The 115,343-nt window shown below is 62.5% G+C and carries 83 protein-coding genes, 6 tRNA genes, 6 rRNA genes and 2 pseudogenes (1 of these 97 cut by a window edge); 60 read left to right on the top strand and 37 right to left on the bottom strand.

Annotated features, from left to right (window positions below):
* The first annotated feature begins 11 nt into the window (after positions 1-11).
* Positions 12-1,154 (top strand): porin, encoded by a 1,143-nt coding sequence (locus tag QFZ91_RS37170; protein WP_176123242.1) that lies wholly within the window; start codon positions 12-14, stop codon positions 1,152-1,154.
* Positions 1,155-1,306: 152 nt separating this feature from the next.
* On the opposite strand, the gene QFZ91_RS37165 is transcribed toward QFZ91_RS37170, so the two are convergent.
* Positions 1,307-2,437, bottom strand: a complete 1,131-nt coding sequence (locus QFZ91_RS37165) for a porin (protein WP_429570956.1) — start codon at positions 2,435-2,437, stop codon at positions 1,307-1,309.
* A 282-nt stretch (positions 2,438-2,719) separates the two neighbouring features.
* On the opposite strand from QFZ91_RS37165, the gene QFZ91_RS37160 reads away from it, so the two are divergent.
* Positions 2,720-3,076 (top strand): transposase, encoded by a 357-nt coding sequence (locus QFZ91_RS37160; protein ID WP_429570325.1) that lies wholly within the window; start codon positions 2,720-2,722, stop codon positions 3,074-3,076.
* A gap of 18 nt (positions 3,077-3,094) precedes the next feature.
* Here QFZ91_RS37160 and QFZ91_RS37155 read toward each other — a convergent pair whose 3' ends face one another.
* Positions 3,095-3,835 (bottom strand): Crp/Fnr family transcriptional regulator, encoded by a 741-nt coding sequence (locus tag QFZ91_RS37155; protein WP_429570324.1) that lies wholly within the window; start codon positions 3,833-3,835, stop codon positions 3,095-3,097.
* Positions 3,836-4,017: 182 nt separating this feature from the next.
* On the opposite strand from QFZ91_RS37155, the gene QFZ91_RS37150 reads away from it, so the two are divergent.
* Positions 4,018-5,652 carry an acyl-CoA synthetase gene (locus QFZ91_RS37150; protein WP_429570323.1) on the top strand — a complete coding sequence of 545 codons (1,635 nt, stop codon included), beginning with the start codon at positions 4,018-4,020 and terminating at the stop codon, positions 5,650-5,652.
* Between the two features lie 72 nt (positions 5,653-5,724).
* Here QFZ91_RS37150 and QFZ91_RS37145 read toward each other — a convergent pair whose 3' ends face one another.
* Positions 5,725-6,363 (bottom strand): LysE family translocator, encoded by a 639-nt coding sequence (locus QFZ91_RS37145; protein ID WP_429570322.1) that lies wholly within the window; start codon positions 6,361-6,363, stop codon positions 5,725-5,727.
* A 460-nt stretch (positions 6,364-6,823) separates the two neighbouring features.
* Here QFZ91_RS37145 and QFZ91_RS37140 point away from each other — a divergent pair, with 460 nt between their 5' ends.
* A complete protein-coding gene (locus tag QFZ91_RS37140) occupies positions 6,824-7,090 on the top strand; it encodes an H-NS family nucleoid-associated regulatory protein (RefSeq protein ID WP_176107241.1) in 267 nt (88 codons plus the stop codon).
* Between the two features lie 94 nt (positions 7,091-7,184).
* Here the strand turns inward: QFZ91_RS37140 and pcaG are convergent, their stop codons facing one another.
* Together pcaG and pcaH are read right to left on the bottom strand one after the other, a co-directional pair.
* The gene (gene pcaG, locus QFZ91_RS37135; RefSeq protein WP_429570321.1) at positions 7,185-7,772 is read right to left on the bottom strand and encodes a protocatechuate 3,4-dioxygenase subunit alpha; all 588 of its coding nucleotides are present in this window, start codon (positions 7,770-7,772) and stop codon (positions 7,185-7,187) included.
* Positions 7,773-7,775: 3 nt separating this feature from the next.
* Positions 7,776-8,480 carry a protocatechuate 3,4-dioxygenase subunit beta gene (pcaH, locus tag QFZ91_RS37130; protein ID WP_176107243.1) on the bottom strand — a complete coding sequence of 235 codons (705 nt, stop codon included), beginning with the start codon at positions 8,478-8,480 and terminating at the stop codon, positions 7,776-7,778.
* Positions 8,481-8,591: 111 nt separating this feature from the next.
* Between pcaH and pcaQ the strand changes: the two genes are divergently transcribed.
* A complete protein-coding gene (pcaQ, locus tag QFZ91_RS37125) occupies positions 8,592-9,614 on the top strand; it encodes a pca operon transcription factor PcaQ (RefSeq protein ID WP_176378927.1) in 1,023 nt (340 codons plus the stop codon).
* A gap of 274 nt (positions 9,615-9,888) precedes the next feature.
* A complete protein-coding gene (locus QFZ91_RS37120; RefSeq protein ID WP_429570320.1) occupies positions 9,889-11,016 on the top strand; it encodes a 4-hydroxyphenylpyruvate dioxygenase family protein in 1,128 nt (375 codons plus the stop codon).
* Positions 11,017-11,071: 55 nt separating this feature from the next.
* Here the strand turns inward: QFZ91_RS37120 and QFZ91_RS37115 are convergent, their stop codons facing one another.
* A complete protein-coding gene (locus tag QFZ91_RS37115; protein ID WP_429570319.1) occupies positions 11,072-12,004 on the bottom strand; it encodes a LysR substrate-binding domain-containing protein in 933 nt (310 codons plus the stop codon).
* A 126-nt stretch (positions 12,005-12,130) separates the two neighbouring features.
* On the opposite strand from QFZ91_RS37115, the gene QFZ91_RS37110 reads away from it, so the two are divergent.
* Complete coding sequence (locus QFZ91_RS37110) at positions 12,131-13,168, top strand: DUF1338 domain-containing protein (protein ID WP_429570318.1); 1,038 nt, start codon at positions 12,131-12,133, stop codon at positions 13,166-13,168.
* Positions 13,169-13,213: 45 nt separating this feature from the next.
* The gene (locus tag QFZ91_RS37105) at positions 13,214-16,204 is read left to right on the top strand and encodes an FAD-binding and (Fe-S)-binding domain-containing protein (protein ID WP_429570317.1); all 2,991 of its coding nucleotides are present in this window, start codon (positions 13,214-13,216) and stop codon (positions 16,202-16,204) included.
* A 14-nt stretch (positions 16,205-16,218) separates the two neighbouring features.
* Here QFZ91_RS37105 and QFZ91_RS37100 read toward each other — a convergent pair whose 3' ends face one another.
* Together QFZ91_RS37100 and QFZ91_RS37095 are read right to left on the bottom strand one after the other, a co-directional pair.
* Positions 16,219-16,854, bottom strand: a complete 636-nt coding sequence (locus QFZ91_RS37100) for a helix-turn-helix domain-containing protein (RefSeq protein ID WP_429570316.1) — start codon at positions 16,852-16,854, stop codon at positions 16,219-16,221.
* Between the two features lie 181 nt (positions 16,855-17,035).
* Positions 17,036-17,857: an isocitrate lyase/PEP mutase family protein gene (locus QFZ91_RS37095; RefSeq protein WP_429570315.1), complete on the bottom strand. Its 822-nt coding sequence runs from the start codon at positions 17,855-17,857 to the stop codon at positions 17,036-17,038.
* Positions 17,858-18,053: 196 nt separating this feature from the next.
* On the opposite strand from QFZ91_RS37095, the gene QFZ91_RS37090 reads away from it, so the two are divergent.
* Positions 18,054-18,365: a hypothetical protein gene (locus QFZ91_RS37090; RefSeq protein WP_429570314.1), complete on the top strand. Its 312-nt coding sequence runs from the start codon at positions 18,054-18,056 to the stop codon at positions 18,363-18,365.
* Between the two features lie 188 nt (positions 18,366-18,553).
* Here QFZ91_RS37090 and QFZ91_RS37085 read toward each other — a convergent pair whose 3' ends face one another.
* The 3 genes from QFZ91_RS37085 to QFZ91_RS37075 all read right to left on the bottom strand — a co-directional run bounded on the left by QFZ91_RS37085 (position 18,554) and on the right by QFZ91_RS37075 (position 21,408).
* A complete protein-coding gene (locus tag QFZ91_RS37085) occupies positions 18,554-18,865 on the bottom strand; it encodes a DUF4148 domain-containing protein (protein ID WP_176378933.1) in 312 nt (103 codons plus the stop codon).
* Positions 18,866-19,056: 191 nt separating this feature from the next.
* A complete protein-coding gene (locus tag QFZ91_RS37080) occupies positions 19,057-20,151 on the bottom strand; it encodes an aldose epimerase family protein (protein WP_176378934.1) in 1,095 nt (364 codons plus the stop codon).
* A gap of 36 nt (positions 20,152-20,187) precedes the next feature.
* Positions 20,188-21,408, bottom strand: a complete 1,221-nt coding sequence (locus tag QFZ91_RS37075) for a XylR family transcriptional regulator (RefSeq protein ID WP_429570313.1) — start codon at positions 21,406-21,408, stop codon at positions 20,188-20,190.
* Between the two features lie 321 nt (positions 21,409-21,729).
* On the opposite strand from QFZ91_RS37075, the gene xylA reads away from it, so the two are divergent.
* The 6 genes from xylA to QFZ91_RS37045 all read left to right on the top strand — a co-directional run bounded on the left by xylA (position 21,730) and on the right by QFZ91_RS37045 (position 30,140).
* Positions 21,730-23,052: a xylose isomerase gene (gene xylA, locus QFZ91_RS37070; protein ID WP_429570312.1), complete on the top strand. Its 1,323-nt coding sequence runs from the start codon at positions 21,730-21,732 to the stop codon at positions 23,050-23,052.
* Positions 23,053-23,181: 129 nt separating this feature from the next.
* The gene (gene xylF, locus QFZ91_RS37065) at positions 23,182-24,210 is read left to right on the top strand and encodes a D-xylose ABC transporter substrate-binding protein (protein ID WP_429570311.1); all 1,029 of its coding nucleotides are present in this window, start codon (positions 23,182-23,184) and stop codon (positions 24,208-24,210) included.
* Between the two features lie 95 nt (positions 24,211-24,305).
* A complete protein-coding gene (xylG, locus tag QFZ91_RS37060) occupies positions 24,306-25,865 on the top strand; it encodes a D-xylose ABC transporter ATP-binding protein (protein ID WP_429570310.1) in 1,560 nt (519 codons plus the stop codon).
* Positions 25,862-27,061, top strand: a complete 1,200-nt coding sequence (locus QFZ91_RS37055) for a sugar ABC transporter permease (RefSeq protein ID WP_176107256.1) — start codon at positions 25,862-25,864, stop codon at positions 27,059-27,061. Before xylG ends, QFZ91_RS37055 begins: the two co-directional genes overlap by 4 nt.
* 291 nt (positions 27,062-27,352) lie before the next feature.
* Positions 27,353-29,623 (top strand): molybdopterin cofactor-binding domain-containing protein, encoded by a 2,271-nt coding sequence (locus QFZ91_RS37050; protein ID WP_429570309.1) that lies wholly within the window; start codon positions 27,353-27,355, stop codon positions 29,621-29,623.
* A gap of 55 nt (positions 29,624-29,678) precedes the next feature.
* On the top strand, positions 29,679-30,140 hold the full coding sequence (locus QFZ91_RS37045; RefSeq protein ID WP_368715440.1) for a (2Fe-2S)-binding protein: 462 nt from the start codon (positions 29,679-29,681) through the stop codon (positions 30,138-30,140).
* 2,717 nt (positions 30,141-32,857) lie between these two features.
* On the opposite strand, the gene QFZ91_RS37040 is transcribed toward QFZ91_RS37045, so the two are convergent.
* The 7 genes from QFZ91_RS37040 to QFZ91_RS37010 all read right to left on the bottom strand — a co-directional run bounded on the left by QFZ91_RS37040 (position 32,858) and on the right by QFZ91_RS37010 (position 41,699).
* Positions 32,858-34,426: an efflux transporter outer membrane subunit gene (locus QFZ91_RS37040; protein WP_429570308.1), complete on the bottom strand. Its 1,569-nt coding sequence runs from the start codon at positions 34,424-34,426 to the stop codon at positions 32,858-32,860.
* A complete protein-coding gene (locus QFZ91_RS37035; RefSeq protein WP_429570307.1) occupies positions 34,423-35,433 on the bottom strand; it encodes an efflux RND transporter periplasmic adaptor subunit in 1,011 nt (336 codons plus the stop codon). Before QFZ91_RS37035 ends, QFZ91_RS37040 begins: the two co-directional genes overlap by 4 nt.
* Positions 35,430-35,639, bottom strand: coding sequence for a DUF1656 domain-containing protein (locus QFZ91_RS37030; protein ID WP_176123222.1), 210 nt, complete (start codon positions 35,637-35,639; stop codon positions 35,430-35,432). The genes QFZ91_RS37035 and QFZ91_RS37030 overlap by 4 nt, the downstream gene beginning before the upstream one ends.
* Before the next feature lie 69 nt (positions 35,640-35,708).
* Positions 35,709-37,811, bottom strand: a complete 2,103-nt coding sequence (locus QFZ91_RS37025) for an FUSC family protein (RefSeq protein ID WP_429570306.1) — start codon at positions 37,809-37,811, stop codon at positions 35,709-35,711.
* Positions 37,812-37,817: 6 nt separating this feature from the next.
* Positions 37,818-38,438: a MarR family winged helix-turn-helix transcriptional regulator gene (locus QFZ91_RS37020; RefSeq protein ID WP_176378943.1), complete on the bottom strand. Its 621-nt coding sequence runs from the start codon at positions 38,436-38,438 to the stop codon at positions 37,818-37,820.
* Positions 38,439-38,522: 84 nt separating this feature from the next.
* A complete protein-coding gene (locus tag QFZ91_RS37015) occupies positions 38,523-40,181 on the bottom strand; it encodes an ATP-binding protein (RefSeq protein WP_429570305.1) in 1,659 nt (552 codons plus the stop codon).
* A 3-nt stretch (positions 40,182-40,184) separates the two neighbouring features.
* The gene (locus QFZ91_RS37010) at positions 40,185-41,699 is read right to left on the bottom strand and encodes an ATPase domain-containing protein (protein ID WP_429570304.1); all 1,515 of its coding nucleotides are present in this window, start codon (positions 41,697-41,699) and stop codon (positions 40,185-40,187) included.
* 196 nt (positions 41,700-41,895) lie between these two features.
* Between QFZ91_RS37010 and QFZ91_RS37005 the strand changes: the two genes are divergently transcribed.
* Positions 41,896-42,336, top strand: a complete 441-nt coding sequence (locus QFZ91_RS37005; protein WP_429570303.1) for a hypothetical protein — start codon at positions 41,896-41,898, stop codon at positions 42,334-42,336.
* A 13-nt stretch (positions 42,337-42,349) separates the two neighbouring features.
* Here QFZ91_RS37005 and QFZ91_RS37000 read toward each other — a convergent pair whose 3' ends face one another.
* Positions 42,350-42,970: a histidine phosphatase family protein gene (locus QFZ91_RS37000; protein WP_429570302.1), complete on the bottom strand. Its 621-nt coding sequence runs from the start codon at positions 42,968-42,970 to the stop codon at positions 42,350-42,352.
* Between the two features lie 273 nt (positions 42,971-43,243).
* Between QFZ91_RS37000 and QFZ91_RS36995 the strand changes: the two genes are divergently transcribed.
* The 8 genes from QFZ91_RS36995 to QFZ91_RS36960 all read left to right on the top strand — a co-directional run bounded on the left by QFZ91_RS36995 (position 43,244) and on the right by QFZ91_RS36960 (position 50,971).
* Positions 43,244-43,465 (top strand): CbtB domain-containing protein, encoded by a 222-nt coding sequence (locus QFZ91_RS36995; protein WP_176378948.1) that lies wholly within the window; start codon positions 43,244-43,246, stop codon positions 43,463-43,465.
* An 11-nt stretch (positions 43,466-43,476) separates the two neighbouring features.
* Positions 43,477-44,217 carry a CbtA family protein gene (locus tag QFZ91_RS36990; protein WP_429570301.1) on the top strand — a complete coding sequence of 247 codons (741 nt, stop codon included), beginning with the start codon at positions 43,477-43,479 and terminating at the stop codon, positions 44,215-44,217.
* A 599-nt stretch (positions 44,218-44,816) separates the two neighbouring features.
* Positions 44,817-46,349 (top strand): 16S ribosomal RNA (locus tag QFZ91_RS36985).
* Positions 46,350-46,427: 78 nt separating this feature from the next.
* Positions 46,428-46,504: transfer RNA gene (locus tag QFZ91_RS36980), tRNA-Ile, on the top strand.
* A 47-nt stretch (positions 46,505-46,551) separates the two neighbouring features.
* Positions 46,552-46,627 (top strand) — tRNA-Ala (locus tag QFZ91_RS36975).
* 307 nt (positions 46,628-46,934) lie between these two features.
* Positions 46,935-49,816, top strand: a 23S ribosomal RNA gene (locus QFZ91_RS36970).
* A gap of 202 nt (positions 49,817-50,018) precedes the next feature.
* Positions 50,019-50,132, top strand: a 5S ribosomal RNA gene (gene rrf / locus QFZ91_RS36965).
* Together the 16S, 23S and 5S rRNA genes with 2 tRNA genes alongside form the textbook arrangement of a ribosomal RNA operon.
* A 296-nt stretch (positions 50,133-50,428) precedes the next feature.
* Entirely contained in the window at positions 50,429-50,971 is a 543-nt protein-coding gene (locus QFZ91_RS36960) for a CorA family divalent cation transporter (RefSeq protein ID WP_429570955.1), read from the top strand.
* A 133-nt stretch (positions 50,972-51,104) separates the two neighbouring features.
* Here QFZ91_RS36960 and hmpA read toward each other — a convergent pair whose 3' ends face one another.
* Positions 51,105-52,286 (bottom strand): NO-inducible flavohemoprotein, encoded by a 1,182-nt coding sequence (hmpA, locus tag QFZ91_RS36955; protein WP_429570300.1) that lies wholly within the window; start codon positions 52,284-52,286, stop codon positions 51,105-51,107.
* Between the two features lie 138 nt (positions 52,287-52,424).
* Here hmpA and norR point away from each other — a divergent pair, with 138 nt between their 5' ends.
* From norR to QFZ91_RS36905, 10 genes are all read left to right on the top strand, one after another.
* Positions 52,425-54,020, top strand: a complete 1,596-nt coding sequence (gene norR, locus QFZ91_RS36950; protein ID WP_429570299.1) for a nitric oxide reductase transcriptional regulator NorR — start codon at positions 52,425-52,427, stop codon at positions 54,018-54,020.
* A 223-nt stretch (positions 54,021-54,243) separates the two neighbouring features.
* Complete coding sequence (locus tag QFZ91_RS36945) at positions 54,244-55,086, top strand: FAS1-like dehydratase domain-containing protein (RefSeq protein WP_429570298.1); 843 nt, start codon at positions 54,244-54,246, stop codon at positions 55,084-55,086.
* Positions 55,087-55,104: 18 nt separating this feature from the next.
* Positions 55,105-56,268, top strand: a complete 1,164-nt coding sequence (locus tag QFZ91_RS36940; protein WP_429570297.1) for an acyl-CoA dehydrogenase family protein — start codon at positions 55,105-55,107, stop codon at positions 56,266-56,268.
* Positions 56,269-56,284: 16 nt separating this feature from the next.
* Complete coding sequence (locus QFZ91_RS36935) at positions 56,285-57,463, top strand: CaiB/BaiF CoA transferase family protein (RefSeq protein WP_429570296.1); 1,179 nt, start codon at positions 56,285-56,287, stop codon at positions 57,461-57,463.
* Positions 57,464-57,571: 108 nt separating this feature from the next.
* The gene (locus tag QFZ91_RS36930; RefSeq protein WP_429570295.1) at positions 57,572-58,960 is read left to right on the top strand and encodes an MmgE/PrpD family protein; all 1,389 of its coding nucleotides are present in this window, start codon (positions 57,572-57,574) and stop codon (positions 58,958-58,960) included.
* Complete coding sequence (locus QFZ91_RS36925) at positions 58,957-59,775, top strand: HpcH/HpaI aldolase/citrate lyase family protein (RefSeq protein WP_429570294.1); 819 nt, start codon at positions 58,957-58,959, stop codon at positions 59,773-59,775. The genes QFZ91_RS36930 and QFZ91_RS36925 overlap by 4 nt, the downstream gene beginning before the upstream one ends.
* A gap of 220 nt (positions 59,776-59,995) precedes the next feature.
* Positions 59,996-61,408: a glycoside hydrolase family 43 protein gene (locus QFZ91_RS36920; protein WP_429570293.1), complete on the top strand. Its 1,413-nt coding sequence runs from the start codon at positions 59,996-59,998 to the stop codon at positions 61,406-61,408.
* Positions 61,357-61,614: a hypothetical protein gene (locus tag QFZ91_RS36915; protein ID WP_429570954.1), complete on the top strand. Its 258-nt coding sequence runs from the start codon at positions 61,357-61,359 to the stop codon at positions 61,612-61,614. The genes QFZ91_RS36920 and QFZ91_RS36915 overlap by 52 nt, the downstream gene beginning before the upstream one ends.
* A 48-nt stretch (positions 61,615-61,662) precedes the next feature.
* The gene (locus QFZ91_RS36910; protein ID WP_429570292.1) at positions 61,663-62,961 is read left to right on the top strand and encodes an MFS transporter; all 1,299 of its coding nucleotides are present in this window, start codon (positions 61,663-61,665) and stop codon (positions 62,959-62,961) included.
* Positions 62,962-63,026: 65 nt separating this feature from the next.
* On the top strand, positions 63,027-63,944 hold the full coding sequence (locus QFZ91_RS36905; protein ID WP_429570953.1) for a LysR family transcriptional regulator: 918 nt from the start codon (positions 63,027-63,029) through the stop codon (positions 63,942-63,944).
* 25 nt (positions 63,945-63,969) lie between these two features.
* On the opposite strand, the gene QFZ91_RS36900 is transcribed toward QFZ91_RS36905, so the two are convergent.
* Positions 63,970-65,256, bottom strand: coding sequence for a sensor domain-containing diguanylate cyclase (locus QFZ91_RS36900; RefSeq protein WP_429570291.1), 1,287 nt, complete (start codon positions 65,254-65,256; stop codon positions 63,970-63,972).
* Between the two features lie 476 nt (positions 65,257-65,732).
* On the opposite strand from QFZ91_RS36900, the gene QFZ91_RS36895 reads away from it, so the two are divergent.
* The 6 genes from QFZ91_RS36895 (at position 65,733) to QFZ91_RS36870 (ending at position 74,190) form a co-directional block, all read left to right on the top strand.
* Positions 65,733-67,115, top strand: coding sequence for an MFS transporter (locus tag QFZ91_RS36895; protein ID WP_429570290.1), 1,383 nt, complete (start codon positions 65,733-65,735; stop codon positions 67,113-67,115).
* A gap of 114 nt (positions 67,116-67,229) precedes the next feature.
* Positions 67,230-68,141 (top strand): LysR family transcriptional regulator, encoded by a 912-nt coding sequence (locus tag QFZ91_RS36890; RefSeq protein ID WP_176369620.1) that lies wholly within the window; start codon positions 67,230-67,232, stop codon positions 68,139-68,141.
* A gap of 179 nt (positions 68,142-68,320) precedes the next feature.
* A complete protein-coding gene (gene amaB / locus QFZ91_RS36885) occupies positions 68,321-69,820 on the top strand; it encodes an L-piperidine-6-carboxylate dehydrogenase (protein ID WP_429570289.1) in 1,500 nt (499 codons plus the stop codon).
* A gap of 112 nt (positions 69,821-69,932) precedes the next feature.
* Positions 69,933-71,105 (top strand): NAD(P)/FAD-dependent oxidoreductase, encoded by a 1,173-nt coding sequence (locus QFZ91_RS36880; RefSeq protein ID WP_429570288.1) that lies wholly within the window; start codon positions 69,933-69,935, stop codon positions 71,103-71,105.
* Positions 71,106-71,261: 156 nt separating this feature from the next.
* On the top strand, positions 71,262-72,467 hold the full coding sequence (locus QFZ91_RS36875) for a PLP-dependent aminotransferase family protein (protein WP_429570287.1): 1,206 nt from the start codon (positions 71,262-71,264) through the stop codon (positions 72,465-72,467).
* A gap of 619 nt (positions 72,468-73,086) precedes the next feature.
* Positions 73,087-74,190: a YjgN family protein gene (locus QFZ91_RS36870; protein WP_429570286.1), complete on the top strand. Its 1,104-nt coding sequence runs from the start codon at positions 73,087-73,089 to the stop codon at positions 74,188-74,190.
* A gap of 332 nt (positions 74,191-74,522) precedes the next feature.
* Here the strand turns inward: QFZ91_RS36870 and rpoD are convergent, their stop codons facing one another.
* The gene (rpoD, locus tag QFZ91_RS36865; protein ID WP_176126339.1) at positions 74,523-76,520 is read right to left on the bottom strand and encodes an RNA polymerase sigma factor RpoD; all 1,998 of its coding nucleotides are present in this window, start codon (positions 76,518-76,520) and stop codon (positions 74,523-74,525) included.
* A gap of 726 nt (positions 76,521-77,246) precedes the next feature.
* Between rpoD and QFZ91_RS36860 the strand changes: the two genes are divergently transcribed.
* The 5 genes from QFZ91_RS36860 to rrf (QFZ91_RS36840) all read left to right on the top strand — a co-directional run bounded on the left by QFZ91_RS36860 (position 77,247) and on the right by rrf (QFZ91_RS36840) (position 82,562).
* Positions 77,247-78,779 (top strand): 16S ribosomal RNA (locus tag QFZ91_RS36860).
* 78 nt (positions 78,780-78,857) lie between these two features.
* Positions 78,858-78,934 (top strand) — tRNA-Ile (locus tag QFZ91_RS36855).
* 48 nt (positions 78,935-78,982) lie between these two features.
* Positions 78,983-79,058: transfer RNA gene (locus tag QFZ91_RS36850), tRNA-Ala, on the top strand.
* 307 nt (positions 79,059-79,365) lie between these two features.
* Positions 79,366-82,247: ribosomal RNA gene (locus tag QFZ91_RS36845) — 23S ribosomal RNA — on the top strand.
* A gap of 201 nt (positions 82,248-82,448) precedes the next feature.
* Positions 82,449-82,562, top strand: a 5S ribosomal RNA gene (gene rrf / locus QFZ91_RS36840).
* A gap of 180 nt (positions 82,563-82,742) precedes the next feature.
* Here rrf (QFZ91_RS36840) and QFZ91_RS36835 read toward each other — a convergent pair.
* Positions 82,743-83,204 carry a hypothetical protein gene (locus QFZ91_RS36835; protein ID WP_429570952.1) on the bottom strand — a complete coding sequence of 154 codons (462 nt, stop codon included), beginning with the start codon at positions 83,202-83,204 and terminating at the stop codon, positions 82,743-82,745.
* Between the two features lie 682 nt (positions 83,205-83,886).
* Between QFZ91_RS36835 and QFZ91_RS36830 the strand changes: the two are divergent.
* The 3 genes and pseudogenes from QFZ91_RS36830 (at position 83,887) to dhaL (ending at position 87,523) form a co-directional block, all read left to right on the top strand.
* Positions 83,887-85,378 (top strand): annotated as a pseudogene (locus QFZ91_RS36830) (M81 family metallopeptidase).
* Between the two features lie 78 nt (positions 85,379-85,456).
* Positions 85,457-85,533 (top strand) — tRNA-Val (locus QFZ91_RS36825).
* A gap of 286 nt (positions 85,534-85,819) precedes the next feature.
* On the top strand, positions 85,820-87,523 hold the full coding sequence (gene dhaL, locus QFZ91_RS36820; protein WP_429570285.1) for a dihydroxyacetone kinase subunit DhaL: 1,704 nt from the start codon (positions 85,820-85,822) through the stop codon (positions 87,521-87,523).
* A gap of 40 nt (positions 87,524-87,563) precedes the next feature.
* On the opposite strand, the gene QFZ91_RS36815 is transcribed toward dhaL, so the two are convergent.
* From QFZ91_RS36815 to QFZ91_RS36795, 5 genes are all read right to left on the bottom strand, one after another.
* Positions 87,564-87,698, bottom strand: a complete 135-nt coding sequence (locus QFZ91_RS36815; RefSeq protein WP_018424239.1) for a hypothetical protein — start codon at positions 87,696-87,698, stop codon at positions 87,564-87,566.
* A gap of 36 nt (positions 87,699-87,734) precedes the next feature.
* A complete protein-coding gene (locus QFZ91_RS36810; protein WP_429570284.1) occupies positions 87,735-88,790 on the bottom strand; it encodes a permease in 1,056 nt (351 codons plus the stop codon).
* Between the two features lie 25 nt (positions 88,791-88,815).
* A complete protein-coding gene (gene mnmH / locus QFZ91_RS36805; protein WP_176107288.1) occupies positions 88,816-89,883 on the bottom strand; it encodes a tRNA 2-selenouridine(34) synthase MnmH in 1,068 nt (355 codons plus the stop codon).
* 118 nt (positions 89,884-90,001) lie between these two features.
* A complete protein-coding gene (gene selD, locus QFZ91_RS36800; protein WP_429570283.1) occupies positions 90,002-91,060 on the bottom strand; it encodes a selenide, water dikinase SelD in 1,059 nt (352 codons plus the stop codon).
* Between the two features lie 271 nt (positions 91,061-91,331).
* Positions 91,332-91,658: a beta-xylosidase gene (locus tag QFZ91_RS36795; protein WP_429570282.1), complete on the bottom strand. Its 327-nt coding sequence runs from the start codon at positions 91,656-91,658 to the stop codon at positions 91,332-91,334.
* A gap of 225 nt (positions 91,659-91,883) precedes the next feature.
* Between QFZ91_RS36795 and fdnG the strand changes: the two genes are divergently transcribed.
* The 10 genes from fdnG to tatA all read left to right on the top strand — a co-directional run bounded on the left by fdnG (position 91,884) and on the right by tatA (position 102,901).
* Positions 91,884-94,952, top strand: coding sequence for a formate dehydrogenase-N subunit alpha (gene fdnG, locus QFZ91_RS36790; RefSeq protein WP_429570281.1), 3,069 nt, complete (start codon positions 91,884-91,886; stop codon positions 94,950-94,952).
* Between the two features lie 9 nt (positions 94,953-94,961).
* Positions 94,962-95,885, top strand: coding sequence for a formate dehydrogenase subunit beta (gene fdxH / locus QFZ91_RS36785; RefSeq protein WP_429570280.1), 924 nt, complete (start codon positions 94,962-94,964; stop codon positions 95,883-95,885).
* Complete coding sequence (locus tag QFZ91_RS36780) at positions 95,882-96,538, top strand: formate dehydrogenase subunit gamma (RefSeq protein WP_429570279.1); 657 nt, start codon at positions 95,882-95,884, stop codon at positions 96,536-96,538. The genes fdxH and QFZ91_RS36780 overlap by 4 nt, the downstream gene beginning before the upstream one ends.
* Before the next feature lie 124 nt (positions 96,539-96,662).
* Entirely contained in the window at positions 96,663-97,661 is a 999-nt protein-coding gene (fdhE, locus tag QFZ91_RS36775) for a formate dehydrogenase accessory protein FdhE (RefSeq protein ID WP_429570278.1), read from the top strand.
* Between the two features lie 47 nt (positions 97,662-97,708).
* Positions 97,709-99,157 carry an L-seryl-tRNA(Sec) selenium transferase gene (selA, locus tag QFZ91_RS36770; protein ID WP_429570277.1) on the top strand — a complete coding sequence of 483 codons (1,449 nt, stop codon included), beginning with the start codon at positions 97,709-97,711 and terminating at the stop codon, positions 99,155-99,157.
* Positions 99,158-99,170: 13 nt separating this feature from the next.
* Positions 99,171-101,084 carry a selenocysteine-specific translation elongation factor gene (gene selB, locus QFZ91_RS36765; protein ID WP_429570276.1) on the top strand — a complete coding sequence of 638 codons (1,914 nt, stop codon included), beginning with the start codon at positions 99,171-99,173 and terminating at the stop codon, positions 101,082-101,084.
* A gap of 51 nt (positions 101,085-101,135) precedes the next feature.
* Positions 101,136-101,231: transfer RNA gene (locus QFZ91_RS36760), tRNA-Sec, on the top strand.
* Between the two features lie 44 nt (positions 101,232-101,275).
* A complete protein-coding gene (locus QFZ91_RS36755) occupies positions 101,276-101,557 on the top strand; it encodes a porin (protein ID WP_429570951.1) in 282 nt (93 codons plus the stop codon).
* A gap of 275 nt (positions 101,558-101,832) precedes the next feature.
* Positions 101,833-102,372 (top strand): hypothetical protein, encoded by a 540-nt coding sequence (locus QFZ91_RS36750; RefSeq protein ID WP_429570275.1) that lies wholly within the window; start codon positions 101,833-101,835, stop codon positions 102,370-102,372.
* Positions 102,373-102,667: 295 nt separating this feature from the next.
* Positions 102,668-102,901, top strand: coding sequence for a Sec-independent protein translocase subunit TatA (gene tatA, locus QFZ91_RS36745; protein ID WP_429570274.1), 234 nt, complete (start codon positions 102,668-102,670; stop codon positions 102,899-102,901).
* A 197-nt stretch (positions 102,902-103,098) separates the two neighbouring features.
* On the opposite strand, the pseudogene QFZ91_RS36740 reads toward tatA, so the two are convergent.
* Positions 103,099-103,305: pseudogene (locus QFZ91_RS36740) on the bottom strand (IS4 family transposase); the annotation flags it as partial.
* A 459-nt stretch (positions 103,306-103,764) separates the two neighbouring features.
* Between QFZ91_RS36740 and hemA the strand changes: the two are divergent.
* Positions 103,765-105,036, top strand: a complete 1,272-nt coding sequence (hemA, locus tag QFZ91_RS36735; protein WP_429570273.1) for a glutamyl-tRNA reductase — start codon at positions 103,765-103,767, stop codon at positions 105,034-105,036.
* Positions 105,037-105,180: 144 nt separating this feature from the next.
* Positions 105,181-105,348: a hypothetical protein gene (locus QFZ91_RS36730; protein ID WP_368598408.1), complete on the top strand. Its 168-nt coding sequence runs from the start codon at positions 105,181-105,183 to the stop codon at positions 105,346-105,348.
* A 58-nt stretch (positions 105,349-105,406) separates the two neighbouring features.
* Here the strand turns inward: QFZ91_RS36730 and QFZ91_RS36725 are convergent, their stop codons facing one another.
* The 8 genes from QFZ91_RS36725 to QFZ91_RS36690 form a co-directional block, all read right to left on the bottom strand.
* Positions 105,407-106,369 carry a LysR family transcriptional regulator gene (locus QFZ91_RS36725; RefSeq protein WP_429570272.1) on the bottom strand — a complete coding sequence of 321 codons (963 nt, stop codon included), beginning with the start codon at positions 106,367-106,369 and terminating at the stop codon, positions 105,407-105,409.
* Positions 106,370-106,914: 545 nt separating this feature from the next.
* The gene (locus tag QFZ91_RS36720) at positions 106,915-107,949 is read right to left on the bottom strand and encodes a LysR family transcriptional regulator (RefSeq protein ID WP_429570271.1); all 1,035 of its coding nucleotides are present in this window, start codon (positions 107,947-107,949) and stop codon (positions 106,915-106,917) included.
* A 206-nt stretch (positions 107,950-108,155) separates the two neighbouring features.
* Positions 108,156-110,252, bottom strand: coding sequence for an FUSC family protein (locus tag QFZ91_RS36715; protein ID WP_429570270.1), 2,097 nt, complete (start codon positions 110,250-110,252; stop codon positions 108,156-108,158).
* A gap of 14 nt (positions 110,253-110,266) precedes the next feature.
* Positions 110,267-110,866, bottom strand: a complete 600-nt coding sequence (locus tag QFZ91_RS36710) for a LutC/YkgG family protein (protein ID WP_429570269.1) — start codon at positions 110,864-110,866, stop codon at positions 110,267-110,269.
* Positions 110,863-112,236 (bottom strand): lactate utilization protein B, encoded by a 1,374-nt coding sequence (locus QFZ91_RS36705; protein WP_368598404.1) that lies wholly within the window; start codon positions 112,234-112,236, stop codon positions 110,863-110,865. Before QFZ91_RS36705 ends, QFZ91_RS36710 begins: the two co-directional genes overlap by 4 nt.
* Positions 112,233-112,976, bottom strand: a complete 744-nt coding sequence (locus QFZ91_RS36700; RefSeq protein WP_176384753.1) for a (Fe-S)-binding protein — start codon at positions 112,974-112,976, stop codon at positions 112,233-112,235. The genes QFZ91_RS36705 and QFZ91_RS36700 overlap by 4 nt, the downstream gene beginning before the upstream one ends.
* 30 nt (positions 112,977-113,006) lie before the next feature.
* Positions 113,007-113,996 carry a cytochrome d ubiquinol oxidase subunit II gene (gene cydB / locus QFZ91_RS36695; protein WP_429570268.1) on the bottom strand — a complete coding sequence of 330 codons (990 nt, stop codon included), beginning with the start codon at positions 113,994-113,996 and terminating at the stop codon, positions 113,007-113,009.
* 13 nt (positions 113,997-114,009) lie between these two features.
* Positions 114,010-115,343, bottom strand: partial view of a cytochrome ubiquinol oxidase subunit I gene (locus QFZ91_RS36690; protein ID WP_429570267.1) — the 3' portion only. 73 nt of this gene lie beyond the right edge of the window; 1,334 of the gene's 1,407 nt are visible here — the last part of the coding sequence; its start codon lies off the right edge, out of view; it ends in the stop codon at positions 114,010-114,012.

Below are 115,343 nucleotides of genomic sequence, written 5' to 3'. Positions count from 1 at the left end.
TTGGAGTTCCCATGAAAAAGAGTCTCATCGTCGTTGCGGCTGCCGCATCGTTCGCTTCGGTCGCTCACGCACAAAGCAGCGTGACCCTGTACGGTCTGATCGACGCAGGTCTGACCTACACCAGCAACGTTGCTGGCAGCTCCAAGTGGGCAGCAAACAGCGGCGGCATCGACCAGAGCCGCTTCGGCCTGCGTGGCTCGGAGGATCTGGGCGGCGGTCTGAAGGCAATCTTCACGTTGGAAAGCGGCTTCAACATCAACAACGGCCAGTTCGCCAACAACAAGGGCATGTTCAACCGTCAGGCCTTCGTCGGTCTGTCGAGCGCGCAATTCGGTACGGTCACGCTGGGTCGCCAGTACGACGCAGCGCAGGACTACCTCGCACCGCTGACCGCAACGGGCAGCTGGGGCGGCACGTACTTCGCGCACCCGTTCAACAACGACAACCTGAACACCAACGGTGGTCTGTCGGTCAACAACTCGATCAAGTACTCGAGCGCTAACTACGCTGGCTTCACGTTCGGCGGCACGTACGGCTTCTCGAACCAGGCTGGTGGCTTCGCCAACAACCGTCAGTACAGCTTGGGCGCTGCTTACCAGTGGCAAGGCCTGCACCTCGGTGCTGCCTACGCTCAGCAAAACAACCCGGCTGCTAACACCAGCGGCGCATCGGACGGCGTTCTGGCGAACACGTCGGGCGTCCTGACGGGCAACTTCCGTCAGCGTCAGTTCGGCGCAGGCGCTTCGTACGGCTTCGGCCCGGCGCTGGTCGGCGTGGCCTGGACGCAATCGCGCGTCGACAACCTGGTTGGCGCAGCAGCTGGTCAGCGTCAAGGCCACACCAACAACTACGAAATCAACGGCAAGTACAACCTGACCCCGGCGATGGCTCTCGGCGTTGCGTACACGTTCACCGACGCACGCGGCTACGGCATCAACGCCGACGGTAACGACATGAAGACCCGTTACCACCAGATCGGCCTGCAGGCTGACTACTCGCTGTCGCGTCGCACCGACGTCTACGCTCAGGCTGTGTACCAGCACGCAATGGGCGACGGCGGCGTGGCTTCGATCTACAGCGGCGACAACACGGTTCCGACCTCGTCGTCGAAGAACCAGACGGCTGCTACGGTCGGTCTGCGTCACCGCTTCTAAGCTTCAGCAGAAGCTGCCTGTAGTACAGAAAGGTGCCGTTCGCGGCACCTTTTTTTATGCGCGCGGCAGACCGGTAAGCCGGTTTCCGTATGCGAGAGCCAAAAAAACGGGCGTCCTTGGGGACGCCCGTTTTGCGATGACGACCCGGAGCCTTAGAAAATCGTCCGCAGACCGAGCGCAACGCCGGTCTGGTTGTTGCGGCCCGGCAGTTCGACCGAGGCCGCGCCTGACACCTTGTCGAAATCGACGGTGCCGTACACCTCGGTGCGTTTCGACAGCGCGTACTCGGCCAGTCCGACGAACGTGTAGCGATAGCCGCTACCGACCTGACCATTGCCGATCGCCGCGTTCGACATGTGGTCGTAGTACGCGGCGCCCGTCAGCGTCAGCGCGCGCGTGGCCTGCCACGTGAGGCCGGCGAACGGTCCGTTGTCGATGCGGCCCGAGCCCTTGACGATATCGACGCCCGGCACGAGCGTCTGCTGCGCGAGCGCGCTGTCGACGAAGCCGGTGTCGTCCTTCGATTGCAGATAGCCGACGTACAGCTTCGTCGAGCTGAACGCATAAACCGCGTTCGCGTTGAAGATGGTCTGCTTGTGATTGCTGTTGTCGCTGTTCTGCTGCACGCCGGCCGCGACCGACAGCGGACCCGTCAGGTACGACAGCGTGAAGCCGTACATGTTGCCGGCGCCGAGATGGCCCGGCACCTGGCCCGAGAAGCCGCCCGCGCCGGTCGATGCCGAGTTCGTGCCGAACGAGTACATCGCGGCCACCGTCAGGCCGTTGAACGTGCCCGTGTACTTGACCGCGTTATCCGCGTACAGCCCCGCGCCGAGCGCGCCAGGCAGCCACGAGTTCTCGTTGTAGTTGCCGACCGTGAGCGGGTCGTAGGTATCGCCGAGCAGGTCGAACAGCGGCGTCTTCTGGCGACCGAGCGTCAGCGTGCCGTACTGACTGCTGACGCCGACGTATGCGTTTCGATTGAAAATGCGCTGGCTATCCGAGGCCGAGCCGTTCTGCAGGTTGATACCGCTTTCCAGGTCGAAGATCGCCTTGAGACCGCCGCCGAGATCTTCCGAACCGCGCAGACCCCAGCGGCTGTTGGTGATCGCGCCGTTGGTCACGTACAGACGGTCGTCGTTTTTGGCGTTCGAATTCGTCAGATAGCGCACGCTGACGTCGGCGACGCCGTACAGCGTGATCGAGCTTTGTGCCGAAGCCTGTTCGGACGTCACGACAAGCGCGGCGCCGCCGACGAGCGCGGCGGTCTTGATAAAGCGGATGTGTCTCAAGGGATTTCCTGCGTGTGGAGAGAGATCTTTTAGTTCGGCCGCGGCGCGCGCCGGGGGGCGGCGGCGCCGGGCGCGCCGATGATAGACCACGATCCGCGTCGAGCCTTCAGCGCGTTGACGCAATAGCCTATTGCCATTTTTGACATTGCGCCGTTCCGGATCACAAAAGTTGACTTTCTCCCAGGCAAGCTTCGAGTAGTCTCGAACGAGTTGACGTAACGACACTACTTTTGGAGCGACGCCGGCACGCGCTTGGCGCGTGCGCTTTCACGCATGAATAGTCCATCTTCCGAATCCATCGGGACCACGCCGGTCGTTCAGGAGTTGACCGACGAGCAATGGCAGCAGGTCGCGCCGCTATTGCCCGAAACCCTAAATGACGACGTCCCGCGGCGTGGTCGTCCGCCGATCGATATTCGCCACGTGCTCAATAGCGTGATGTGGGTGCTGCACACGCGTGCACCGTGGAGCACTATGCCCGGACACTACGTGCCGTACCAGACCGCGCATCGCTACTATCTGCGCTGGAAAAAATCGGGCGTACTGAGCGCGATCATGCTCGCGCTGTTCAAGACCGACGCCGCTCTCCAAATGCGCGCGACACGCAAGGGCGGCGTGCGCGCCGGATAGCGTGCGCCTGCCGCGCCGCTAGATCTGCTCTCGTCCGTACGCCTCTAGCCGCTCGAGATCGAGCACCTCGATCTGGTTATATGACAGACCCAAAATCCGCAGCTTCTCGAGGTTCTGCAGCGCCTGATTGATGCGCTGCCGCGACACCCCCGCGAGCAAACCGACCTCTTCCTGCGAAATCGCCAGTGTGTGGCCCGTGTCCGGATACAGATCCGGGTTGAACAGCTGCGCGAGCGATTGCGCGACGCGTGCGTCCACATCGAGCAGCCGGCTGTTCTGGATCGATGCGATGAATTCTCCCATCCGGTTGTTCAACTGCCGGATCACGAAACCCGTGAACGGCAGGCTCGATTCGAGCAGCGCATGGAAGGTCGCGGACGGCACGAACATCACGAGCGACGGCTGGATCGCGGCGACGTCGTACTTGCGCAACTCGCGCTTGATCACGCTGCCTTCGCCGAACCAGCCGCCCGGCGGCACCCCCGACAGCGTGCAACTGCGGCCCGACGCGTTGTAGATAGCGAGCTTGATGAGCCCCGAATGCACGCCGATCCAATAGTCGGACGGTTGCTGGCGACGCGCGATCCACGCGCCGCCTTCAAAGTGCTCGGCGTGCGCGCTGGCGAGCACCATCGCCTGATGCTCGGCGGCGAGCGCGCGAAACCAGGCGCAGGTGGCGAACAGCCGCGCGAGGTCGGCAGGCGCGACGCGTTGGGGCGGGCGGGAGTCGGCGCGGTCGGGGAAAGGAGCGACGGTCATTGGAGATACGCGTCCTGGGAGCGGTTCCGGCTGAGCCAGGTCAAGGCGGGGCGCTAGCGGCGCCACTCTGTCATTTGAATGACAGACAGTTCATGACGACAATTGCTAGGCTAGGCCCTGGTTATTCATAGAAGACGATCACAACAATCGGCGGCGCGGCTCGCGCCTCAGGAGACGAAGCAATGACACAGCACATGTTCGACGAAGGCCTCGGGCGGCGCGAGGCCAATTATGTCCCGTTGACGCCGATCGATTTCCTCGTGCGCGCAGCGCAAGTGTATGGCGAGCGGCTCGCGATCGTCCACGGGGAGATACGCCGTAACTGGCGCGAGACCTACGAGCGCGCGCGGCGGCTCGCGAGCGCGCTGCGCGAGGCCGGCATCGGCCGCGGCGATACGGTCGCCGCGCTGCTGCCGAACATTCCACCGATGGTCGAGGCGCACTTCGGCGTGCCGATGGCCGGCGCCGTGCTGAACACGCTGAACACGCGGCTCGACGTCGCGACGCTGCTGTTCATGCTGCGCCACGGGGAGGCGAAGGCGTTGATCGTCGATACCGAATACGGCGAGTTCGCGCATCGCGCTGCGCTCGAATTCCCGGAACTGCGCGTGATCAGTGTGGCCGATGCGCAGGCCGCCGACGCCGCGCAGTTCATCCGCGCGACCGACTACGAGCAGTTCCTGCAAACCGGCGACCCGTCCTACGAGTGGACTCCGCCCACCGACGAATGGGACGCGATCGCGCTGAACTACACGTCGGGCACGACCGGTGACCCGAAGGGCGTGGTCTACCATCACCGTGGCGCGTATCTGAACGCGCTGAGCAACATTCTCGAATGGGATATGCCGAAGCACGCGGTATATCTGTGGACGCTGCCGATGTTCCACTGCAACGGCTGGTGCTTTCCGTGGACCGTGGCCGCGCGCGCGGGCGTCAACGTCTGTCTGCGCAAGTTCGACGCGAAGACCGTGTTCGAGCTGATTCGCCGCGAGCACATCACGCACTACTGCGGAGCGCCGATCGTACAGAGTTCGCTCGCGAACGCGCCGGCCGAATGGCGCGAGGGCATCACGCATCGCGTGTCGACGATGGTCGCGGGCGCCGCGCCGCCGCCCGCGGTGATCGCGAAGATGAAGCAGATCGGTTTCGACCTGACGCACGTGTACGGGCTCACAGAAACCTACGGCCCGGCGGCCGTCTGCGCGAAGCAGCAGGAGTGGGACGCGCTCGACGAGCAAATCAGCGCCGACCTGACCGCCCGCCAGGGCGTGCGGTATCACCTGCAGGCGGCGGTCGCGGTGCTCGATGCGGACACGCTCGCGCCGGTGCCGGACGACGGCGAAACGATCGGCGAGATCATGTTTCGCGGCAACATCTGCATGAAGGGCTATCTGAAGAACGAGCGCGCGACCGAAGCCGCTTTCGATGGCGGCTGGTTCCATACCGGCGATCTCGGCGTGCGCACGGCCGACGGCTATATCCGCATCCGCGACCGCAGCAAGGACATCATCATTTCGGGCGGCGAGAACATTTCGAGCATCGAAGTCGAGGACACGCTGTACCGGCATCCGGCGGTGTCGGTGGCGGCGGTGGTCGCGATGGCCGATCCGAAGTGGGGCGAGGTGCCGTGCGCGTTCATCGAGTTGAAGGAAGGCGCGCAGGCGACCGAGGAGGAAATCATCGCGCACTGCCGGCTGTTTTTGGCCGGCTTCAAGTTGCCGAAGGCGGTGCGCTTTGGCGAGTTGCCGAAGACCTCGACGGGGAAGATCCAGAAGTTCGAGTTGCGCGCGCGGATCAAGGCGGAGGGAAAAGCGTAACGCGCCGCGATTAACGCTGTTTCAGGGCGGCGCGCAGCGAGTCACGCCGGCGCGCGCCGCTTCATGTTGGCGTCAAATCCCGACCTTGTGCGCATTCAGAATCAGCCGCAGACCTAGCGCGGTCACGGCGCCCGCGGCGATGCGATCGATCCACGCCTTCCAGTGCAGATAGATTTCGCGCGGCCGTTGGCTCGAAAAGCACATTGCGACGATCGTGTACCAGCCCGCTTCGATCGCGAAGATCGCCGGCGGCAGCGCGAAATAGCACCACACCGGCGGATGCTGCGGCAGTAGCGCGGCAAAGATACTGCCGTAATAGACGGCCGTCTTTGGATTGCTGAGCTGCGTGCTCAAGCCGATCCAGAACGACTTGCGCGGATTGACGCCATTGCCGGGTTGCGTTTCGCTGAACGCGAGCGGCTTCGCGGCGCCGCGCCAGATTTTCGACGCCAGATAAACCAGGTAGACGCCGCCGGCCACTTTCAGCCCGACGTAGAGCCATTCGACCGTCGCGAGCAGCGTATAGAGCCCAAGCAGCGCGATGCCGCTAAAAAACACACCGCCGATGCCCATGCCGAGCGCCGTGGCGAGACCGTCGCCGCGCGACAGACCGATCGCGTTGCGCGCGACGATGACGAAGCTGGGTCCCGGACTCATCGCGCCCAATAGCAGCGCGGCGAGGATCGTGAGGATGGCGGTCGAGGCGGGCATGGTCGTGTCTCCTGAGGTCGGGCCGATGCCAGATGCTCTGGCGAATCCCGGGTTTCGCATTGTCCGCCAATCGGGTGGTGGAAGCCACGATTACCGAAAACCCGGAAGTCCCGCAATTAGTACAATTAGAAAAACTTCTTTGCTGCGGCCAAAATACATCGAATGCTAGAATCACTTTCGATACGCTGAAGTTCCCTCGCCACGACGAGGCGACGCACGAAGCGAAACACGGGCGCAATTCGAGCGCCTTCTATTCTTCGAGTAGCCGATTCGCTTGATCCCAGCGCTTTAATTCAGAATCTGACAGGCATCAGTTGCAAATGCGGGTTTTTACGCATTTGCAGGGATCGCGTGAATTCGTCGAATCGCTTTCGTTCAAATTGAATTAAGCACGAGCCTCGCGTTGTGATGCGAGTTGCGAGTTCGTCTAATGCCAGCAAGAGCTGCGACACAATACGTTATGAAAGAACGAGAAGGACAACAACGACTGTTCGAACGCGACGAGAACCTGCGGGAGCGCATGATCGCATGGATTCGCCGACGCATGGACGACCACAACATCACCCTCGAAGCGCTGGCCGAATCGCTCGAAGCCGATGCGAACGCCGTGGCCGCGGTGCTGTACCGCGACGCGTTCGGCAACACGTGGGACGGTCAGGGCGATAAACCGGCGTGGCTCGCGCGCGCGATTCACGCCGGACAAAGCATCGATCACTTCCGCTGCTAACGCGCGCAGGTGCACCGCGAAACGTCCGCGCGAAAAAAAGCCCGCACAGGCGGGCTCGATTTTTACTGCTCGGAGCTTCGCGACGAATCGCGCATCACAGGTCGAAAAACACGGTTTCCTGATCGCCCTGCATGTGGATGTCGAAGCGGTACACGTTGGCCGTACCGGCAACGCGGCGCGCGATCAGCGTGCCACGGCGCTCGGCCGGCACCGACGCCAGCACGGCGTCCTGCTCGTTCGCCTGCGCTTCGTCCTCGAAATAGATGCGCGTGAACGTGTGCAGCAGCATGCCGCGCATCGTCAGGATCACGTCGATGTGCGGCGCTTCGTCGGGATTCGCGCGGCCCGGCTTGACCGTCTCGACGATGAAGCGCTTGTGCGGGTCCGTACCGGTACCGACGCGCGCAAAGCCGTGAAAGCCGGTCTTCAGGATGTCCTCGCGCGATTCCGGATAGTGGCCGTTCGAGTCGACCTGCGACATTTCGATCATCGCGTCGCCAACCACCTTGCCGTCGCCGTCGAACACCTGACCGACGATCGTGATGTGCTCGCCGGCCGCTTCCATGTCGGCCAGCACGTGCGTGAACAGGCTCTTGTAGTCGAAATCGTATTGCTGCGGGCAAAGACCGTAGGCGAAGTACGGACCAACGGTTTGCGAAGGCGTTTGCTTGAGAGTCGTCATGGCTTAGCGCTCCATCGGGGTTTCGTTCGGGCCGCGCAGCACGATGTCGAAATCGTAGCCGAGCGCATAGGCCTCTTGCGTAATGTCGAGCGAGAACTTCGAGATCATGCGCTCACGGGCGTTTTCCGGAGTGCCCTGGTAGATCGGGTCGAACGCGAGCAGCGGATCGCCGGGGAAGTACATCTGCGTGACGAGACGCGAGCCGAAGTGGTCGCCGAACAGCGAGAAGTGGATGTGCTGCGGACGCCATGCGTTCGGATGGTTGCCCCACGGATACGCGCCCGGCTTGATGGTCAGGAAGCGGTAACGGCCTTCGTTGTCAGTGATGCAGCGGCCCGCGCCGAGGAAGTTCGGATCGAGCGGCGCGTCGTGCTGGTCGGCCTTGTGCACATAGCGGCCGGCGGCGTTCGCCTGCCAGATTTCCACGAGCGTGTTGCGCACCGGACGGCCGCCTTCGTCGAGCACGCGGCCTGTCACGATGATGCGCTCGCCGAGCGGCTCGCCATTGCGCACCGCGTTGCGGGTCAGGTCGTTGTCGAGCGGATCGAGGTCGTCGCTGCCGTAGACCGGCACGCGCTGGTCGCGCAGACGTTCTTTCAGCGGAATCAGCGGACGGGTCGGGCCGCGCTTGACCGACGAACCGTACGGCGGATAGACGTACTCGGGATGGGACGCGAAGTCTCGCGGGGAAAGAATTGAATCTTCCATGAAGTGTCTCCGTTGGAGGAATCGGGGGATGCGGCGTTATGACTCGCACTTTATACAAAGCACGCGGTTATGAAAAATGACGTTTTTGCCCGTTTCGTATAACCTTCCGTTATGCAACGCAGTCTCGCGGATAGCCGCGTCAAATTTCGTCATCTCCAGTGCTTTCTGGCCGTCGCGCAGTTCGGCAGCGTCCAGCGGGCGGCGGACAGTCTGTCGATCACGCAGCCGGCGGTATCGAAGACGGTCGCCGAGTTGGAAACCATTCTCGGCGTGAAGCTGTTCGAGCGCGGCCGTCACGGCGCGGTGCCGACGCGCGAGGGGCAGCTTTTCATGCCGCACGCAAGCGCCTGCGTGAGCGCGCTGCGCCAGGGCGTCGATCTGCTCGCGCGCGCCGAGGGCGCGGCCGCAGCGACGCTCGAAGTCGGCGTGCTGCCCACCGTCGCCGCGGCGCTGATACCGCCCGTGCTGAAACAGTTCTCGACGCAGTGGCCGCGCGTGATCGTGCGCCTCGCGACCGGCGCAAATCCGGAATTGCTCGAACGCCTGAAAGCGGGTTCGATCGAATTCGCGATCGGCCGTCTCGCGGACCCCGAGCGGATGGTCGGCCTGAGCTTCGAGCAGTTGTTTACCGAGCCGCTGATCGCGGTCGTGCGCGCCGGGCATCCGCTCGCTCAGGGAACGGCCTTGCCGGCCACGTCGCTGGAGGATTTTCCGATCGTGCTGCCGCCGTTCGGCACGCTGATCCGCCAGTCGACCGAAAGCCTGCTGAGCGCGTGGGGCGTGGCGCCGTTGTCAGGGTTCGTCGAGGTGTTGTCGGTATCGACGGGGCGTGCGCTCACGCTCGAAAACGGCGCGGTGTGGTTCGTGCCGCAAAGCGCGGTCGAATACGAACTCGCGCACGGCATGCTGGTGCGCTTGCCGCTGCCGTTTGCTGGCACCGGCGAGCCGGTGGGGCTGATCCGTCGCTCGGATACGCAGCCGTCGGCGGTGGGGCGCGCGTTCATCGAGGCGGTGCGCGAGGTCGCGCGGGGCAGAATGGCGGCGGTGTCGGGCAAGGATGCGCGCAAAAGCACCGGTAAAACCGCCGGCAAAACGGCGCGCAAAGGCGGCCCGGGCGACGCGCCGCTCGAGTGATCCGGCGGCCTGCCGCACGCATGCCCCCGGGCGGGCATCGGCATGCCGTTCTCCGTATGAACCAACCAGTACAAAATGACGGTTGCGAATGCCCTGCGACCCGGTGTAAAAACACGGTGCGAAAGCCGCCGCAGCCCGTATTTTTTTGCGGCACGCTGCGTGCACGCTACGAGCGGGCACGCGTCACGCAGCCCATCGCGAACGGCCGGAACGGTTCGCGCCGAACCCCGGAACCACCGGCCACCGCATCGAAAGACCGTACAAGGAGATTGCCATGCCTAGCGACTTGCCCACTCCCGAGGCCGCGCAGCGCGCCGTGATGGCGCCGGAGCACAATCCGCTCGGCACGGCCGGCCTCGAATTCGTCGAGTTCGCCGCCCGCGATCCGCAGGCGCTCGGCGAGACCTTCAAGCGGCTCGGCTTCAAGGCGATCGCGCGTCATATCAGCAAGGACGTGACGCTGTACCGTCAGGGCGAGATGAATTTCCTGATCAACGCGGAGCCCGATTCGTTCGCGGCGCGCTACGCGGAGGAATACGGGGTCGGCATCTGCGCGATCGGGATTCGGGTCGCCGACGCGCAGCGCGCGTTCGCACGCGCGGTGGAGCTCGGCGCGTGGGAATTCGAGGGCGAACGCCTCGGGGCCGGCGAACTGCTGATTCCGGCGATTCAAGGTATCGGCGATTCGCACATCTATTTCGTCGATCGCTGGCGCGGACGCGGCGGTCAGCGCGGCGGCCTCGGCGATATCTCGATCTTCGACATCGACTTCCGCCCCATCGAAATCGACACGGCCGAAGCCGATCTGAGTCACGCGGGCAGCGGCCTGGTCGCGGTCGATCATTTGACGCAAACCGTTGGCGAAGGCCGCATGCAGGAGTGGATCGACTTCTATCGCGACCTGCTGAATTTCCGCGAGATTCACGAGTTGCACGCGAATTGGCACGTGTCGGCGGAATCGCGCGTGATGGTGTCGCCGTGCGGCGCGATCCGCATACCGCTGTACGAGGAGGGCACGCGCCGGACCAATCTGATGCACGAATATCTGCCCGATCATCCGGGCGAAGGCGTGCAGCACATTGCACTCGCCACCGACGACATCTTCGCGTGCGTCGAGCGTCTGCTCGCGAACGGCGTCGAATTCGTCGAGCCGCCGCCGCGCTACTACGAGCAGCTCGATGCACGCTTGCCGGGCCACGGGCTCGATGTCGAGCGGCTGCGGCGCACGCATGTGCTCGTGGACGGTGAGATGGGCGCGGACGGCGTGCCGCTGCTGTTTTTCCAGACCTTCGTACGCCGTCGCGCCGGCGAGATCTTCTTCGAGATCGTGCAACGCCAGGGACATCATGGCTTCGGCGAAGGCAATTTGGCCGCATTGGCGCAGGCGCGCGCCGGCAACTAAATTTCGCACGGACGCATGTGTGATTGATCCAATCACACATGCGACTGGCGTTTCATCACGCCCCCTCGGGCCGCTCCGCCAACTCCGGATAAATCGCGCCGTACGCGGCCGCTTCGCGCAGCAGCCACTCGCGGAAATTTGCGAGCGGTTTGCCGTGGCTCAACTCGGTTGGGTACACTAGGTAGTACGCGGCGTCGGCAACGGCGGGTCCGTCGAACGGAATCACGAGACCGAACTGCTGCAACTGCGTGTCGACGAAGAAGCGCGGTACCAGTGCAATGCCGAGTCCGGCCGCGGCCGCGCTGATCAGCATCGTGTGCAGTTCGTAGCGCACGCCCTGCATCGTGCGATTGTCGTCGACGCCGAAATTTGCGAACCAGCTCGCCCAGCCATCGGGTCGCGTCGTCGAATGAAGCAGCGGATAGTCGAGTAGTTCGGCGACGTTACGGACCGGCCGCCTCAGCAGACTCGCCGCGCAGATCGGCACCACTTCCTCGCTGAACAGAAAATCGGCCGACGTACCCGGCCACGTCGGCTTGCCGTAGTGAATCGCCGCTTCGAAATGCGTGTCGGCGAACGGGAACGTCGCGGTACGGACGCCCATGTTCACGCGCACGTCCGGGTATTGTTCATTGAATGTCGCCATGCGCGGAATCAGCCATTGCGATGCGAACGTCGGCAATACCGCGAGTTCCAGATAGCCGCCGCCGCTGCCGTGCGCGATGATCGACAGCGTGTCGCGATCGAGGTGTTCGAGCGAGCGTCGCACCTGCGCGCTGTAGACCTTGCCCGCGCGCGTCAGCACGACGCGTTGCTTGACGCGCACGAACAGCCGCACGCCTAGATTGCTTTCGAGCGTATTGATCTGTCGCGACACCGCGCTTTCGGTGAGGAACAGCTCGCGCGCCGCGTGCGTGAAGCTCTCGTGCCGCGCCGCGGCTTCGAACGCGAGCAGCGCGCCCATGTTGGGAATCTTGAACTTTCGCACGTTAATTCCAAAAACGCATCAAGTGCCGATTTTATCTCGCTTTACGGGGGCGGAGCGGATTTTGAATAATCTCGCCCGTCATGTGGCGCTCGTGCGGGCGCTCAACGTTTAGCGTGGAGAAGCCGGATGCGAAACCTGAAGAATGCGAACGTCGAACAACTGCTGGTGAAGCTGCTGGGCGCGGAGAAAACCGCGCGCCTGTTTGCGACGCTGAATCATCCGCATGTGTTGAACGAGTGGGAAAGCGGCAGCGTCACGCGTGCCGAACTTGCACAGGCGATGAACATGGCGCTGTTCGACGATCTGCTCGCGCGCTCGGAAAACGGCCGCCGCTATACGGAGGAAACCGTCGCCGCCGGCGGCAGCGTGTACTTCGATCATGGCGCACTGCGCACCGTGCGCTGGCCGCACAGCGGCGCGCTGCCGCCCGGCGAGGCCGCGTTCGCGCGCATTCTGCGGCCGCTCGGCTTTCGGATCAACGGCCGTTATCCGCTCGATCGGCTCGGCATGACCGGCCGCGCATGGGCGCATGACGACGCGCCCGACGAGATCGCGCAGTTCTTCGTCAGCGAACTGCACCCGGAGCGTTTTTCCGCGGCGTTCCAGCAGGCGGTGACGAACGTGATCGGTGCATCGCGCGATCCGTTGACGCCGCGCGCTAGTGGCCTGTTGTGGGAACTCGAACGCGACGGCGTGCTGCCGATCGATGCGGCGCAAGAGTTGCTACCGGTAATAGTCGGTGCGTTCGCGCGTCAGCACGAGATGCCACGAGAAGCCGACTACGAAGTATTGTTGAAGGAGTCGGCGGAGATGGCGTGGATCGCGACCGAAGGTAACGCGTTCAATCACGCGACCGACCGCGTCGCGGATGTGTTCAAACTGTCGGACGAACAGAAGGCGAAGGGTCGGCCGATGAAGCCGGACGTCGAGCATTCGCGTTCCGGGCGCGTGTTCCAGACCGCGTATCGCGCGGATCTCGTGCAACGCGAATTTCGCGCGGCAGACGGCAGTGTCGTCGCGCGCGACGTGCCGGGCTCGTTCTACGAATTCATCACGCGCAAGCGCAGTTTCGATCAGGACGCGCGCCGCTGGGAAACCGACCTGCGGTTCGACGCGGGCAACGCACAGGGCATCTTCCGGATGACCGCAAGCCGGGCGGCCTGAGCGCATACGACGGCGCAAGCGCCGGCATCGCAGACGAGGAGCGCAGTGGGGACGTCATTGTCATTGGATGAAGAGCGCCGGGTCGGCGAGCGCGGCGCTTCGAATGAACCGCGTGTCGCCAGGCCTTTCGCGGGCAGCGCCGCGGTATTGCAGGCGCTGGAAAGCGATCTGCGCCAGCATGTGCGCGGCGAAGTGCGCTTCGATCAGGGTTCCAAAGCACTGTACGCGTCGGATGCGTCGAACTATCGGCAAGTCCCGCTCGGTGTGGTGATACCGGCCGATATCGACGATCTGCTCGCGACGCTCGCCGCATGCCGTCGCAACGACGTGCCGTTTCTCCCGCGCGGCGGCGGCACCTCGCAGAACGGCCAGTGCGTAAACGTCGCGGTCGTCGCCGATGCGAGCAAGTATCTGAACCGCGTCGTTTCGATCGATCCGCTGGCGGGCGTCGCGATCGTCGAGCCCGGCGTCGCGTGCGACTCGTTGCGCGATGCCGCCGAACAGCACGGCCTCACGTTCGCGCCCGATCCCGCCACGCATAGCCGCTGCACGCTAGGCGGCATGATCGCGAACAACTCATGCGGCGCGCATTCGGTGATGGCCGGCAAGACGGTCGAGAACATCGAGGCGCTCGAAATCGCGACCTTCGACGGCGCGCGTTTCTGGGTCGGCCCGACCTCCGAAGAAGAACTCGAACGCATCATCGCGGCGGGTGGTCGTCAAGGCGAGATCTACGCGGCGCTCAAGCAACTGCGCGACACGTACGCGGAACGGATTCGCGCGAAATTCCCGAAGATCAAGCGGCGCGTGTCGGGCTTCAATCTCGATCAACTGCTGCCGGAAAACGGCTTCAACGTCGCGCGTGCGCTGGTTGGCAGCGAAGGCACTTGCGCGGTCACGTTGCAGGCGAAAGTGAGACTCGTGAAGAGTCCGGCGAGGCGCGTGATCGTCGTGGTCGGGTTCACCGACATCTATACGGCGGCGGACGCCGTGCCGCATTTCATGCGCTGCGGGCCGATCGCAGTCGAGGGACTCGACCGCGCGATCATTCGCGGCCTGCAGGCGCGCGGGCTGAAGAAGGATGAGATCGCACTGCTGCCCGAAGGCGATGCATGGGTCGTGCTCGAATTCGGCGCGGATACGCAGCATGAAGCACTGCAACAAGCACGCGACGCCGCCGCGTATTTTCAGTCGGGCGCGGCGGGGCCGGAAATCTCGACGGTGCTCGTCGAAGATCGCGCATTGCAGGCGAAGGTGTGGTCGATTCGTGAGACTGGCGCGTCGGCGGTCGCGTTATCGGTGGATCGCGACAAGCCCGATCCGGTGGTCGGCTGGGAAGATGCCGCAGTCGATCCGCTGCGGCTCGGCGATTATCTGCGCGCGTTTCAGGCGCTCGTCGATCGCTATGGCTACGAGACGAGCCTGTATGGCCATTTCGGCGACGGCTGCGTGCACGCGCGCATCACGTTCGATCTGCGCAGCGCGGAAGGTATCGCGACGTGGCGCGGGTTCTTGCGCGAAGCGGCGGAACTGGTGGTCGAATTCGGCGGCTCGCTGTCGGGCGAACACGGCGATGGCCAGGCGAAGGCCGAGTTTCTGCCGATCATGTACGGCCCCGAACTGATGCAGGCGATGGAGCAGTTCAAGGCGATCTGGGACCCGGCGAATCGTTTGAATCCGGGCAAGGTCGTGCATGCATACCGCGCCGACGAAAACCTGCGCACGGGTCCCGCGTACAAGCCGGTGACGCTGCATACGAAGCTCACGTTCGCGAGTCAGGAAGGCGATGGTTTTCAGCGTGCGATCGAACGCTGCATTGGCATGGGCAAATGCCGCTCGCTCGAAGGCGGCACGATGTGTCCGAGTTATCGCGGCACGCGCGAGGAAAAGTGCTCGACGCGCGGGCGCGCTCATCTGTTCTGGGAAATGCTGCAAGGCGACGTGATCGCCGATGGCTGGAACAGCCGCGAAGTGAAGGAAGCGCTCGATACCTGCCTCGCATGCAAGGGCTGCAAGTCCGATTGCCCGACGCATACGGACATGGCGTCGTACAAGGCGGAGTTCCTTTCACACTACTATCAAAACAACCGTCGGCCGCGTCAGGCGCTGTTCATGGGGCGGATCGGCGAATGGGCGCCGTGGGCCGCGCGTTTTCCACGCGTGACCAACTTTCTGACGACGGCGCCCGGTTTGTCCGCGCTCGGCAAATGGATGGCGGGCGTGGCGCAGACCCGTGCGTTGCCGCGCTTTGCCGCTACGACTTATAGACGGAGCGCATCGTCGCAAGCATCCGCGCTTGATGCGCGCGGCGGCGACGCAAAGAAAGTGATCCTGTGGGTGGACACGTTCAACGACCACTTCACGCCCGAGATCGCGCGGGCCGCAGCTGATGTGCTGACGCAACTGGGCTGGCGCGTCGTCCTGCCGAAGAAGCGTTTGTGCTGCGGACGTCCGCTGTACGACTTTGGTCTGCTCGAACGCGCGCGCGAACTGCTCACGCATATCGTCGACGATCTCGCGGACGACATTGCCGCCGGCGTGCCGCTGGTCGGTCTGGAGCCTGGCTGTCTATCGGTGTTCAAGGACGAGTTGCTGAAGCAACTCCCCAACCATGCGTTGGCGAAGAAGCTGTCCACGCAAACCTATCTGTTTGCCGATTTCGTCGCGCGTCAGCCGTTCGAGTGGCCGACGCTCGAGGCCGATGTGATCGTGCATGGCCATTGTCATCAGAAGGCGCTATTCGGCATGCAGGGCGATACGGCGCTGCTGGACAAGCTCGGCGTCAAATGGAAGCTGCTCGATACCGGCTGCTGCGGGATGGCGGGATCGTTCGGCTTCAATGTCGAGCATCACGCGTTGTCAGAAAAGATCGGCGAGGACAAGCTGTTTCCGTCCGTGCGCGACGCGATGGCGGCGAATGCGCAAACGATCGTGCTGACCAACGGCTTCAGTTGTCGCGAGCAGATCGAGCACGGTACGGGCCGACACGCACTGCATATCGCGCAACTCGCGCAACGGGCGCTGGCGGCGCGCTGAGTGCGCGGGGCGCGCTATTTCTTCGCTGAATCGTTCCCTGCAGGCGGTGTATGCGGAAGGTCCGCATTGGTCGCCATCCACAATACTTCGGCGTCTTCCTCGCTGGTCGACACCGCCGCGTGACCCGTGCGGCTATCGAAGTAGAGGCTGTCGCCCGCGTTCAGATGTGTCGGCGCGTACAGCTCCGAATAGAGGCACACGCTGCCGCTGATCACGTAGAGAAACTCCTCGCCTTCGTGGCGGCCCCAGTCGTCGAAGGCGTCGAGCGTGTGCGCGGAGATGCGGATGCGAAACGGCAGCATCGCCTTGTGCGCGAGATCGGTGGCAAGCAACTCCATCTGGTAGCCGCGATACGCGTGGCGCTGGCCTTCGTTTTTGCGCGTCAGCGCGCGCCGGCCGCTCGCGCTGACTTTCGGCGTCGAGCCGAACAGTTCGCCGATTTCGATCTTCAGGCCCAGCACGATTTTTTGCAGCACGTCGAAAGTGGGGGACATCAGGCCGTTTTCGATTTTCGACAGCGTCGAGCGCGAGACGCCGCACAGGCGGCTCGCGGTTTCGAGCGTCAGATCCTGCGCCTGACGGGCGGCGCGCACGCGCCGGCCGAGATCGGAGGACGCGGTGTCGGCGGATTTGGTGAGATGGGTGTCCATGAGGCTTGCTGCGGGTCAGGTATGCGCTCGGTCGGGCGAACAATGTTTCCGATCATAACATTTGGCTCGACGGGTGCCTCTGTGCGCCGATTCATGCGTTCGCGCGCTTTTCTCATCGGAAACGCCGCCACTTTCCCGTCACGTCGATGCGGCGCGCGAACACCTGCGTGCACGGCGTTTTTCACGCGTTGCGATTGAAAAGCTCATTGAGCTGCTTGCCCGCCACCGCGCCGGTGAAGTCGAAGCGGCCATCGACCAGCGCCTGAGCGGCCTGCATGAAGCCACCCCATGCCGCGCGCGCGAGCCCGCCGCCGACGCTGATCCGCCGCACGCCGAGCGCGGCCACGTCCTGCAACGTCAGCGTCGAGGTCGAGCCGATCAGCAGATTGACGGGCTTCGGCGCGACGGCCGCGACCACCGCTTCGATCTGCTCGCGCGTCTGGATGCCGGGCGCATACAGGCAGTCCGCGCCCGCCGCCGCATAGGCCTTCAGACGCGCGATGGCATCGTCGAGATCGGCGTTGCCGGCGAAGAAATTCTCCGCGCGGCCGACCAGCAGAGTGTCGCCGCCGTTCTGATCGATCGCACGGCGCGCGGCGCTGAGCCGTTGCACCGCGACGTCGACCGGAAACAGCGGCGCGGCGGGGTTGCCGGTCGAGTCCTCGATCGACAGACCCGCGACGCCCGTTGCCATCGCGAGCGCCACGCTCTCGGCCACTTCTTCCGGATCGCGGCCGAAGCCGTTTTCGAAGTCGGCATTGACCGGCAGATCGGTCGCATCGACGATCGCGCGCAGGTGGGCGAGGATCGTTTCGCGCGGCAAGGTGTTATCCGCGTGTCCGGTCGACCACGCAAAACCAGAACTGGTAGTGGCGAGCGCCTTGAAGCCGAGCGTATGCAGATAACGGGCGCTGCCCACGTCCCACGGATTGGGCAGCACGAAACAGCCAGACGAGTGCAGCGCGCGGAAAGCGGCGCGTTTTTCAGCGGCGGTGCGGGGCATCGCATGTCTCCTTGGAATGAGGAAGCGCGGCTCCCTCGTTGAGGGGAAAACGTCGGGTCAACTGATGCGTGGGCAAATCGGCATTCACAAGGGGAAAGTCTATGTCCGTATCGAAAGCGCGGCTGATGAAATTGGTGGCGAGTTTCGCGGGCGTTGCGAATAATTCAAAATGCCGATAACGAAACGGAGGCGCGACATGAACATCGCGACGCGGATACGGTCGATGCCTGCCGTGTTGGTGCTCACGCTCGTTGGCTGCGCCGCGGGCGGCGGGAACGGCGGCGCGCAAACCCATCTGAGTGCAACGCAATGCCAGGACCTGACCGACCTCAAGAACAAGGCGCCGGCCACGCATCAGCGGAGCATGAGCGAACTGACAGCGCTGCAGCAAGCAGGCTACCACCCTGAACGACGCTTCGATCCTGACTATCCGGCGAGTCTCGAGCGCGCGCAGCGTCAGGTGAACATCTGGTATCAGACGGAATGCCCGCAGGCACGGTCTGGCTGAATCCGCGGCGGCGTGGGAATTAGCGGTACGGTTCGTGGGGCCGCGTATAAGCAGAAAAGCGAGCGCATGTGTTGAAAACATGCGCTCGCTTCATATCGGTACAAAACGGCGAAAATCGCCAAGACGGAAAAGCCGCTAACTCACGAATCTTTCCTCGCTGCGGACTTTCGCAACACGTTTGCGACTCGTTATTGACCGTCCGGATTGACTACCATCGGATGATGGCCCGATTGCGACGATCCGCCCATCGGCGACCCGTAACCCGAGGTATTGGCTTGTCCGTTCCCTTTCATCGCGGCGACACGTGCCTCGGCCGCCTGAATGTCCGCGGGATACTGGGCATCGAGCGAGATGGCCGGGTTATAGCCATTCTGTTCGAGTTGCTGCACTTCCGCTTTGACTTCGGCTCGCGTGACCGGCTGTTCCGATTGTGCGAACGACGCGACCGGCGCAGCAGCGATCACGGCGGTAAGCGCAACTGCCTGGATAAGCGATTTCATGATGTTTCCCTCCGTAGTTGTGTATCCGGCGCCGCAGGGATGCCGGTGCCATAAAAACAGTCTAGAAGGGTGCGTACTTCGGGAAAACCACTAGTCGACTAATTCAGTATTGCAGAGAACGGCTAGTCGGCGAACTGTAATCTGGCCGTCGCGGTGTTCGTAAAACACCGGAAAAGCGCCCGCAAATCCAGTCACACACCTTCGCGTACATCGACGCGGTAAGTCGTGACCTGGCGGTAGGTATCGCCGGGTCGCACGATCACTTCGTCGTGGCCCGTCATATTGACCTCGTTCGGAAAACCGCCCGCCTCGAGGCACAGGCCGGCGTGCCGTTGATAGCGAACGCCCCCGCGTCCCGGGTTGCCGTTCAACGCGTTGCCCGTGTAAAACTGCAAGCCCCGCTGATCGGTCGCGACGGTCAGTTCGCGTCCGCTGCCTGGATCGTATGCGCAGGCAACTTCGCGCAGCGGCAGCGCGTGGCCATCGTTGCCGTTTATCGCGTCTGCCGGCGCCTCGCGCAGCACGTAGCAATGATCGAAGCCGCCAGCGCGCGCGAGTTGCGAGTGCGGCCAGTCGAGCCGTCCGCCGATCGGCGCGCTCTGCCGGAAGTCGAATGCGTTGCCCGCGACGTCGGCGAGCTTGCACGGAATCATCGTCGCGTCGACTTCGAAAAAGCGCTCGGCGTCGATCGACAGCACGTGGCCGCGAATGTCGGTGCCCGCGCGCCCGGTCAGGTTGAAGTACGGATGGCTGGTCAGATTGAGCGGCGTCGGCGCGTCGGTGATCGCTTCGTAGCCGATCGTCAGCGTGCCGTCGTCGTCGAGCGAATAGCGCACCTGCACCGTCACGTTGCCCGGGAAACCGGCATCGCCTTCGGGCGACTCCAGGCGCATCAGCAACGCGCCGTCGTCCTCGGCGACGTCCCATAACGCGCGATGAAAACCGACCGTGCCGCCGTGCAGCAGGTTCGGACCTTCGTTGCGATCCAGCGTGTACTCGATGCCGTCGAGCGCAAAGCGCGCGCCCGCAATGCGATTCGCCCAGCGGCCGATCAGTCCGCCCATGTAGGTCGAGGCCGCCACGTATTCGGCGGGCGTGTCGTGGCCGAGCAGAATATCGCCGAGACGTCCGGCGCGATCCGGCGCGTGCCACGAAACCAGCGTCGCACCGAGGTCGCTGATGGCGACTTTCATGCCGTGTGCGTTACGCAGCGTATAGAGCCGGACTCGATCGCCGCCCTGCAGCGTGCCCCACGGTTCGGAAGAGAGTTGTGCGATGCTGATCATGTGGTCACAGTGCGAAGAAAAAATAGAAAAGCATGCTCAGCCAGTGGTTTTCGTCTTCGGGCCCACGCGCTCCTGGTATTCGCGCGGCGTGCAGCCGAGTTCGCGGCGAAATACCGCGTACATGTATTGCAGCGACGTGAAGCCGCAACGAATCGCGACTTCCGCACTCGACGCATCGCGTTTCGCCAGCAGCGACTTCGCGACGTCGAGCTTGTGGCGCAGGATCTCCTGATGCACGGTGCATTGCCGCTCGCGCCGGAAATACTCTTCGAGCGACGAACGCGAAACGCCCACATAGTCGGCCACCTGCTCGGTGCGGATGCCTTGGCACGCGTACTGGCGGATGAAATGGCGCGCGCGCATCACGTACGGACTCGCGAGCGGCTGATGCCGCGTCGATTCGAGCACGTTGATGCCGACCGGCGGCACCAGAATGCGGCGCCCCGGAAAGCGCGCGCCGTGCAGCATCTGATGCAGGATGTGCGCGGCGGTACGGCCCATTTCCTCAGTGCCCTGAATCACCGACGACAGCGGAATGCGCGTCAGCGTGCGCGTGAGCGGATCGTTGTCGATGCCGATGATCGCGACTTCCTCGGGCACCGGAATGCCCGCGATCAGACAGGCCTGGAGCAAATGCCGTGCACGCGCGTCGGTCACCGCGATGATGCCGACCGGCTTGGGCAGTTGCCGCAGCCACGTGGTCAGCTGTTCGATCGCCTGGTTCCAGGACGGCGCGCTCGTCGACAGACCGCGATAGATTTCGCTATCGATCTGCGCCGCGCTGTGTCCGTCCGCGCTGCGCAGATGCGCGAAGGCGAGTTCGCGCTGTTGCGCCCAACGGTTTTCCTGCGCCTGCGGCAGACTGTACAGCGCGAAGTTTTCGAGGCCCGCGCCGATCAGATGCGTGTACGCGAGCGACACGAGCTTGCTGTTGTCGGTCGCGATATAGGGTAAATCCGAGGGGTACTGCGTCGGATCCTCGTACGACGAACCGACCGCGACCACCGGCAGCGGGCAGTCGCGCAGGGCTTCGTCGACGGCGGGATCGTCGAAGTCCGCGATGATGCCGTCGCCGTCGAAGCGCTGGATACCGGCGAGCCGGCAGCGGAAGTCCTCTTCGAGGAAGAGATCCCATGCGACGCGGGTCGACAGCAGGTAGTTGCCGATACCCGTGATGATCTCGCGATCGTAGACCTTGTTCGCGTTGAACAGCAGCGCGATCCGATGGGTTGTCTGAGGTGCTTGTGGACGGGTCATGGCGGTGTGCGGCGTGCGGACGATGGACCACGCGCCTTTGTCTCCATTGTGTCGGGTGCCTGGGGCAACTCCGTTTTTAAGCGTCTGGCTATTCTAGGCGTCGAATCGCGCGCCGGCAGTAAACAAACGCGCCGGCGGTAAGAAACATCAAGCGCGCTGCGAAATTTCGCAATTGCCGGCACATCGTGCAAGCGGCAGCATGGCGTCACCTCGTCGGCCTGCACGGCCAAACCGCGCGGGTCGCGGCGAAGAATGCAAAGAAAACCTTTCATGGGACCCGAGTAGTCGCTTTGCGGCAACTCGGGCCAACTGGAGACGCCGATGTCCTACTTCGAACACATTCCCGAGATTCGTTACGAAGGCCCGCAATCGGACAACCCGCTCGCGTACCGTCACTACGACAAAACCAGGAAGGTACTCGGCAAGACGCTCGAGGAGCATCTGCGTATCGCCGTGTGCTATTGGCACTCGTTCGTCTGGCCTGGCGTCGATATCTTCGGTCAGGGCACGTTCCGGCGGCCGTGGCAGCAACCCGGCGACGCAATGGAGCGGGCGCTTCAGAAGGCTGACGCCGCGTTCGAATTCTTCTCGAAGCTCGGCACGCCGTACTACACGTTCCACGATACCGACGTCGCGCCCGAAGGCGCGAGCGTCAAGGAATACAGCGAGAACTTCCTGCGCGTGTCCGACTACCTTTCGCGCAAGCAGCAGGATACCGGTATCAAATTGCTGTGGGGCACCGCGAATCTGTTTTCGCATCCGCGTTACGCGGCCGGTGCCGCGACCAATCCGAATCCGGAGGTGTTCGCCTTTGCGGCGACCCAGGTGCGTCATGCGCTCGACGCGACGCTGCGCCTCGGCGGTGAGAACTACGTGTTGTGGGGCGGACGTGAAGGCTACGACACGCTGCTGAACACCGACCTCGTGCGCGAGCGCGAGCAGTTCGCGCGCTTCCTGCACATGGTGGTCGAGCACAAGCACCAGATCGGTTTCAAGGGCACCCTGCTGATCGAGCCGAAGCCGCAGGAGCCGACCAAGCATCAATACGACTACGACGTCGCAACCGTGCATGGCTTCCTGCTGCAGCACGGTCTCGACAAGGAGATCCGCGTCAACATCGAGGCCAATCATGCGACGCTCGCGGGCCACTCGTTCCATCACGAAATTGCGACCGCGTTTGCGCTCGGCATCTTCGGCAGCATCGACGCGAATCGTGGCGATCCGCAAAACGGTTGGGATACCGACCAATTCCCCAACAGCGTCGAGGAACTGACGCTGGCCTTCTACGAGATTCTGCGCCACGGCGGCTTCACGACCGGCGGCATGAACTTCGATGCGAAATTGCGGCGCCAGAGTGTCGATCCCGAAGACCTTTTTTATGGCCACATCGGCGCGATCGACAACCTCGCGCTCGGCCTCGAACGCGCGGCGGTGCTGGTCGAAAACGAGCGCCTCGAACAGTTCAAGCGGCAACGCTACGCGGGTTGGGATGGCGAATTCGGCCGCAAGATCCTGTCCGGCGAGTATTCGCTGTCGACGCTTGCGGAGGACACGCTGGCGCGCGATTTGAATCCGCGGCATGTGAGCGGGCAGCAGGAACAGATGGAAAACATCGTAAATCAGGCGATTTATAGCGGACGTTGAATAAAGATTGCGCGGCCACGTGGACCGCGCGCACCAGCAAGCTGTGGGTTGTCGCTTGTCCGAGTCTGCGGCTCGCAGCGCAGACCGAAACGTCCGGTATTCCGGCGATCACTAACGAAGGAGACAAAAATGAAGTTCGCAATGCGTCGTAACGTACTGAGCTCGCTGCTGTGCGGCGCGGTACTCGCCAGCCTGTCGCTCGCCGCCCCGCTCGCGCACGCCAGCAAGGATCATCCGGAAATCGGCTTCTGCATCGACGATCTGCGCGTCGAGCGCTGGTCGCGCGATCGCGACTATTTCGTCGCCGCGGCGGAAAAGCTCGGCGCGAAGGTGTCCGTGCAATCGGCCGATGCGAGCGAAGAGCGTCAGATCTCGCAGATCGAAAACCTGATCTCGCGTGGCGTCGACGTAATCGTGATCGTGCCGTTCAACTCGAAGACGCTCGGCAACGTGGTGGCCGAAGCACGCAAAGCGGGCATCAAGGTCGTGTCGTATGACCGCCTGATCCTCGACGCCGATATCGACGCCTACATCTCGTTCGACAACGAGAAGGTCGGCGAAATGCAGGCGCAGGGCGTCTACGCCGTGCGGCCGAAGGGCAACTACTTCCTGCTCGGCGGCGCACCGACCGATAACAACGCGAAGATGCTGCGCCAGGGCCAGCTGAAGGTGCTGCAACCGGCGATCGACAAGGGCGACATCAAGGTCGTCGGCCAGCAGTGGGTGCCGGAGTGGAGCGCATCGACCGCGCTGCGCATCATGGAAGACGCACTGACCGCGAACAACAACAAGATCGACGCAGTCGTCGCGTCGAACGACGGCACCGCTGGCGGCGCGATCCAGGCGCTCGCGGCGCAAGGCCTCGCGGGCAAGGTACCTATCTCGGGTCAGGATGCCGACCTCGCGGCTGTGAAGCGCGTGGCTGCCGGCACGCAGACGATGACGGTCTACAAACCGCTGAAGCTGATCGCGGGCGAAGCGGCGAAGCTGTCGGTCGCGCTGGCGAAGGGTGACAAGCCGGCGTTCAACGCGCAGTACGACAACGGCAAGAAGAAGGTCGATACGGTGCTGCTGCAGCCGACCAAGCTGACGAAGGCGAACCTCGACACCGTCGTGAAGGACGGCTTCTACACGCAAGAGCAACTCGCGAGCAAATAACACTGAGACGGGTGCGATGTGAACGCCACGCTCCCGGGCCATCGCGCCCGGGAGCGTGCTCGAACATCGGCCCAACTTGCAGCGAGGCATAGCGAATGACGCAACCTCTTCTGACGATGCGCGGCATCGTCAAAGCTTTTTCCGGCGTGAAGGCGCTCGATGGCATCGATCTGACCGTATCGCCGGGCGAATGCGTGGGCCTGTGCGGCGAAAACGGCGCGGGCAAATCGACGCTGATGAAAGTACTGTCCGGCGTGTATCCGCATGGAACCTGGGATGGCGAAATAACCTGGGAAGGCGAGACGCTGAAGGCCGCGAGCGTACGCGACACCGAACGCGCGGGCATCATCATCATCCACCAGGAACTGATGCTCGTGCCGGAGCTGTCGGTCGCGGAAAATATCTTTCTCGGCAACGAAATCACGCTGCCGGGCGGCCGCATGAATTACGCGGCGATGTATCAGCGCGCCGACGAACTGCTGCGCGAACTCGGCATCAGCGGCATCAACGCCGCGCAGCCCGTGATGAACTACGGCGGCGGCCATCAACAGCTGATCGAAATCGCGAAGGCGCTGAACAAGCGCGCGAAGCTGCTGATTCTCGACGAACCGTCGTCGTCGCTGACCGCCTCGGAAATCGCGATTCTGCTCGACATCGTGCGCGATCTGAAACGGCGCGGCATCGCCTGCGTGTATATCTCGCACAAGCTCGACGAAGTCGCGGCAGTCTGCGACACGATCAGCGTGATTCGCGACGGCCGCCATGTCGCGACCGAGCCGATGCACGCGCTGACGACCGAACGGATCATCGCGCTGATGGTCGGCCGCGAGATCAAGAATCTGTTTCCGCGCGAGCCGCATCCGATCGGCGACGTGATCTTCGAAGCCCGCAACGTCACCTGTTTCGACGTGACGAATCCACGCCGCAAGCGCGTGGACGACGTGTCGTTCTCGTTGCGACGCGGCGAGATTCTCGGCGTCGCCGGGCTCGTCGGCGCGGGCCGCACCGAGCTGATGCAGGCGATCTTCGGCGCGTATGCGGGCATCAGCGAGGCACATGTCGTGCTCGACGGCAAGCCGCTGAAGATCCGCGCGCCGATCGACGCGATTCGCGCCGGCATCGCGATGGTGCCCGAGGACCGCAAACGCCACGGCATCGTGCCGGGCATGAGCGTCGGCCATAACATCACGCTTGCGGTATTGCAGCGTTTCGCGTCGGGCGGACGCATCGATTCCGCAGCCGAACTCGACACGATTCATACGGAAATGAAGCGGCTTTCCGTGCGCGCGGCGAATCCGATGCTATCGATTGCAAGTCTGTCGGGCGGCAATCAGCAGAAGGCCGTGCTCACACGCATGCTGCTGACCAACCCGACCGTGCTGATCCTCGACGAACCGACACGCGGCGTCGATGTCGGCGCCAAGTACGAGATCTACAAGCTGATCTTCCAGCTGGCGCAGCGCGGCATGTCTATCGTGATGGTGTCGTCCGAATTGCCGGAAGTGCTCGGCATCAGCGACCGTGTGCTGGTGATCGGCGAAGGCGAGTTGCGCGGCGACTTCGTCAACGACGGTCTCACGCAGGAAGACATTCTCGGCGCCGCGATCCGCCCCCTGCATCTATCTACGAACTCAACCGCAGCGAGTGCCGCATGACTCCCGACGTAACTTCCCAACGCACCGACAACGCCGCGCCGCGAGACACATTCGGCGGCTCGCAACGGCTCCAGCAACTGTTCGCGCGCTACAAGATTCTCGCGCTGCTGATTGCCGTGGCCGTGATCTGGATTTTCTTTTCGGCGCTTACGCACGGCGCGTTCGTCACGCCACGCAACCTGTCGAATCTGCTGCGGCAGATGTCGATTACCGGCATGCTGGCGTGCGGCATGGTGTTCGTGATCATCGCCGGTGAAATCGACCTGTCTGTCGGCTCACTCCTCGGCTTGCTCGGCGGCGTCGCGGCAATTCTCGACGTGAACCGGCACTGGCCGATCGGCGTGACCATTCCGGTCGTGCTGCTGCTCGGCATCGTGGTCGGCTTGTTCAACGGCTGGTGGTCGACGTATCGGCGCGTGCCGTCGTTTATCGTCGGGCTCGGCGGTATGCTTGCGTATCGCGGCATTCTGCTCGGCATTACCGGCGGCTCGACGATCGCGCCGGTGTCGGACAGCTTCGTGTTCGTCGGCCAGGGCTATCTGCCGCGGCTCGCCGGGGACACGCTCGCCGTCGTGCTGTTCGTGCTGCTGGCCTTCCTGACGATCCGCCAGCGCGCCAACCGGCAGCGTTATCAGTTGCGCGTCGTGCCGTTCTGGCAGGACGTCGCGAAGGTGGTCGGCGCGGGCGCGATTCTCGCCGGCTTCGTCGCGATGCTCGACAACTACGGCGGAATTCCGGTGCCGGTGTTGCTGCTGCTCGCGCTGCTCGGCATCTTCACGTGGATCGCGACGCAGACCGTGTTCGGACGCCGCATCTACGCGGTCGGCTCGAATCTCGAAGCGACGCGGCTCTCGGGTGTCAACACCGACCGCGTGAAGCTTGCGATCTTCGCGCTGATGGGGCTGATGTGCGCGTTCGCCGGCATCGTCAACACGGCGCGGCTCGCGGCCGGTTCGCCGTCGGCCGGCTCGATGGGCGAGCTCGATGCGATCGCCGCGTGCTTCATCGGCGGCACGTCGATGCGCGGCGGCTCCGGCACCGTGTACGGCGCGCTGATCGGCGCGCTGGTGATGGCGAGCCTCGACAACGGCATGTCGATGCTCGACGTCGACGCATACTGGCAGATGATCGTGAAGGGCGGCATCCTCGTGCTGGCCGTATGGATCGATGTGGTCTCGGGTTCGAACCGCCGTTGATCCGGTCGCATGATCGCCTGATTGAAGCAAAGCGCAAGGTTCGCGGTGTGCCAGCGGTTTTAATCACGCTCGCACACCGCGGCCCGCGCGACAGCAGTTAATGAAACACCCCACGACTTTCCCCCGCCGCTTTCAGTCCCCGCCTTTCCACGCCGCACGGCCGCTTCAGGTTCACGCGCGCATTTAAGTCTCACGCTCGCCGATTCGTCTTATTACTATTCGCAGTCAAAGACGGGTGCATCAGCGCTGTCGCCGCTTTCCTATCATCGAGCCAGCCGAGCGAGTCATGCCATGTTGACGCGCAGAACCTTTCTGCTTGGCGGCGCCAGTGCGTTGGGCGGGCTGCTGGTCGGCTGGGGCGTGCTGCCGCCGCGCCAGCGCCTGATGACGTCGACGCCGCTGCCGACGCAAGGCACGCAGGTCGCGCTGAACGGCTGGGTCAAGATCGACACCGATAACCGTGTGACGATCATGGTGCCGAAGGCCGAGATGGGGCAGGGCATCCATACGGGGCTTGCGATGCTGCTCGCCGAAGAGCTCGACGCCGACTGGTCGCAGGTGCACGTCGAAGAGGCGCCGATCGACCGGATCTACAACGCGGTGCAGAGCATCGTCGACGATCTGCCGTTTCGCCCGGACGACGACAGCTATATCCGGCGCGGCACCGTGTGGATTACGAGCAAGGCGGTGCGTGAGATCGGCACGATGATGACGGGCGGCTCGTCGAGCATGAACGATCTCTGGACGCCGATGCGCGAGGCCGGCGCGTCGGCGCGCGTGATGCTGATCGGGGCGGCGGCCGAGCGCTGGGACGTGCCGGTCCGCGAATGCCGCGCGGAACAGGGCTACGTGCTGCATCCGCGGGGACATAAGGCGACGTTCGGCGAGTTGTCGTCGGTGGCCTCGGGCCAGCCGCTGCCGCGCAGCGTCGTCCTGAAGCAGCCCGCCGACTTCAAGCTGATCGGCCAGCCCGTACGGCGCATCGAAGCCGCGTCGAAAATCGACGGCGCGGCGCGCTTCGGCATCGACGTGCTGCCGAACGGCCTGGTCTATGCGAGCGTCGTGATGTGCCCGACGCTCGGCGGCACGGTCGCGCATTTCGACGCGACGCCCGCGCAAAAGATGCCGGGCTTCATCAAGGCGCTCGCCGTGCGGCCGTATGCGGGCGGCACCGGCGGCGTAGCCGTGATCGCGGACAATGCGTTTCACGCGATGAACGCGGTCGAGGCGATCAACGTGAGCTGGCATCACGGCGAGGCCGCGAAGCTGTCGAGCACGGAGGTGGATCGCCACCTCGTCGACGCGCTCGACCATACGGACGGTCACGTGTATTACGTCATCGGCAACGTCGACAACGCGATGAGCCGCGCGGCGCGCAAGATCGAAGCGGTCTATCACGCGCCCTACCTCGCGCATGGCGCGGTCGAGCCGCTGAACTGCACGGTGCAGGTCGCCGACGGCGCGGCGACCGTCTGGGTATCGACGCAAATGCCGCGGCTCGCGCGGCACCATGCGGCGAAAGTGCTCGACCTCGACGTCGATCTCGTCGATGTGCAGACGCAGTTGTTGGGCGGCGCGTTCGGCCGGCGCCTCGAACTCGATTTCGTCGCGCAGGCGGCGGCGATCGCGCGCGAGGCCGATGGCCGTCCGGTGCAGACCATCTGGTCGCGCCAGCAGGATTTCACGCACGACTTCTACCGGCCCGCGTGCGCGGCGTGGCTGCAGGCCGGCTTCGACGAACAGGGCAAGCTGGTCGCGTGGCACGCGAAGTCGGCGGGCCAGGCGATCGTGCCGGATGCGCTCGCGCGCTACTACGGCATGCCCCGCATTCCGATCGACAAGACCACCTGCGAAGGCGCGTTCGATCAACCCTACGAGTGGCCGGCCGCGCGCGTGTCGCACAAGATCGTCGAATTGCCGGTGCCGATCGGCTTCTGGCGCTCGGTCGGCCACTCGCATCAGGCCTTCTTCACCGAGAGCTTCACCGACGAAGCCGCCGCCGCGGCCGGCCAGGACCCGATCGCGTTTCGCGCGATGCTGCTCGCCCAGCATCCGCGTCATCTGGCGGTCCTGAAGCGTGTCGAGAAGTTATCGGACTGGGGACGTCCGCTCAAACCCGCCGCCGATGGCGCGCGCTGCGCGCGTGGCGTCGCGTTGCACGAGGCATTCGGCAGCGTCGTGGCGCAGGTCGCGGAGGTGTCGATCGGGGCGAACCGGCAGATTCGCGTGCATCGCGTGGTGTGCGTGATCGATTGCGGCTTACCGGTGAACCCGAACCTGATCCGTCAGCAGATGGAAGGCGGCATCGTGTTTGGGCTGTCGAGCGCGTTGCAGAACGAGATCACGATCGTCAACGGCCAGGTGCAGCAGCAGAACTTCGTGGACTTTCCGGTCGTGCGGATGAATGTGTGCCCGGCGATCGAAGTCGACATCATGCCGAGCCAACTGCATCCGCAAGGTGTCGGCGAGCCGGGCGTGCCGCCGATCGCGCCGGCGGTGGGCAATGCGGTGTTCGCGCTGACGGGGCAGCGTTTGCGGGCGCTGCCGTTGCGGCTTGCATGACGGACGGCGGACAGGCAACAGCTTGCGATGCAGCGTGGCGACTCAGGAGGCAGGCGTGGCGGTACTGAACATCAACGGACGCAGAGTGCTGGTCAATGCCGACCCGGACATGCCGCTGCTATGGGTACTGCGCTGCGATCTCGGCATGACCGGCACCAAGTTCGGCTGCGGCGTGGGCATCTGCGGCGCATGCACGATCAATCTCGATGATGCCGCGTGCCTCTCTTGCCAGACGCCGATGTCGAGCCTGCATACGCAGAAGATCACGACGATCGAGGGTTTGCAGGGACGCGAGGCGCAGGCGCTGAAGACCGCGTGGCTCGAACTCGATGTGGTGCAGTGCGGTTATTGCCAGAGCGCGCAATTGATGGCGGCTTGCGCGTTGCTGAAGCACAAGCCCGATCCGACCGATGCCGACATCGACGAGGCGATGACGCCCGTGGTGTGCCGTTGCGGCACGTATCCGCGGGTGCGGGCGGCGATACATCAGGCGGCGGCGAAGGCGCGCAAGAGCTGAGCCGCTGTTGCGGAGCGCCGCCCGCCCAACTCAACGCGCAAACATTTCGACCACCGTCACCACCGCGGTGAAGATACCGATGCATCCGCCCAATGTGACTACGCCCTGCATGAATGGCGACATACGAGACCCCGTAGTTGAAGTGGTGTCACGTATTTAACCGAAATGGAAAGCAAAAAGAAAAATAAATCGTAAGACGGCCGATCAAGGCGCTTTCGCAGTCGCGGCGCCTTGATCGGCCGTCTTACGATTTATTTTTGACAAGCTTTCTTTTTGCTTTCCATTTCGGTTTTAAATACGTGACACCACTTCAACTACGGGGTCTCGTATGTCGCCATTCATGCAGGGCGTAGTCACATTGGGCGGATGCATCGGTATCTTCACCGCTGGTGGTGACGGTGGTCGAAATGTTTGCGCGTTTGAGTTGGGCGGGCGGCGCTCCGCAACAGCGGCTCAGCTCTTGCGCGCCTTCGCCGCCGCCTGATGTATCGCCGCCCGCCCCAACTCAACGCGCAAAACATTTCGACCACCGTCACCACGCGGTGAAGATACCGATGCATCCGCCCAATGTGACTACGCCCTGCATGAATGGCGACATACGAGACCCGTAGTTGAAGTGGTGTCACGTATTTAACCGAAATGGAAAGCAAAAAGAAAGCTTGTCAAAAATAAATCGTAAGACGGCCGATCAAGGCGCCGCGACTGCGAAGCGCCTGATCGGCCGTCTTACGATTTATTTTTGACAAGCTTACTTTTTGCTTTCCATTTCGGTTAAATACGTGACACCACTTCAAACTACGGGGTCTCGTATGTCGCCATTCATGCAGGGCGTAGTCACATTGGGCGGATGCATCCGGTATCTTCACCGCGGTGGTGACGGTGAAGATACGATGCATCCGCCCAATGTGACTACGCCTGCATGAATGGCGACATACGAGACCCGTAGTTGAAGTGGTGTCACGTATTTAACCGAAATGGAAAGCAAAAAGAAAGTTGTCAAAAATAAATCGTAAGACGGCCGATCAAGGCGCTTTCGCAGTCGCGGCGCCTTGATCGGCACGTCTTACGATTTATTTTTGACAAGCTTTCTTTTTGCTTTCCATTTCGGTTAAATACGTGACACCACTTCAACTACGGGGTCTCGTATGTCGCCATTCATGCAGGGCGTAGTCACATTGGGCGGATGCATCGGTATCCTTCACCGTCACCACCGCGGTGAAGATACCGATGCATCCGCCCAATGTGACTACGCCCTGCATGAATGGCGACATACGAGACCCCGTAGTTGAAGTGGTGTCACGTATTTAACGAAATGGAAAGCAAAAGAAAGCTTGTCAAAAATAAATCGTAAGACGGCGATCAAGGCGCTTTCGCAGTCGCGGCGCCTTGATCGGCCGTCTTACGATTTATTTTTGACAAGCTTTCTTTTTGCTTTCCATTTCGGTTAAATACGTGACACCACTTCAACTACGGGGTCTCGTATGTCGCCATTCATGCAGGGCGTAGTCACATTGGGCGGATGCATCGGTATCTTCACCGCGGTGGTGACGGTGAAGATACCGATGCATCCGCCCAATGTGACTACGCCCTGCATGAATGGCGACATACGAGACCCCGTAGTTGAAGTGGTGTCACGTATTTAACCGAAATGAAAGCAAAAGAAAGCTTGTCAAAAATAAATCGTAAGACGGCGATCAAGGCGCCGCGACTGCGAAAGCGCCTTGATCGGCCGTCTTACGATTTATTTTTGACAAGCTTTCTTTTTGCTTTCCATTTCGGTTAAATACGTGACACCACTTCAACTACGGGGTCTCGTATGTCGCCATTCATGCAGGGCGTAGTCACATTGGGCGATGCATCGGTATCTTCACCGCTGGATGGTGACGGTGAAGATACCGATGCATCCGCCCCAATGTGACTACGCCCTGCATGAATGGCGACATACGAGACCCCGTAGTTGAAGTGGTGTCACGTATTTAACCGAAATGGAAAGCAAAAGAAAGCTTGTCAAAAATAAATCGTAAGACGGCGATCAAGGCGCCGCGACTGCGAAGCGCCTTGATCGGCCCGTCTTACGATTTATTTTTGACAAGCTTTCTTTTTGCTTTCCATTTCGGTTAAATACGTGACACCACTTCAACTACGGGGTCTCGTATGTCGCCCTTCATGCAGGGGCGTAGTCACATTGGGCGGATGCATCGGTATCTTCACGTCACCACCGCGGTGAAGATACCGATGCATCCGCCCAATGTGACTACGCCCTGCATGAATGGCGACATACGAGACCCCGTAGTTGAAGTGGTGTCACGTATTTAACCGAAATGGAAAGCAAAAAAAAGCTGTCAAAAATAAATCGTAAGACGGCCGATCAAGGCGCTTTCGCAGTCGCGGCGCCTTGATCGGCCGTCTTACGATTTATTTTGACAAGCTTTCTTTTTGCTTGCCATTCGGCTTAAATACGTGACACCACTTCAACTACGGGGTCTCGTATGTCGCCATTCATGCAGGGCGTAGTCACATTGGGCGGATGCATCGGTATCTTCACCGCGGTCGGTGACGCGTGAAGATACCGATGCATCCGCCCAATGTGACTACGCCCTGCATGAATGGCGACATACGAGACCCCGTAGTTGAAGTGGTGTCACGTATTTAACCGAAATGGAAAGCAAAAAGAAAGCTTGTCAAAAATAAATCGTAAGACGGCCGATCAAGGCCGATCAAGGCGCTTTCGCAGTCGCGGCGCCCGACGCTCCCGACTTCGCGCTCGGCTTGCCCGCCACAGGTGTTGCCTGCAACTGCGGCCGCGTTTCTCCCGGCGTGCTTTGCCCGCCGACCTCCCACCCGCCGCCCAGCGACAGGAACAGATTGACCTGATCGACCGCCACCTGGCCTTCCGCCGCCGCGAGCTGCGACTTCGCGGACGTCAGCGTGCGCGTCGCGTCGAGGTCGGCGATGAACGACTCGCGCCCCGCGCGATACAGCCGATGCGTTTCATCCGCCGATTGCGCGGCCGACTTCAGCGCCGCGCGCAGCGCTTCGGCGCGTGCGTAATCGGACGCGTAGGTCGCGAGGTTGGTCTCGGTTTCACGCAGAGCGCCCAGCACCACGCCGTCGAACTTCGCGAGCGCGACCTGGCTCGACGCTTCGGCTTCGCGGACCCGCTGCCGCGCGCCATTGGCCGGGAAGTTCCAGCTGATCAGCGGACCGAAGCCCCAACGCGCCGTCGGCTGAGTGGGAATGTCTTCCAGAATGCCGGTGAAGCCCGCCGACGCGCCGATGCTGATGCTCGGGTAAAGCGCGCCGGTCGCGACGCCGATGCGCGCCGTCGACGCCGCGAGCTGACGCTCGGCTTCGTGCACATCCGGGCGCCGCCGCAGCAGCCCGGCGCCGTCGCCGATCGGAATCGGCTGGTGGATTTGCGGCAGCCGGTCGCACGCGAGCACGGCCGGCGGTAACTGGGACGGTGACTGCGCCAGCAGCATTGCGAGCCGGTATTGCGCGATCTTGCGGCGTGCGGTGTAGCGCGGAATGTCGGCCGTCAGCGTCTCGACCTGGGTCTGGCCGCTCGTGACCGCGGTCTGGTTGCCGCGGCCCGCGTCGCGCAGACGGCGCGACAGATCCACGCGCTGCTTCTGCAACGCGAGCGATTGCTGCGCGATGTGCAATTCCTCCGCCGCCGAGCATTGTTCGACGTACGAGCGCACCACGTCCGCGACGACGGTGATGCGCGCGAGGTCGCCCGCGGCTTCCACGGCCTCGGTGTCCGCCGCCGCCGCTTCGACGCCGCGGCGCAGCTTGCCGAACAGATCGATTTCGTACGAGACGTTGATGCCCATGTCGCCCAGATTGGCGACCGGCAGTTTCTCGAACAGCAGGAATTGCTCGGCCGATTCCTGCGCGCGCTGGATCGCCACCGACGCGTTGCCCGAGAAGCCGCCCTGCGCCTGCGCCACGCCCAGCGCTTCGCGCGAGCGCGCGAGATTCGCGGCCGCGACGCGCAGATCGGTATTCGATTTCAACGCCAGTTCGACCAGACCGTTCAGCACCGGATCGTCGTACAGCTTCCACCAGACGGTCGGCGTATTGAGGTTCGACGTCAGCGTGGGATCGGCGCCCTCGATCGCTCCGGTGGCGAGCGGCGCATTGACGAGCGCCTGTTTCGGCAGCGTGTAGTTCGGCCCGACATTGATGCAGCCGTTCAGCGCGAAGGTGAGCGGCAATAACGGCAGCAGTGGCAGCAGCGGCAAGCGCGGCGCCAGCGAGGACAAGGTACGCACGAACTTCATTGCGACGCGCCCGATGCTGCGGTGGCCGTTGCCCCGGCCGACCCGGAGCCCACCGACGAACCCGGCGCCACCGGCGCAGCCGAAGCGGCGACCGAGCCAGATGCGCCGCCCGTGCCCGACACGGCTCGGGTCCTGACCGGCGACAGGTCACGCACCGACACCGTCGCGGTCCGCCCCGCGATCAGGCGAAAATCAGCGGGCACTTCATCGAGCGCGACGCGCACCGGAATGCGCTGCGCGAGCCGCACCCAGCTGAACGCCGGGTTCACGTTCGGCAGCAGATTGGCGCTTTGCGTGCGGTCGCGGTCTTCGATGCCGGCGACGATGCTCTGCACGTGCCCGCGCAGCGGCTTCGGCTCGCCCATCACGATGATGTCGACCCGCTGGCCGATGTCGATGCCGCGCAGCTTGGTCTCCTCGAAGTAGCCGTCGACGCGGAACGAATGCATGTCGACCACCGCGACCACCGCGCGGCCCGCCGCGACGAATTCGCCGGCGCGCGGCGCGCGGTCGTTCAGATAGCCGTCGACCGGGCTTTTGATCGTCGAACGTTCGAGGTTCAGCTTGGCGGTGTCGATCGCGACGTTCGCGTCGGCCAGCGCGGCTTCGCCCGCGTCGACGCGCGAACGGCTTTCTTCGAGCACTTCGGCGGCCACGAGATTGCCGAGCTGGCGGTTGCGCGCATATTCGCGGCGCGCCTGATCGAGCGTCGCGCGACGCTGCTGCGCGGTTGCCTCGGCCTGACGCAAGGCGAGCGTGTAGCGCGCCTGATCGATTCTGAACAGCACCTGGCCCTGCTTGACCTGCTGGTTGTCCATGACCTCGACCGACGAAATCAGTCCCGACACGTCGGGGGCGACCTGGATCACGTCGGCGCGTACGTGGCCGTCGCGGGTCCACGGCGCGAACAAGTAGTAGTTGACGAGTTTCCACAGCACGAATGCCGCGACCACCACGACGATCAGGGTCAGCAGGATCTGACCGACGGAGAACCAGGTTTTTTTCACGTTATTAGTCTGTGCGAAACGACGACGACAAGGCCCAGCACCAGCACATAGATGCCGAGATCGAAGACGGAGCGATGCCAGACGAAGCGGTAAAACCCGGCGTAATCGAGCACGGTGCGAATGCCGAGGTTGATCAGATACGCGATCAACATCAGGACCAGCACGGACGGTACGAACACGCCGAAGATATCGATTTCACCGATCATCGCGGGAGCTGGGAAAAGGGGGGACGGGGCGCGCCAGCGGGTACGAGCGGTGGCGCAAGAATGGGTACATCACGCGGCGGCCTCCGGTTCGGTCGGCGTTGGTTTCGTGAGGGTCGCCGGAAACAGCGAAAGACGCAAGCCGACCAGCGCGTGCAGCGCATCGCGCAACTGACGCGCCGAGGTTTGCGAGGTCTCGGTCGGCGCCGCGGCGTTGGCGAGCCCCTGCGCGGTGACGCGCGCGACGGCCACGTCGATCAACGACATCAGGCTGTCCGGTACCGGCTCGCGGTGGCGTCGAGCGACGCAGCTCTCGTAGTATGTACGCACTCCATCCAGCACATGCTCGATCGCGCCGGCCGCTTCGCCGCCGAGCTTGCGTGTGAGGCGGCGCAGATCGAGCGCGTTGAACGCGATGCGCAGGTCGCGGAAGCTCTCGATCGACGGATGGCGGTAATCGTCGGTGGCCGCGAGGCGCGGGATCAATTGCATCAACCGGTCGAGCATGCGCGCGGCGAGGTTGCGCGGATCTTCGATCGGCCGCGTGGATGCGGTCAGCGCGACGTCGGCCCAGCTCGAGCGCAACAGGCGCGCCGCGGCGAGCTCGGCGCCGAACGGGCGCGTCACGCGGGTCCACAGATAGGCGTAGAGCAGGCCGGAAAGGCCCGCGAGGTTGGCGTTCAGGAACGTCAGGAAGTTCGCGTCGTAAGCGTCCTGAATGCTGATGAAGGTGGCCGTGTTCACCGCGACCAGCACCGTCACCATGTTGAACTGCGGGCGTGGAATGAGCGTGCCGACCAGAATGAACGGCCCGGCGAACAGGATCACCAGCATCGCGAAGTCGTGCACCTGTGGCAGCACGACGAACAGATAGAGGCCCGCGGCCACGACGGCGACGCCCGTCGCGACGAAGAAGCGGAACACGAACGGCGCGGGCTCGTCGAGCGCGGCGAAGAAGCAGCAGGCCACTGCCGCCAGCGTGACCGCGCTCGCGCCGTCGTTCCAGCCCGAGCCGATCCACAGCGCGCACGCGAGCACCACGGCCGCGCCCGCCGACAGCGACGCGAACAGCATCATGCCGCGATCGTAGAAGCGCTCGGTGCCGCCGAGCCGCCAGTGACGGAAATGCGGCCGCCACGAACCTTCCTCGCGCGTGATGATGATGCGCAGCGAGCGGCAGTCCTGCCACACGTCGATCACTTGCCCCAGGCGCCACAGCGCATTCGACAGCAGCGCGCCGTCCCAATGCGCGAGCGCGGCGGCGGGCGGGCGCATCGCGGCGATGCGCGCGCGCAGCGCGTTGGCGGTTTCGTCCGCGTGATAGCCCTCGCTCGGCTCGGGCAGCGGTTGCTCGAACCAGTTGATGACGTCGTCGATCAGCGTCTGCAGCCCTTCGGGCCAGTGTTGCGGGCCGTTGTTGTAGAGCGCGAGCAGCGGATCGGCGAGCGACGACATGATCGGCAGCAGCAACTGCATGCGGCCGCGCAGTTCATGCGCGCGCGCGAGCACGTCGGGCCGCGTGTGGTCGTATGCGAGCTGGCTCAGCAGCAGTTCGAGACCGTTGATCGTGCTCGCGAGCCGTTGCCGCGCGCCGGAAATCGCCGAGCTTGCGATGCGGCCCGATAGCGTTTCGGTCGCGTAGAACGCGGCGTCGCGAAACCATGCGTCGGTGCGCTCGATGATCGTCGGCGCGAGCCGGCTCGGAAACACCGCGCTGCCGACGATGCTCGCGCAGACGATGCCGAGAATGATCTCCTCGGTCCGGCTCACGGCGAGATCGAACACGCCGGTCGGATTCGTCACCGATGGCAGCGCGATGATCGGCATCGTATAGGCGGCCAGCATGAACACGTAGCTGCGCGCGGTGCGGTCCGATACCGCGAGGTACAGCATCGTGCCGGTCCACGCTGCGACGATCACGCTGAACAGGTACGGCGATTCGACGAACGGCGGCACCAGCAGCACCGCGCCCGACGCGCCGAGCACCGTGCCAAGCGCACGATAGATCGCCTTCGAGCGGGTCGCGCCGACGAACGGGTTCGACACGATGTAGACGGTGGCCATCGCCCAGTACGGCCGCGGCAGTTCGAACGCGAGGCCGATGTAGAGCGCGAGCATGGCCGCGGCGAACGTCTTGACGGAGAACAGCCAGTCGCGGAGAGTGGGATAGACCATAAGCCGTTACGCGGAATCGGCGTTATGCGGCGCGCTGGCTCGCGCGCCGCGCCTGGTGGGCTTGCGCGCCTTGACGGTGCCGCGTGATTTGCCGGCCGGTTTCGCCGCGTTTTTGCCGCTCGTCCGTTTGACCTTGCGGGCAAGCGCCTCGCCTTTGGCCGGCTCGGGCTCGCCGCCGCCTGGTTCGGCACGTGCGGCGGCATCGGTCGTGAATGCGTCGAGCACGCGCAGCGCGGCTTCGAGATCGTCGCGCGATACACCTTTGAGCGCCTGCGCGCGCAGCGTGACCAGCTCTTCTTCCATCTTCGCGGTGACGGCGCGGCCTTCGTCGGTCAGGGCGACGGTCTTCGCGCGGCGGTCTTCGGGGTCTTCGTCACGGCGCATCAGGCCGGCCGCGCACAACTGGTCGAGCAGCCGCACGAGCGATGGCCCCTCGATGCCGATGTGATCGGCGAGCGTGACCTGACGCACCGCCGAGCCGAGCCGGCTTGCGGTCAGAAGCGGTGTCGCGCACGCTTCGGAGACGTTGAAGGCCGCGAGCACACCGTGACTCGTGCGCCGCCACTTTCTGGCGGCGACGACCAGCGTGCTGCTGACGGTGCGGCGCAAGGCATCGAGATTCGACATGGCCGGTATTGTATTTCCAAAATATTCGTTAGCAAACTATTGATTTGGAAATCGTGGCCGAAGCGGAGGAGTCTGCGGTGCGAATCACGCAACCAGCCCGATCCGCACCGTGCGCGCCAGATCGTCGAGCTGGAACGGCTTGCGCAGGATCGTGCAATGCTTGACTGCGAGATCGGAAATGTTCACGTCCGCATAACCGGTCGCGAGGATCACCGGAAGATCGGCACGCAGCTTGCGCGCCGCGGCGATCACGTCGATGCCGTTCATGCCCGGCATCGCGAAGTCGACCATCAGCAGATCGGGATGATCGTCGACGAGGCGGTCGAGGCCCGCCTGGCCGTCGGCGGCCTCGGTCACCGTATAGCCGAGCATGCGCAACGATTCAACGAGCATCGCGCGCACCTCGTTGTCGTCCTCGACCACGAGCACGTGCTTGTCGCCGGCTGCGTTCGCTTCCGCGTGGGACTCCGCTTCGTTGTGCGCGTGCACCCGCTCGCGCATCGGCAGCCAGATCTGCACCGTGGTGCCGGTGCCTTCTTCGCTGAAGATGCGCGCGGTGCCGCCCGCCTGCCTCGCGATGCCATACACCTGGCTCAGGCCGAGCCCCGTGCCCTTGCCGACAGGCTTGGTCGTGAAGAACGGATCGAACACGCGCGACAGGACGTCGGGCGGAATGCCTTCTCCGGTATCGGTGACTTCGATCACGACGTAGCGGCCTTGCTTCAGCGTCTGGTCGGGCGCATCGCGCAGGGTCACGTGAATGTCGAGGCGGCCGCCATCCGGCATCGCGTCGCGAGCGTTGATCGCGAGATTGAGCACCGCGAGCTCGAGCTGATTCGCGTCGGCCCGGGTCCACATTTCATTACGCTCGAAGTCGTTGTCATAGCGGATGCTGGAGCCGAGCGACACCGCGATGATGTCGCGCATGCCTTGCAGCAGCGCGACCACGTCGATCGCTTTCAGATTCGGGTTGCTGTTGCGCGAGAAGGTCAGCAGCTGGCCGGTCAGTTTCGCGCCGCGCTCGGTCGCACGTTTGACGGTGGCGGCCATGCCGCGCAGACGTTCGTCGCCGCTCACGCGCGCAATCAGTTCCGCGTTCACCATGATCACGTTCAGCAGATTGTTGAAGTCGTGCGCGATGCCGCCAGTCAGCTGGCCGAGCGCCTCCATCTTCTGCGATTGCACGAGCACGGCCTGCACCTTCGCGCGTTCGTGGATCTCGGCCATCAGCCGGTCGTTGGCTGACGCGAGTTCGTGCGTGCGCGCGGCGATGCGGCTTTCCAGCGAATCGTTCAGCTGCTCCAGCGCGTCCTGTGCCTCGATGCGCTCGGCAAGCAGCCGTCGCGATTCATATTGCCGCCCGCGGGCGCGTAACGATGACGCGACCGCGCGCCGCAAGGTTTCCGAATTGAGCGGACGTTCGAGCACGACGACGTTGCCGAGCCGTTCGAGTACTTCGAGCCCGCGCGTGGAGCGATGGCCGATGCTGCGCGCGGCGAGCAGGATGAACGGGAAGTCGGACCATGCGGGCTGGCGTTCGAGCCACGCAAAGAGGCCCGAGCCGTGGCCGTTCGCGAGCGCTTCCTCGGTGAGCAGCGCGGTGCCCGCGCCGGCGTCAAGCTCGCTGGTGAGCGCGTCGGCGTCGTCGCAGGTCACGCAGGCGCGTGCGTCGTTGTGCAGCACAGCGGCGATCACTTCGGCGTCGCGGCCGAACGGTGCGAGGATGAGGACGCGCTGCTCCATCGCTTACTGTCCCGACGTGTCGATCAGATTCGCCGCACCGAGCATCGCGGTGCTGCCGCGATACGAGGGCAGGCCCGACAGCACGCCCTCGAAGTCACGCAGCGCTTCGCCGACCTCGACGCCTTTGGTGCCGAGTCGGAACTGGCGGATCGTGCGTTCATGATCGTTCGCGCGGCTCTTGACGGCGGTTACCGCGGTCAGCACTTCGCCGTGATGCTCGAAGTAGCGGAACAGCACGACCACGTCGCTCAGATAACTGATGTCGACCTCGGTCTGCACCTCGCCGATGATGCCGTGCTGCCCGAGCACGAGCATCGTGACCACGCCCTGCTGATTCAGATAGCCGAGCAGCTCGTGCATGTGCAGCAGCAGGAAGCGCTCGCCGGGCATCGCCTGCAGATAGGCGTTCAGGCTGTCGACCGCGACGTAGCGCACACCTTCGTTTTCGACCGCGTTGCGCACGTCGCTCGACAGCTCGCCCGGCGAAATTTCCGCGGGATCGATCTGGCGCAGCGTCAGCAGGCCGCTGTCGACGTGCGGTGCGAGATCCATGCCGAGCGACGCGCAGCGCGTGACCAGGGTGCTGAGCGTTTCATCGAACACGTAGTACGCGCAGCGGTCGCCGCGTTCGAGCGCGGCAAGCAGGCACGACACGACGGTGGTGGTTTTGCCGACCCCCGACGGGCCGATGATCAGCGAATTGGTGCCGGGAACGAGGCCGCCGCCGAGCAGCGCGTCGAGGCCGGACGTGCCGGTGCTCATCGGGCTCGTGCCGAATTCGCGGTGATGCTCGGCGGCGACGAGGCGCGGATAGACGCGCAGACCGCCGGTGTTCAGCGTGAAGTCGTGATAGCCCTCGCGGAACTTGATGCCGCGCATCTTCGCGATGCGCAGACGCCGGCGGTTGCCGCCGTAATCGTGGGCAATGTTGTCGAGGCTGATCACGCCGTGCACGATGCTGTGAAGCTGAATGCCGGAGGCGCTGCCCGACGTGTCGTCGAGCAGCAGCACCGTGCATGCGCGCGTCGAGAAATGGTGCTTGAGCGCGAGAATCTGCCGACGGTAGCGCAACGGGTTCTCCGCCAGCAGACGCAGTTCTGACAGGCTGTCGAGCACGACGCGCGCGGGTTTCAGTTCGTCGACGTGTTCGATCACGTTGCGCACGCTTTCGCCGAGTTCGACTTCGGCCGGGTGCAGCACGCTCTGTTCGTATTGCGGTTCGAGCCCTTCTTCGGGCAGCTGTTCGAGTATCTTGAAGCGGCTCAGATCCCAGCCGTGGCTCGCGCCGATCGCGAGCAGTTCAGCACGGGTTTCGGACAGCGTGACGTAAAGACCGGTCTGCCCTTCGTCGAGGCCCTTGAGTAAGAATTGCAATGCTAGGGTCGTTTTGCCCGTGCCTGGCGCACCCTCCACGAGGTACATGCGGTTTGGCGTAAGACCACCGCCGAGGATGTCGTCAATTCCTGCGATGCCCGACGATAAGCGGGCGGGGGTGGGGGCGGCGGTGGTAGTCGACATGATGGTTGCAATGACGTCGGCACTGGCTTTGATCGGAAGCGGCGTGATGTTGCGGCCGGTATGGCGCCACGCAATTTGTGTGCCGTCCTGCGCCGCCTGCGTGCTGGGGGTTCGCGCGCATGGGCATGAAGCGTGCTATTGAGGGTGGCTCGCTGCGGGCTTTTTTCAGCAGCCCTCTGGAAGCTTCACGCGCAACATGAAAACCTATCGACTCTCCGCTATCACGCTTACCGCGGCATCGCTCGTTGCGCTGCTGCCGGTCGGCGCATCCGCCGACGACAGCCCCAGACCTTGCGGCGCGCTCAAACGGATCGTCGCCGCGGCGCCGGACGGCTTCACCTCGCTGACGCCCGACGACGGCAAAGGCGTCGCGCAACCCTATGGCGACGACGCGCAATGTTCAGCCGCGCATCGTAGTTTCCGGTGCACTTGGACACCGCATCAGGCGGCCGGCTCGAACGGGGATGCGTTGGAAGCGGTCGCGGCCGACATCGCGTCGTGCCTGCCCGATGCAACGCACGATAAGAATTCGCCGGGACGTCAGCACTTTTATCTCGGCGCGAAGGATCGACGCACCGAAATCACGCTGACTCCCGAGGGGGCGAACCGCTTGCGGCTCGTGGTATCGGGCAGGTAAGCGGCGGTTCCGTTCAGGCGGTGGCGGCCGGCCACCATGACCAGCCGCGTCGCGAGTGGCGCAAATCGACGACCGACAGCGGCGTGATCTCGATGCGACAGAACACGGTTGGCGATGCGCCGAGGGCATGCACGATTGCCGCTCGCAGAAGCGTTGCGTGGGTGATCGCGACGATGGTTCGACCGTGTGCAGAGGCCGCGAAGCCTGCTTCGTTGACCGCGTTGCATGAGCGTACGTCTGCCTGTTGCGCGTCGAGCCACTCTCCGACCCGCCGCACGACTCGATCGAACGATTCACCCCCGGGCGGTGCTGCGTCGGGCTCGCGCGTCCAGGCGGCGAGTTCGCGGGGGGCTTCGTCGGCAATGTCCGCGAGGCGCTCGCCGCGCCATTTGCCATAGTCGATATCCGCCAATGCGTCGGCAGGCGTGGCGCTCAGACCGAGCGCGGCGACCGTTTCGCGGGCGCTGGCGGCGGGGCTGGTGAATACGGTGGCGTCGGCGGGAAGCGCGAGACGGGCGCGCGCCGCTTCGGCTTCGGCGCGGCCGCGCGCGTCGAGCGGATCGTCGGCGGGGAAGCGGCCCGCGCGCTGCGCGGCCGTTGCCGCATGGCTCACCAGTAATAGTCGCGTATCCATTCTTTGCGTTAGCGGCTCATTCGCACTTGCCTGCGTGGCTTGACGGGCTCGCGGCGTGCGTTGCGCGTTGCGGCGTAGCCCTCGCCGTCGCGGAAGCCGCAGTTTAGCGCGTAGAATACCGACACTGCGAAGCACGGAAGCCGGTGAGAGCCCGGCGCGGTCGCGCCACTGTAATCGGCCTTGCAATCCACAAGAGCCGAAAGCCAGACCTGAGCTTCGCACCATTCCTCTGCAATCGACTATCGGGGCGCGTTACCCCAGGAGATGTCCATCATGACCAAAGCTGTTTTCGATCGCGCCGCGCAACCGGCGGTCCAGCCCACTCCCATTCCCTTGCGTGAACTGCTGCCGTGGGTCGTGTTCGGCGGCTTGCTGCTGTTGTTCGCGCTTTACTTCGTTGGTGCGGAACAGGGTGCGACGTCGCTCGTGCCTGGCATGTACGTGCATGAGTTCGTGCACGACGGCCGCCATCTGCTTGGCTTTCCCTGCCACTAACGGAGTTCAACATGGTAGGTAAATTGTTGGTGCGCGGGATGCTCGCGGGCATCGTCGCGGGCTTGCTCACGTTCGCGTTCGCGCGAATCGTCGGTGAACCACAGGTCGATCAGGCGATTTCATTCGAAGAGAAAGCGGCCGCCGCGCGCGGCGAGGCGCCCGAGCCCGAAATCGTGAGCCGTGAGACGCAGGCTGGCCTCGGCCTGCTGACTGGCGTGGTCACGTATGGCGCGGCATTCGGCGGTCTGTTCTCGCTGGTGTTTGCTTATGCGTATGGACGCGCGGGTTCGTTCAGCGTGCGCGCGCTGTCCGCGTGGCTCGCGCTTGGCGCGTTCATCACCATCGTGGTCGTGCCGAATATCAAGTATCCGGCCAATCCGCCGTCGGTCGGTGATCCGGACACGATCGGCGCGCGCACGGGCCTGTTCTTTCTGATGATCGCGATTTCGCTCGCGACGATGGTGTTTTCGCTGAAGGTGCGGCGCCGCGCGGCGGCGAAGCTGGGTGCATGGAACGGCTCGATCGTCGCGGGGCTGGTATTCGTCGTGATCATCGCGGCCGTACAACTGTCGATGCCGGTCATCAATGAAGTGCCGGCCACGTTCCCGGCCGTGCTGCTGTGGAAGTTCCGCGTCGCGGCGATCGGCATGCAGGTGGTCATGTGGACGACGATCGGGCTGTTGTTCGGCGCGATGGTCGAGCGCAGTGCTTTTATGCGTACGAATGCGCGGGTGACGATGAAGTCCGCCTGAATAGGACGGTGACGCGTGGCCGCGCAAGCGGCGACGCTTCGCGCGCAACGCGCGAGAATGGTTTTGGATCAAGTACTTGGCGCGGTTGTGGAGCGGTTATCCACAGCCTTGCGAACATTTTCTGTGGAAAAGCTGCTTAACGGCTTTTCGCAACTCCACTCGACGCGGCGCCTAGGGGAATCCAATTGGACGCCTAACTAATTCATGTTGTACGCGGCGCTGCTCAATTTTTAAGCTCTTCAACTTTTTAAAATAATTTGTGAGAAGGGTATTGACGCGGCGCGGACCGCTCTCCATAATCTCGTTTCTCTGCTGCAGACGCAGCGACGCAAACGAAGCAGTGCCGGGTGGTGGTAGTTCAGGCGCTGCGGGTTGGGCGGATCGATCTTTAAAAACTAACAGCCGATAAGTGTGGGCGCTTGATGCGGAATGCGGCGGCGGGTTCGTATGAATCTGCTGCAAGGCAAAAGTATCAGAAGCCTCACACAGTATTAGAGGAAGGTTTATCTGTCGAAAGACGGATGGATCATCGTCAGTACGTTGAGTGAGCGACCGGTTCGTCAGCAGGAAACTGCGGAACCGAAAACAGTAACAGGTTTGAACTGAAGAGTTTGATCCTGGCTCAGATTGAACGCTGGCGGCATGCCTTACACATGCAAGTCGAACGGCAGCACGGACTTCGGTCTGGTGGCGAGTGGCGAACGGGTGAGTAATACATCGGAACGTGTCCTGGAGTGGGGGATAGCCCGGCGAAAGCCGGATTAATACCGCATACGCTCTGTGGAGGAAAGCGGGGGATCTTTCGGGACCTCGCGCTCAAGGGGCGGCCGATGGCAGATTAGGTAGTTGGTGGGGTAAAGGCCTACCAAGCCGACGATCTGTAGCTGGTCTGAGAGGACGACCAGCCACACTGGGACTGAGACACGGCCCAGACTCCTACGGGAGGCAGCAGTGGGGAATTTTGGACAATGGGCGCAAGCCTGATCCAGCAATGCCGCGTGTGTGAAGAAGGCCTTCGGGTTGTAAAGCACTTTTGTCCGGAAAGAAAACCTCGTGGCTAATATCCGTGAGGGATGACGGTACCGGAAGAATAAGCACCGGCTAACTACGTGCCAGCAGCCGCGGTAATACGTAGGGTGCGAGCGTTAATCGGAATTACTGGGCGTAAAGCGTGCGCAGGCGGTGCTGTAAGACCGATGTGAAATCCCCGGGCTTAACCTGGGAACTGCATTGGTGACTGCAGCGCTGGAGTATGGCAGAGGGGGGTGGAATTCCACGTGTAGCAGTGAAATGCGTAGAGATGTGGAGGAACACCGATGGCGAAGGCAGCCCCCTGGGCCAATACTGACGCTCATGCACGAAAGCGTGGGGAGCAAACAGGATTAGATACCCTGGTAGTCCACGCCCTAAACGATGTCAACTGGTTGTCGGGCCTTCATTGGCTTGGTAACGTAGCTAACGCGTGAAGTTGACCGCCTGGGGAGTACGGTCGCAAGATTAAAACTCAAAGGAATTGACGGGGACCCGCACAAGCGGTGGATGATGTGGATTAATTCGATGCAACGCGAAAAACCTTACCTACCCTTGACATGGATGGAATCCTGGTGAGAGCCGGGAGTGCCCGAAAGGGAGCCATCACACAGGTGCTGCATGGCTGTCGTCAGCTCGTGTCGTGAGATGTTGGGTTAAGTCCCGCAACGAGCGCAACCCTTGTCCCTAGTTGCTACGCAAGAGCACTCCAGGGAGACTGCCGGTGACAAACCGGAGGAAGGTGGGGATGACGTCAAGTCCTCATGGCCCTTATGGGTAGGGCTTCACACGTCATACAATGGTCGGAACAGAGGGTTGCCAAGCCGCGAGGTGGAGCCAATCCCAGAAAACCGATCGTAGTCCGGATCGCACTCTGCAACTCGAGTGCGTGAAGCTGGAATCGCTAGTAATCGCGGATCAGCATGCCGCGGTGAATACGTTCCCGGGTCTTGTACACACCGCCCGTCACACCATGGGAGTGGGTTTTACCAGAAGTGGCTAGTCTAACCGCAAGGAGGACGGTCACCACGGTAGGATTCATGACTGGGGTGAAGTCGTAACAAGGTAGCCGTATCGGAAGGTGCGGCTGGATCACCTCCTTTCCAGAGCTATGCATTCAGTGCATTCAAGTGCTCACGCTTATCGGCTGTGGTTTAGAGAAGCAACGCAGACAGACTCAGGGGTCTGTAGCTCAGTCGGTTAGAGCACCGTCTTGATAAGGCGGGGGTCGATGGTTCGAATCCATCCAGACCCACCATCTTTGTCTGTGGTGCTGACTGGGACACCCTTGAGTCGGGTATGACCGGGGGATTAGCTCAGCTGGGAGAGCACCTGCTTTGCAAGCAGGGGGTCGTCGGTTCGATCCCGTCATCCTCCACCAATCCTCAATGCGCAGGGTTCTGCCTGAAGGCAGAGCGTTGCGCATTGGCGATTGAGCCAGTCAGAGCGGTACACGACTCAATCGTGATATCGGCTGTCGTTCTTTAACAATCAGGAAGAAGTAGTAAAGAGATTCACGAAAGCGTACCTGGAGATGGGTATGCGAGTAGGTGAATCAGGGTTGTGATTGTATCGATGTATTTTAAGGGAATCGAGAGATTGCCTTTGGAATACGGCGCAACACGAATACTCAACCTGTAGCGGCATGTGATCTGCGGTGAGCAATCATTGAGACACACCCGTTATAGGGTCAAGCGAACAAGTGCATGTGGTGGATGCCTTGGCGATCACAGGCGATGAAGGACGCGGTAGCCTGCGAAAAGCTCCGGGGAGCTGGCAAACGAGCTTTGATCCGGAGATGTCCGAATGGGGAAACCCACTCCTAATGGAGTATCCGTAGCTGAATCCATAGGCTACGTGAAGCGAACGCGGTGAACTGAAACATCTAAGTAACCGCAGGAAAAGAAATCAACCGAGATTCCCAAAGTAGTGGCGAGCGAAATGGGATGAGCCTGTACTCTTTATTCTCATTGTTAGTCGAACGCTCTGGAAAGTGCGGCCATAGCAGGTGATAGCCCTGTAGACGAAAACAGCGGGAAAGAACTGGGTGTACGAGAAGTAGGGCGGGACACGTGAAATCCTGTCTGAAGATGGGGGGACCATCCTCCAAGGCTAAATACTCGTGATCGACCGATAGTGAACCAGTACCGTGAGGGAAAGGCGAAAAGAACCCCGGGAGGGGAGTGAAACAGATCCTGAAACCGCATGCATACAAACAGTCGGAGCCTCTGCGAAGGGGTGACGGCGTACCTTTTGTATAATGGGTCAGCGACTTACATTCAGTGGCGAGCTTAACCGATTAGGGCAGGCGTAGCGAAAGCGAGTCCGAACAGGGCGTCCAGTCGCTGGGTGTAGACCCGAAACCAGGTGATCTATCCATGGCCAGGTTGAAGGCACGGTAACACGTGCTGGAGGACCGAACCCACTAACGTTGAAAAGTTAGGGGATGAGCTGTGGATAGGGGTGAAAGGCTAAACAAACCTGGAAATAGCTGGTTCTCTCCGAAAACTATTTAGGTAGTGCCTCGTGTATCACCTTCGGGGGTAGAGCACTGTCATGGTTGTGGGGTCCATTGCGGATTACTACGCCATAGCAAACTCCGAATACCGAAGAGTGCAATCACGGGAGACAGACATCGGGTGCTAACGTCCGGTGTCAAGAGGGAAACAACCCAGACCGCCAGCTAAGGTCCCCAAATATGGCTAAGTGGGAAACGAAGTGGGAAGGCTAAAACAGTCAGGAGGTTGGCTTAGAAGCAGCCACCCTTTAAAGAAAGCGTAATAGCTCACTGATCGAGTCGTCCTGCGCGGAAGATGTAACGGGGCTAAGCCATATACCGAAGCTGCGGATGCACATTTATGTGCATGGTAGGAGAGCGTTCCGTAAGCCTGCGAAGGTGCACTGGAAAGTGTGCTGGAGGTATCGGAAGTGCGAATGCTGACATGAGTAGCGATAAAGGGGGTGAAAGGCCCCCTCGCCGTAAGCCCAAGGTTTCCTACGCAACGTTCATCGGCGTAGGGTGAGTCGGCCCCTAAGGCGAGGCAGAAATGCGTAGCTGATGGGAAGCAGATTAATATTTCTGCACCATTGTGAAATGCGATGGGGGGACGGATCGCGGAAGGTTGTCCGGGTGTTGGAAGTCCCGGTCGCTGCATTGGAGAGGGTGCCCTGGCAAATCCGGGCACAGGACTCAAGGGTGTGGCGCGAGCTTCTTCGGAAGCGAAGCAACTGGAAGGGGTTCCAGGAAAAGCCTCTAAGCTTCAGTTTCACAGTGACCGTACCGCAAACCGACACAGGTGGGCGAGATGAGTATTCTAAGGCGCTTGAGAGAACTCGGGAGAAGGAACTCGGCAAATTGGTACCGTAACTTCGGGATAAGGTACGCCCTGGTAGCTTGACTGGCCTGCGCCAGGAGGGTGAAGGGGTTGCAATAAACTGGTGGCTGCGACTGTTTAATAAAAACACAGCACTCTGCAAACACGAAAGTGGACGTATAGGGTGTGACGCCTGCCCGGTGCCGGAAGATTAAATGATGGGGTGCAAGCTCCTGATTGAAGTCCCGGTAAACGGCGGCCGTAACTATAACGGTCCTAAGGTAGCGAAATTCCTTGTCGGGTAAGTTCCGACCTGCACGAATGGCGTAACGATGGCCACACTGTCTCCTCCCGAGACTCAGCGAAGTTGAAGTGTTTGTGATGATGCAATCTCCCCGCGGCTAGACGGAAAGACCCCATGAACCTTTACTGTAGCTTTGCATTGGACTTTGAACCGGTCTGTGTAGGATAGGTGGGAGGCTGTGAAGCGTGAACGCCAGTTTGCGTGGAGCCGTCCTTGAAATACCACCCTGATCTGTTTGAGGTTCTAACCTTGGTCCGTGATCCGGATCGGGGACAGTGCATGGTAGGCAGTTTGACTGGGGCGGTCTCCTCCCAAAGTGTAACGGAGGAGTACGAAGGTACGCTAGGTACGGTCGGAAATCGTGCTGATAGTGCAATGGCATAAGCGTGCTTGACTGTGAGACTGACAAGTCGAACAGGTGCGAAAGCAGGTCATAGTGATCCGGTGGTTCTGTATGGAAGGGCCATCGCTCAACGGATAAAAGGTACTCTGGGGATAACAGGCTGATACCGCCCAAGAGTTCATATCGACGGCGGTGTTTGGCACCTCGATGTCGGCTCATCTCATCCTGGGGCTGTAGCCGGTCCCAAGGGTATGGCTGTTCGCCATTTAAAGAGGTACGTGAGCTGGGTTTAAAACGTCGTGAGACAGTTTGGTCCCTATCTGCCGTGGGCGCTGGATATTTGAAGGGGGCTGCTCCTAGTACGAGAGGACCGGAGTGGACGAACCTCTGGTGTACCGGTTGTCACGCCAGTGGCATCGCCGGGTAGCTATGTTCGGAAGAGATAACCGCTGAAAGCATCTAAGCGGGAAACTCGCCTTAAGATGAGATATCCCCGGGGCTTCGAGCCCCTTGAAGGGTCGTTCAAGACCAGGACGTTGATAGGTCAGGTGTGCACGTACAGTAATGTACTGAGCTAACTGATACTAATTGCCCGTAAGGCTTGATCCTATAACAGGTGTGTCTCGACAACCGTTAGCGCTTTAGCGCTTACGGGTGTCCGATCCCCGAAGGGGATGAAGACATGCAGTTTGAGATCGGTGTTGTGCCAGAAACAACACAACCCCAAAAACACGAATCCTTTACGCTTCTTCCCGATTGGCTGTGGCGCCGGGTTGACCCCAACCCGACAGCGACGCAGCAACCCGTCATGCCTGATGACCATAGCGAGTCGGTCCCACCCCTTCCCATCCCGAACAGGACCGTGAAACGACTCCACGCCGATGATAGTGCGGATTGCCCGTGTGAAAGTAGGTAATCGTCAGGCTCCCCCAAAAGCCAGAAACCCCACCGCCCAGCGGTGGGGTTTTTGCGTTTACGCGGCCGTCATCGGCAGAGATGACGTTTCTGTGACAGTCCAGCCGCCGCAATTCGACAATACGACGCCGGAAAGTGCGCGCGTCAACTCTCTTTCAATCGTTCGCGCTATGCTCACCTATTCCTTTCGGAAGCGCTCGCATTGAACGCCCTATGAAATCAGATCTGGCATTGCAAACCTACGGCGCGGATTCGCCGGGCATGGTCTGCGGTTTCCGGTTCTTGCCGACGCTTGCCTGACGGCCGATCGACGCGGACGAAGTCGTCGATTGGTTCCGCGCGAGTGAGGACGATGCCGACGCTACCGCAAAGGACGGTGGCGAGTTTCTGTGGCTTCACTTCAATCTCGCGCATAGCGCGAGCGAGCGCTGGATGCGCACGCAACTCGATCTGCCCGAAGCGTTTTTCGACGCCTTGCGCGCAATTTTCCGCTTGCTGGCGAGGCCGCCTCGCTGGCTTCATGTGGAAGACGTGCAGGATCTGCGTGAATCGACGGAGGAGTTCTCGGTCGTGCTTTCCGACGTGGCCGGATTGATCGAGCGGGTTAGATTGCTGCAGGAAGAAATCGCCTCGCGTCTCGAGGAGCAGAACAACCGCACGCTATTCACGCTGACGCTCGTCACGGTGCTGGCGATGCCAATCAATATCATTGCCGGTTTCTTCGGCATGAATGTCGGTGGCATTCCGCTCGTCGAGAACAAGCATGGATTTTGGGTGATGGTGTTGCTGGTCGCCGGCTCTACCGGGCTGACAGGCTGGTGGGCATTCAGCCGCAGAAGGGAGCGCTAGAACGCACAGCAGACTCGGCCCGCTTCTTACGAGGCCAAACCCACCGGCGTGATTGAAACCACAAGATGCCCGTCTTTGAATACGCTTCGCAACGATCCAAAGAGGGCAAGTACTCGTCGATTACTCGAGTGCGTTATTCGAGCGCGGCAGCCGGCCCAAAGAACTCATAACGGCTCTGCGATTCCGGCACGCCGATCGCCTTCAGGCCTTTCTTGATCGCCTTCATGAACGCGATGGGCCCGAGGAAATACACGTCGACGTCACGCGTTTCCGGCAACCACTTCTTCAGATTCGCTTCGTCGACGTAACCGACTGCGTGCGCGTCGGCATCGCCGTCACGGCGCTGCTCGTAGCAATAGAAGCGCTTCAGTTGCGGATGGCGCGCGGCCAATGCATCGATCGCGCCGCGGAACGCATGCACGCCACCATGACGGGCCGCGTGAATGAAATGCACTGGACGATTGGTCTTCAGCGCGGCTTGCAGCATCGCCATCGTCGGCGTGATACCGACGCCGCCGCTGATCAGCACCAACGGCTTGTCGCCAGGTTGCAGCGTAAATTCGCCGGCCGGCGGGAACAGATCGAGCGTGTCGTTTTCGTTGATCTGTTCGTGCAGATACTTCGATACCGTGCCATTCGGTTCACGCTTCACGCTGATGCGATATTCGTGGCCATCGCTCAATGCGGACAGCGAATAGTTGCGGCGCACTTCTTCGCCGTCGATCACCAGACGCACGCCAATGTACTGACCCGGCTGAAACGCGAGCAATTCTCCGCCGTCGTCGGGACGCAGATAGAACGACGTGATCTCGTCGCTTTCACGCACTTTGCGCGCGACGCGGAACAGTCGCGTGCCGCGCCAGCCGCCGGGCGCTGCTGCGCTTTCGGCGTAGATCTTCTCTTCGAGTCCGATCAACAAATCGGCGAGTTGCTGATACGCGGCGGCCCACGCTTCGATCACGGCGTCGGTTGCGACGTCCGCGCCGAGTACTTCACGAATCGCGCGAAGCAGGCACTTGCCGACGATCGGATAGTGCTCAGGCTGCACGTTCAACGACACGTGCTTGTTGATGACCTGCGCGACGAGCCCGCCCAGTTGCTCGAGCTGATCGATATGGCGCGCGTACATCAGCACGCCGTTGGCCAACGCGCGCGGTTGCATGCCGCTCGCCTGATTGGCTTGATTGAACATCGGGCGCACTTCCGGATGTTCGCTGAGCATCAGATTGTAGAAGTGCGTGGTGAGCGCCTCGCCGCCGCTTTCCAGCAGCGGCACGGTTGCTTTGATAATGGCGCGGTGTTCGGCGGATAGCATATTTTCAAGTCCTGATGAGAGTCTGTGTGAGCGTCTGTCTATCAGCGAGTGTCACAGCCGGTTTCGGCAGACTGCCTTCACTATCCACGAATCGTGCCAGGTATAAAATGCATTTAGATCAACGATCTGGCAAATAAGATGGTCCATTCGACCCTAGTCGAAAAGACTCGACCCGCAGTCGATCTGACTACCGAGGCGGTCCTCGACGTTCTTACCCCGCTGATTCTCGACCTGTCGCGCGAGCTGTCCGAGCGCGAGCGTTATCGGCGGCTGCTCAGCGCGCTGCGCTCGCTGTTTCCTGGCGACGCGGCGGCATTGCTGCGGCTGGAAGGCGATACGCTGGTGCCGCTCGCGATCGACGGCTTGAGCAGCGATACGCTCGGGCGGCGTTTTCGCGTCGCCGAGCATCCGCGCTTTCAGGAGCTGCTGGCCCAGCCAGGGCCGACGCGCTTCGCCGCCGACTCCGACCTGCCCGATCCCTACGATGGCCTCGTGCAAGGCATGGCAGCCGGGCATCTCGAAGTGCACGACTGTCTGGGGTGTCCGCTGTTCATCCGCGGCGAGCCTTGGGGGTTGCTCACGCTCGACGCACTCGACCCGGCGCGCTTCAACACGCTCGACATGGCTTCGCTGCAAGCATTTCTCGGCCTCGCGGCCGCGACCGTCAGCGTCGTCGAACGCATCGACGCGTTGGCGCGCAATGGCGAAGAGGCGCAGCGTCGCGCGGAAGCTTACCGGCTGGCGAGCAGCGGGAGCCGGCGCGAGCTGATCGGCAGCAGCGATGCGCATCGCCGGATGGTGAAGGAGATCGAGGTGGTGGCCGCCAGCGATCTGACCGTGCTCGTCACCGGCGAGACCGGCGTCGGCAAGGAGTTGGTCGCGAACGCGATCCACGCGCTGTCGCCGCGCGCGAACAAGCCGCTGATCAGCCTGAACTGTGCGGCATTGCCCGATACGCTCGTCGAGAGCGAGCTGTTCGGGCACGTGCGCGGCGCGTTTTCGGGAGCGTCTGCGGACCGGCGCGGCAAGTTCGAACTCGCCGACGGCGGCACCATTTTCCTCGACGAGGTCGGTGAGTTGCCGCTCGCGATGCAGGCGAAGCTGTTGCGCGTGCTGCAGAACGGCCAGTTGCAGCGCATCGGCTCGGATCACGAACACAGAGTCGACGTGCGGCTGATCGCCGCAACCAATCGCGATCTCGCCGAAGAAGTGCGCGCGGGCCGCTTTCGCGCCGACCTCTATCATCGCCTCAGCGTGTATCCGCTGCGCGTGCCGCCGTTGCGCGAGCGTGGCCGCGACGTGCTACTGCTGGCGGGCTTCTTCCTCGAAGACAATCGCTCGCGGCTCGGTTTGTTGAGTCTGCGTCTCGCGGCCGACGCGCAGGCCGCGTTGTTGCACTACTCATGGCCCGGCAATGTGCGCGAACTCGAGCATCTGATCGGACGCAGTGCGCTGAAGGCGTTGGCGGCCAGTCGTGAGCGCCGCCGTATTCTGACGTTGACGGCCGCGGACTTCGCGTTGTCCGACGCACAGAATCAGGAAGCCAATCAAACAGCCACGCAGAGCGAGGAAAGCGAGACGAAAGACTTTCGCAGCGCGGTCACCGAGTTCGAACGCAATCTCGTTCTCGAAGCGCTGATCCGCAATAGGCAAAACTGGGCGGCGGTCGCGCGCGAGCTAGGGCTGGACCGGGCGAATTTGAATCGGCTGGCCAAACGACTCGGGCTCAAATAAGCGAGCAGATAAAGGAGCATCGTTGCAGCTCGGCAAAGCATTAAGGTCGGGGCGCGTCGAATCACTGGTCTCGCCGAAAACAGATTGTCAGCGCCGCGCGCTGGGCCTAACGTCTTAACCAAAGCCAAAGGCCCGCTTCGGAAAATCGAACTTCGCGGCACACAGCGCGTCGGTCATAGTGGGCCCTAACGAGGACCAACACACTAAACCAGGAGACTCCGCCATGTCCGCTGCCCCACAGAAGCTCGACGATTGGCTCAACAAGCAGGCGGTGGCCGAAGACGACATCAGCGCGTTTCCGTTAGCGGCGCTCGCCGCCACGCTCGATCGCGAGGAAAGCGGCGACACCGTGCCGCCGTTGTGGCACTGGCTGTACTTTCTGCCGGTCGCGCCGCTATCCGAAGTCGGTCCCGATGGACATCCGAAGCGTGGCGGTTTTCTGCCACCCGTGCCATTGCCGCGCCGCATGTGGGCGGGTGGCCGACTCACGTTTCATGCGCCGCTGAAGATCGGTGAGCATGCGCGGCGCACGTCGACGATCGCCAGTATCGAGGACAAGACCGGCCGCTCGGGCCGCCTCGTGTTCGTCACCGTGCAACATACGATCGAAGTCGATGGCGAGTTAAAGCTCGAAGAGGAGCACGACATCGTCTATCGCGACGCGCCGCAGGAGGGAGCGCGGCCGCAACAGCCGGCGCCCGCACCCGAAGGCGAAACGTGGCGCCGCACGATCGACGCCGATGCCGTGATGCTGTTCCGCTACTCGGCGCTGACTTTCAACGGCCATCGCATTCACTACGACCATCCCTATGTCACGCAAGTCGAAGGCTATCCGGGCCTCGTCGTGCATGGCCCGCTGATCGCGACGCTGCTCGTCGATCTCGTGCGCCGCGAACTGCCGCAAGCGACGCTGCAAAGCTTCGCGTTTCGCGCGCTTCGCCCCACGTTCGCGGATCAGCCGTTCACGGTATGCGGCAAGCCCGCCGCCGACGGCAAGACCATCGACCTGTGGGCGAAGGACCACAAAGGTTATCTGACCATGCGCGCGACCGCCGCGCTCGCCTGAATTCCACGGGACTCGACTATGCAAACCACGCAACACGATTCGTTCCAGGACATTCGAGAGGCCGTGCGCGATCTGTGTCAGCAGTTTTCCGGCGAGTACTTTCGCAAGATCGACGAGGCGCGCGGCTATCCGGAAGAGTTCGTCGACGCGCTGACGAAGGCCGGGTGGCTCGCCGCGCTGATTCCGCAGGACTTCGGCGGCTCGGGGCTCGGGCTCACGGAAGCGTCGGTGATCATGGAAGAGATCAATCGCGCGGGCGGCAACTCGGGCGCGTGCCACGGGCAGATGTACAACATGGGTACGCTGTTGCGGCACGGTTCGGAAGAACAGAAGCGCAAGTATTTGCCGAAGATCGCGAACGGCGACTTGCGTCTGCAATCGATGGGCGTGACCGAGCCGAGCACCGGCACCGATACGACGAAGATCAAGACCACCGCCGAACGGCGCGGTGACCGTTACGTGATCAACGGTCAGAAGGTGTGGATCTCGCGCGTGCAGCACTCGGACCTTATGATCCTGCTCGCGCGCACCACACCGCTCGCGGACGTGAAGAAGAAATCGGAGGGCATGTCGATCTTCATCGTCGATCTGCGCGAATCGATCGGTCATGGCCTGACCGTGCAGCCCATTTTGAACATGGTCAATCACGAGACCAACGAACTCTTTTTCGACAACCTCGAAATCCCGGCCGAGAATCTGATCGGCGAGGAAGGGCAAGGCTTCAAATACATTCTCGATGGCCTCAACGCGGAGCGCACGCTGATCGCCGCGGAGTGCATCGGCGACGGTTACTGGTTCGTCGACAAAGTCACCGAGTACGCGAAGGAGCGCGTCGTGTTCGGCAGGCCGATAGGACAGAACCAGGGCGTGCAGTTTCCGATCGCGCGTTCGTTCATCAACGTCGAGGCAGCGAGCCTGATGCGCTTCGAAGCGGCACGTCGTTTCGACGCGCATCAACCGTGCGGCGCGCAAGCGAACATGGCGAAGCTGCTCGCTGCGGACGCGTCGTGGGAAGCGGCCAATGCGTGCCTGCAATTTCACGGCGGTTTCGGCTTCGCGTGCGAATACGACGTCGAGCGCAAGTTTCGCGAAACGCGTCTGTATCAGGTCGCACCGATCTCGACAAATCTGATTCTCTCGTACGTGGCCGAGCATATCCTCGGGCTGCCGCGTTCCTTCTGACCCGCTGGCGGACATCATGAGACCACTCGACGGTATCAAGGTCATCACGCTCGAACACGCGATCGCCGCGCCGTTCTGCACGCGTCAACTGGCCGATCTCGGCGCGCGCGTGATCAAGATAGAACGGCCCGGCGTCGGCGATTTCGCGCGCGGCTATGACGAACGCGTGCATGGGCTGTCGTCGCACTTCGTGTGGACCAATCGCTCGAAAGAAAGTCTTTCGCTCGACCTGAAGCAGCCCGCGGCGGCGGAGATTCTCGATGCATTGGTTGCCGATGCCGACGTGCTCGTGCAGAACCTCGCACCGGGTGCGGCCGAACGGCTCGGCCTCGGCTACGACACGCTGAGCCAGAAGTATTCGAAGCTGATCGTCTGCGGTATTTCCGGCTACGGCGCGGACGGTCCGTATCGCGACAAGAAGGCGTACGACCTGCTGATTCAAAGCGAGTCCGGCTTTTTGTCGATCACCGGCTCTCCTGGCGCGCCAGCGAAGGCGGGCTGCTCGATCGCGGATATCGCGGCGGGCATGTACGCTTATTCGAACATCCTGAGCGCGCTGTTGCAGCGGGGACGCACGGGGCGCGGTTGCCGTATCGACGTGTCGATGCTCGAGAGCATGGTCGAGTGGATGGGTTATCCGCTCTACTACGCGATCGACGGTCAGTCGCAGCCCGCGCTCGCGGGCGCCGCGCATGCAACGATCTATCCTTATGGTCCGTTTCCCGCTGGCGACGGCAAGACGGTCATGCTCGGCCTGCAGAACGAACGCGAATGGAAGCTGTTCTGCGAGCGCATGCTCGAACAGCCTGAGCTAACAACGGACGAACGCTTCGCATCGAACTCGAAACGCACCGCGGCGCGCGATGCATTGCGCGAGGTGATCGTCGCGGCGTTCGCGAAGCTGAGTGCCGCGCAGGTGATCGAGCGACTCGATCAGGCAGGAATAGCGAACGCGCAGATGAATACGCTCGCGGACGTGTGGGCGCATCCGCAACTGAAGGCACGCGAGCGCTGGCAGGAAGTCGGCACGGCAGCGGGCACGATACCGGCATTGCGGCCTCCGGGTTTGCCTTCCGACATCGAGCCTCGGATGGACCCTGTACCTACGCTTGGTCAACATACCGAGTCAATTCTGCGCGAGCTTGGTTACGACAATGCGCGCATCGACGCGCTGCGCGCGGCCGGCACGATCTGATTCAGTAAGCCTGTTTCGGTTCGCGCCCGCATGCATGTGATGCGGGATGACGAGCCGGTATTCCGAAAGAACCCGATGCAACCTGGCATCACACGGCGCACGACACTCATGAACGACCATCCCAGTCTCACGCTCGCCACTTTCGCTGCGCAACTCGACTTCGACAGTATCCCGAACGAGGTCGTCGAGCGGACCGTCAACCTGTACGTCGATTGGCTCGGCTCGGCGCTTGCAGGCAAAGGCGCACGCCCCGTCGAGACGATCGCCCGGTTTGCGCGCGCGGCGGCCGGTGCGACGAACGAGGGCCTCTGCGAGGTACTGATCGATCGCGGCCGCACGACACCGTATTTCGCCGCGATGATCAACGGCGCGGCATCGCATTTCGCCGAACAGGACGACGTGCACAATGGCTCGGTGTTTCATCCTGCGACCGTGGTGTTTCCGGTTGCGCTCGCGTTGGCACAGGCAAAGCGAGCGTCGGGGCGCGACTTCATCACGGCGGCCGTGGCGGGATACGAGGTCGGCATTCGCATCGGCGAATTTCTCGGGCGCTCGCACTACAAGGTGTTTCACACCACGGGCACGGTCGGTACGCTCGCAGGGGCGGCAACTGCAGGACGATTGCTGGGCTTGGCGTCGTCGCAGATGCTCGATGCGTTCGGCTCGGCGGGCACACAGGCTAGCGGCTTGTGGGAATTTCTGCGCGACGCCGCCGACTCGAAGCAACTTCACACCGCGATGGCCGCCGCGAACGGCCTGATGGCCGCGCAACTCGCCGCCGACGGCTTCAAGGGTGCGACGCACATTCTCGAAGGCGCGCAGGGCATGGCCGCGGGCATGTCGAGCGATGCCGATCCGGCTCGCCTCGTCGATCGCCTTGGCAGCCGCTGGGCGACCGCGGAGACGTCGTTCAAATATCACGCGGCGTGCCGTCATACGCATCCGGCCGCCGATGCGCTGCTCGCTGTGGTGCGGGCGCATCGTCTCGCGCCGCGCGACATCGCGAAGGTCGTCGCGCACGTGCATCAAGGCGCGATCGATGTGCTCGGTCCCGTGATTGCGCCGCGTAGGGTGCATCAGGCGAAGTTCAACATGGGTACGGTGCTCGGACTCGTCGCGCATCACGGCTATGCGGGCATGACCGAATTCGAGCAGGGTTTCGACGCGAGCGAAATCCTTGTGTTTCGCGACAAGGTCACGATGACGCTCGACGCTGAAGTCGACGCCGCCTATCCCGCGCGCTGGATAGGCAAGGTCACGGTGACCACGACCGACGGCCGTGTTTTCGATGGGCGTGTCGATGAGCCGAAGGGCGATCCAGGGAACACGTTGTCGCGCGACGAGATTGCGTTGAAGCTGCATCGGCTGGCGGCATTCTCGGGTGCGGCTAGTGAAGAGGAAGCGGCGCAATTGCTTCGCCGGGCGTGGGGTGTTGCCGAAGTGGCGCAGATTGGCCCGGTATTCGATGCAACTGCGCGCACGATGGTGGCGGCATGAGCGCGCTGCCCCGGTCATATCTGTTCGTGCCAGGGAATCGGCCTGAGCGGTTTGACAAGGCCTATGCGGCCGGCGCGGATGCGGTGATTCTCGATCTGGAAGACGCGGTGCAGCCGGATCAGAAAGTGCCGGCGCGCGCGGCGGTGGTGGCTGCGGTATCGGCTAACGCATCGCGGGCCGTGTGGGTGCGTATCAATGGCTCGGATACGCCTTGGTTTTCAGATGACGTTGCTGCGCTCGTTTGTCAGAGCGGCGTCGCCGGAATCGTGCTGCCGAAGGCTGAGACGCGCGAACAGATCTGCGCGGTGCTGGCGAACGCGCATCCGGCGTTAAGCGTACTGCCGATTGTCGAGACTGCGTGCGGGTTCGCGAATCTTGCGGAGTTATGCGGCGCGCCGCGCGTGCTGCGTCTCGTGTTCGGTACGCTGGATTTTCAGGTCGATCTCGGCATCGATGGGGATGGCGAGGAGTTGCATCTGTTTCGCTCGCAGATCGTGCTTGCGTCGAGGTTGGCCGGCATCGGTGCGCCGGTGGATGGCGTATCGACGGCCATTACCGATGCTGATGCGGTGCAAGCCGATGCACGGCGCGGGCGGCGGTTTGGTTTCGGCGGCAAGCTTTGCATTCATCCGAAGCAGATCGGGGCGGTGCACCGCGCATATGCGTGGAGTGACGCCGAGGTGGAGTGGGCGCGACGCGTGCTTGCGGCTGTCGAGGCGAGGCATGGCGGGGCGGCTGCCGTTGATGGAAGGATGGTCGACATGCCGGTGATCCTGCGGGCGCGGAGAGTTTTGGGCAACTCCGAGCGCTTCTGACAACGCCGTTTTCGTCGTGCCCTCATAGCAGGATTCCTACATCGCCTGCTGGTCATTCGGACGACGTACCAGTAAGCACCTCACCCAAGGGAATACCCTCCCATCATCGCACTTGAATAGTTAGCAGGTCACATGCTAGATTGAATTGTTATCGGTAACAATATTCGCCGAAAAGCAAAAAGATCTGTTCCTTTCAGCACGTCAGAAAAATACCTTCCCGATGAGTACTATTCAAAATCCAGTTCTGCGCGGCTTCAACCCGGACCCTTGTATATGCCGTGGCAAGGATGCGTGGTATATCGCGGTTTCAACGTTTGAATGGTATCCGGGCGTTCTCATTTACGAATCGAAAGACTTCGTCAACTGGGAACTCGAGGCCACGCCTCTGGACAGGTTGTCGCAATTGAACCTGATCGGAGAGCAGCCGTCCGGAGGCATTTGGGCGCCAGCCCTGTCCTATCACGACGGTCTTTACTGGCTCGTCTATACCGACACCAAGGCATGGAAAGGCGAGCAGAAGATTTCCCCGCTGCGCGACATGCACAACTACCTCGTGACCGCCCTGGACATTGCCGGACCCTGGTCGGAGCCCGTCCATCTCGTCTCCGGTGGATACGATCCATCCCTGTTCCACGACGAATCCGGCAGAAAGTGGCTCGCTTATATCCGGCGCGACTTCAGAGGAATCCACGAAGATCTTTTCGTCGGAATCGTTCTGCGGGAATACTCGGTGCAGGAGGAAAAGCTGATCGGTGAAGAGCGCGTCATTTACAAAGGCGCCAACCTGAAGACCGATTACTTCATGAAATGTCAGATATACGAGGCTCCCCATTTATTGAAGAGGGGGGACTGGTACTACCTGATCACGGCGGAGGGCGGCACAGGCTATACGCATGCAACGTGCGTATCCAGGTCCCGCGATATCTTCGGTCCATACGAGTTTCATCCTGACACGCCGATGCTCACGTCGCGCGACGCGAACGGACGGATCCAGCGGACCGGCCACGGCAATCTGGTCGAGGGTCCGAACGGCCGGTGGTACATGACGTACCTCGGATCGAGACCAATCGATGCGCAAACGAAGCGCTCGCCGCTAGGCCGCGAGACCTGCATCGCCCCGATCGAATGGCATGCCGACTGGCCCCACCTCGCCACTGGCGGAGTGGTCCCCGCCGAATCTTTTGCGATCGACTCCGATATCGAGCAAAGGCTCGACAGCAGTTGGGCGATCGATTTCGGACAATGCGGCGCGCTGCCGCTGGAACTGCAGAGTCTGCGCATTCCCATTAGCGACGACTGGTGCAATCTTCACGACCGTCCGGGCTATCTGCGGATAAGGGGACAAGAGTCACCAACCTCGCGGTTCCATCAAAGCATGCTGGCCTGTCGAATCCGTGACTGGCAGTTCGAGGTCGAAACGGCGCTGGAATTTTCGCCCAAGTCATATCTGCACATGGCTGGGCTCATGGCGCGTTACGACGAAAACACCTTTTACTACCTGTTCGTCACGCGCGACGACGACGGCACGAAAATCCTGTCCTACATGGAAATGGATGCGGGCAGCTTCCCTATAGCAATCGACTGGCGACGCTGCCCGAGTCCACCGCGATCGACCTGCGGATTCGCGTCGTAGACGCAAACCTGAGCTTCTTCTATCGCGTGGCACACGGTGACTGGAAGGACCTCGGACTGGCAAAGGATTTCACGAAACTCAGCGATGAATATGCCACCCCAATCGGCTTCACGGGGGCTTTCGCTGGTATCACCGCCAACGACATGCTGGGCTTTCGCGAACCTGCCGACTTCAAGTCGTTCTCATATCGCCAATTGACCGGCTAGAACTCGAATTTCGCTTCACCGCTGTCGCTTAATAATAAGGAAGACTTCATGCGCTTTCGTTGGAGACATCGCTATCTCGTGCTGCTGATTCTGTTCGCGATCTATCTGCTCTGTTACATGGACAGAATGATCATGGCGGCGGCTATTCCATTTATTGCGTCCGAGTTTCATCTGTCTGCGATGGAAATGGGAGGAATTCTCAGTGCGTTCTTCTTCAGCTACGCGCTATGTCAGATCCCGGCCGGCCTGCTGGCAGACAGATTCGGCCCGCGGCTGATGACGACGATCGGCATCACGTGGTGGACGATTTTCACCGCGCTTACCGGACTGTGCAATTCGCTCGGCTTGATGCTGGTGGTGCGTGTGGCATTCGGCGTCGGCGAAGCGCTCTTTCCTCCGGCCGCGTTCAAGGCGCTGTCGGCATGGTTCCCGAAGCGCGAATTGGGCCGGGCGACCGGGATGATGATGACCACGAATGCGCTGGGACCCGCTCTGGCTCCGCTGTTCGTGGCGGCCGTGATGGCCGCGTGGGGATGGCGCGCGATTTTCACGAGTCTGTTCATTCCCGGCATCGCGATGGCGATATTCGGCTGGGTCTATATCAGAAACAGCCCGAAGGACAGCAAACACGTTTCGAATATCGAACTAGAGGAAATCGGCACCAGCGAAAAGGCCCAGTCTGGCTCTGCCGGCAAAGCGGATTTTGCTGGACTGGTGAAAACGCCGCTGGTCTGGTGGTGCTTTGTCACCTTGTTCGTATTCAGCATCGCCTCGTGGGGAATCATGAGCTGGTTCCCGACGTACCTGCTGAAAGCGCGCGGCCTCTCGACGGCCAAGATGGGCATTATGGCGTCGGTGCCGTTTCTCGTCGGCACGATTGCCTATTGCATCACGGGCTTTCTCTCCGACAAGTTCTTCCGCAATCGTCGCGAATTGCTTGTCGTCCTCGGCTGCATCGTGGCCGCCATCTTTGCCTATCTGACGGCCCATGCGGAGACCGCGGAAACGGCGGTGTTCTATCAGACGATCGGCTATTTCTTCTCGACCATGGCCGGCTGTTCGTTGTACACGATCCCGAACGTCGCGCTGCCGAACAAGGTCGTCGGATCGGCAATCGGCTTTGTCAATGCAGCGGGTCAACTGGCCGGATTTCTTTCTCCGCTGATCGTCGGTTACATCCTGACCAGCACGAATAACGACTTCAATGTCGTGTTCCACCTTTTCGTCGGCTGCTTCTTGCTGGCTTCGGTTTCCGCATGGTTCATCAATACGAGGACGGATCGCAGCGACACCGTCACTCGGGCCGAAGGTGGAGAAGTGGCCGTGCGGAACCAGACAGCCGGATAAATCGCGCGACGGGGCTTGGGCCGGCGATAATGCCAGCTCAGTCACCTGCTTTGAATCGCGCGACCATGAAATCGAGGATCGAAAATTTTTCGAGCGGCATCAGCGTGTTTGCGGCGGTAGTCGACGCCGGTACGTTCGCGGCTGCGTCGGAAGTGATCGGAATGTCGCCGCCTGGTGTGAGCCGGGCGATTGCAAGGCTGGAAAAGAGATTGAAGATCCGGCTCTTCAATCGAACTACGCGGTCCGTGTCCCTGACGGACGAGGGCCGCCGTTTTTACGAGCAGGTCATGCCGCACCTCGCAGGGCTGGAGGAAGCCGCCGTGGCCGCGGCTGGCGGCGCATCGGCGGTGCGGGGAAAGCTGCGGATCAACCTCGATCCAGTGTGTTACCGGGCGATACTCGGGCAACGCCTAGACCATTTCATGGACGCGCATCCAGAGCTCGAAATCGAGTTCATCGCGCGCGACCATTTGGGCGATCTCGTTCTCGAGGGCTTTGATCTCGCGCTGCGGTTCGGCGAGCCGAGGACATCATCCCTCGTCGCACGCAAGCTGCTCGACACGGCCGTGGTCACGGTGGCCGCACCGTCGTACATCGCACGACGTGGGCGCCCGGCAAAGCCGGAAGATCTCGAAGGCCCAAGCCACCGTTGTCTGGAATTCCGCAATTCGGAGACAGGCAAGCCGTTCCCCTGGGAGTTCCATCGCAAACGCAAGAAAACTGTGATTGCACCGCGCGGGCGATTGACGGTGAACGATCCTGGCGCGCTGCTGAATGCGTGCCTCGCTGGCTCCGGGGTCGCGCAGATGCTTCTTTTCGGTGCCGAGCAACTGATTGCCGAAGGGCGGCTGATCAATCTCTTTCCCGACTGGCCTGACGAGCGCTATCCCCTGTACGCCTGCTACCCGTCACGCCATCACGTTCCGGCGAAGACGCGTGCCTTTCTGGAGTTCGTCGTCGAGTTGGCAAACGCTCACTCGTGAGCGGCCGTTACTCAAACGGCCTGCATTAACCAACCTCCACGCGGTTTCGCCCTCTGTCCTTGGCGCGATACAGCGCCAGGTCCGCGCGCTTGACGATGGCGTCGACGTCATCCTCACCAGGCTGGCGCTCGGTCACGCCGATGCTGACCGTAAATGGAATCGGCTTGCCGAGCCGCCACGGATGCTCGAAGTTCTGCTGCTCGATCGTCTGGCGCAAGTCTTCGGCCACGCTCGTCGCCTGTTCGATATCGAGGCCCGGCAGCGCGGCGACGAACTCCTCGCCGCCCCAGCGGGCAAACACGCCGATGCGCCAATCGGCGTTCATGACGACTTTGGCCATCACGCGCAGCACTTCGTCGCCAATGTCGTGTCCGTAACTGTCGTTGATCTTCTTGAAGTAATCGATATCGAGGAGAAAGATCGAAAGCTTGCTGTCCGACCCCAGCAGGTTCTCGACCGTGTCCGTGAATTCCCTTCGGTTGGGCAGGCCGGTCAGCTCGTCGGTCACGGCCTGCTTCTGCAGCAGATCCATCAATTGGACGCGATCGGCGATGTCGCGAATCACGGCGGTGAATTCGATCAGGCCGCCCACATTGATCTTCGAGATCGCGATTTCGACGGGCAGCAGCGAGCCGTCGCGATGCAGCCCATAGACGCGGTTGCGCTCGTCCATTTGCCGCGAGCGCACCGGCGAGCGGGCGAACTGATGGACGTACTGGGAGTGATTGGCGCGATAGCGCTCGGGCAGCAGTTCCGTGATGGGGTGCCCCACCATCTCCTCGACCGAATAGCCGAAAAGGTTTTCCGCAGCGCGATTGAAGAGAGTGATGCAGTGCTGCTGGTCGATCGTAATGATCGCGTCATAGGCGGCATCCACCACCGAGCGGAAACGCGACGTGCTGACTTCCAGCTCGTGCATCAACTCCATCTTTGCGGTGATCTCGAGACCCGTCACCATGATTTCGATCACCGAGTTCGCGCCTCTGTTGTGCCGCAGCGGCTTCAACGACAGGCGCCACCAGTGGGTTCCGTCTCTCAGGTCATAAGCCTGCTCGAGTTCGCGGGCGACGCCGGATTCAAAGCATTCGCTGAGCTTCTGACGGAATTCGGTTCGTGCATAATTGGGAATCAGCGTGTCGAATGACGCCGGGAACGATTTGATGCTGTTGCGCTTGCCGCCCGTCATTTGCATGAAATGGTCGTTGCAGGCGGAAACCAACAGCTGCCCCCTCTCATCGCGCGCGACGATCGCGACGCTTGCGGCGATTTCGTCGACGATCGTCCGCATCGTGCAGGACCAGTCATCAACCATTCTGCCTCCGAGAATCTACCTGAACGCCCCCGTGCGTTCTCCTGAACAGCACGCACGTCTACATTCAAATCATCCGGTGCGACCGGCTCCGAAGCTCGATATCGGGCCGCTTTGAAATGGGCATGGCCGGCCAACATGCGGGGGGAGTACATCGACAGAGTAGGCCGTAGTCCGATTTTTGGGAAGAATTTATTCCTGGAAATGAAGTACCAGACTCTGATGCGCTGCAGCCTTTCAGGTATGCAAATCGCTTCTTTTTCATCCATTAATCAAACCGGAACACTCACCTCCAAAAAACCCAATTCCCACCCCACGTCGCCTGTCGCACTCTTGAAGCCAACGGCCCGCACGATCCAACTACGGCCGTTCAGCGCTCTGCCCCGAGCCGCCGCATCCAACGAAGGCAGCCTCGCAGAACTGTTCCGCGCACGCGAGCCTCTCGCCCGTGCACCGCCTAAAAAGACAGGAGACACAACTTGCCAGCCCCCATCAACTCCGGCGCACGCCTCGACCGCCTGCCGATCAGCCGCTTTCACTGGAACATCCTCGGCCTGATCGGCGCAGGCGCTTTCCTCGACGCCTTCGACATCTATCTCGCCAACGGCGCGCTCGCGGCGATGGTCAAAACCGGCTTCACCGATCTGCGCCTCGGCTCATTCTTCATCTCCGCGACCTTCATGGGCATGATGATCGGCGCGGGCCTGTCGGGCTATCTCGGCGACCGCTTCGGCCGACGCTATTCGTATCAGGCCAATCTCGCGGTCTTCGGCCTCGCATCGCTCGCCGCCTGCTTCGCGCCGGACATCTACTGGCTGATCCTGCTGCGCTTCATCATGGGCATCGGCCTAGGCGCCGAACTCGTGGTCGCCGCCGGCACGCTGTGCGAATTCGTGCCGCCCGCCACGCGCGGCCGCTGGACCGCGTTGCTCGCGCTGATCATCAACTCCGGTCTGCTCGGCGCGACCGCGGTCGGCTATTGGGTGATTCCAAATCTCGGCTGGCGCTACATGTTCGCGATCGCGGGCGTCGGCGCGATGGTCGTGTGGTTCCTGCGGCATCGGATGCCGGAGTCGCCGCGCTGGCTCGAAACGGTTGGCCGGCTCGAAGAGGCGGAGGCCACCGTCGCGGCGATCGAGCGACAGGTCGAGGCGCGCGTCGGCAAGCTGCCGCCGGTCGCGCGCGTGGTCAGTCACGAGGTGCCGGCCGCGCCGTTCTCGGCGCTGTTCGCGCGCGGCATGATCGGCCGCACGCTGGTCGCCGCGCTGACCTGCATGGCGATCAACATGTCGTTGTACGGTTTCGTCGCGTGGCTGCCGACGTTCTTCGTCAAGGAAGGCCTGACCATCGTGCAGTCGCTCGGCTTCGTGCTGCTGATGTCGTTCGGCGCGCCGGCCGGTGCCGTGGTCGGTTATCTCGTGACGGACCGCCTCGGGCGGCGCAACGGCATCGTGCTGTTCTCGCTTGCAACGATCGTGCTCGGCTTCGTCTACGTGCAGATGCGCGCGCCGGTGCCGATCGCGATCGTCGGCTTCGCGCTCGTCACGACGATCTACACGGTCTGCACGCTCGGCCTGTTCGGCTATATCCCCGAGCTGTTTCCGACCGCGCATCGCTTGCGCGGCACCGGCGTGGCCGGCACGTGCGGCCGCGCGGCGTCGATGTCGACACCGTATGTCGCGCTGCTGCTCTACACGCAGTTCGGCGTGACGGGTGTGCTGACGATGGTCGGTGGCGTGCTGTTGTTGCTGAGCATCGCGATTCTCGCGCTGCGCATCGAAACGAGTCGGCAGACGCTCGAAGAGATCTCGCCCGATGCCGAGCTGATACCGCAAGCGGAGATGATGCAAGAGTCGGCATAGGCCGTACGCGCATGAAGGGAGGCCGTCGATTCGGATCTTTCCCCGGCTAAATTTTCACCACACCTGGTTAAGATGAAAGTCTGTCCTGCCCATGCTTTGCTAGCAGCTTTCATCATGCACTTCGATTTCGTCGATTTACGCCTGCTCATGCACATCGCCGACACGCGCAACCTCGCGCGTGCGGCGGAGCGTTCACACCTGTCGGCGCCGGCCGCCAGCAACCGGGTCAAGAATCTCGAGGAGCAGCTCGGCATCAAGCTGCTCTATCGAACCAGCCAGGGCGTGACGCCGACACCCGCGGGCGAGGCCTTCGTGCATCATGCGCGGCTCGTGCTCGAACGCGTCGAGCATCTGGCCGGCGATATGCAGGAGTACGGCGATGGCATCAAGGGCCACGTGCGTATCTGGGCCAACACGACCGCGATCAGCGAGTTCCTGCCGGCCGTGCTGAGCCGTTTTCTGCGCGACCACCCGGACGTGAACATCGATCTGCGCGAAGTGCTGAGCGGCGAGATCGTCAAGGGCGTCGCCGACAGCGCGACCGATATCGGCATCGTCGCGGGCAATGTGCATGCCGAGCATCTGCAGATGCTGCCGTATCGCGACGATCGGCTCGTGCTCGTGACGTCGTGCGAGCATCCGTTCGCGAGGCAGGCGTCGGTCGATTTCTCGCAGGTGCTGAACGCGAACTTCGTCAGCCTGCCGACGTCGAGCGCGATCCACGCATTCATCATGAGCGCCGCCGATGCGCTCGGCGCGCGTCTCAAGCTTCGCATCCAGGTCGGCAACTTCGAGGCCGCTTGCAGGATGATCGAGGCGGGTGTCGGAATCGGCATCGTGCCGGAATCGGTCGCGCTGCGGCACAGAAAGACGATGCAGATCGCGATCGTCGGCCTGAACGATCCGTGGGCCGAGCGTAAGCTGAAGATCTGCGTGCGCAGCCTGCAGGACTTGCCGCCGTTCGCGCGCGTGCTGGTCGACCGGTTGACGGCGGCGGCGGAGGGGGACGGCGCGACTGATGCTTGACGCTTGAGGCGCGGGCTTCGCACACGCGTCTGGAGCTTGACCAAGTTTCCTTCTGGAAACAACGCTACCTTTTGTCAACCGGTATTTCACTCCCCGGGCATCTGCTTGCCGCCACCAAAGCCGGCGTGTATAGTTTCCGAACTTACTCTTGTTTCGCATCGGAAATTAAAGGGGTTCACATGGACGCGTCCACCATCCTTGCCGATCTCGGCATTGCCCACGCCGCGCAAGCCGGCGATATCTCGGTTCATTCGCCGATCACCGGCGCGCTCATCGGCCGTGTGGCCAGCCAGACGGCGGCCGAGGTCGACGCGGCGCTCGGCCGGGCCAAAGACGCGTTCGCTGTATGGCGCAACGTGCCGGCGCCGCGCCGCGGCGAGCTGGTGCGGCTGCTCGGCAATCGGCTGCGCGAACAGAAGCACGCGCTCGGCAGCCTCGTTTCGCTGGAAACCGGCAAGATCCTGCAGGAAGGCATGGGTGAAGTGCAGGAAATGATCGACATCTGCGATTTCGCGGTCGGTCTGTCGCGCCAGCTGTACGGTTTGACGATCGCGTCCGAGCGCCCGGGGCATCGGATGGCGGAGTCGTGGCATCCGCTCGGCACTTGCGTCGTGATCTCCGCGTTCAATTTCCCGGTGGCGGTGTGGTCGTGGAATGCGGCGCTCGCGCTGGTGTGCGGCAACGCGGTGATCTGGAAGCCGTCGGAAAAGACGCCGCTGTCGGCGCTCGCGGTGAACAAGATTCTCGAAGATGCACTGAAGGAATTCGGCGATGCGCCGGCTGGCCTCGCGGCGCTGGTCATCGGCGGCCGCGACGTCGGCGAAAAGCTCGTGGCCGATCCCCGCGCGTCGATCGTCAGCGCGACGGGCAGCACGGAAATGGGCCGCAAGGTCGGCGTCGAAGTGGCGAAGCGCTTCGGCCGCTCGCTGCTCGAACTCGGCGGCAACAACGCGGGCATCGTCGCGCAGACGGCCGACCATGAACTAGCGATGCGCGGCATCCTGTTCTCGGCGGTCGGCACGGCCGGTCAGCGCTGCACGACGCTGCGGCGTCTGTTCGTGCACGACAGCGTGTACGAAAAGACCGTCGAGCGTTTGAAGCAGCTGTATAGCCGTGTGCCGATCGGCAATCCGCTCGAAAAGGGTACGCTGATGGGGCCGCTGATCGACCGTCAATCGTTCGACCGCATGCAGGAAGCGCTGCAGCAGGCGAAGGCCGAGGGAGGCAAGGTGTTCGGCGGCGAGCGCGTCGACGTGAAGGGTTATGAGGGCGGCTACTACGTGCGTCCGGCCATCGTCGAGATGCCGTCGCAGACGCCGGTCGTGCTGAAGGAAACTTTCGCGCCGATTCTATACGTGCTGCGCTATGCCGACTTCGCCGATGCGGTCGAGGCGAACAATGCCGCGCATCATGGTCTGTCGTCGTGCGTGTTCACGAGCGACCTGCGCGAAGCGGAGCGCTTCCTGTCCGCGTCGGGCAGCGACTGCGGCATCGCCAACGTCAACATCGGTCCGAGCGGCGCGGAGATCGGCGGGGCGTTTGGCGGCGAGAAGGAAACGGGCGGCGGCCGCGAGTCGGGTTCGGATGCGTGGAAGGCGTATATGCGTCGCGCGACCAATACCGTGAACTACTCGTCGGCGCTGCCGCTGGCGCAGGGTATCGACTTCAGCCTCGACTGACGCGCGCATGCGTGACGTCGCCGTCAGGCGCGCTACGGCCGCGCGTTGCAGATAGCAATCCGTTTGCGCCGCCCGGCGTTCCGGAGCGGCCACGTTACTGGTGGAGTAAGACGTGAGTTCGAAAGTCGTGATCGTCGGCGGTGGGGTGATCGGCAGTTCGATTGCGTATTTCTTGCGGCTGTCCGATCCGACAGTCTGCGTCACGGTGATCGAACGCGATCCGACCTATGCGCGTTCGTCGTCGGCCTTGTCGGCGGCGTCGATCCGGCAGCAATTTTCTACGCCGCTTTCCATTCAGATGTCGCTGTTCGGCATCGAGTTTCTGCGCTCGATCGGCGAACGGCTGGAAGTCGACGGCACGCGACCGTCGATCGATCTGCACGAAGGCGGCTACCTGTTTCTCGCGACATCGGCCGGTGAAGCGACGCTGCGCGAGAATCACGCGCTGCAAACAAGCCTCGGCGCGGATATCAGCCTGCTCGACACGCATGGCTTGCAAACGCGCTTCCCCTGGCTCAATACCGACGATCTCGTTGCCGGCGCTTTTGGCGAAAGCGGCGAGGGCTGGTTCGACGGCTACGGTCTCGTGCAGGCGCTGCGCAAGAAAGCGCAAGCGCTCGGCGCGCGCTATGTCGCGGCCGACGTCACCGCGCTGCATCGCGACGGCAGCCGTGTCACGCAGGTACGAACCGCGGACGGCGAGACCTATGCTTGCGATGTCGTCGTCAACGCGGCCGGCGCGTGGTCGCGCAAGGTCGCGCAGATGATCGGCATCGACCTGCCCGTCTATGCGCGGCGGCGCAGTATCTTCAACGTCACGTCGCCGGCAAGGCTCGAACGCTGCCCGCTGCTGATCGATCCGAGCGGCGTGTACTTCCGGCCCGAAGGCAATTCGTATATCTGCGGCGCGTCGCCATCGGCCGATAACGACCCCGACGATTTACCGCTCGACGAAGTCGATCACGCGCTATTCGACGGCGTGATCTGGCCGACGCTCGCGAATCGCGTGCCGCAATTCGAGGCGCTGCGCGTGCAGAACTGCTGGTCCGGCTATTACGAATACAACGTGCTCGATCAGAACGCGATCATTGGACATCATCCGGATGTCGAAAACTGCATCTTCGCGAACGGCTTCAGCGGCCACGGTTTGCAGCAAGGCCCGGCAACCGGACGCGGCATCAGCGAATTGATTCTGCATGGCCGCTATGCGACGCTCGACCTCGGTTCACTGAGCTTCGCGCGTGTGCTTGAAAACCGGCCGATCATCGAGAAGAACGTGGTGTAGCTAGCGCCCCTATATGGCCCGATGCGGGGTCATGCGGAAAACGCAATAAGTAGTGCATAGATATCGTTTGCCGCAGATCCCGCCGATGGCCACAATCGACGCCGATCGTCTTCGACATCCCAATCGATATCACACGAGAGGCAGGTGGCCGTCATCATGTTCTCATTCAATCCCGCGTTCGAAGCACCGAGCGGCTCGCCGATCCGCGAGCTGTTCAAATACCTCGCGCAGCCCGGCATGATCTCGTTCGCCGGCGGCTATCCGGCGAGCGACCTGTTCGACCGTGAAGGACTCGATGCCGCGGCCGCGCGCGCCTCGCATCAGCCGACGCTGTGTCTGCAATACGGCCCCACCGATGGCATCGCGATCCTCAAGGAACAGCTTGCACAGCTGATGGCACGGCGCGGCGCGTCATGCACGCCAACAGACCTGCTCGTGACGACCGGTTCGCAACAAGGCTTCGATCTGCTGCTGCGGGTGATGGTGGTGCCCGGCGACGTCGTGCTCGTCGAGCAGCCCGCGTATCCGGCCACGTTGCAGGCGCTGAAGCTGCAACAGGCCCACGTTGTCACGGTGCCCGTCGATCAGCACGGACTCGACGTCGCGAAGCTCGCCGCAGTGCTCGAATCGGGCACGCTGCGTCGCGCTCCCAAGCTGCTGTACACGGTGCCGACCTTCGCGAATCCCACTGGCGCGACGTTGTCGCTCGAACGTCGAATCGCATTGTTGAGCCTGGCGGCGCGCTATCGGTTCATGATCGTCGAAGACGATCCGTATGGTGATCTGCGTTTCGATGGCACGGCAGTGCCTTCGCTTTTCGCGTTGAGCGGGCAGGTGCCCGGTTCGCGGGACTGTGTCGTGCATTTTTCGAGTCTGTCGAAGATCGTCGCGCCGGGCTTGCGGGTCGGCTGGATGGTCGCGCACGCGGAGATCGTGCGGCGCTGCGTGGTCGCCAAGCAGACGGTCGATCTGTGCAGCGCGCCGTGGACCCAGGTGATCGCCGCCGAGTACCTCGCGAGCGGCGCGTTGGAGCGTCATCTGCCGCGCATCATCGATGCATATGCCGTGAAATGCCGCGCGCTATGCGATGCGCTCGACGCGCATCTCGCGCAGCACATCGCGTTTCATCGTCCGGCCGGCGGCATGTTCGTGTGGGCGCGTCTGAACGCGGCGCGTGATGCGTCCGACTATCTGCGCGTGTGCATCGAACAGAACGTGATGTTCGTGCCGGGCGTCGCGTTTTACAAGGACGCGGTCGATAGTGCGGCGCTGCGCCTGTCGTTTGCCGCGCCCGGGGTGGAAGAGATCGAAACCGGCGTGCATCGAATGAAGCGCGCGCTCGGGCTGTACTTCGAGGGCTAATAAAACCCGGAATGCATCAATACAATCCGCGCAATGCGGAAATTACCCGGCTAGCATCTAATCTGCAGCCGGGTTTTTTATTCCAGTGCCAAAAATTGTGGCGATTTAGCAGAATTCACCGCATTCCTTATTAATGTGAATTGCGTTGCGTGCGAATGCGCAATCGTTTTCGTCCGCGCATTCCGCTCCAGGTCGGCCGTGTCAAGCCGCGGGCAATGCTGCAGGATTGCCACGGCGGCCGGTGCGCACTCGCGAGTGGACCGTCAAATGATCGCCCCAATGAAATCGTTATTGCGCGCGTTAATTCAAGATTATGCGAATTGAATAAATTCGCGCCTTGCCAAATTTCGTAATGGAAGTGGCCGATTTATATGCGGAAATGCCATTTATAAATATACGAAACCGTGTAATTATGTGTTTGCCGGTCGGTTTCCGTTTTGCGTGATTCCCTGCGTGTCTGAAAGACAGGTTTTGCATGGGCTCGCACCACGCGAGCCGGCCTTCGCACGGGAAAGCACCGTCGCCCGTCGCGTTCGCCCACGCATGCCGCATATGAGTGCCGCAATAGTATGCGTGACCGGGCCACAAAAACGTTAAACGAAGAAAAGAGGGCAACGCAATGAATTCACTCGACGAGAAGCGGCCGCTGCTGATCTACGACGGCACGCTCGGCGACCTCTACGGCATCTTTTTCAGAAGCCTTCTGCTGCAAATCGTGACGCTCGGCATTTACCGCTTCTGGGCGACCACGAACAACCGCCGCTATGTCTGGTCGCACATGCGCTTTCAGGACGAGCGCTTCGAGTACACCGGCACCGGGGGCGAGCTATTCAAGGGCTTTCTCGTCGCGATCGTGGTCGTGTTGGGCGCGACGTTTGCGGCTGGCGCGTTGAGTGTGGTCTTGCGCATGCAGACGAAAAGCGCGGCACTCGGTTCGCTGCCTGTCTTCGCGTTTTATCTGCTGATCGTCGTGTTCGCGGCGGGCGCGATTTTCAGCGCGCAGCGCTATCGGCTGAGCCGCACGCAGTGGTGCGGTGTTCGCGGCGGCATGACCGGCTCGGCGCTCGGCTACGGTGTGCGCGCGCTGCTGTATGCGCTGTTGTGCGTTGTCACGCTTGGCCAGATGTTGCCGTGGACGTCGATGCGTCTGACGGAGCGCCGCATCAACGCGAGTGGCTTCGGTAGCCTGGCGTTTCGCTTCAAGGGGCGCGCGCGGGTTGTCTACGGTCTGTTCCTCGTTACGTTCGTCGGCGTGGTCGCTCTTTTTGCGGTGCTGTTCATGGTGTTTCTGAAGGGCGCTCTCGCACCGATGCATGTCGGCCACTTGTCTGGGGTGGGTGTGGCGCCGTGGCGGGCCGCGCTCGGATCGCTGTTTTTGTTTTATGCGCTGTTCTCGATCGGCACGATGCTGATCCGCGGCTTCTATGTCGCCGCGCTGACGCGCCATGTGATGGGCAATACGTCGCTCGGCTCGCAATTGCATTTCGGCAGCAACGTCAGCGTTGCGCGTCTGCTCGGCTTGCAGTGCGGCAATCTTGCGATCATCGTGTTCACGCTCGGCTGCGGCGCGCCTATCGTGCTGCATCGGCTGATGCGCTTTGCCGCCGACACGCTGCAGGTTTCCGGCTACCTCGACGCGCACATGCTGGCGCAAAGCACCGTGGCTGCGCCGCTGACCGGCGAGGGCATGCTGAACCTGCTGGATCATGGTGGCGCCTTTTGAGCTTGGCCTCGCGTTGAGCGTCCAAGGTTGGGCGGTGGTTTGCACGGTGTGCGGCAACCGATAGGACACGCGACTCATCGAAGGCGCCAGCGCGAAACGCTGTACGCTCAATGAGTTAGCGCAGTCATGCGCAGCTTGTCCACAAGCTTGTTCCCAAAATCTGTGGACAACAGGGGAGACGCGAAGCGGAGAGCTCGCGCGCGTAAGGCTACCGGGAAGGTACAGCACAAAAGCAAACAGCGGGACTCACCGTCGACCGGTTCATCCCGCTGCTTGTGTATGACGACGTTTGTGACTTGCCGTGCGGCGCGCACGGCAAGCGTGGCAAACGCTTATCGATCGAGGAACGACTTCAGACGGTCCGCGCGGCTCGGATGCATGAGCTTGCGCATCGCCTTGCTCTCGATCTGACGGATCCGCTCGCGCGTCACGTCGAACTGCTTACCCACTTCTTCGAGCGTGTGATCCGACTTCGTGTTGATGCCGTAGCGCATGCGCAGCACCTTCGCTTCACGCGGCGACAGGGAATCGAGCGCGTCGTCGATTGCGGCACGCAGGTCGGCCTGCATCGCGGCATCCGCCGGCGACGACACGGCCGCGTCTTCGATCATGTCGCCCAGCGTCGCATCGCCGTCGTCGCCGACCGGCGTTTCGAGCGATACCGGTTGCTTCGCGATCTTCAGAATCCCGCGCACCTTCTCTTCCGACAACTCCATGCGTTCCGCGAGCACCGCCGGATGCGCTTCCTGGCCGGTCTGCTGCAGGATCTCGCGCGAAATGCGGTTCAGCTTGTTGATCGTTTCGATCATGTGCACCGGCACGCGGATCGTGCGGGCCTGATCGGCGAGCGAACGCGTGACGGCCTGGCGGACCCACCACGTCGCATACGTCGAAAACTTCCAGCCACGACGGTATTCGAACTTGTCCACGGCCTTCATCAGACCGATGTTGCCTTCCTGGATCAGGTCGAGGAACAGCATGCCGCGGTTCACGTACTTCTTCGCGATCGAGATCACGAGACGCAGGTTCGCCTCGATCATCTCGCTCTTGGCCTTGCGCATCTTCGATTCGGCCGCAACCATCTGGCGGTTGATCTCTTTCAGATGCTTGAGCGGCAGCGACACCGTCGCCTCGATGTCGATGAGCTTCTGCTGTTCGGACTGGATGGCCGGCAGATGACGCTCGAGCGCCGCACCATAGGTCGACGCGCCGGTGCGCGCGGCACGCTCGGTCCAGCCGAGATCGGCCTCGCTACCCGCGAACGTCTCGATGAACTTCTCGCGCGGCATGCCAGCCTTCGAGACGACGATCTGCAAGATGTTGCGCTCGATCGCGCGCACTTGCGCGACCTGGTGCTGCACGTCGCCGCACAGACGGTCGATCGTGCGTGCGGTGAAGCGGATCTTCGCGAGGTGCTGCTGAATGTCTTCGCGTGCGCGCAGATAGGCCTTCGAGGTGACGTCGCCGCGCGTGTGCGACGCGTTCATCTGGTCGAACAGAATGCCGACCTGGGCGAAGATTTCGAGGCAATCGCTCGTGAGCTGCTTCAGGCGAGCTTCGTCCGCCGCCGACGAATCGGCCGGACCGACGTCGTCGTTGTCTTCATCTTCGCTGTCTTCGTCGGCATCGCTGTCTTCGTCGGCGTCCGCGTCGGCACTCGCGACTTCTTCCGCGGCGGCCGTCTCTTCATTCAGACCGTCGACGAGTTCGTCGATGCGCAACTCGCCGTCGGCAACCTGCTGCGCACTTGCGAGGATCGCGGAGATCGCGAGCGGGCATGCTGCGATCGCTTGCACCATTTCGTGCAGGCCGTCTTCGATTCGCTTCGCGATCGCGATTTCACCTGCGCGGGTGAGCAGCTCAGTCGCGCCCATTTCGCGCATGTACATACGCACGGGGTCGGTGGTGCGGCCGAATTCAGAGTCGACGGTCGACAGCGCGACTTCGGTTTCCTCGTCGGCCTGGTCGTCCGACACCACGGCGGGGGAGTTCGAGTTGAGCAGCAGCGTTTCTGCGTCCGGGGCTTGCTCGTACACTTGCACGCCCATATCGCTGAACGCGCTGACGATGCTGTCGATCGCGGCGGTTGCGGTGAAGTTGTCGGGCAGGTGGTCGTTGATCTGCGCGTGGGTCAGATAGCCTTGCTCTTTACCCAGCTGGATCAGTGCGCGCATCAGGCGCTGGCGTTCTTCGGCTTGTTGCGGCGGCAGCTCGGCTGCCACAGGGATCGCTTTGCCGGCGCCCTTGCCTTTGGCCGAACGGCCGGACGGAACTTTGGCAGTGAAGGCGGCGGTTTCGTGTTGCGAATCTTCGCGATCAAAAGGGTTCACGTAATTTCCTCTAGAGGCTTCGCTATGAGACGCAAGACGCTACCGTCAGGCGTTTCGAGCAGGGCTCAGCATCACCTGATGTGACTCAACGCGGTTGTTGGGCTGTGCTCTGGGGAGCAAAAAAGATGAGCCCGCTCGAAGCGGGCCGATGGACATGCGAAATTTTGCGCGGCTCGCATTATATACGAGCTTGGGGGTTCGCGCTCATGGGTGCACATCAAATCATCGTCGCTGTTGTCGCATGCATGCGTGAGACTGCGCGTGCGGAGTCCGTGTGCATGCGCGGGACATAAGGTAGATAGGGGCGCATTGGTCCTTGCACAAGGGGGCTTACCGTTTTCTTATCTATAGGGGCCATATCCCCACGTGGCGTCCCCAAAAGAAATTCGCAGAAGGGCTTGACGGGTTGTCGATCGCTCTCCATAATCTCGTTTCTCTGCTGCAGACGCAGCGACGCAAACGAAGCAGTGCCGGGTGGTGGTAGTTCAGGCGCTGCGGGTTGGGCGGATCGATCTTTAAAAACTAACAGCCGATAAGTGTGGGCGCTTGATGCGGAATGCGGCGGCGGGTTCGTATGAATCTGCTGCAAGGCAAAAGTATCAGAAGCCTCACACAGTATTAGAGGAAGGTTTATCTGTCGAAAGACGGATTGATCATCGTCAGTACGTTGAGTGAGCGACCGGTTCGTCAGCAGGAAACTGCGGAACCGAAAACAGTAACAGGTTTGAACTGAAGAGTTTGATCCTGGCTCAGATTGAACGCTGGCGGCATGCCTTACACATGCAAGTCGAACGGCAGCACGGACTTCGGTCTGGTGGCGAGTGGCGAACGGGTGAGTAATACATCGGAACGTGTCCTGGAGTGGGGGATAGCCCGGCGAAAGCCGGATTAATACCGCATACGCTCTGTGGAGGAAAGCGGGGGATCTTTCGGGACCTCGCGCTCAAGGGGCGGCCGATGGCAGATTAGGTAGTTGGTGGGGTAAAGGCCTACCAAGCCGACGATCTGTAGCTGGTCTGAGAGGACGACCAGCCACACTGGGACTGAGACACGGCCCAGACTCCTACGGGAGGCAGCAGTGGGGAATTTTGGACAATGGGCGCAAGCCTGATCCAGCAATGCCGCGTGTGTGAAGAAGGCCTTCGGGTTGTAAAGCACTTTTGTCCGGAAAGAAAACCTCGTGGCTAATATCCGTGAGGGATGACGGTACCGGAAGAATAAGCACCGGCTAACTACGTGCCAGCAGCCGCGGTAATACGTAGGGTGCGAGCGTTAATCGGAATTACTGGGCGTAAAGCGTGCGCAGGCGGTGCTGTAAGACCGATGTGAAATCCCCGGGCTTAACCTGGGAACTGCATTGGTGACTGCAGCGCTGGAGTATGGCAGAGGGGGGTGGAATTCCACGTGTAGCAGTGAAATGCGTAGAGATGTGGAGGAACACCGATGGCGAAGGCAGCCCCCTGGGCCAATACTGACGCTCATGCACGAAAGCGTGGGGAGCAAACAGGATTAGATACCCTGGTAGTCCACGCCCTAAACGATGTCAACTGGTTGTCGGGCCTTCATTGGCTTGGTAACGTAGCTAACGCGTGAAGTTGACCGCCTGGGGAGTACGGTCGCAAGATTAAAACTCAAAGGAATTGACGGGGACCCGCACAAGCGGTGGATGATGTGGATTAATTCGATGCAACGCGAAAAACCTTACCTACCCTTGACATGGATGGAATCCTGGTGAGAGCCGGGAGTGCCCGAAAGGGAGCCATCACACAGGTGCTGCATGGCTGTCGTCAGCTCGTGTCGTGAGATGTTGGGTTAAGTCCCGCAACGAGCGCAACCCTTGTCCCTAGTTGCTACGCAAGAGCACTCCAGGGAGACTGCCGGTGACAAACCGGAGGAAGGTGGGGATGACGTCAAGTCCTCATGGCCCTTATGGGTAGGGCTTCACACGTCATACAATGGTCGGAACAGAGGGTTGCCAAGCCGCGAGGTGGAGCCAATCCCAGAAAACCGATCGTAGTCCGGATCGCACTCTGCAACTCGAGTGCGTGAAGCTGGAATCGCTAGTAATCGCGGATCAGCATGCCGCGGTGAATACGTTCCCGGGTCTTGTACACACCGCCCGTCACACCATGGGAGTGGGTTTTACCAGAAGTGGCTAGTCTAACCGCAAGGAGGACGGTCACCACGGTAGGATTCATGACTGGGGTGAAGTCGTAACAAGGTAGCCGTATCGGAAGGTGCGGCTGGATCACCTCCTTTCCAGAGCTATGCATTCAGTGCATTCAAGTGCTCACGCTTATCGGCTGTGGTTTAGAGAAGCAACGCAGACAGACTCAGGGGTCTGTAGCTCAGTCGGTTAGAGCACCGTCTTGATAAGGCGGGGGTCGATGGTTCGAATCCATCCAGACCCACCATCTTTGTCTGCTGGTGCTGACTGGGACACCCTTGAGTCGGGTATGACCGGGGGATTAGCTCAGCTGGGAGAGCACCTGCTTTGCAAGCAGGGGGTCGTCGGTTCGATCCCGTCATCCTCCACCAATCCTCAATGCGCAGGGTTCTGCCTGAAGGCAGAGCGTTGCGCATTGGCGATTGAGCCAGTCAGAGCGGTACACGATTCAATCGTGATATCGGCTGTCGTTCTTTAACAATCAGGAAGAAGTAGTAAAGAGATTCACGAAAGCGTACCTGGAGATGGGTATGCGAGTAGGTGAATCAGGGTTGTGATTGTATCGATGTATTTTAAGGGAATCGAGAGATTGCCTTTGGAATACGGCGCAACACGAATACTCAACCTGTAGCGGCATGTGATCTGCGGTGAGCAATCATTGAGACACACCCGTTATAGGGTCAAGCGAACAAGTGCATGTGGTGGATGCCTTGGCGATCACAGGCGATGAAGGACGCGGTAGCCTGCGAAAAGCTCCGGGGAGCTGGCAAACGAGCTTTGATCCGGAGATGTCCGAATGGGGAAACCCACTCCTAATGGAGTATCCGTAGCTGAATCCATAGGCTACGTGAAGCGAACGCGGTGAACTGAAACATCTAAGTAACCGCAGGAAAAGAAATCAACCGAGATTCCCAAAGTAGTGGCGAGCGAAATGGGATGAGCCTGTACTCTTTATTCTCATTGTTAGTCGAACGCTCTGGAAAGTGCGGCCATAGCAGGTGATAGCCCTGTAGACGAAAACAGCGGGAAAGAACTAGGTGTACGAGAAGTAGGGCGGGACACGTGAAATCCTGTCTGAAGATGGGGGGACCATCCTCCAAGGCTAAATACTCGTGATCGACCGATAGTGAACCAGTACCGTGAGGGAAAGGCGAAAAGAACCCCGGGAGGGGAGTGAAACAGATCCTGAAACCGCATGCATACAAACAGTCGGAGCCTCTGCGAAGGGGTGACGGCGTACCTTTTGTATAATGGGTCAGCGACTTACATTCAGTGGCGAGCTTAACCGATTAGGGCAGGCGTAGCGAAAGCGAGTCCGAACAGGGCGTCCAGTCGCTGGGTGTAGACCCGAAACCAGGTGATCTATCCATGGCCAGGTTGAAGGCACGGTAACACGTGCTGGAGGACCGAACCCACTAACGTTGAAAAGTTAGGGGATGAGCTGTGGATAGGGGTGAAAGGCTAAACAAACCTGGAAATAGCTGGTTCTCTCCGAAAACTATTTAGGTAGTGCCTCGTGTATCACCTTCGGGGGTAGAGCACTGTCATGGTTGTGGGGTCCATTGCGGATTACTACGCCATAGCAAACTCCGAATACCGAAGAGTGCAATCACGGGAGACAGACATCGGGTGCTAACGTCCGGTGTCAAGAGGGAAACAACCCAGACCGCCAGCTAAGGTCCCCAAATATGGCTAAGTGGGAAACGAAGTGGGAAGGCTAAAACAGTCAGGAGGTTGGCTTAGAAGCAGCCACCCTTTAAAGAAAGCGTAATAGCTCACTGATCGAGTCGTCCTGCGCGGAAGATGTAACGGGGCTAAGCCATATACCGAAGCTGCGGATGCACATTTATGTGCATGGTAGGAGAGCGTTCCGTAAGCCTGCGAAGGTGCACTGGAAAGTGTGCTGGAGGTATCGGAAGTGCGAATGCTGACATGAGTAGCGATAAAGGGGGTGAAAGGCCCCCTCGCCGTAAGCCCAAGGTTTCCTACGCAACGTTCATCGGCGTAGGGTGAGTCGGCCCCTAAGGCGAGGCAGAAATGCGTAGCTGATGGGAAGCAGATTAATATTTCTGCACCATTGTGAAATGCGATGGGGGGACGGATCGCGGAAGGTTGTCCGGGTGTTGGAAGTCCCGGTCGCTGCATTGGAGAGGGTGCCCTGGCAAATCCGGGCACAGGACTCAAGGGTGTGGCGCGAGCTTCTTCGGAAGCGAAGCAACTGGAAGGGGTTCCAGGAAAAGCCTCTAAGCTTCAGTTTCACAGTGACCGTACCGCAAACCGACACAGGTGGGCGAGATGAGTATTCTAAGGCGCTTGAGAGAACTCGGGAGAAGGAACTCGGCAAATTGGTACCGTAACTTCGGGATAAGGTACGCCCTGGTAGCTTGACTGGCCTGCGCCAGGAGGGTGAAGGGGTTGCAATAAACTGGTGGCTGCGACTGTTTAATAAAAACACAGCACTCTGCAAACACGAAAGTGGACGTATAGGGTGTGACGCCTGCCCGGTGCCGGAAGATTAAATGATGGGGTGCAAGCTCCTGATTGAAGTCCCGGTAAACGGCGGCCGTAACTATAACGGTCCTAAGGTAGCGAAATTCCTTGTCGGGTAAGTTCCGACCTGCACGAATGGCGTAACGATGGCCACACTGTCTCCTCCCGAGACTCAGCGAAGTTGAAGTGTTTGTGATGATGCAATCTCCCCGCGGCTAGACGGAAAGACCCCATGAACCTTTACTGTAGCTTTGCATTGGACTTTGAACCGGTCTGTGTAGGATAGGTGGGAGGCTGTGAAGCGTGAACGCCAGTTTGCGTGGAGCCGTCCTTGAAATACCACCCTGATCTGTTTGAGGTTCTAACCTTGGTCCGTGATCCGGATCGGGGACAGTGCATGGTAGGCAGTTTGACTGGGGCGGTCTCCTCCCAAAGTGTAACGGAGGAGTACGAAGGTACGCTAGGTACGGTCGGAAATCGTGCTGATAGTGCAATGGCATAAGCGTGCTTGACTGTGAGACTGACAAGTCGAACAGGTGCGAAAGCAGGTCATAGTGATCCGGTGGTTCTGTATGGAAGGGCCATCGCTCAACGGATAAAAGGTACTCTGGGGATAACAGGCTGATACCGCCCAAGAGTTCATATCGACGGCGGTGTTTGGCACCTCGATGTCGGCTCATCTCATCCTGGGGCTGTAGCCGGTCCCAAGGGTATGGCTGTTCGCCATTTAAAGAGGTACGTGAGCTGGGTTTAAAACGTCGTGAGACAGTTTGGTCCCTATCTGCCGTGGGCGCTGGATATTTGAAGGGGGCTGCTCCTAGTACGAGAGGACCGGAGTGGACGAACCTCTGGTGTACCGGTTGTCACGCCAGTGGCATCGCCGGGTAGCTATGTTCGGAAGAGATAACCGCTGAAAGCATCTAAGCGGGAAACTCGCCTTAAGATGAGATATCCCCGGGGCTTCGAGCCCCTTGAAGGGTCGTTCAAGACCAGGACGTTGATAGGTCAGGTGTGCACGTACAGTAATGTACTGAGCTAACTGATACTAATTGCCCGTAAGGCTTGATCCTATAACAGGTGTGTCTCGACAACCGTTAGCGCTTCAGCGCTTACGGGTGTCCGATCCCCGAAGGGGATGAAGACATGCAGTTTGAGATCGGTGTTGTGCCAGAAACAACACAACCCCAAAACACGAATCCTTTACGCTTCTTCCCGATTGGCTGTGGCGCCGGGTTGACCCCAACCCGACTGCGACGCAGCAACCCGTCATGCCTGATGACCATAGCGAGTCGGTCCCACCCCTTCCCATCCCGAACAGGACCGTGAAACGACTCCACGCCGATGATAGTGCGGATTGCCCGTGTGAAAGTAGGTAATCGTCAGGCTCCCCCAAAAGCCAGAAACCCCACCGCCCAGCGGTGGGGTTTTTGCGTTTACGCGGTCAATTCCGCGCGCTTCACTACTTTCCGATCCGCAGCGCATCCGCGTAACCCGGCGACTTCCGACACGTTCGTCCAAAATCCGTCTCCTTCTGGCTCAGGCGGTCAGCACTTCCTCCAAAACCGCTATGCCCGCTTACGCGCCGGCGCTCGATCGGATCTCCCTGCGATAAAGCGGTCTAGTCTCTCACTGGCCTCCGTAATCGCCCAAAGCGGAGCGCGATGCAGTTGTCGATCGTACCTCGTAGCGATCGATGCAAAGAGCTCGAATCCTGCTTCGTCCAGCTTCCATTCGTCGCGTTCCCGACCTGCGTCGAACACCACCGCCGAGGCGCGATCCGCGGCGTGGAGTTCTTCATGGCTCATCGAGCCGAAGCCGGCATCGGCGAGATAGCTGGTCAACAGCATGATCTGCGTGAGTGTCTGTGCATCGCTCGTCGTGCCGACGCCGCGGCGCAATGCGTCGAGCGACAGATGAACTCGTAACGCGAGATCGTCGGCGATCTGGCGCGCGATGGGCAACAGCATGGCTTTGGCATGCCGCGCGCGGGCGGCGCCAGAGTTGCGGAAAGGAATCGGTTGTGCCATGGAGATCCAAGGGGTTTGCCTGAGCACATGCAATAACGGCGCGCTTCGCGAAAGGTTGAGCCTTCATTGCGTTTTACCCGCTTCCTTCGACGAAAACGTTTGCTGGCGACCACTTGCGCCCAGATTGCCGGCATGTCGCGGCGTCCGTAGTGGGGCGGATTGACACCTAAATCGCCCGCGGTGCGCCGTTCGCTACCCTCGGATCGAGCGGTTTTCCCTCCCATCCTCGCCCACGGAAAGGCGTCGCCGCATTGCCGCCTCGCGGACGTCCGGCCGTCAGCCTCGGCCAAACCTCTCTATCATGACAACTGGAACAACGCCGACCAGCAAGCCGGAACGGAGCAAGTCCCGTCGGCAAGCGCCATCCAGTTGCGTTCGACCCGGGAAGCATCGAAGCGGGCTCCACGCGGCGAACCGCAACGGGCGCGCGATCATGCGCCGCGTCGCCGCGCCACGGTCGGCTGGCTCGAGGTGTCTATCCTCGACGGATGCAACCAGCGGCGCGGGCAATGACGCGGTGTATTTCGCGCGCATCACACCCAGCGCGACGATCTTCGTTCCGTGCAAGGACGGCATCAGCCACGACGAAATCGAGGACGCGCGCCGATCATCTGGAAGCCGGCTTCAAGGTGCTGCTGCAGCTGATGCTGAGCGCCGCGTCGAGGACAGGGAGCGTACGCATATGAAGATCCTGATCGCACGAATGAACCACGAGACCAACACTTTCTCGCCGGTAGAAACCCCGCTGGCCGCATTCGGCCGCACCGGTCCCAGCTACGGCCGCGCCGCGTTCGACGAAAACAAGGGCATGCAAACGGCGATGGCCGCGTTCATCGACGCCGCCGAGCGCGTGCACGCCGAAATCGTGACGCCGATCTCCGCCATGGCGAATCCGAGCGGGCCGGTGGACGCCGCAGCCTACGATACGATCTGCGACGCGATCCTGGCAGGCGCGACGGGTTGCGACGCGGTGATGCTCGATTTGCACGGCGCGATGGTCGCCGAGAACTCGGCCGACGGCGAAGGGGATCTGCTCGCGCGCGTGCGTGCGTCGTTGCCGCACGCGCGGATCGCGGTCGCACTCGATCTGCACGGCAACGTCACTCAAAAGATGATCGACAACGCCGACATCATCGTCAGTTTTAAAACCTATCCGCACGTCGACATGTACGAGACTGGCGCGCACGCGGCGCGCCTGCTGTTCGACATGATCGACGGCCACGCGAAGCCGGTGATCGCGTGGCGTCAACCGCCGCTGCTCACGCACACGCTGCGCAGCGCGAGCGCCGACGGCGCGATGAAACGCGCGCTCGACGCCGCGCGCGCCGCCGAGGCCGACGGCATGCTCGCGGTGTCGGTGCTGGCGGGCTTCTCGCTCGCCGATATCGACGCGCCATGCATTAGCGTCGTTGTAGTAGGCAATGGCGAGCGCGCGGATGCCGAGGCGGTCGCCGAGCGTGTCGCGCAACAGATCTGGGACGAGCGCGACGATTTCGTCTATCGCAGCGCGCCGCTTGCCGAATCGGTCGCGCGGGCGGCGTCGCTCGCGCGCGGCGCCGACAAACCGGTGCTGCTGCTCGATCATGGCGACAACTGCATGTCAGGCGGCACGTGCGACACGATGGATCTGCTCGAGGAAGCATTGAAGCAAGGCCTCCGAAGACATCGTCAGCGGGCCGTTGTGCGACCCGCAGGCGGTCGCGGCCCTGGCGGCCTCGGGGGTCGGAAGCACGGTCACGCTCGCGATCGGCAACAAGCTGACAAACGATGCTTTGCCCTCGCGTTCGCCGCTCGCCCTGACCGGCGTCGTGCGCGCGCTGACGGACGGCGAATACGTGATCAGCGGTCCGACCTACACCGGCCAACGCGCGTACATGGGGCGTGCGGCAGTGCTCGACGCCGGCACGGTGAAACTCGTCGTGACCGAACACACGCACGAGCCGTGGGATCTCGGCGTGTTCGAGAGCGTCGGCATCGATCCGCGCCGCGCGCGTTTTCTGCTGCTCAAATCACGCATGTATTGCCGGCCGGTCTTCGTGCCGATCGCGGCGGCGCTCGTCGAATGCGATAGTCGCGGCGTCACGAGTTCGGACTACAGTCTGTTCAGATTCGAGCGCGTGAAACGGCCGGTTTATCCATTGGACCCTGACACCGAATGGACCGCGACCAACTGATCAACACGCATGCGATTCGATAAATCGCCGCAAGGGCTTGTGAAGTCTGAAACGAGTCTCTATAATTCGCGCCTCTAAAGGCTCGTAGCTCAGTTGGTTAGAGCACCACCTTGACATGGTGGGGGTCGTTGGTTCGAATCCAATCGAGCCTACCAACGCATCTGTGACGTAGACGAAAGCGGTTCCGCTTTCGTCTACGGTCCAGTCAAATCCATCCCGTCGTTCCCGCAGTTTCGCCGTTCGGCATCACGTCCCCTTCGTTTCCGTTCTCCGCTTGTGGCTCGCAGCTCGCGCACATTCACGCGTTCTCTGCCGCTGTTGCGTCGCCGTTCGACAATGCGCAGTACAGTTAGTCCTTCCGCTTTCGCCGACGACCCGACTGCCGTTGCCATCGCATCATTCGATCATGCGCTGCCGGCAGCATCCAACGGAGCTGACGCAATGAAGAAGCTCATCAACGATGTGTCCACCGTGGTCCCCGACATGCTCGACGGGCTCATCGCCCTCAATCCCCAGCTCTCGCTGTTGCAGGGCGGCACGATCGTGTTGCGCGCCGATGCCGAGGCCGTGGCCGCGCGTGGCGAGGTCGCGCTGATCTCCGGCGGCGGCTCGGGCCACGAGCCCGCGCACGGCGGCTACGTCGGCCACGGCATGCTGAGCGCGGCGGTGGCCGGCGAGATCTTCACATCGCCATCCACCGACGCCGTGCTCGACGCAATCCGAGCGGTGGCCGGCCCCGCGGGCGCGTTGCTGATCGTCAAGAATTACACGGGCGACCGCTTCAACTTCGGCCTCGCGGCCGAAATCGCGCGCGCCGAGGGCATTCCCGTCGAGATGCTGATCGTCGCCGACGACGTCGCGCTGAGCGCGAGCGGCGATCACGCGGGCCGTCGCGGACTCGCGGGCACGGTGCTGGTTCATAAGATCGCGGGCGCGGCGGCCGCGCGCGGATTGCCGTTGCCGGAAGTCGCGCGGATCGCCAAAGAAGCGGCCGCGGCGCTCGGCACGATGGGCGTCGCGCTGACGCCGTGCACGGTGCCGGCCGCGGGCAAGCCGGGCTTCGAACTGGGCGATCGCGAAATCGAATGGGGCCTCGGCATTCATGGCGAACCCGGGGTGGCGCGCGGTGCGCTGGAACCGGCCGATGCGATGGTCGGCAAGCTGCTGGCAAAGATCAGCGACGATCTCGCGTTGCAGGCCGGCGAGCGCGTCGCGCTGCTCGTCAACAATCTTGGCGGCACCCCATCGAGCGAGCTCCACGTGGTAGCCGGCGCCGCGCTGCGCGAGCTCGCCGGGCGCGGCATCGAAGTTGCGCGCGCGTGGGCCGGCACGTTCCTGAGCGCGCTCGAAATGGCTGGCGTGTCGCTGACGCTGCTGCGGGTCGATGACGAACGGCTGAGCCTGCTCGACGCCGCCTCGCATACGAGTGCATGGCCCGCGCTGAGCGGCCGCGTCGCGCAGGTCGCGGTGCGTGCGGCGCCACCCGCGCCGCCAGGCGCGAGCGGCGCGACGCTCGCGCGTGACGCGACGCTGCGGCGAGCGATCGAAGCGGTCTGCGAGTGCCTGCTGGCAGCCGAGCCGATATTGACCGAACTGGACCAGCGCGTCGGCGACGGCGACCTCGGCATCAGCCTCGCGCGCGGCGCACGCGCGGTGCAGCTCGAACTCGATTCCTACGCGTCCGCAACCACGCCGAGCGCGGTGTTGCGCGGCATCTCGGCGACGCTGCGGCGCGTGGTGGGCGGTACGTCGGGTCCGCTATACGCGGTGATGCTGCTGCGCGCGGCGGCCGCGCTCGAACCGTCGGGCGGGGCCACGGCACGGCAATGGGCGACGGCGTTCAGCGCCGGTGTCGATGGATTGATGGAACTCGGAGGCGCGACGCCGGGCGATCGCACGATGGTCGATGCGCTGAAGCCCGCCGCCGACGCGCTGTATGACGCACTCGCTCAGGGAGCGTCGACGGATGCCGCATTGCAAGCCGCCGTCTGTGCGGCAATCGATGGCACGTCGCGTACCGCTTCGATGCATCCGCGCCGCGGGCGTTCGAGTTATGTCGGCGAGCGAGCGATCGGTCATGTGGACCCGGGCGCGCACGCGGTGGTGTTGTGGCTCGCGGCGATTGGCGAGGCCCTTTCCGGTTAGGCGCGGGCGAACGCGAACGCTACTGCGAACAACGACCCCTTCAAGGCCGCAGCAGATCGAACCCCGCGAAAGCAACGACGCCGCTCAGCGCGATCAGCGCCACCGAGTGCTGTCCAACGTACAGCAGCCCGGCGGCGGACCAACACGTGACGGCGAATGCGGCGATACGTTTCATGCTTCCTTCTTCTACGACTCGAACTCGAATACTGGCTCAAAAGCCCAGCGCAACGGCCAGCAAACCACTGACGACACCGCACACCACCACCGCACAGGCCACCACCGTCAGCACGCGCCGCGGAAACGACCGCGCGAGCATCGCGAGCGACGGCACGCTGACGAGCGGCAGCGTCATCAGCAGCGCGCCGGCGGGGCCGGCGGCCATGCCGAACGACAGCATCGCCTGAATGATCGGCACCTCACCCGCGGTCGGAATCACGAACAGCGTGCCGGCGACCGACAGCGCGATGATCCACAGCAGGCTGTTGTCGACGTCCGGGCCGACGTGCGGAAACAGCCATGCGCGCGCCGCGCCGAGAATCAGCACGAGCACGATGTATTCCGGCACGAGCCGCAGCGTCATGCGCCCGAGAATCGAGACCCAGCGCGAGAACGCGGTGCCCGGATCGTCGGCGCTGACCAGTTGCGCGACGGCCTCTCGCGACGCTTGCGCTTCCTGCGGCGTGATCATGCGGTTCACGAGGTAGCCGAGGCCGAACACCATCACGATGCCGAGCGCGAGGCGCAGGCCCATCCACTGCCAGCCGAGCACCAAGCCCATGAAAATCAGCGTCGCGGGATTCAGCGCGGTGTTACCGAGCCAAAAAGCAATCGCCGCGCCCGGCGCCGCTTCGCGCGCGCGCAGGCCGGCGACGACCGGCGCCGCGCAGCAGGTGCACATCATGCCAGGCAACGACATCAGGCCGCCTTTGACGACACTGTTGAAGTCGGCGCGACCGAGCGCACGCGCGACCCACTGCGGCGGAATCAGCGCTTGCACCGCGGAGCCGAGCAGCAGCCCAAGCACCATCGCCTGCCAGATCGCCTTGCCGTACGCGAGCGCGAAGTCGATCGCGGCCTGCCACGAGGCCGCCGGCGCACTCGCGGACGTGCCCATCAGGATCGACTTGCCGATCGAATGCTGGCTCGCGGCGACGAACGCGCGGTTGTAGTACGGAAACCACTTCACATAGAAGAGGCCGACGACGGCGATCAGCAGGAAGACGATCCAGCCAAACGTGACGCGAGGTTGCCGAAGGGTTGATTGCATGATGGTTCTTAAATGTCGTTGTGAGTCAACCGAGGACTAGCGTACGGGTGTCGAGCTGCGCGAGCAGCGTTTTCGCCTGCTCGACGACGTCGGCGTCGTTCGGGCGGAAATGGAGTTGCAGCGCATTCGGCAGCTGATCGAAATGCTGGCCGCTGCTGCGCGCGTACGCGGGATCGTAGTGAAGTTCGATCAGTTCGTGCGCGAGCTCGGCGCGCCGGTTGTCGTCGACGAGCCGCTGCCAGCCCGCGACCCGCTCGCGGCTGTGCAGGCCGATCAGCCGTTCCAGCTGTCCCTTGAAGTAGTCGGGATGCTCGAACAGATGCGCGTAATCCTGCAGTAGAAACGCCGCGCGATCCTCGCGGCTCGAACGCACCTCGACGCACGCGCCGCGATGAAACGTTTCGAGCAGCGCGAGCGGCAGCGTGACGGAGCCGATGCGCCGGCTTTCTGCCTCGACGAACACCGGCCGGTTCACGTCGAAGTCTTGCAGCGCGGTGACGAGCAGCGTGTCGAAACGCTTTTGCGACGGCTGCTGCACGCCCGTGTACGCGCCGAGCAGCGAGCCGCGATGCGAGGCGAGCGCCTCGAGGTCGAGCGTTTGCGCGCCGGCCTCATGCAGCGCCGACAGCAGCCGTGTCTTGCCGCTGCCGGTCGGGCCGACGAGCGCGATGTAGCTGAAACGGCGCGGCAGGGTTTCGAGCCTCTCCAGCGTGGCGCGCCGGTAGCTCTTGTAGCCGCCCTCGAGTTGCCGCGCCGACCAGCCGATCATGTTGAACAGCGTCGTGACCGACCCCGAGCGCTTGCCGCCGCGCCAGCAGTAGATCAGCGGGCGCCAGTTGCGCGGCCGGTCGGCGAACGTGGTTTCCAGATGATGCGCGATGTTGCGCGCGACGAGCGCCGCTCCGAGCCGCGTGCCCTCGAACGGCGACACCTGCTTGTAGGTCGTGCCGACCAGCACGCGTTCCTCGTTGCTCAGCACTGGCGCGTTGGTCGCGCCCGGAATATGGTCTTCCTCGAACTCGAGCGGCGTGCGAACGTCGACGATTTCATCGAAATCGCCGGCTTTATCGAGGCTGACTAGAAGACTTTTCAAGGGAGTAGGGACGAAACGGACCGCGGGAAGACCGAAATTATCGCATGCGCGGCTCGTTCGGGCAGGTTATGCGTCCTTTCAGGCGTTCTCTAGTGACGCGTTCCTTCAACCGCCTGCCTCAGATGACCTCGACCCGCGCTTCACCGCTCACAAGCTCGCCGATCACTCGCGCGTCGGCGAAGCCATCGGCGCGGAACAGTGCGAGCACCTCGTCGACCGCCTCGGGCGCGCACGACACCAGCAGCCCGCCCGACGTCTGCGGATCGGTCAACAACGCACGGCCGGCCGACGGCAACGTGGCGGGCAGCACCACGTCGCGGCCATAGGCATCCCAGTTGCGGCCCGATGCGCCGGTGAAAATACCGGCTTCCGCGAGGCTCGCGACGTTCGGCAGCCACGGCAGGTCAGCATAGCGCACGCGCGCGGTCAGCTTCGAGCCGCGCGCCAGTTCCAGCGTGTGGCCGAGCAGGCCGAAGCCGGTGATGTCGGTCAGCGCATGCACGCCGTCGAGCCGCGCCAGCTCGGCGCCCGGCCGGTTCAGCTTGGTGGTCGCGCCGATCATGGCCGCGTAGCCGGCCTCGTCGAGCCGGTCTTTTTTCAGTGCCGCGGACAGAATGCCGACGCCGAGCGGCTTGCCGAGGATCAGCACGTCGCCGGGCCGCCCGCCCGCATTGCGCTTGACGCGCTTCGGATCGACGATGCCCAGCGCGACGAGGCCGTATATCGGCTCGACCGAATCGATCGAATGGCCCCCCGCGAGCGGGATGTCCGCGTCCGCGCACACCGATTCGCCGCCTTTCAGCACGGCCGCAATCACGTCGTGCGGCAGCACGTTGATCGGCATGCCGACGATCGCAAGCGCCATGATCGGCTTGCCGCCCATCGCGTAGACGTCGGAAATCGCATTGGTCGCGGCGATGCGGCCGAAGTCGAACGGATCGTCGACGATCGGCATGAAGAAATCGGTGGTCGCGACGATCGCCTGGTCCTCGTTGAGCTTGTAGACGGCGGCGTCGTCGGCGGTGTCGTTGCCGACCAGCAGGTCGGGGAAAAACGGCAGCGGCGCGCTGCGCTTGAGCAGATCGGCGAGCAGGCCGGGCGCGATCTTGCAGCCGCAGCCGCCGCCGTGCGACAGGCTCGTAAGGCGGGGCGACTGGCTTGCTTGGACTTGGGTCATGAGGGCGGGAGTTCGGGTTCGTCGAATGACCGCATTATGAGGGTAGTTTTCATACTGTGCAGCGTCGACGCGGGCCGCAAACTGGCTTAATGCCGAAGCGGTATATCCGAACGATAAACGCCCGCGTAGAAAGTACCAATGCCGAAGCAAATGCAAACGGCAGGTGCGCGCAATGAAACGAATTCTTCACGCGCTAACACAATTGCGCACCGCCGCGTGAATTGATCGCCGTCGACAATTAGCAAACCAATTACCGCACGATTGCAAAGCCTTATTTATTGCTGCCTGCGCCGGTCCCATACAAGCCATTGTTAAATCCGCCAGCGCCCTCGGCTTTTTGTCCCTGGCCGGCGGTTTTGCCGCGCGCGTTACCTTGCCCGCTGTCTTTCGACTGAGGTTTCAGTGATTCGTGGACCGCCGACGCGCCCGGGTCGGGCGTCGAACCCATCCCGGACGACCGGCTTTCCATGTGCGAAGAGCCGCCCGACTGGGGAATCTGCGCAAGGCTGGGGGAGTTCGCGGCGAGCAGTGCGGCGCCGAGAAGCGCAAGCGAGGCTGCGCCGGCTGCCACGCGACAGGAGTAAGGAGAGGATTTCATAGGAGCGCAATAATCCGTCGAGAAGGTCAATTGAATTCACCATTCGCGGATTCAGCATGAACGGTGCCCGGCGCCTGGAATAAATCGTGCATGCAGAGAGCGCCGTTCATTCAAGCGACTTTCGCATGTCTGATTTACCCGGGTGGCGAATGCACTACGATCGAGCTACGTGTCGTGCAACGGCATCTATAATCAATTTGTTCCCAAAAGAGCCGAGGCCATGCAATGACGCAAATGACTCGGCGACAATTCCTGAAGGTTTCTGCCACCTCGCTCGCCGGATCGAGCCTAGCCCTGATGGGCTTCTCGCCGACCCCCGCGCTGGCCGAAGTCCGTCAGTACAAATTGTCGCGTGCTACCGAAACCCGCAACACCTGCCCGTACTGCTCGGTGGGCTGCGGCGTCCTGATGTACGGCCTCGGCGACGAAGCCAAGAACGTGAAGACGAGCATCTTCCACATCGAGGGCGACCCCGACCATCCGGTCAATCGCGGCACGCTGTGCCCGAAGGGCGCGAGCCTGATCGACTTCATCCATAGCCCGAGCCGTCTGCGCTATCCCGAGTACCGCGCGGCCGGGGCGAACGAGTGGAAGCGCATCTCGTGGGAAGACGCGCTGGACCGCATCGCGAAGCTGATGAAGGAAGACCGGGACGCGAACTTCGTCGAGACGACCGCAGACGGCAAGAAGGTCAACCGCTGGCTGACTACCGGGATGCTCGCGGCGTCGGCCAGCAGTAACGAGGTAGGTTATCTGACGCACAAGACTGCCCGCAGTCTTGGCATGCTTGGATTCGACAATCAGGCGCGTGTCTGACATGGCCCGACGGTGGCAGGTCTTGCCCCGACGTTTGGCCGTGGAGCGATGACGAACCATTGGGTCGACATCAGAAACGCGGACTTGATTCTCGTGATGGGCGGCAATTCGGCCGAGGCCCACCCATGCGGATTCAAATGGGTCACGGAAGCGAAGGCGCACCGCAAGGCGCGCCTGATCGTGGTCGACCCGCGCTTTAATCGCACGGCGTCGGTCGCGGACTACTACGTGCCGATCCGCACCGGCACGGACATCGCGTTCCTCGGCGGCGTGATCAACTATCTGCTGACGAACGACAAGATCCAGCACGAGTACGTGAAGAACTACACGGACGTGTCGTTTATCGTCCGTGATGACTTTGCGTTCAACGACGGCCTGTTCTCCGGCTACAACGCCGACAAGCGCAGCTACGACAAGACCTCGTGGGACTACGAGCGCGGCGACGACGGCTTCGCCAAGGTCGACCCGACGCTGCAGGACCCGCGCTGCGTCTATCAGCTGATGAAGAAGCATTACTCGCGATACACGCCCGAGCAGGTCGAAAAAATCTGCGGCACGCCGAAGGACAAGTTCCTGCACGTGTGCGAGATGCTCGCGGCGACGTCGGTGCCGGGACGTGCGACCACGATCATGTACGCGCTCGGTTGGACCCAGCACTCGATCGGCTCGCAGATCATCCGCACCGGCGCGATGGTACAGCTGCTGCTCGGCAACATCGGCATCGCGGGCGGCGGCATGAATGCGCTGCGCGGTCACTCGAACATCCAGGGCCTGACGGACCTCGGCCTGATGTCGAACCTGCTGCCTGGCTACATGACGCTGCCAACGGAAGCGGAGCAGGACTTCGACGCCTACATCGAGAAGCGCACCCAGCATCCGCTGCGGCCGAACCAGCTGAGCTACTGGCGCAACTATCGCGCGTTCCACGTGAGCTTCATGAAGTCGTGGTGGGGCGACAAGGCGACCGCCGAGAACAACTTCGCTTTCGACTATCTGCCGAAGCTCGACAAGTCGTACGACCTGCTGCAGGTCTTTGAGCTGATGAGTCAGGGCAAGATGAACGGCTACATCGCGCAGGGCTTCAACCCGCTTGCCGCCGCGCCGTACAAGTCAAAGAACGGCGCGGCTCTGGCCAAGCTGAAGTGGCTCGTGATCATGGATCCGCTCGCGACCGAAACGTCGGAGTTCTGGAAGAACCACGGCCCGTTCAACGACGTCGACAGCGCATCGATCCAGACCGAGGTGTTCCGTCTGCCGACCACCTGCTTCGCCGAGGAACGCGGCTCGCTCGTCAGTTCGAGCCGCGTGCTGCAATGGCACTGGCAGGGCGCGGACGGCCCGGGCGAAGCGAAGAGCGACCTCGAGATCATGGCTGGGCTGTGGCTGCGGATTCGCGACGCTTATCGCAAGGACGGCGGCAAGTATCCCGATCCGATCCTGAACATGAGCTGGCCTTATGCGAAGCCGGACAGCCCGACGCCGGAAGAGCTCGCAATGGAGTTCAACGGCAAGGCGCTCGCGGACGTCACCGATCCAAAGGACCCGACCAAGGTGCTCGCGAAGAAAGGCGAGCAGCTCGCGAGTTTCGCGCTGCTGCGCGACGACGGCTCGACTTCGAGCGGCTGCTGGATCTTCTGCGGGGCGTGGACCCAGGCGGGCAATCAGATGGGCCGCCGCGACAACTCGGACCCGACCGGCATCGGCAACACGCTGAACTGGGCGTGGGCATGGCCGGTGAACCGGCGGGTTCTGTACAACCGCGCGTCGTGCGATCTGAACGGCAAGCCGTTCGATCCGACGCGCAAGCTGATCGCGTGGAACGGCAGCACGTGGTCGGGCGCCGACATTCCGGACTTCAAGGTCGACGAGCCGCCTGACAGCGGCATGAATCCGTTCATCATGAATCCGGAGGGCGTCGCGCGATTCTTCGCGCGCGACGCGATGGTCGAAGGACCGTTCCCCGAGCACTATGAACCGTTCGAGACGCCGCTCGGTTACAACCCGCTGCATCCGGACAACAAGCTGGTCGTCAGCAACCCGGCGGCGCGCGTGTTCCCGGGCGACAAGGCCACGTTCGGCACGCACGAGAACTTCCCGCATACGGCGACCAGCTATCGTCTGACCGAGCATTTCCACTACTGGACGAAGCACGCGAAGCTGAACGCGATCATCCAGCCCGAGCAGTTCGTCGAGATCGGCGAAGACCTCGCGAAGGAGATCGGCGTGGTGGCCGGCGACCGGGTCAAAGTGAGTTCGAACCGCGGGCATCTGATCGCCGTCGCGGTCGTGACGAAGCGCATCAAACCGCTGACTGTCGAAGGCAAGAAGGTGCAGACCGTCGGGCTGCCGATTCATTGGGGCTTCATGGGGCTCGCGAGGCCGGGCTATCTCGTCAATGGGCTGACGCCCCCGGTGGGCGACGGGAACTCGCAGACACCGGAAACCAAGTCGTTCCTCGTCAAGGTCGAAAAGGCATAAGGTAAAGAGATGGCACTGCAATCACTGGACATCAGACGCGTCTCGGCCACGACCACGCAGCCGCCGGTATCTCGCGCGCCGGCCACCGGGCAGGTCGCGAAGCTGATCGACGTATCGAAGTGCATCGGCTGCAAGGCATGTCAGACGGCCTGCATGGAGTGGAACGATCTGCGCGACGAGATCGGCGTGAACGTCGGCGTCTACGATAACCCACCCGATCTGACCGAGAATTCGTGGACCGTCATGCGGTTTGCGGAGTACGAGAACTCCGCCGGCGATATCGAATGGCTGATCCGCAAGGACGGCTGCATGCACTGCGAAGACCCGGGCTGTCTGAAGGCCTGTCCGTCGCCGGGCGCAATAGTGCAGTACACGAACGGCATCGTGGATTTTCACGAGGAGAACTGCATCGGCTGCGGCTTCTGCATCGCCGGCTGCCCGTTCAACATACCGCGTATGTCGAAGAAGGATCGCCGTGTGTACAAGTGCACGCTGTGTTCGGACCGCGTCGCGGTCGGCCAGGAGCCGGCCTGCGTGAAGACCTGCCCGACCGGCGCGATCATGTTCGGCACCAAGGAGGACATGAAGCTGCAGGCCGAGGACCGCATCGTCGATCTGAAGGAGCGCGGTTTCCAGAACGCTGGCCTGTATAACCCGGAAAAGGTCGGCGGCACGCATGTGATGTACGTGCTGCATCACGCCGACCGGCCGTCGCTGTATCACGGCCTGCCGGACGATCCGCGCATCAGTCCGATGGTGACGTTGTGGAAGGGTATAGCCAAGCCGATCGGGCTCGCCATCATGGGGATCGCCGCGCTCGCGGGCTTCTTCCACTACACGCGCGTCGGTCCGAACGAGGTGACCGAGGCCGACGAAGCCGCCGCCGTCAAGGAAGCCGAAGAAGCGCGCCGTTCGCGGGAGGGTAAGCAATGAACCACTCTGAGCACACCGACTTCACGGACGTAAAGGGCAACCGCCTGATCGTGCGCTATACGCCGAACGAGCGCACGAATCATTGGATCACCGCAATCTGTTTCATCCTGCTCGCGCTGTCCGGTCTCGCGATGTTCCATCCGGCGATGGCGTTTCTGTACTTCGTGCTTGGCGGCGGACAGTGGACGCGAATCCTGCACCCGTTCATCGGCTGCGTGATGTTCATCTCGTTCCTGATTCTTGCGTTGCGCTTCTGGCATCACAACTATCTGGACCAGGCGGATATCCAGTGGATGAAGCAGTACCGCGACGTGCTGAACAACCGCGAGGAGCGCCTGCCCGCAATCGGCAAGTACAACGCCGGGCAGAAGCTGCTGTTCTTCGTGATGGTGATCTGTATGCTGCTGCTGTTGCTGAGCGGCATCGTGATCTGGCGGCGCTACTTTTCGCTCTACTTCCCGATGGACCTGATCCGGCTCTCAGCGCTCGTGCACGCGGTGACGGCATTCCTGCTGATCGTCGGCATCATCGTGCATGTCTATGCGGCGCTGTGGGTCAAGGGCTCCATAGGTGCGATGACGCGCGGCACCGTTACTTATGGCTGGGCGCGCAAGCACCATCCGAACTGGTTCAGGGAAATCATCGGCAAGTAAAGTATGCTCAATCGGCGCTGCCCCAGCGGGTGTTTCAATGCGCCGCACGCAGCACTCCGCGCACCGGGCCGCCGCGCCACGTCGATGACGGGCGGCGGCTCTTCCGTTTTCAGAGGTCGATAACTTGGCTCAACGAATTCTCGAAGCCGCCGACATCGAGTCGCTCGATCCCTCGGCAATCCCCCGCATCCGCATGCCGGAGCGGCTCGCGGTGTTCGCGCCGCGCGCCGCGCGCCTGCGCCAGCTCGCCTCGCGCGGCAATCCGATTGCCGGCTATCTGCGGCTGATGGCGGCGCTCGCCGATGCGCAGCAGGCGGTGCTCGCGCACTTCAAGGCGCAGCCGCCGAGCTCCGAGCTGATCGCGAGCGCGCAGCAGTATTCGATGCCGCTGATTCCGGCGCTGTCCGGCGCGCGCGATCCGGCGTGGCGCGACGTGCTGCTGCAACTGCTCGACAAGATCGAAGCCGCGGGTCCGTTGACGCCGCCGCTCGTCGCGGTGTTCACGCAACTGCGCTCGCTCGACGTCGCCACGCTCGAAGCGCAGGCCGACGCGATCTTCGCGCAGCGCTTCGCCGACGTCGAGCCGGCGAGCGCGCCATTCATCATGGCCGCGCTGCAAGTCGTATGGACCGACCTCGCCGCCGACATCGACAAGCGCGCCGTACCGTACCTCGATACACCGGGCCTGTGCCCGGTATGCGGCTCGCATCCGGTGGCCAGCACGCTGCGCATCGGCGGCGCGTACGACAACTATCGCTATCTGCAATGCGGGCTGTGCGCGACCGAATGGCATATGGTCCGAAGCAAATGCTCGAACTGCGATTCGACGAAAGGCATTGCGTACCACGTGGCCGGCTCGCCCGACGCCGACGCGGCCACGCGCGAAGCCGAAACGAAAAACGCCGTGCTGAAGGCGGAGTCGTGCGACGAATGCCATACTTACCGCAAGATCGGCATCCAGGCGAAGGACTACGAGTTCGATCCATTCGCGGACGACCTCGCGAGCCTCACGCTCGATCTGCTGATGGGCGCGGAAGGTTACCGGCGCGCGTCGCCGCATCCCTGGCTGTGGCCGGAACAGACGGCCGGCGCGACGGACGCGGAGGACGACGAGTCCGCCTGACGGCGACCTGGCCGGACGCAAGTTCAACACGACATAAGGGATTGCTCGTGAGCGATGTGAGCGGCTCGGAATTGCGCGCGCTGATGGCGCGCGTGCCATCGGTGGACAAGGTGATGGCGTCGGCCGAACTCGCGCCGCTGATCGGCGAATACGGCCGCACTCAGGTGCTCGATGCGTTGCGCGACGCGCTCGACGCGTGGCGTATCAACGCGCAATCGGGCGATGCGGCGGCCAACCCGGCGGTGAGCGCGCTCGAAACCCCGCAGCTGCATGCGACGGTCGCTGCGGCGCTGCTCGCGCGCAACGCGTCGCGGCTGCGCAGTGTGTTCAATCTGACCGGCACTGTATTGCACACGAACCTCGGCCGCGCGCTGCTGCCCGACGAGTCGGTGCGCGCCGTGATGACCGCGCTCACGCAACCGGCGAACCTCGAGTTCGATCTCGCCACCGGCATGCGCGGCGATCGCGACGACCTGATCGACGATCTGATCTGCGAGCTGACCGGCGCCGAGGCGGCAACCATCGTCAACAACAACGCGGCCGCGGTGCTGCTCACGCTGTCGGCGCTCGCGGCGAAGAAGGAAGTGGTGGTGTCGCGCGGCGAGCTCGTCGAAGTCGGCGGCGCGTTTCGCATTCCCGACATCATGAGCCGCGCGGGCGCGAAGCTGCGCGAAGTCGGCACGACGAACCGCACCCATCTGAAGGACTATGAACAGGCGATCAACGCGCGCACCGCGCTGCTGATGAAAGTCCACGCGAGCAACTATGCGATCAGCGGCTTCACGAAGGAAGTCGGTATCGACGAGATCGCGCCGCTCGCGCACTCGCGCGGGCTCGCGGTCGCCGTCGATCTCGGCAGCGGCACGCTGGTCGATCTCGCCGAATGGGGCTTGCCGCGCGAGCCGACGGTGCGCGAGACCGTCGCGGCCGGCGCCGATGTCGTCACCTTCAGCGGCGACAAACTGCTCGGCGGACCGCAGGCCGGGTTGATCGTCGGGCGGCGCGACCTGATCGCCAAGATCAAGAAGCATCCGCTGAAGCGCGCACTGCGCGTCGGCAAGCTGACGCTCGCGGCGTTGGAGCCTGTGCTGCGGCTGTATCGCGCGCCCGAGAAGTTGGCGGAGCGGCTGACCACGCTACGGCTCCTCACGCGTCCCGCCGAGGACATTCACGCTGCCGCGCAGCGCGTGCTACCGGCGCTGCAGCAGGCGATCGGCGCGCGCTACACCGTGGCGGCGGAGCCGATGTTCAGCCAGATCGGCAGCGGTGCATTGCCCGTTGACGTGCTGCCGAGCCACGGCCTTGTCATCAGGATGACCGACGGCAAGCGCGGCGGCCGTCATCTGCTCGCGCTCGAAAAGCAGTTGCGCGGGATGGCGCGGCCGGTGATCGGCCGGATCGCGGACGACGCGTTGCGGCTCGATCTGCGCTGCCTCGAAGCCGACGATGAGGCGCAATTGATCGCACAGCTAATCGCGCAACCGAAGAGCAACTGAAGGAAAGGCACGAATGATCGTCGGTACAGCGGGGCATATCGACCACGGCAAAACCAGCCTCGTGAAGGCACTGACAGGCGTCGATACGGACCGGCTCAAGGAAGAAAAAGCGCGCGGCATTTCGATCGAGCTCGGTTACGCATACGTGCCGCTCGAGAACGGCGACGTGCTCGGTCTGATCGACGTGCCGGGCCACGAAAAGCTCGTGCATACGATGACCGCGGGCGCGAGCGGCATCGACTTCGCGCTGCTCGTGATTGCCGCCGACGACGGCGTGATGCCGCAAACGCGCGAACATCTGGCGATCGTCGAACTGCTCGGCATCCGGCGCGGTGCGATCGCGTTGACGAAAGTGGATCGCGTCGACGAGGAGCGACTGCGCGAAGTGCACGACGAAGTGAGTGCGTTCGTCGGCAATAGCGTGCTGCGCGACGCGCCGGTATTCGATACCTGCGCGACTCGCGCGGGCGATGCGGGCGTCGCCGCGTTGAATGCGCATCTGCGCGAGCAGGCCGCCACATGGCGTGTGAAGCGCGACGACGGCCTGTTCCGCCTCGCCGTCGATCGTGTGTTCATGCTCGCGGGGCAGGGCACGATCGTCACCGGGACCGTAGTGGCAGGCAGCGTGAGCGTCGGCGACACGATGCTGCTCGCGCCGAAAAATCAGCCGGTGCGTGTGCGCAGTATCCACGCGCAGAATCGCCCCGCCGAAACCGGCCGCGCCGGCCAGCGCTGCGCGCTGAATCTGGCGGGAATCGACAGGAGTGCGGTCGAGCGCGGCGACTGGGTCGTCGATCCGCGGCTGTCGCAAGCGAGTGAGCGTATCGACGTCACGTTGACGCTGCTGCCCGACGCGCAGCACCCGCTCGAACACTGGACGCCGCTGCACGTGCATCTCGGCACGCAGCATCAGGTTGCGCATGTCGCGCTGCTCGAAGGCGACATGCTCGAGCCCGGTCAGCGCGCGCGCGTGCAACTCGTGTTCGAGCGGCCGCTGTGCGCGGTACCGGGCGATCGCTTCGTCGTGCGTAGCGCTCAGGCCAATCGCACGGTGGGCGGCGGGCATGTGCTCGATCCGTTCGCTCCGGCGCGCAAGCGGCGCTCGGCGGAACGCTTCGACTGGCTCGACGCGATACAGACGCTGCTCGACACCGGCTCGCTCGATGCGCCGTTCGCGCGCGCGCCACACGGTTTGTCGCGGGGGTTGCTGGAGCGCCTGACGGGGATGCCGGCAGCCGCGCTCGCGTTGCCCGCCGGGACGCGCACGATCGAACTGCCGGGCCATGACGCACTGCTGCTCGCGGACGCGGCATGGCATGCGCTGGCCGGGCGCTTGACGAGTGCGCTCGCGCAATACCACGAGCGCTCGCCGGATGAGTTGGGCCCGGACCTGTCGCGCTTGCGGCGCATCGCGGCGCCCCTGGTCGACGACGCGCTGTGGCGCGCGTTGGTCGACGATGCGGCGGCGCGTGGCGAGCTGATCAGACGCGGACCGTGGCTGCATTTGCCCGGCCACACCGTGACACTCGATGCCGCCGATCAGGCGCTTGCCGCGACGCTGCTGCCCGAGATCGAGGCGGGACGTTTCGATCCGCCGTGGGTGCGCGAGCTCGCGAATGGGCACGGTGTGCCGGAGGAGCGCGTGCGTCAGTTGCTGCGCAAGCTCGCGCGTCAGGGCGAGCTGTTCCAGGTCGTGCATGACCTGTTCTATCACGAGCAGGTGATTCGCGAACTCGCGTCGATCGCGGCGACGGAGGCGCACAAGAACGCCGGCACCGTGGCGGCCGCGCCGTTTCGCGACGCGACAGGACTCGGCCGGAAACGCGCGATCCAGCTTTTGGAGTTCTTCGACCGGGTTGGGTATACTCGCTTCCACCGTGGCCTGCACCTCGTGCGCACGGATAGCCGCTGGCTCGATCTGCGTTGATCTGGCTTCTGCGGCCTGTTTCTATCGGGCACGCGTCATTCAATCACCGTAGGAAGGCATTCGTATCCGGTGGTGCGGCTGGGCTTCAAACCCAGTTGAGGGCGTCAGACGCTCTCAGGTCGGTTCGACTCCGGCTGCCTTCCGCCACAAGGCTTTGGGTGATTTTGTAGCGCCTTCCTGTAGGAGAAACCATAAAACTTCCGTTTGGAAGCTTCTGGCTAGAAAGCGGCTTTGATTCGGCCAATGGGGAGTTTAGGAGCGGCGGTGATTTGTTTGGACGACAAGCGTGGGTCGGCCTAACTCCCGATGGGTATGGCAGCATAACCCTTGGTCGTCAATGCGACTTCATAGTCGACTACGTCGCCGGAGCGCTGCACGGTCATGGAATCAAGTTCGATGACTTTGAGGTCAACGGTCCGTACTTCGAGCTTCCCGACGATCGCCTCCCTCCGGACGCTCTATCAACGCTATAAGACACCGTACGAGCATCAGATCTGGACCTGCGAATATATCGGCATCACGTCGTTCGGACGGAAGCACTGGACGAAAGTGGAAGCTCGGATGCGACAGGACGCCACCGTCGCTCACGCTCGACGAACTGCTACAGCAAGCCTATTGCAGGCTGTATGGGCGTCGCATTCTAATACCCGCCGAACGAAAGCTGCGGGATCTCGGCCGTTCCATCTGGTCGGACGTTGAACGTGGCCTGCCCACACTTATTGCCGCCAGCAAGGACATTCAGGGATTCGTGGAATCCATCAAAACGTTCGAGGCGCGACTTCCGTTCTTAATGCCTTGCTCCCTTAAGCCATATATATGGGATCTCTTCGTCATGTCGCTCGGCTGCATTCGCCTGTTAAAGGAGATTTTGGACGAAGCAGTTGACTTAGCAATCGACGAGGAAATAGAAAGAATCACAGCCGATATTCTTGAGCGTGGCAACCTCAGATTGATGCAGAGAGAAACTCTCGCGAAAGAGTTGCTTGACGGTTTTCGGCTCATTGAAGGGCGCGACCACCCTGACAGGACTCTATTCGAACACGCTTCCAGTTCCGAAACGAACGGGCGCAAATGCCGTCCTGGGACGCGGTCACCGACGCGAGATCCAATCATCTTGGGTATACGCTCACGTTCCGGATCTGTGTCGAGAAATTGCGAAATCGACCCACGACAAGCGCGACAAAATGCTCGAAGCGATCAGTCCAAAAAGCGCCACATTGCTCTGTGCGTGTATTGCATCTCAAAAAAGATCACAGTGACGAGAATGGCAGATTTTCTGTTCATTTGACGAACTCCTCATTTTCCATAAAGACATGGACGACGGTGCGCGATGAATGAAGCTGATAAAAAGAGTATCAGATAAACCGGTGACGCAGCTGGACAGCGGGCTTTCGCGATGCGTGCGGTGAATCCGGAACCTGCATTGTCGAACGTTTCAATCGTAATCACGGTAGGGTCGAGACGCAATGGTCGAGTAATGAGGCGTTGGTGAAATCCATTTAGCGCCTGGATGGCCGCGAAGGAGCGCAACGTTTCCAGTCGTGACCAGCGCAGTTTCGATACATTTTCAAGGAGAGCTTGTCATGGGTTCCCTCGGTATCTGGCATTGGCTTGTCGTGCTGACCATCATTTCTCTCGTGTTCGGCACGAGCAAGCTCCGCAATATTGGCAGCGACCTTGGTTTTGCCATAAAAGGCTTCAAGGACGGTGCGAAGGAGCGCGAATCGCTCCACGATTCAATGAAGGTCGACCAGTTGTTCGGGCCGGCCATGCACGACACGGGCGCAGCGCGTGGTGTGAATGAGGCGTGTCGATAGGGCGCATCTGCAATCGATGAAATTCCATCATCAATAGGTTCGACCTGGATCGGAAAGAACAAAGTTTAAGAAGCACGGCATAGCATTGCGGAGTGGAGGGGCCCCCGCAGCAGTGCATGCGATGAGTGTACAAAGCGGAAAATTGCGTACTTGGCCGGCCGCCTCGCGAAAAAGGACGGGCATATTTGTAGTGCCGTTCAGTTAAGGTTTCTTCTGAGGAAGCGAACGGTATAACGAAAGGCTCGAGCGCAGGTGCGCCCGGGCCGTCTTTCATTGGGAAGTTGATTGAGCCGCTCACGCAGGCGCTTGAGCAGCGCAGGCAATTTGCCGTACGAGGGTGTCACGGCCGCCCATGCCATTTCGTACTGGATGGTGTGGACCGCGCGGATAAAGCTCAGTGTAGTGGTCGACTTATTTCGGACAGGCAGATAGGTTCCTTCACTTTTGGTGAACCGCTTCAGCGATCCGCTAAACATTTCGAGAAGCGGTGGATGAAGGTTGAGAGTCGCTGGCATTACAAAGGGCTGTCGCCAGCGTCCCACATAGCATCGCGCGAGGGATATGGCGAATCTTCACTGACATGCGTCTGATAGCGACAAGTCCGCGTGCCGAGCCGGATCTTTCGGGATCCAGTGGGGTGAGGAGGCCGATGGCATGTGTCGCCAATTCGGTGAGCGCGGTTGTTCCTCGTCGTCAACATGCACACCGCTTCAGTACCTTAGAAAGCGCCGTCGCGTTCCAAAAGCGTTACATCTGCAATTCGCGCACCATCATCTGGTAATGCGTCCGCAAAAGCGACGATGCATTCTACGACCGATGGCCAAAGACCAAAGCCCACGTGGTAAGAAAGCGAGAGGTTCACGGTGCAACTGACTGCGATCGGAATCAATCACCAAACGGCGCCCGTCGCCTTGCGCGAACGCGTGGCGTTTAAGTTCGAACAGATCAAGTCCGCGCTCGCCCAGTACAAGGCAGCGTGGTCCGGGAAGCGCTCGCTGAGCGCGCCGGAAGCCGCCATTCTCTGCACCTGCAACCGCACCGAACTGTACTGCGCGACCGATGCGCAAAGCTCACGCGACGAAGCCGTGAGCTGGCTGGCGCAGTATCACGGTATCCGCACGGAGGAGCTCGCGCCGCACGTCTACACGCTGCCGCAGTCCGAAGCGGTCCGTCATGCGTTCCGCGTCGCGTCGGGGCTCGATTCGATGGTGCTCGGCGAGACGCAGATCGTCGGGCAAATGAAGGACGCGGTCCGCACCGCCTCCGAAGCCGGCGCACTCGGCACCTACCTGAATCAGTTGTTCCAGCGCACCTTCGCCGCCGCAAAGGAAGTGCGCAGCACCACTGAAATCGGCGCGCAGTCGGTATCGATGGCCGCCGCCGCAGTACGCCTCGCCCAACGCATTTTCGACAAGATCGCGAACCAGCGCGTGCTGTTCATCGGTGCGGGCGAAATGATCGAGCTCTGCGCGACGCATTTCGCCGCGCAACATCCGCGTGAACTCGTCGTCGCGAACCGCACCGCCGAGCGCGGCATGCGGCTCGCCGAGCGCTTCAACGGCCGCGCCATTCCGCTCTCCGAGTTGCCCTCCCGGATGCACGAGTTCGACATCATCGTGTCGTGCACGGCGTCCACGCTGCCGATCATCGGTCTCGGCGCGGTCGAGCGCGCGGTCAAGGCGCGCCGTCACCGACCGATTTTCATGGTCGACCTCGCGGTGCCGCGCGACATCGAACCCGAAGCCGGCCAGCTCGAAGACGTGTTCCTGTACACCGTCGACGACCTCGGCGCGATCGTCCGCGAAGGCAATGCGTCGCGCCAGTCTGCGGTCGCGCAGGCCGAAGCGATCATCGAAACGCGCGTGCAGAACTTCATGCAGTGGCTCGACGCGCGCAGCATCGTGCCCGTGATCCGCCACATGCACACGCAGGCCGACACGCTGCGCCGCGCGGAAGTCGAACGCGCACAGAAAATGCTGGCGCGCGGCGACGCTCCGGCCGCGGTGCTCGAAGCACTGTCGCAGTCGCTGACCAACAAGCTGATCCATCCGCCCACCTATGCACTGACCTCGGCGCCTGCAAACGAGCGGTACCTGCTAAAGGAAATTGTCGGACGATGGTACTCGCCTCGCTGACCGGGGCCGCTTCCTGCATCGATAGAAACCGCACGCATTCGCTGCACGATACACGGGGCACGACGCTCGGCGATTGGCTGCTGCTGCCGGCAACACGATGTGGCGTGTAAGGCCTAACGCCTCATCATATTCCCGCGCGCCATCGTGCCGTCGCTGTACGATGACGTGATCACCGCGAGTCAGCAATGCGGTTTCAATTCGCAACACCGCGAGCAATCCACGCAGATCGCGTCGGCCGTCGGCATGGTTGCGGCGGGGTTCGGCGTGACCATCGTGCCGGATTGGATTCGCGATCTCCACAGCAGGGCGTGATGTACCACGACATCGAGGGTAAGCAGCCAACGGCCCGGGGCGGTATCGACGCGTCCGTTCAGGCCGCGACGCCTGGTGCTTCGGTTTCCCGTGCAAGTTCGCTCAAGGCCGCCTCGTCTTTATCAAGACGGGGCGGGAGCCAGTCGCAAGTGAAGTTGATCCACGATCGTGTGCGCGCATCGATAAACCGGCGAGACGGATAGAGAATGCAGATTTCGCGCGTATCGATGGTGTACTGGGGCAGTACGCGCACGAGCGTGCCGTCGCGCAATTCGTCGAGTGCGGCATAGGCGGGCAACGGCGCAATCCCCATGCCCTCGCGCGCGGCCGTTGCCAGCGATTCCGCAATGTTGATGCTGACCACGCTGTCGACGGCGAGCGTGACGCTCGCCCGGTCGCGGCCTTCGAGGCACCAGCGTTGCGACGACGAGGTGGCGGTACGCAGCGTCAGGCAGTCATGCAACTGCAGATCGTCCGGCGATTGCGGCACGCCGCGCGCGGCGAGATATCCAGGTGACGCGCAAAGAATGCGCTGCGACCGGCCAAGCTGGAACGACGCAAGGTCGGCGTCCGGCGGCGGCGAGAAAGCGACGATTGACGTATCGCAGCTGCCGTCGAAGAGATTGGCAAGCGCCTGCGACAGGCTCAGTTCCACGTGGACGTCGGGATGGCGTTCCCGGTAGGCCTGGATCGCAGGCATGATGTGCCGATGGCCGAGACTTGCGAAACTGTGCACGCGTAGCAGTCCGCTCGGGTGGTCGGCGGCGAGGGCGGTGTCGTCTTCCGCCCGCGCCACGTCGGCCAGAATCCTACGGCAACGTTCGGCGTAGGCCAGTCCTTCGCGCGTCGGGGAAACGCGGCGCGTGGATCGGTGCAGCAGCCGCGTGCGCAGATGCTCCTCCAGTTCACTGACTGCCCGCGACGCGGTACCGAGGCTCACCTGTAGCGAGGCCGCTGCGGAGGTGAAGCTGCCGGTATCTATCAGGCGGACGAAGATCTGCATGTTGTGCAAGGTGTTCATGCGACGGTGTGCAATCTCAAGTTTGGGAGTGTATGAATTCTTCGGCGCTGCAGTTTCGACGGCGTTTCAGCGTCGATGCGGCGTGTTCCAAATGAAACGAAAAACGCCGCGGCGCGCTGCCGACACGCATTCCCGCACGATCGGTGTGAGGCATCGCACACCGGTGTCGCAACTGTATAGAAAGCGTCCGGCCTCCGAGATGGCGCTGCAAGGGCGGCGGCCGATTCTCTTTGGCCAGTGCAAGTCGCGCGAGAGACGGGGCGTGCGTTCGGCTCCATCTTCGTCGTGCCGACGGGAACCGGGCGCATCGAGTCTACACGCGCGCGGCTTGCCCCGCGCCAGACGACGCCCCCGGAATGCAATCAGGACGTGTGCGCAGCCAGCCGTGCATTGGACGAGGTGGCGGGCGAGCTGCAACGACCGCGCAAGCGCCGGCTCAGCAAGCCGCGAGATGGGACGATGTCGGCGCCGTGGAGGTGTGAGCAAGGCGCTTCTCGGGCCCAGGCGAGGTTTGCGCCACGCCCGGCCGGCGTTTCATTCAGCCGTCAGAAGGCCGTTTGCTCGCGCCATTGCCAGCGCATCGCGAGTGTCCCGTCAAGCTGTTCCGGGGTCAACGCTGGATGCGCAGGCAGCCAGCCGCGAGGGTTGCCGAGGCTCGCGAGCGCAGCTTGATCGCGTGCGAGGGCGGGGGGCAGATACTCGCGCATGTAGTCCAACCATGTGCGCGTTCTGGCGTCGACGTAGCGGCGCGATGGAAAGAGTGCGCAGATATCCTTGCTGTCCAGCGTGTATTCCGGCAGCACGCGAACGAGTGTCCCCGCGCGCAAACCGGCGAGCGCCGAATAGACGGGCAGGGGCCCGATGCCCATGTGCGCGCGGATCGCCGCGGCCAGCGACTCGGCGATATTGATGCGAAATACGCTGTTGATCTCGATGTTTTCGGTTTTGCCACTACCCGCCTTTTCGAGCACCCACCCGCTCGACGAACACGTAGGCCTGCTAAGGGCGAGGCAGTCGTGATCGATCAGGTCGCCGGGATGCAACGGCGTGCCGCGCCCGTTCAGATAGCGTGGCGAGGCGCACAGGATGCTGCAGCTCGAACCTAGCCGGTGCATGACGATCTCCGAGTCCGGCAGGCCGGAGACCGCGAGAATTGAGGTGTCGCATTTACCGTCGAACAGGTCCGGCAAGTTTTGCGAAAGCTGGAGATCGATCGTCACTTCGGGGTATAGGCGGCGATACGCGTGAATGGCGGGAACGAGGTAGTGCTGTCCAATGCTCGCGAAGCTATGGACCCGCAACATGCCGCGAGCGAGACTGCCTGCCTCGGAGACCTCGTGCTCCGCTTCGTCGACTGCACGTACGATCAATCGGCAGTGGCCCAGGTAGGTGCGCCCTGCATCGGTCAATGCAATGCGGCGCGTGGAGCGCGTCAGCAGCCGGACCTTGAGGTGTTGCTCCAGTTCGCTGACTGCTCTCGATGTCGAGGCCGCGCTTGAATCGAGCGAATCGGCCGCCGCCGTGAAACTGCCCATGTCCACGACGCGCACGAATATCCGCATGTTCTGCAACAGGTTCATAAACCGTTCCTGAGGGCTGGAGGTTGGCGGCGCGCTTTGCCCCGGCATCAGTGCCGGCTGGCGTTCGAATCGCCGCGGGATGGGCGAAAGTCTGCAGGTGCGCGATTACTGCGTTGTTTCGCGCCACGCACGGCGGTATTGCAATTGAAATCGGGCTTGACGGGACGCGGCTCCGCAGCGCTTACGGGGTGCCGCCGACACCAACCTCAGCGCAGAAGGCGGGCGCGCAGCAGGTGTGCGACACACGCGCTTTCGGTTACTTCGCGTTCGATCTCGCGCGCGTGGCACGACGATGCGTGAGGTGCCGAGTCGTCGCGCGGATGGTGGAGAAGCTCATCGGTGCAGGTATCGCGCGTGAGCCTCGCGTGCGCCTTGTGAGCGAGTGCGGCAAGTCGTGCGCGTTCCGTGTCATCGAGCAACGCATCGACATATTCAAGCGGGCACAGCGCGCCAACCAGCGTTCGGAGGCGCTGCATCAGCACACTTGCGCACGCAGCCCGTTGATTCACGACCAGCGACTCGAACCGCGTGGCGCCGATCGTGGCTTCCAGCGTGTCGATATCCAGGCAGGCGCGTCGCCGCAGCGCTCTGAGCGTTTCGCCCCCGCGAGCCACCGGCTGAGCGAGACGGCGCGCAACCGCGTCGAGATACGCGGCCGTGCCCTCCAGCGCGCGCGCCGCGCTGCTGCCGAGACGATGATGGTCGCGCTCGGGCCACGCGAAGAGGCTCACGACGAAGCCGACGAGCACACCGGCCACGCTGAGCTCCGCCCGCGCGACAGCCAGCGCCCAAGGCGCTCCGGCGAGCGTGCCGAGATGCGCCACCAGGATGAAGTGTGAGGTCAGGAACAGGATGTACGAGAGGTAGCTCACTGCGCGCGCCGCCAACGTTCCGGTGGCGAGCGGGAGCACAACGAGGGCGAGCAGCAGCGGGTCGTGAAAGATAAACGAGAACGCCGTGGCCAGCGCCGCGCCAAGCAGCGTCCCGCCGATGCGCAGGCCGGACACCTTCACCGTTTGCGCAAGCGTGGGCTGGAGGATGAACAGCGTGGTGAGCGGCAGCCAGTAGCCCTGTTGCATGCCCGAGTGGCGTGCGAGCGCGACCGCGAGCATGGCTGCGACGGACAGCCGCGCAGCGTACCGGGCGTAGGCATTGCTGGCGACGAGTGCCACCATCCGCGCGGTCAAGCGGCCAGGGCGCGGCGCCTCGTGCGGCGCTGCGCGCGGGCCTGCTGCGATTGCGCGCGTAGCATCCACGCGCAAGTCGCGAGCGAGGAGAACGGCGAGGCGCTCGAGGAGATCGACATTCGCCCGCAGCCACGTCAATCCCTCGCCGGGCTCGTGGGTCGCCAGCCAGGCGGGCTCGCAGCCACGCAAGGTTTGTTGCACGCGAGCCAGCCGTTGCTCGACGTCGCCCGGCAATGCGCGAGGACCGCGGCGCAAGCGTGCCGCGCTCGCGTCGATCTGCAACGCGAGTTGGGCGTAGGCGGGCGCAAGGAGGCCGGCTGCTTCACGCCGGGCGGCATCGTGGCCGCCGTCGAGCAGCGTTTCCAGGCCCGCGAGCAGGGCGATGGCCTGCTCCGCGTCGTCGATCCACCGGCCGCACGCCGAAGGCGCCTCGCCGCAGCAGTTCGCGACGGCCGCTGTCATCGCGTCGAGCTTCGGGCGCAGCTCCGCGCGCCCTTGCTCGAGCCGCGCCCGGTTGCCGTGGGCCGCCTGTCCGAGGCGATCGACGAGCGACGACATTGCATGGAGATACGCAAGCGTTGCCTGCTGCGCGCGTTTGCCGGCGCTGGTTTGCCAGAGCGTGCCTCCCGCGACCGTCGCCCATACGCTTCCCGCAAGATAGAAGGCGGCGTAGCGCGTCGCGGCGTCGAGGCCGTGCGCCGGAAAGCATGCGGATACCGCACACGCCGTTGCCGTGAGCAGGCCGCGCAGTCCCGACGCCGGGCCTCGTGCACGAACGCAGGCGCCCGCGTAGACAACCACACCGACCACGGCAATCGGGAGCACGGGCAGCGCTTGAGCAGCGATCGCGCAGGCCGACGCAAGTGCGCCGGCCATACCGAACAGGAGCCCCTTGCAACTGCGCTCGACGTCCGGGCCGCTGGGCTCATCTGCGAGGCATGTCCAGAACGCGGCGATCGCGGACCAGCACAGCAGCGGCATGTGCAGCGCCGCGGCCAGCACGGCGGGCACGACGCAGATCACCCCGCCCCGCAGTGCGTCCGCCATTGGCAACTGGTGGCGGCCGTGGTGCCAGAAACGCAGCAGTTGCGCGCGTGCGCTCACGAAGAGTTGCATTGTCGTGGGTCCGGCTATCGGGTCGCGTTGGCTCGCGGCACGGGAATCACGGTGAGCGACCGGATGCCTTGGGCTCCGCGAATCAGCACACCCTCGATATCCGCCGTTGCCGACGGGCCGCTCATCAGGCATGCGTAGCGGGCTTCGAAGAACTCCCGCCGATGATAGGCATGGTGAAGGTTGTCGACGATATGGGACGGATCGACGAGCGCCACGAGGTGCTGCGACAGATAGCCGAGCGCATTGACGCGATACTCGTGCTCGCTCAGCCAGATGGAGCCGGTTTCCGCGACCGCGAACGCGGGACGCACGATGCCCACGTCCACATCCTCGAGATCGTGCGGACGCTCGACATCCTCGATGCGGCGGGTGCCCTCGACCTCGGGCACGGCGGAGCAGACTACGCGCGCCTGCGGGAAGCGCGAACGGACCCAGGCTTCGAGATCGCCATCGGCGGGCATGTCGCACCAGGTACCGCCAAGACGCGCGAGCGACTTCCTGAACGTCTCGAGCGTGGGCGGAAGATGCTGGTCGAACATCGGCACTTCCGGCAGCGGACGCGGCGCGGGCGCCACTTCGCGAAGACGGGAGAGAATCAGATCACGGCTGCTCATTTCTTGTTCCTCTTCAGGTACCAGTCACGGAAGGTTTCGCTCGGCGCTTCGGGCACCTCGCGGTTCTTGCCCCATTCGTTGAGCGGGTTGTAAAGCACCACGCGCGGCAGCGTGGAAACGGCCTTGTTGGCGGTTTTGATCGCGGCGCGGTAGAGCTTCGGGTGCGACAGCACCTGGCCTGCGACCATCATGGCTTCCTGCTTGACGAACGGCAGCTCGTGCTTTTCGGCGATGATCTGCCGCCACTTGTAGATCTGTTCGTGAATGTTGATCTTCACCGGGCAGACGTTGGTGCAACTGCCGTTCATCGTGGAGGCGAATGGCAGCGAGCTGTACTTCTTCAGGTCGTAGGTCGGGTTGATGATCGCGCCGATCGGACCGGAGTACACGCCGCCGTAGCTCAGGCCGCTGCTGCGCCGGTACACCGGGCAGGTGTTCATGCACGCGCCGCACCTGATGCACTTGAGCGAGTACCAGAAGTCGTCCATCGCGAGCCGCTCGGAGCGGCCGTTGTCCACGAGCACGAAATGCATCTCGCCGCCCTCGCGCGGCCCGCGAAAATGCGACGTGTACTGGGTGATCGGCGAGCCCAGCGCGTTGCGCGACAGCATGCGGATAAACAGGCCGAGATGCTCCAGCTTCGGAATGAGCTTCTCGATACCGATTGAGGCGATATGCAGCGGCGGCACGTTCGCGCTGAGGTCGGCGTTGCCCTCGTTCGTGCAGACCGTGACGCCGCCCGTTTCCGCCACGGCGAAATTGCAGCCGGTCATGCCGGCGTCCGCGTTCAGGAACAGCGGGCGCGTGGCGTTGCGCTGCGCTTCGGCGAGCTTCGGAATGTCCTTTTCATTCGGGTCCGTGCCGAACTTCTCGGCAAAGGTCCTGGCGACGTCGGTGGCGAGCTTGTGGACCGCCGGCACGACGATGTGCGAGGGCATCTCGTCGTCGAGCTGCTGGATCTGCTCGCCGAGATCGGTCTCCACGACGGTGATGCCGCGCTCCTCGAGATACGGGCGCATTTCGCACTCTTCGGTCAGCATCGACTTGCTCTTGACGAGCACCCGTGCGTTACGCTCGCTCAGGATCTCGTACACGATGCGATTGTGCTCCTCGGCATCTTTCGCCCAATGCACCTTCACGCCATTGGCGGTAGCGTTGCGCTCGAACTGCTCGAGATAGTCAGGCAGATGCGTGAGCGTGTGCTCCTTGATCGCCGAGGCGAGCGAGCGCATTTCCTCCCATTCGGGAATGCCGTGGACTTCGATGTCGCGGGCGCTGCGCAGCCCCCACAGACGCTTGTCGTGGAATTCGATGTGCTTTTCGTCCGCGATGAACTTCTTCGAAAAACCCACGTGATCGACGCGTTTCATGCTCGTGCTCCATTCAGGATCTGGGCGATATGGATGAACTTCAGACCGAGCCCGAGGCGGTCCGCGCAACCCTTCTGGTGCATCAGGCACGAAGAGTCGGCCGAGACGATGTATTCGGCGCCGTTGCGCTTGTGGTCGCGCACCTTGTCCGCGCCCATGCGGGCCGACACGGGCTCCTCCGAGACACAAAACGTGCCGCCGAAACCGCAGCATTCGTCGGGCCGGTCCGGCTTGATGAACTCGATGCCTTTGACGCCGCTCAGCAGCGTCATCGGTTTGGAAAAGACGGGCCCCGCGATTTCCGACATGCTGGCCGTCTTCAGGCTGCGCAGCGTGCCGCAGCTGTTGTGCAGACCGACCTTGTGCGGAAACTCGGCCCAAGGGAATTCGCGCACCTCGAGGACGTCGTGGATGAACTCGACGAGTTCATAGGTGTTGCGGCGCACCTTCTGCGCGTCGCTGGTCTGATCGGCCGCCGTCAGGTTGTCGCGGACGTGGTGCACGCAGCTGCCGCTCGGCGCGACGATGTAGTCGTAGCCTGTGAAATTGCGCACGAAGAGATTTTCGGTGGCGGCGGCTTGATTCTCGCAACCGCTATTGCCCATGGGCTGACCGCAACAGGTCTGATCGAGCGGATAGTCGACGTCGCAGCCGAGGCGCTCGAGCAGTTCGAGCGTGGCAATGCCGACATCGGGAAAAAACGAATCGATGAAGCATGGAACGAATAGAGCGACCTTCATGGCAGCATTTCCTCAAATGGAAGGGTCGATTCAGTGATAGGCAGGATTGCTGGAGACGCGGCCGCGGAATACCGCATAGGCCACGTACGTATAGGCGACGATTAGCGGCAGGACGAAGAGACCCGCGCCCCAGAACATGAAGGTTTGACTGGAGGCCGGTGCGGCTGCCTGGTCGATCGTGAGATCGAACGGAACGACGTACGGCAGGTAGGATGCCGCGAGCGTCACGAGAAGCAGCGCGCAACTGAGCGCCGCAAGGACGAAAGGTGTGCGTCCTTCACCACGGCGCGCGGCGAGCGGCAGGCCGACCAGCGTCGCGAGGCTCAGCAGCGGCAGAACGAAGAGCGCCGGGTGAAGCTGCCAGCGCGCCTCGATCACGCGATGGTCGAAAAGCGTGACGGCGAACATCGCGGCGAGAACAAGGACCGTCATCGGCGTCAGGCGGTTCAGAGCCGAGCAGCCAAACCGGCGCAGGTCGTGCTCGCCCTTGAGAACCAGCCAGCCGGCACCGAGCAGACCATACGAAAGCACCGCGCCGAGACCGCACCACAACGGGAACGCCGAGGCCCACTCGAAGCCGTTGCCGGTGTAGTGCATGTTCTCGACAGGGACGCCCTGCGCGTACGCGCCGAGCGCAACACCCTGTGCGAATGCGGCAAGCAGCGAACCCGCGAACAGCAACACGTTCCACACCCAGCGCGAACCGTGCGCCCTGTGGCGGAATTCAATTGCGACACCGCGCATGATCAGGCCAGCCAGCATGGCGGAGAGCGGAGCGTAGAGCGCCGGGAGCGCGATCGAATAGATCGACGGGAACGCTCCGAACAGGATGGTGCCCGCGATCACGAGCCAGGTTCCGTTGCCGTCCCAGACGGGCGAGATCGAGGCGACCATCTGGTCGCGCCGGGCGGTGCTCGCGGCGAAGCCGCTCAAAATGCCAACGCCGAGGTCGAAGCCGTCGAGCACGATATAGGCGGCGAGGGCGAAGGCGAGCTCGAACAGCCAGAACCAGTCAAGCATGTTGTTCTCCCGATTAGTGATTGGACGATGAAGCGCGCGTTGTCGCGGGCAAACGGGGTTCGTACGTCTGCGGAATGACGTGCCCGTTCCAGACGGTGAGCACCTTGCCGCTGAAAACGCCGCTGCGGATGATGCTCAGGATGTAGTAGACGCCGAAGCAGAAGATGAACCCGTAGACGAGCACATACATGATCAGCGACGCGAGGGCGAAGTGAGCGGAGAGGCCGGGCGTCATCGCGTCCGCGGTGCGCAGCACGCCCCAGATGGTCCAGGGTTGACGGCCGACTTCGGCGGTGAACCAGCCGGTGAGGATGGCGACGAAGCCCAGCGGGAAGCTCAGGGCGACTGGCCACAGCAGCCACTTGCGTTCCTCAAGCTTGCCGCGCCGTGCAACGTACGTGCCGATCCAGGCGAGGGCGAGCATCAGCATGCCGCAGCCGACCATGATCCGGAAAGCGAAGAAAGGAACAAGGATCGGCGGCCGGTCGCCGACGGGGAAATCCTTGAGGCCGACCTCACGCGAATCGAGCGTGCCGGAGGCAATCACGCTGCCGAGCACCGGGATCTTCCACTCGTAGCGATTGCGTTCGGCCTTGGCGTCGGGCACCGCGAAGATCACTTCGGCAGCCGGCTGCTCGTCGACCCAGCGGCCTTCGACGGCCGCGAACTTGGTGGGCTGGTCATCATGGATGTAGTCGCCCGTCAGGTGGCCGAACAGGATCTGCAGCGGCACGAGCACGGCGGCAAGGCCCAGCGCCATGCGGAACATGACGATGGCCTCCACGCGGCTCGTGTCCTTGAGCAGGTACCAAGCGCCGACGGCCGCGACGCAGAACGCCGTGGTCAGATAGGCCGCGAGCAACATGTGCGGAAAGCGAACCCACACCACGCTGTTGAAGACGATGGCGGCCCAGTCGGTGGGAACATAGACACTGTTCTGCACGACATAGCCGACCGGATGCTGCATCCACGAGTTGTTCACGAGGATCCAGAACGCCGAGAGCGTGGTCCCGAGTGCCACGAGCATGCACGACATCAGATAGAACCACGGCTTGACGCGGTTACGTCCGAACAGCATGACGCCGAAAAACGTGGCTTCGAGCGCGAACGCAGTGAAAGACTCATAGCTGAGCAATGGCCCCTGAATCGGTCCGCTCGCACGCGACAGCTCGCTCCAGTTCGTGCCGAACTGGAACGCCATGACGACGCCGGACACCACGCCCATGCCGAACGCGACGCCGAAGATCTTCAGCCAGAAGTCGAACACTCGCCGGTAGACGGGATTGCCGGTCGCGAGCTGCATGGCCTCCAGCACGGACAGCCACGCAGCGAGGCCGATTGTGAACG

It is taken from the genome of Paraburkholderia sp. JPY419 (assembly GCF_050435705.1).
Classification (GTDB): domain Bacteria; phylum Pseudomonadota; class Gammaproteobacteria; order Burkholderiales; family Burkholderiaceae; genus Paraburkholderia; species Paraburkholderia youngii.
This window is presented reverse-complemented; position numbering and strand designations above follow the sequence as displayed.

Coding starts and splice junctions, on each gene's coding strand:
- QFZ91_RS36870 (WP_429570286.1), top strand. CDS start 73,087: ATGAATTCACTCGACGAGAAGCGGCCGCTGCTGATCTACGACGGCACG.
- QFZ91_RS37025 (WP_429570306.1), bottom strand. CDS start 37,811: ATGGTCTATCCCACTCTCCGCGACTGGCTGTTCTCCGTCAAGACGTTC.
- QFZ91_RS37020 (WP_176378943.1), bottom strand. CDS start 38,438: ATGTCGAATCTCGATGCCTTGCGCCGCACCGTCAGCAGCACGCTGGTC.
- QFZ91_RS36720 (WP_429570271.1), bottom strand. CDS start 107,949: ATGAACCTGTTGCAGAACATGCGGATATTCGTGCGCGTCGTGGACATG.
- xylF (WP_429570311.1), top strand. CDS start 23,182: ATGAAGTTCGCAATGCGTCGTAACGTACTGAGCTCGCTGCTGTGCGGC.
- pcaQ (WP_176378927.1), top strand. CDS start 8,592: ATGCAACGCAGTCTCGCGGATAGCCGCGTCAAATTTCGTCATCTCCAG.
- QFZ91_RS36935 (WP_429570296.1), top strand. CDS start 56,285: ATGAGACCACTCGACGGTATCAAGGTCATCACGCTCGAACACGCGATC.
- QFZ91_RS37015 (WP_429570305.1), bottom strand. CDS start 40,181: ATGGAGCAGCGCGTCCTCATCCTCGCACCGTTCGGCCGCGACGCCGAA.
- norR (WP_429570299.1), top strand. CDS start 52,425: ATGGTCCATTCGACCCTAGTCGAAAAGACTCGACCCGCAGTCGATCTG.
- QFZ91_RS36900 (WP_429570291.1), bottom strand. CDS start 65,256: ATGGTTGATGACTGGTCCTGCACGATGCGGACGATCGTCGACGAAATC.
- QFZ91_RS36715 (WP_429570270.1), bottom strand. CDS start 110,252: ATGCAACTCTTCGTGAGCGCACGCGCGCAACTGCTGCGTTTCTGGCAC.
- QFZ91_RS36990 (WP_429570301.1), top strand. CDS start 43,477: ATGGTAGGTAAATTGTTGGTGCGCGGGATGCTCGCGGGCATCGTCGCG.
- QFZ91_RS37005 (WP_429570303.1), top strand. CDS start 41,896: ATGAAAACCTATCGACTCTCCGCTATCACGCTTACCGCGGCATCGCTC.
- pcaH (WP_176107243.1), bottom strand. CDS start 8,480: ATGGAAGATTCAATTCTTTCCCCGCGAGACTTCGCGTCCCATCCCGAG.
- QFZ91_RS36930 (WP_429570295.1), top strand. CDS start 57,572: ATGAACGACCATCCCAGTCTCACGCTCGCCACTTTCGCTGCGCAACTC.
- hmpA (WP_429570300.1), bottom strand. CDS start 52,286: ATGCTATCCGCCGAACACCGCGCCATTATCAAAGCAACCGTGCCGCTG.
- QFZ91_RS36995 (WP_176378948.1), top strand. CDS start 43,244: ATGACCAAAGCTGTTTTCGATCGCGCCGCGCAACCGGCGGTCCAGCCC.
- tatA (WP_429570274.1), top strand. CDS start 102,668: ATGGGTTCCCTCGGTATCTGGCATTGGCTTGTCGTGCTGACCATCATT.
- pcaG (WP_429570321.1), bottom strand. CDS start 7,772: ATGACGACTCTCAAGCAAACGCCTTCGCAAACCGTTGGTCCGTACTTC.
- QFZ91_RS36920 (WP_429570293.1), top strand. CDS start 59,996: ATGAGTACTATTCAAAATCCAGTTCTGCGCGGCTTCAACCCGGACCCT.
- QFZ91_RS36700 (WP_176384753.1), bottom strand. CDS start 112,976: ATGAAGGTCGCTCTATTCGTTCCATGCTTCATCGATTCGTTTTTTCCC.
- QFZ91_RS36780 (WP_429570279.1), top strand. CDS start 95,882: ATGAACCACTCTGAGCACACCGACTTCACGGACGTAAAGGGCAACCGC.
- QFZ91_RS36815 (WP_018424239.1), bottom strand. CDS start 87,698: ATGAAACGTATCGCCGCATTCGCCGTCACGTGTTGGTCCGCCGCCGGG.
- QFZ91_RS36945 (WP_429570298.1), top strand. CDS start 54,244: ATGTCCGCTGCCCCACAGAAGCTCGACGATTGGCTCAACAAGCAGGCG.
- xylA (WP_429570312.1), top strand. CDS start 21,730: ATGTCCTACTTCGAACACATTCCCGAGATTCGTTACGAAGGCCCGCAA.
- selB (WP_429570276.1), top strand. CDS start 99,171: ATGATCGTCGGTACAGCGGGGCATATCGACCACGGCAAAACCAGCCTC.
- QFZ91_RS37085 (WP_176378933.1), bottom strand. CDS start 18,865: ATGAAATCGCTTATCCAGGCAGTTGCGCTTACCGCCGTGATCGCTGCT.
- QFZ91_RS37110 (WP_429570318.1), top strand. CDS start 12,131: ATGCGAAACCTGAAGAATGCGAACGTCGAACAACTGCTGGTGAAGCTG.
- QFZ91_RS36710 (WP_429570269.1), bottom strand. CDS start 110,866: ATGAGCAGCCGTGATCTGATTCTCTCCCGTCTTCGCGAAGTGGCGCCC.
- QFZ91_RS36940 (WP_429570297.1), top strand. CDS start 55,105: ATGCAAACCACGCAACACGATTCGTTCCAGGACATTCGAGAGGCCGTG.
- QFZ91_RS36795 (WP_429570282.1), bottom strand. CDS start 91,658: ATGAAATCCTCTCCTTACTCCTGTCGCGTGGCAGCCGGCGCAGCCTCG.
- QFZ91_RS37160 (WP_429570325.1), top strand. CDS start 2,720: ATGAATAGTCCATCTTCCGAATCCATCGGGACCACGCCGGTCGTTCAG.
- QFZ91_RS36725 (WP_429570272.1), bottom strand. CDS start 106,369: ATGAACACCTTGCACAACATGCAGATCTTCGTCCGCCTGATAGATACC.
- selD (WP_429570283.1), bottom strand. CDS start 91,060: ATGACCCAAGTCCAAGCAAGCCAGTCGCCCCGCCTTACGAGCCTGTCG.
- QFZ91_RS37000 (WP_429570302.1), bottom strand. CDS start 42,970: ATGGATACGCGACTATTACTGGTGAGCCATGCGGCAACGGCCGCGCAG.
- QFZ91_RS37080 (WP_176378934.1), bottom strand. CDS start 20,151: ATGATCAGCATCGCACAACTCTCTTCCGAACCGTGGGGCACGCTGCAG.
- QFZ91_RS36890 (WP_176369620.1), top strand. CDS start 67,230: ATGCACTTCGATTTCGTCGATTTACGCCTGCTCATGCACATCGCCGAC.
- cydB (WP_429570268.1), bottom strand. CDS start 113,996: ATGCTTGACTGGTTCTGGCTGTTCGAGCTCGCCTTCGCCCTCGCCGCC.
- amaB (WP_429570289.1), top strand. CDS start 68,321: ATGGACGCGTCCACCATCCTTGCCGATCTCGGCATTGCCCACGCCGCG.
- QFZ91_RS37150 (WP_429570323.1), top strand. CDS start 4,018: ATGACACAGCACATGTTCGACGAAGGCCTCGGGCGGCGCGAGGCCAAT.
- dhaL (WP_429570285.1), top strand. CDS start 85,820: ATGAAGAAGCTCATCAACGATGTGTCCACCGTGGTCCCCGACATGCTC.
- QFZ91_RS37040 (WP_429570308.1), bottom strand. CDS start 34,426: ATGAAGTTCGTGCGTACCTTGTCCTCGCTGGCGCCGCGCTTGCCGCTG.
- QFZ91_RS37170 (WP_176123242.1), top strand. CDS start 12: ATGAAAAAGAGTCTCATCGTCGTTGCGGCTGCCGCATCGTTCGCTTCG.
- QFZ91_RS36925 (WP_429570294.1), top strand. CDS start 58,957: ATGAGCGCGCTGCCCCGGTCATATCTGTTCGTGCCAGGGAATCGGCCT.
- QFZ91_RS37010 (WP_429570304.1), bottom strand. CDS start 41,699: ATGTCGACTACCACCGCCGCCCCCACCCCCGCCCGCTTATCGTCGGGC.
- xylG (WP_429570310.1), top strand. CDS start 24,306: ATGACGCAACCTCTTCTGACGATGCGCGGCATCGTCAAAGCTTTTTCC.
- QFZ91_RS36705 (WP_368598404.1), bottom strand. CDS start 112,236: ATGAAACGCGTCGATCACGTGGGTTTTTCGAAGAAGTTCATCGCGGAC.
- QFZ91_RS37140 (WP_176107241.1), top strand. CDS start 6,824: ATGAAAGAACGAGAAGGACAACAACGACTGTTCGAACGCGACGAGAAC.
- QFZ91_RS36810 (WP_429570284.1), bottom strand. CDS start 88,790: ATGCAATCAACCCTTCGGCAACCTCGCGTCACGTTTGGCTGGATCGTC.
- QFZ91_RS36875 (WP_429570287.1), top strand. CDS start 71,262: ATGTTCTCATTCAATCCCGCGTTCGAAGCACCGAGCGGCTCGCCGATC.
- QFZ91_RS37090 (WP_429570314.1), top strand. CDS start 18,054: ATGAACATCGCGACGCGGATACGGTCGATGCCTGCCGTGTTGGTGCTC.
- QFZ91_RS37120 (WP_429570320.1), top strand. CDS start 9,889: ATGCCTAGCGACTTGCCCACTCCCGAGGCCGCGCAGCGCGCCGTGATG.
- QFZ91_RS37055 (WP_176107256.1), top strand. CDS start 25,862: ATGACTCCCGACGTAACTTCCCAACGCACCGACAACGCCGCGCCGCGA.
- QFZ91_RS37095 (WP_429570315.1), bottom strand. CDS start 17,857: ATGCCCCGCACCGCCGCTGAAAAACGCGCCGCTTTCCGCGCGCTGCAC.
- QFZ91_RS36910 (WP_429570292.1), top strand. CDS start 61,663: ATGCGCTTTCGTTGGAGACATCGCTATCTCGTGCTGCTGATTCTGTTC.
- QFZ91_RS37100 (WP_429570316.1), bottom strand. CDS start 16,854: ATGGACACCCATCTCACCAAATCCGCCGACACCGCGTCCTCCGATCTC.
- QFZ91_RS36835 (WP_429570952.1), bottom strand. CDS start 83,204: ATGGCACAACCGATTCCTTTCCGCAACTCTGGCGCCGCCCGCGCGCGG.
- QFZ91_RS37155 (WP_429570324.1), bottom strand. CDS start 3,835: ATGACCGTCGCTCCTTTCCCCGACCGCGCCGACTCCCGCCCGCCCCAA.
- fdxH (WP_429570280.1), top strand. CDS start 94,962: ATGGCACTGCAATCACTGGACATCAGACGCGTCTCGGCCACGACCACG.
- QFZ91_RS37075 (WP_429570313.1), bottom strand. CDS start 21,408: ATGACCCGTCCACAAGCACCTCAGACAACCCATCGGATCGCGCTGCTG.
- QFZ91_RS36905 (WP_429570953.1), top strand. CDS start 63,027: ATGAAATCGAGGATCGAAAATTTTTCGAGCGGCATCAGCGTGTTTGCG.
- QFZ91_RS37145 (WP_429570322.1), bottom strand. CDS start 6,363: ATGCCCGCCTCGACCGCCATCCTCACGATCCTCGCCGCGCTGCTATTG.
- QFZ91_RS37030 (WP_176123222.1), bottom strand. CDS start 35,639: ATGATCGGTGAAATCGATATCTTCGGCGTGTTCGTACCGTCCGTGCTG.
- QFZ91_RS37050 (WP_429570309.1), top strand. CDS start 27,353: ATGTTGACGCGCAGAACCTTTCTGCTTGGCGGCGCCAGTGCGTTGGGC.